An 86,365-nucleotide genomic window follows, 5' to 3' on the forward strand; every position below is an offset into this window, starting at 1 on the left:
GGGAGATTCATGACCGTCCATTTCGTCGGGGCCGGGCCCGGCGCCGCCGACCTGCTCACCCTCCGCGCGGTACGCCTGCTCGAGTCCGCCGACGTGTGCCTGTACCCGGGCACGTACCTCGACGCCGAGGTGCTGGAGCACTGCCGTGACGACGCCCGGCTGATCGACACCCAGCACCTCGACCTGGACCAGATCACCACGCACCTGGTCCAGGCACACGCCGACGGGTCCGAGGTCGTACGGCTGTGCTCCGGTGACCCGTCGCTGTACTCGGCGGTGCACGAGCAGGCACGCCGGCTCGACGCCGCCCGGGTCCCGTGGGACGTCACGCCCGGCGTGCCGGCCTATGCGGCTGCTGCCGCCGCCGTCGGCGCCGAGCTGACCGTCCCGGAGCTGGCCCAGTCGGTCGTGCTCACCCGCGCGCAGGCCCGGTCCACGGTCATGCCGTCGGGAGAGAAGCTCGCCGCGTTCGCCGCGACCGGCGCGACGCTCGCCCTGCACCTGGCGGTCACGCGTACCCGCGAGCTGGCCGCCGAACTGGCTGGCTACTACGGCCACGACTGCCCCATAGTCGTGGTGCACCGGGTGTCGCAGCCGCAGGAGCTCATCCTGCGCGGCACGCTGGCCGACATCGGCGGCCGGGTCGAGCAGGCCGGTCTGCGACAGGCAGCGGTCATCCTGGTCGGCCCGGCGCTGGCCGGGGACGTCCGTGGCGGCGAGTCGTTCCTCTACTCGGCCGGTCGCGAGCGCCGCGTGCGCGGCTGATCAGGGCACGAAGCGCGGGCTCCAGACACGTCCGGCCGCGGTGACTCGCGTCGCCGAGGCGCCGATGATCAACAGGCATTTCATGTCGATGCTGCCAGGGTCCAGTTCGCCGAGCGAGGTGACGGTGAGGCTCTCCCCGGCCCGGCCGATGTCGCGGCCCACGACCACGACCGTCCGGGGGGACTTGTGCTCCAGCAGCACGGCCCGGGCCTGCGCGACCTGTTCGGTGCGTGAGCGTGAGCGCGGGTTGTAGAGGGCCAGCACCAAATCCGCCTCGGCGACAGCGCGCAGCCGCTTGACCACGACCTCCCACGGCTTGAGCCGGTCCGACAGGCTCATCACCGCGAAATCGGCCCCGATCGGCGCGCCCGCGCGCGCCGCGACCGCCTGGACGGCGGAGATCCCGGGTACGACACGGATGGCGACGCCGGCGTAGCGGGGGTCCTCCGCGGCCTCGAACACCGCCGACGCCATGCCGAAGACGCCCGCGTCACCGCCGGAGACGACCGCGACGCGCTCACCGGCGAGCGCCAGTTCGAGCGCCTGCCGGGCCCGCTCGAGCTCGACCGTGTTGCCGGAGGCGTGGCGGACGAGTCCGGGGCGCTGCGCGACGCGCTGGACGTACGGGCCGTAGCCGACGACGTGGCCGACCTCGGCGAGCACCTGCGACGCCTCGGGGGAGAGCCACCGATCGGGACCGGGGCCGAGGCCCACGACGACGACCTCGGCGCCGGGATAAGGTTCGGTGACCCTGGTGGCCGGGAGGTCGTAACGGGCCACTCCGGGCCGGGTGTCGCCGGGGACCAGCACGATCGAGAAGTACGGCACCGTGGCGGGGTCCACGTCGGCGACAGGCAGTACCCGCTCGGCGGTCATCGACGCCCGTTCGACGTACCAGGAGCCCTCGACGCGCCCGGCCTGCTCGAGCGCCGAGCGGACCTTGGTGAACGTCCGGCCCAGCTTCATGATCACCGCCCCGTCGGTGTCGGCGAGACGCCGGGCCAGCTCGGGCTCGGGCAACGTTCCCGGCAGCACGGTCAGCACGTCGGTCTGCCGGACCAGCGGCAGGGCGGTGGTGGCGGTGGCGGCGGCGAAGGCGGGCACACCGGCGACGACCTGCGTGTCGAACTCGCCGGCGAGCCGGTCGTGCAGGTACATGAACGAGCCGTAGAGCATCGGGTCGCCCTCGGCCAGCACGACCACGTCGCGGCCCGCACGAAGGTGGGCCCGCAGCCGCTCGGCGGCTTCGGCGTAGAAGTCGGCCATCGCCCCGGCGTACCCGCCCGGGTGCTCGGTGCTCTGGGTCGTCACCGGATAGACCAGCGCCTCCTCGATCACGTCGTCCGGGAACAGCCCGGCAGCGATGCGGCGCGCGTTGGACTGTTTGCCGACACCCTGGTGGTAGGCGATGACCTGGGCCGCGCCGATCAGCCGGGCGGCTTTGAGCGTGATCAGTTCGGGATCACCCGGGCCGACCCCGACGCCGGACAGCCGCCCGGTCACTCCGCCTCCCGGGCGAGGGCGTTGAGCGCGGAGGCGGCCATCGCCGAGCCGCCCCGGCGCCCGGTCACCACGAGATAGGGCACGTCGAGGCCGGGGGCGTCGGTGGCGAGGTCGATGAGCGCCTGCTTGGACTCGGCGGCGCCGATGAATCCCACCGGCGTACCGATGATCGCAGCTGGTCGTGGCGCGCCGTCGCGCAGCATATCCAGCAGGTGGAACAGGGCCGTGGGGGCGTTGCCGAAGGCGACGACCGCGCCGGCGAGGTGGTCGGTCCACAGCGACACCGCCGCCGCCGACCGGGTCGTTGCCCACCGGTGGGCAAGCGCCGGGACCTCGGGTTCGTGCAGAAAGCAGCGGACCTCGTTGTCACGGGGCAGGCGGGCGCGGGTAACGCCGGCGGCGACCATGTGCGCGTCGGTCAGGATCGGCGCCCCCGCCTCCAGCGCCCCGCGGGCGGCGGCCACCAGGCCGGGGTGGATCACCAGGTTGCGGGTGAGGTCGGTCTGGCCGCATGCGTGGATCATCCGCACCGCGACCTTCTCGGCGTCGGCCGGCACACCCGAAAGATCGGCCTCGGCACGGATGGTGGCGAACGAGGCGTCGTAGATCGCCGCGCCGTCGGTGACGTAGTCGTAGCGGCGTGCCGGTGTGGTGAGACTCATGCGTTCTCCAGATCGGGGACGAGCAGGGTGCGGTACGGGGTGACGACGATCTCGCCGGCGCCGAGCGCGCGGATCTCCTCCAGCAGGGGAGCGTCCACTCGGCCGCCGGAAGCCGCGAGGTGCGCGGTGACGCGGCCGTCATCCTGAACGATCCTGCCCAGCGCGGGTGGAGGTGTGCTCACCCGGGTCCGCTCGGCACGGTCGAGTACGGTGCCCAGCAGCGCGGCGCCGGCGCCGGGCAGCTCGTCGACGTGCCAGGGTGAGTCCGGCCGGTCACCCGCGAGCCCGGCGAAGCGTACGGCGAGCCCGGTCAGCGCCGCGGCGGCCTCGTCCAGCCGGATGACTGGCCCCCACGCCGAGGTTCCGGCGCGTAGCTGCGCGGTGTCCGAGTCGAGCGCCACCAACCCCAGGTCCAAGTCACGGCTGACCAGATCACCGCGGCCGTCGTCAAGCACGAACAGGAACCGTCCGGTCAGCGCGGTGAGCCGGGGCTCGGCGCGCAGCCGTGCGTCGAGTCCGGCGACGACCGGGTGTAGATCGGCCCGGCCGCCACTGCGTCCGGTCAGCGGTGAGGCGAGGATGTTGCGGACCAGCTCGTGCGACGTGGACGGTACGAGCCCGGTCGCGATGACGTCGGCGACGACGGTCTCGGGCAGCCGCCCACCGTCGTGCTCGAGACCGCGCACCTGCAGGTTGGCGCGGCTGGTCAGGTGGACCGCGCCGTCGCCGTGCGCACGGGCCACCTCCACGAGTGCGCACAGCGCCGCAGTCGGCACGATCCCGCCGGGGACGCGCACCCGCACGAGCGCGCCGTCGTCGGCGATCCATGGGCGCAGCAGGCCGGGACACAGGTCGCGGCGGGTCCTCTCGGTCACGGCGACATGGTGCCAGAGCCCGTCCCCGGCGACACCGGCTGTCGGTGCTACCGTCGTGATGCCAGTCAAACTCAGCCATGAGCCAGGGAACCCGGTGCGAATCCGGGACTGACGCGCAGCGGTGAGGGTGACGGGCGGGGCACGACGCCACTGGACCCACGGTCTGGGAAGGCGCCCCGTCCGGTTGATCCCGAGTCCGAAGACCTGCTGGCCGCAGATCCGTCTGCGACACGTGCCCATCCAGGCCTCGCGCACAGGCCCCGGACGAAAGAAGACCCCGTGTCCCGATCGCACCGGATCACCGGCTCCTGACCCCGTGAGCGTCCTCGTTCACGTCGCGACCGCACTGACGGACGCCGCGTCGCCGGTGCTACGCGGGCAGGCCGAGGCAGCCGGCGCCCGACTGGCCTTCCTGCAAGCCGGCGAGCCCACGCTGACCCATGTGCTCGACCTGCTGCACGCCGAGGGCGTTCGGGAGGTTCGCCTGGAACCGGTGAGCACCGACGACCTGACTTTCGCCCGTTCGTGGGTGGGACGCGTGGCCGGCCACTGGCACCGTCAGCAGATCGACCCGCCGGTCATCCGGTTCGGCGAGCGCGCGATCACCGGGCACGAGGCGCCACTCACCTCACCGGCCTGGGAGACCACGCCGCCGTACCGCCATCATCTACTGCTGTGCCGCGGCCCGCGCTGCAGTGCCCGCGGCGCGGACGAGACCTATCGCGCGATCGTGGGCGCGCTCGTCGAGCAGCAGCTCACCGACGCCGACGTCCTCATGGCCCAGACCGGCTGCCTGTTCCCGTGCAACCACGGACCAGTCGCCGTCGTGCACCCCGACGGCACCTGGTACGGGCCGGTGCGACCCGGCGACGCGGCACGCCTCGTCGGCGAGCACCTACGCGCCGGCCGTCCGGTCGGCGACCTGCGCCTCGGCTCCCGTGTCACCGAAGGAGAAACATGACACGCATCGCCCTGCTGTCCACCTCGGACACCGACCTGCTCTCGGCGCGGGCCAGCAACGCGGACTGGTCCTGGGCCAACCCTGCCCGGCTCACCGGCGAGCGCCGCGACACCCTGACCAGCGAGGCCGACCTGGTCATTCTGCGGGTGCTCGGCTCGCCCGAGGACGTACGCGACCTCGCCGCGCTGATCCGCGGCACCGGCCGTCCCCTGGTCGTGCTCGGTGGGGAACGGACGCCGAACGCCGCGTTGATGGGGCTGTCGACCGTCCCGATCGGTGTCTGCGCCGAGGCGCACCGCTACCTCGCCGAGGGCGGCGCGGAGAACCTGCGCCAACTGCACGCCTTCCTGTCCGACACCGTGCTGCTGACCGGCGAAGGCTTCGAACCGCCGGCCGTGCTGCCCGAGTGGGGAGTCAGCCGGCAGCCGGCCCCGGACGCCCGGCCCCGCGTCGGAGTCCTGTACTACCGGGCCCACGAGGTGAGCGGCAACAACGCGTTCGCCCACGAACTCGCCGATGCCATCGACACCACCGGCGTGGCCGCCGGCGTACCGATCTACGTCTCGTCACTGCGGGCGGCGCCCGAGGAGTTGTACGCCGAACTCGCCACCCTGGACGCGATCGTCGTCACGGTCCTGGCCGCCGGCGGCGCCCGGCCCGCCACCGCGAGCGCCGGCGGCGACGACGAGTCCTGGGACGTCGAACGGCTGCGCGCCCTCGACATCCCCGTGCTGCAGGCTCTGGCGCTCACGTCCGGCAGAGCCGAGTGGGAGGCGTCCGACGAAGGCGTCACCCCGCTCGACTCCGCGACCCAGATCGCCATCCCCGAGTTCGACGGCCGCCTCATCACCGTCCCGTTCTCATTCAAGGAGGTCGACGCCGACGGCCTGCCCCGCTACGTGACCGACCCTGAGCGATGCACCCGCGTCGCGGGCATCGCCGTCAACCACGCCCGACTGCGGTATGTCCCGCCCGCCGAGCGCAAGGTGGCCCTCGTCCTGTCGGCCTACCCGACCAAGCACAGCCGCATCGGCAACGCCGTCGGCCTCGATACGCCCGTGTCGGCGATCCGATTGCTGCGCGCGATGCGAGATGCCGGCTACGACCTCGGCGCACCCGGCGCAATTCCCGGGCTCGACCCGCTGCTCCCGGTCGAGGGAGAGGATGCCGACACGACGGCCGGCAACGCGCTCATCCACGCTTTGATCGCCGCCGGTGGGCAGGACGAGGAGTGGCTCACGCAGGCTCAGCTCAGCGAGTCGCACGTGCGTATCAGCCGGGACGACTACCGGCGCTGGACTGCCGGATTGCCCGCCGCGCTGCGCGACGCCATGGCCGAGACCTGGGGCGAGGCTCCCGGCTCGCTTTTCGTCGACGACGACGGCGACATCGTGCTGGCCACCCTGCGCGCCGGTAACGTCGTCATCCTCATCCAGCCCCCGCGTGGCTTCGGCGAGAACCCGGTCGCGATCTACCACGACCCGGCCATGCCTCCGTCGCACCACTACCTGGCCGCGTACCGCTGGCTCGAACACGGCTTCGGCGCCGACGCGGTGGTGCACCTCGGCAAACACGGCTCGATGGAGTGGCTGCCGGGGAAGAACGCCGCGCTCTCAGCCGCCTGCGCCACGGACGCGGCAATCGGCAGCATGCCGTTGATCTATCCGTTCCTGGTCAACGATCCTGGCGAGGGTGCCCAAGCCAAGCGCCGCGCGCACGCCACCATCGTCGACCACCTGGTGCCGCCGATGGCACGCGCCGAAAGCTACGGCGACATCGCCAAGCTGGAGCAACTGCTCGACGAGCACGCCAACATCGCCGTGATGGACCCGGCAAAGCTGCCCGCGGTCCGCCAGCAGATCTGGACGCTGATGCAGTCCGCACAAATGCATCGCGACCTCGGCCTGGACGAACGGCCCGGCGACGAGGAGTTCGACGACTTCCTGCTGCACGTCGACGGCTGGCTGTGCGAGATCAAGGACGTACAGATCCGCGACGGATTGCACGTGCTCGGCCAGGCGCCGACCGGACAGGCACGCGTCAACCTGGTGCTCGCCGTGCTCCGCGCGACACAGGTCTGGGGCGGACAGAACCGGGCACTGCCCGGCCTGCGCGCCGCGCTGGGTCTTGCCGAGGACGCCCCGGCGGCCGACGTCGACGCCGTGGAAGCGCAGGCCCGTGCCCTGATCGAGGCGATGGAGAAGGCCGGCTGGCAGGCTGACGCGATCGACGCGCTGCACGACGACCCGGTGGTACGCGACGTCCTGCGCTTCGCCGCCGAGCAGGTCGTGCCGCGACTGGCCGCCACCACCGACGAACTGACCAACGTCCTGCACGCGCTCGACGGCGGTTTCGTCCCGGCCGGGCCCTCCGGCTCCCCGCTGCGCGGACTGGTCAACGTCCTGCCGACCGGCCGTAACTTCTACACCGTCGACCCGCGGGCCGTTCCGTCCCGTCTGGCCTGGGAAACGGGACAGGCGATGGCCGAGTCCCTCGTCGCCCGGCACCTCGCCGAAACCGGCGAGCATCCCCGATCGGTCGGCCTCTCCGTGTGGGGCACCTCCGCGATGCGCACCTCCGGCGATGACATCGCCGAGGTGCTGGCGCTGCTGGGCGTACGCCCCACCTGGGACACGGCCTCACGCCGGGTCAACGGCCTGGAGGTGATCGGCCTCGACGAACTCGGCCGGCCCCGCATCGACGTTACCGTGCGCATCTCGGGATTCTTCCGCGACGCCTTCCCGCACGTCATCGAACTCCTCGACGACGCCGTGCAGCTCGTCGCCGGGCTCGACGAACCCGATGAGCGCAACTACGTGCGGGCACACACCCGCCACGACCTCGCCGAGCACGGCGACCAGCGGCGGGCCACCACGCGGATCTTCGGTTCGAAGCCCGGATCGTACGGCGCCGGCATCCTCCAGGTCGTCGAGTCCGGCACCTGGCGCGACGACGCCGACCTGGCCGCCGTCTACACCGCCTGGGGCGGCTTCGCCTACGGCCGCGGCCTCGACGGCATCGCGGCAACCGACGACATGCGAACCAACTACCGGCGCATCGCCGTCGCCGCGAAGAACATCGACTCCCGCGAGCACGACATCGCCGACTCCGACGACTACTTCCAATACCACGGCGGCATGATCGCCACGGTCCGCGCGCTGACCGGCGCCGAACCCAGGGCGTACGTCGGTGACTCCACCACGCCCGACGCCGTACGCACCCGCAGCCTGCAGGAAGAGACCAACCGCGTCTTCCGCTCGCGGGTGGTCAACCCGCGCTGGATCGCGGCGATGCAGCGCCACGGCTACAAGGGAGCGTTCGAGCTCGCCGCCACCGTGGACTACCTCTACGGCTTCGACGCCACCGCCGGTGTCGTCCACGACTGGATGTACGAGTCACTGGCCCGCGAATACGTCCTCGACGAGACGAACCAGCAGTTCATGCGCCGCGCGAACCCCTGGGCACTGCGCGGCATCGTGGAACGGCTGAACGAGGCCGCCGACCGTGGACTGTGGGCCGAACCGGACGCCGAGGTCATGGCGGAGATGGCCCGCGTGTACCTCGAGGTCGAGGGAGACCTGGAGGATCAGGCGTGACACGGCGCCTCACCCTGGTCGGCCTCGGCCCGGGCGACCCCGAACTGGTCACGGCCCAGGCCGTCCGGGCACTCAACGAGGCCGACTACTTCCTCGTCGCCGACAAGACCGGACAGCACCCGGGCACGGCCGACCTCATCGCGATGCGCGAGGCGATCTGCGCCCGGCACGTCACCGGCGCCTGGCGGCTCGTGCACGTACCCGACCCGGAACGCGACCGTGCCGGCCCGGCCGACTACACCGGCGCGGTACGCGACTGGCACGAGGCACGGGCCGAGGCGTTCGAGCAGGCATTGCTGGACAACCCGGGAGACGCCGCAGTGCTCGTCTGGGGCGATCCGGCCCTGTACGACTCGGCGATCCGTGTGGCCGACCGCATCGCCGAACGCGCACGGGTCGACATCACCGTGGACGTCGTACCCGGCCTCAGCAGCATCCAACTGCTGGCGGCACACCACCGGCTCGTCCTCAACACAATCGGCGGCCCGATCACCATCACGACCGGCCGCCGCCTGCTCCACGACGCGGCGACACACGACAACCTCGTCGTCCTGCTCGACGGGGCATTGACCTGTCGCCAGCTCCCCGAACTGTCGGCCTGGCGGATCTGGTGGGGCGCGAACCTCGGCTCGTCCGACGAGCAACTGGTGGCCGGCAACCTTGACGAGGTCGCCGACCGAATCTGGTCCCGGCGGACGGCGGCGAAACAGAGCCGCGGCTGGGTCATGGACACGTATTTGTTGCGCCGGGCCGGCAGCCTCGAGCGGCGATCCTGAGAATCACATCCTTTGACCCACCGATGATCACCCAGCCGCGAACGCACTCCTGCGATCGCTGGCCGCAACCCGTTACCGTGCGTGCCGCTCTAGCGCCTTGCGCCGAGCCCTGAGCGCGAGCGTAGTGTGGCGCGCGGTGGCCACTGCGCGGCTGAATCAGCTCGCGGTGCAGGTAGGTGTCGGTGTGGTGGGTGTACTGGTGGTGGAGCCGAGGAAACCGAAGGTGGTGCTGGCGCCTGGGGCGAGGCTGCCGTTGTAGCTGACGTTGCGGGCGGTCACCGCGGATCCCTGATTGGTGACTGTCGCATTCCACGCCTGGGTGACCGTCTGCCCCGCGGGGTAGGTCCAGGTCACGGTCCAGCCGTTGATCGCCGTGCCGCCCGCGGTGACCCGCAACTCGCCCTGGAAGCCGCCCGACCACTGGCTGGTCACCGTGTACGTGGCGGCACAGCCGCCTCCGCCAGTCGGCGGTGGGGTGGTCGGCGGGGGCGTGGTCGACCCGCCCCAACCGGTGGTCGAGTCGAGCCAGGCAGCGCGGCGCAGCATCCAGTCCCGCATGAACTGGACCTGCCCCTGCCAAGTCGGTGAAGTCGGCGTGACGAAGGGCCCGATCATCCGGGTGCTCAGGTTGGGCCAGCGCTGGAAGTTGCGCTGTGCCCCGTTGGTCAGCGGACCGGTGAGGGCGTTGATTCGGGACTGCAACGATGCGTCGGACAGTGGGCCACGGCGCAGCGTCTGCCAGCGCAGCCGCACCTCGTTGACGAAGGCCGGGTCACGCATCAGCTGCGTGTACCAGTCGTTGGCCACCGGTTGGCGGATCTGCTGGTACTGCCAGCCGGATGTCTGGTCGTTCTGGAAAAAGCCGCCCACACCGAAGGTGAGGTTGTAGTCCCAGAGCGGGCCAGCGGAGATCTTGGTGTCGCGGTCCTTGTAGAAGTACGCGCTGCGGATGTACGAGTCCATCTCCCGGCTCAGCTCGTTGATGATGAGCTGGTCTATGAAGGAGGGCACGTCGATGTACGCCCGGTAGCCGGTGACCGGGTCGGCGAAGTTCGGTGCCCGCAGGACGTTGTGGAATTCCTGAAGATGGTTACGCAACCAGTCGCGTTGCTCTGGTTGCAGGGGGGACGGATCGGTGACCTCAAGGTAGTTCCAGCAGCTTGCCGCCGGCCCGGTGCAGGGCAGGATCGGCTCCTCGGCGAGCTGGGCGACGCGGGGCAGCGGGAGGTGGCCAGGCGGTACGCCGCCGCGTGGGAGTCCGGCGACGTCGAGACGATCGTTGCGATGCTGACGGAGGACGCGCGGTACTCGATGCCGCCGCTGACCGTCTGGTACGAGGGCCGTGAGCAGCTCCGCGGCTTCCTGACCGAGGTGACGGGCGGGCGGAGGTGGCGGTTCCTGCCGACGAGTGCCAACGGGCAGCTCGCGTTCGGGACGTACCTCTGGAACGACGCGGCTGCCGCCTACCTGCCGGCGGGGCTGGACCTGCTCGTGCTGCGGGGGCGCCGGGTGGCCGAGGTCGTCTCGTTCCTCGACGTGCCCCTGCCCGACTTCGACCTGCCAGATCGGCTGCCGGGAAGGAAGTCGCAGACGGGCCTGCACCTGTAGTGCACGCGGCCAGCGCGTCGCCTCGGCGAGGTCCGGACCGCTCGGCGTGGCTGGTTTCGGCGGTTGTGGGGGAGGGGCAAGGATAGGAACCGACGACAACCCCTCCGGAGGGACGGCTCTCGTGGAAGTTACCGGCTTCTTCACCGCGATCATCATCGGTCTGGTCATCGGCGCACTCGGCCGCCTGGTGGTGCCGGGCAAGCAGAACATCCCGATCTGGCTGACCCTGCTCATCGGTGTGGTCGCTGCGATCCTCGGCACCCTCGTCGCCGGTGCGCTCGGTGTCGACGACACCCGCGGTATCGACTGGATCGAACTGGCCATCCAGGTCGCCTTCGCCGCGATCGGCGTGGCGCTCGCGGCAGGCGCGTACGGCCGGCGCCGTATTCGCTGACCGCTCCCGGCACGACGGCGGCCCACCCCGGCGCGGGGTGGGCCGCCGTCGTGCCGTCCACCTGTCGTTCAACTGGAATTCGTATGTTCTTCACAGCCGGCTCTGAGGTTGACCTGATTACCTCCCTTTCGTCCTAGCCGTTTGCAGATGGGCGACGAGAGATGCGAAACCCCCTTCGACGACGAGGTGTACCGCCCGATCCCACCGGGGACGGCCCGCCGGGGCCGGTCCCGCCGGAGCATCCGGCGCTGCGGGTCGCGAATGATCAGGCCGGTCACGCGTTGCGGGCGCCGAGCAGGCTGCACGCCTTCAACCGGTACGAGATCAAGTACGTGATGCCGTACGCCGTGGTGCCGGAGCTACGCGAGGCCCTCGCTCGCCGGCTCGATCTCGACGCCTACGCCGCCGGTGGCGGCTACGGAGTGTGGAGCGTCTACTACGACACGCCTGACCTGCGCTTCTACTGGGAGAAGATCGAGGGACTACGGTTCCGGCGCAAGCTGCGGCTTCGACACTACGGCGACCGGTTCCGAATCGACGACGACAGTCCGGTGTTCGTGGAGATCAAGCAGCGGGTCAACCGGGTCACGCAGAAGCGGCGGGTGGAGTTGCCCTACCGGCTCGCCCGGGATCTGTGCGACCGCCGGATGGCGGTCGACCACGACCCCGGGCAGGGGGCGTTCCTCGATGAGGTTCTCGACCTTCTCTGCCGGCTGGATCTGCGGGCCGTGGCGATGACCGGCTATCAGCGGGAGGCGTTCATCGGCCGGGACGCCGACTCCGGCCTGCGGGTGACGATCGACCACCGGGTGCGGGGGCGGGACCGGGACTTCCATCTCGGGGCGGACGTCGAGAACCGTCTCATCGTCCCGGCCCGGCTGGCCGTGGTGGAACTCAAGGCCGACGAGCGGGTTCCTCGCTGGCTCACCGACCTGACCGCCCAGATGAACATGTCCGTGGTGCGGGTTTCCAAGTACTGCCAGAGTGTCGAGGCGTTCGGTCGTGCGCCTCGCTCGATCTTTCATGTTGCCGACGACGACGCCGGTGCCCTGGTGCCGGCCGCCAACCGAAGTGAGGCGTGACAATGCCGTTCGATGTTCAGGATCTGTCCGGCACGTTCAGCATCGGCGACATCGCCATCGCGCTGTCGCTGTCGTTCGTGCTCAGTGCGATGATTGGCTGGGTCTACCGGTTCACCCACCGAAACGTCTCCTACAGCCAGTCCTACGTCCAGACACTGGTCATCCTGGGCATGCTGATCGCATTGATCATGCTGGTGGTGGGGTCGAACATCGCGCGGGCGTTCGCGCTGGTGGGGGCGTTGTCCGTGGTGCGGTTCCGTAACGCGATCAAGGAAACCCGCGACGTCGGCTTCATCTTCCTGGTGATGGGCGTCGGCATGGCCGCCGGTACCCGCTTCTACACGCTCGCGATCGTCGCTGCGGTGGCGATCAGCCTGATCATCGTGGTGATGTACCGGTTCAACTGGTTCGCATCGAGTGTCCAGCGGCAGGTGGTCAAGGTCCAGGTGCCGCCGGACGGCAACTACACCGCGAGCGTCCAGGACGTGCTCATCGCACACACCAGCGAGTTCGAACTGGTCAGCATGGAGTCCATCCGGGGCGGCGCGCTGACCGAGCTCATGTACACGGTCCGGTTGAAGAAGGGCCACGAGCCGGGTGACCTCATCAACGCCCTCGGTGAGCGTACCGGTGGCCAGCGGGTGACCGTCCTGACCGGCTACGACCAGACGGACCTGTGATGCCACGGTTTGCGATTCCGGAGTCGTCCGCGCCCCCACCGACGCCCCCGCCGGCTCGACGGCGACTGCGGCACCGGGTTCCGATCCGGGTGCGGCACTACTGGAAGCTGCTCGTGACGTGTGCCGCGTTCGTGGTCATCTGCGCGGTGGTGTTCAGCACCGTGCGGGTCGCGCCGCTGGTCGTCAGCAGCAGCGACCAGACCGCCGACGAGGTCACGCAGGATATCGCCGGCGCGGTCGACCTCTTCGACGCCGGGGTCGCCCACACGATCACGCTCACCTACCGGGAGAAGGACTACCAGGAGATCCTGGACGACTACTGGGACGACGGTGAGAAGACCTGGCTCGAGGCGGACCTCACGATCGACGGCGCCACCATCCCCAGCGTCGGTATCCGGCTCAAGGGCAACTCGACACTCTCCGGCCTGACCCGCAATGGTGAGTCCCGGCGTGCCGGGGCGGGCCGCGGCGGGTTGCCCGGCGGCGGGCAGATGGCCGGGCCTGGTGGTGCGCAGCCCGGTGGTGCTGGACCGGGCGGGTTCGGGCGGTCCTCCCTCAAGGCGGAGGAACCGGAGAACCTGCCCTGGCTGGTTCGCTTCGACGAGTTCATCGACGGACGCCGCTATCAGGGGCACCGTGAGGTGACGTTGCGGGTGGCGGGCATGGGTGGCGGCGGCGGCACGACGGTTCTCAACGAGGCCGTCGCGCTGGGGGCGCTCGCGGCCGCCGAGGTGGATGCGCAGCGTTACGCATACTCCAGCTTCACCGTGAACGACCGGCCGACCACCACCCGCCTCGTGGTCGAACATCCGGACGAGACCTTCGCCGACGCGCTGGGCGAGTCCGGTGTTCTGTACAAGAGCATATCGACCAGTCAGTTCACGGACCAGGGCGATGATCCCATCGACTACGCCGACGACTTCAAGCAGATCACCCTGAAGGGCAGCCAGGATCTACAGCCAGTCATCAAGCTGATCAAATGGGTCCAGGAGAGCAGCGACGCCGACTTCGACGCGCACCTCGCCGATCATGTCGACGTGACGTCGTTCGCTCGTTACGTGGCCGCGCAGAACCTGCTGCTCAACTTCGACGACATGTCCGGGCCGGGCCGGAACTACTACCTGTGGTACGACCTGAAGACGAAGAAGTTTTCCGTCATCGGCTGGGACTACAACCTCACCTTCTCCGGTGAGGCCACCCAGGGGCCGCATGACGCGGGCCGGATGGGTGGCCGGTCGCCGCAGGATGGTGCGGCCGGCGATCAGCCCCCGGCCGGTATGGATCGACCCGGCGCCGGGCAGTTCCCGGACGGCGGCGACGGTGAGGGGGGCCGGGCGCGGGGGATGATGAGCGGGCACAAGCTCAAGGAACGCTTCCTCGCCAGCGCGGCCTTCAAGACGGTGTACGAGGATGCCTATCGCGAGCTGTACCAGAAGATCTACGCGCAGAACGGCGCGCAGAAGGCGCTCGACGAGATCGTCGCCGTGCTGCCGACGGTCGGCGGCTACCAGGCGCAGACCACCGACACGGCAGTCGAGCAGCTCCGCGCTCTGATCGGGCGGCGCAGCGACCACCTCGCGACCGATGCGGTGATCACTGCCGGATGAGGCGTCCGGGCATGAACGAGCCGGTCGGCGGCGTGCGTGGAGGCATGTCGCCGATCGGCTCCGCCGGGTTCCCGCGGTGCCGGCACCTGCGGGGGCCGGATCAGGCCGGCACGTTACCGTTGAGGTAAGCGTTGATCTGGTCGATCTCCAACGCGTTGAAGATCTCGGGTTGATCCGCAGCCTGGTTGGAGTTGATGATCCGCTTGAACAGGTTGTAGTGGGCCATCGACCGCAGGCCGATGACGCGGTTGGGGGTTACCAGGTAGCCGGTACCGCCGGTGCTCCAGATCAGATACATCAGTCCGTCCTTGGTGACAATCTCGGGTGGAGTTCCGGGCGCCCCGGCATACGGGGCGCCCTTGAGAACCGACTCGGGGTCAACTCGCTGTCCGTTCGGCTGGAATATTTCAAGGTGCAGGTGCGGGCCGGTCGAGTGACCGGTGGATCCCACGTTGCCGATGTGCTGGCCGGCAGCGACCTGCGTGCCTGTCCCGACCCTGGGAGTCTCCCGCATGTGCCCGTAGACACTCCGCCAACCATCGGCGTGGGTGATGACGGCGTGGTGACCGAGGCCGCTCGCGCTGTACGAAACACCGGTCACCGTACCCGCCGCAATCGAGCGGATGGGATAACCGAGGATTCCCGAGTAGCTGTAGTCGGTTCCGTTGTGCATCCTGGACACGCCGGTGATGGGGTCCGTGCGTGGTCCGAACGTGGACGTGATGGGCACCCACTTGTCGAACGGCCGGTTCCACCTCGGAGTAGCGCCGTAGGCGGCCTCCGCGAGCCATGCCTCCGGAATGACGCCGGCGGCGAGCGCCGCAGTGACCAGGCCGAGCAGGCGACGGCGGTTGACGCCACGGGACGCCAGGTCGTCCCCCGGGCATGGTTCGTCGATTGCCTGCATCCGGCTCCCTGCTCCCGCTATCAGTCGACATCTAAGGACATGGATCTTAGGGGGCTCGGCTCGGCGGCTGTCAAGAGCCGGTCGGGCCGTCGCAAGCCGGAGTGGCACCGGTCGTCGGGTCGTCCACGTCCCACCGGGTCTCGTGCGCGTTGGACCGCGTGTGCGGCAGGCTGTCCGATTCGGCCATGGTGTGCGACAGGGCGCTCTGCCCGAATATCCTCCGGTCCACCCCGACGCCGTTGACGGCTGCCCGCGCTGCGACGTTCACTCGTCCTCCCGCAGCACCACCACCCCCCGGGCCGAAAGCCGCAGCGGCGCGCCGGGGTCGACCCGGTCTCCGGTGAGCAGGTCGACCCCGCCGGAGCGGGCGGCCACCTCGACCGGCTCGGACCGGTGGTTGAGCAGGAACAGCAGCCGGGCTCCGTCGGGGGTGACCCGAGTGGCCGACTCCAGACCCGGCAGGTCCGGAGCGGGGCCGAGCAGGTCGTGGCGGGCCAGCACCTGGCGCACCACCCAGGACACGCCGGTCCCGTCCAGGCCTGCGCCTACGTACCATCCGTGCCCGGCACCGAAGGTGTTGCGCGTCACTGCGGGGGTGCCGGCGTAGAAGTCGGCCCGGTAGGTGCCGATCACCTCCGCGCTCTGCGGAACGATTAGTTCGAACAGCAACCGGGCCTCGACCTCGAGCCGATCGTCGCTGCCGAGACGGACCGGGTTGACCACGTCGGGGCCGCGGGCGTCCCACTCGTCGACCCGTATCCCCATCAGCTCGCCGAGTGGCCCGGGTACGTCGGCCAGGAACGCGTTGTCGTTCTCGTCCACCCGGCCCGACAGGAACGTGGTCAGCACCGACCCGCCGCGGGCAGCGACCGCCTCCAGCCGGCGCGGCAGATCGCCCTTGAGCATGTGCAGCACCGGCGCGACGACGACGTCGTAGCGGGACAGGTCCGCGGTCACCGGGACGACGTCGAGGTCTGCCCCTGCGTCCCACAGCGCACGGTGGTACCGCTGCACCACCTCCAGGTACCGGACGAGTCGCGACGGCCCGTCGGAGATCTCCAGCGCCCACCAGCTGTCCCAGTCGAACAGCAACGCGACCCGGGCCGGGGTCCGGGCGCCCAGCGAGGCCGCGCCGAGCCGGTCCAGTTCGGCGCCCAGCTCGGCGACCTCGCGAAACACCCGGGTGTCCGAGCGGCCGGCGTGGCCGATGACCGCGCCGTGGTACTTCTCGCAGGCACCCCGCGCGGCGCGGAGCTGGAAGAACAGCACCGCGTCGGCGCCGTGGGCCACCGCCTGCCAGCTCCACAACCGCAGCAGGCCGGGTCGCTTCAGCGGATTGACGTCCCGGCAGGCGGTGCTGCTCGGCGTTTGTTCCATCAGCCAGAACGGCTGGCCGTCCTTGAGTCCACGCATGAGGTCGTGTGCCAGTGCCATCCGGGCGGCCGAGTCGTCGTCGGGCGGGTAGTTGTCCCAGGAGGCGAAGTCCAGTTCCGGCGCCCAGCGGTGATAGTCGATCGGGCGGTACAGGCCCATGAAGTTGGTGGTGACCGGGATGTCCGGGCTGTACTCCCGGATGGCGGATTTCTCGTCGCGGAAGTTGGCCAGCATCGCGTCGGAGGTGAACCGCAGATAGTCCAGCGTGATGCCGGCGAAGGCGGTGTGGTCCGGCCCGCGCCAGTGCTCGGTCAGCGCCGACGGCGCCTCGATCTGGTCCCAGTCGGTGAAGGTGTGCGACCAGAAGGTGGTGTACCAGGCGGAGTTCAACTCGTCGATCGTTCGGTAGCGCTGGCGTAACCAGCTGCGGAAGCCGGCCGCGCAGAGGTCGCAGTAGCAGGCGCCGCCGTATTCGTTTCCCACGCGCCAGGCGGCGATCGCCGGGTTGCCGGCGTAGCGACGGGCGATCCGGCGGGCCAGCTTGGCGGAGAGACGGCGGAACACGGGGGAACTGGGGCAGGAGTTGTGCCGCTGCCCGAACCGGTGGCGGCGGCCCTCGAAGTCGGTGCGGGTCACCTCCGGGTGTGCCCTGGCCAGCCAGGGCGGATGCGCCGCTGTCCCGGTGGCCAGGCAGATGCTCCGCCCCTCGGCGGAGGCCCGGTCGACTATCCGGTCCAGCAGCGTGAAGTCGTAGACGTCCTCGGCCGGCTGGACGAGCGCCCAGTCGAACACCCCCAGCGTGACGAGGTCGATCCGGGCGGCGTCGAACAGCCGGTAATCCTGCTGCCACACGTCCTCGGGCCACTGCTCGGGGTTGTAGTCTCCACCGAAGAGAATCTTGCGGGTGACGGGAAGGCTCATGGGGTGAATCCGTCCGTCGATAACTTCCGGTAAGCGCGTGCCATCTTTCCGAAAAGTCATGAGCATCGCTACCGGGGTGCCCGTGAACCGATCGGTCATTTCCTGGCGCGGCCCGGCCCACGGAAGGGTCGGGAAGTGCCTGTACCGGGCGGGAGTCAGTATGGGGGGCGGGCGGGTTCGGCCGGGTGTCCGCGCGACCGGCGTGCGTCGGCGGTGGCTGCGGCGGAGAGGATGGCCACCGCCGCGACCGCGGCGGCGAGCGGCGACATGTGTATCGCGACGGGATAGCACAGCAGCAATGCCGCAAGGGCCACGTAGCGTGAGGGGGAGACGCGGGCGACACATGGTATTCGAGCCGCGCCCGGCCGGCGATGAAGAGGGCGGGGCCGAGCAGGATGGGCGCGATCCAGGTTGCCGGGGCGTGACCGAGGGGCTGTTCGATGGTGATCTCGTAGCCGAGAGCCGTGGTCACGACACCGACGATCATGATGAGGTGCGTGTCGGCGGCAGACCGGCCGATGACCGACGGCGCTCGGGAATGTGCGATCGCCTCGGCGAGAATGTGCCCCGCCCGGTAGTAGTACAGGCGCCACAACGCCGCCGAGGTGAGCGCGGCGACGACGAAGGCGAGGGTGTGGTCGCGGTCGAACGGTCCGGTGCTGTAGGTGAAGCCGATCACCAGGATCGTCTCACCGAGCGCGATGAGGAAGAACTGCTGGTACCTCTCGGCGAGGTGCTCCGCGGTGATGTCCCAGCGTTCTGGTTCGGAATGCCCCAGGCCCGGCAGGGGCCATCCGGTCCGCGCCGCAGCATACTCCACGGCGAGGGCGGCTGCCCAGGCCGGCACGAGGACTGGACCGTCCACGAAGGCTCCGATGATCCACAGCGCGCCGGTGACGCCGTACGTGATCAACATGCGGCCTTTGAGCAGCCGGCGATCCCGGTCGTGGATCACGAGCATCAGGATCAAGGGACGGGCGAGTTGCCCAGCCGCGTAGGCGATGGCGAATGCCTCGGCATAGCCGTCGAAGGCGCGCGGGACCGTTACCCCCATCACCAGCCCGGCGCCAACGCCACGGCGACCACGGTCTGCAGGGCCAACGAATCCGGGTGGTAGCGGCTGGTGGTCCAGGCGGTTCCCTGCCAGAGGCCGAACAGTGCCAACAACAACAGCAGGGTCAGAAACGCCTGCCAGAGCGCCTGCGGCCAGGCTCGCCCGTCCGGCTCGATGACCATGTGATCGTAGACGCGGGACACGATTCGGGTCAGCGCGAAGACGAACACCAGGTCGAAGAACAGCTCGAGAAAGGTCGCCCGCGATTGGCGAGTCTGTGCTGGCGACGTCGGCTCCGCCGGATGGTGCTGCCACACGAATCCTCACCCCCGAAGAGGTCATAGCACGCGTCCCGGCATGGAATTCGTCGAATAGTCCTGACTCGTCTTGCGGTAGAGACACCGTCGACCTGCCGACGTGGTGCTGTGCGCCCTCAGGCGTGGTCGTTCGGGGCTGGGCCGACGTCGATGGGCGCCTTGTAGATGTGGACCGGGTACTCGACGGCGGCGGCGCCGGTCAGCCCGGCGGTGCGGTTGAGCTGGGCCGCGGGCATCCACAGGTGCCGTCTGCTGTCGATCCAAAGGGCGTCGCACCAGACGAGCCGCGGATCGGTGAGGAATGGGCTCATCCGCCGGTCCGGAGCGATGGTCAGGAGTCGGCGGTTCTCCACATCGCTGAGGTAGATGGTGCCGGCCGCGTCGATGGCGGTGCCGCCGGTGGTCGGGGTGTCGGCCCAGTGCTGGACTTGATCGCCCAGCCTCTGCGCGGATGTGGCCGGATTGTCGAGGTAACGGGTCTCGACCCGGGACATCGGTCCGGACAGCGGTTGGAAGTACAGGTAGCGCCCGTCCGGTGACACCTCGATCTGGTCGCAGTGCACCCGCAGCTCGGCGCCGTGCGCGTCGCGCAGGACCTGCCCGTCGGCGTAGAGCGGACCCTGGTTGACGGTCGCGGGGTGGTTGTCCAGCACCCGGCGGGACCGGCCGCTGTCCAGGTCGACGACGATCAGGCCGGCGGCACCGGAGTCGCTCACGTAGGCCAATCGGCCGTTGAACCGCACATCGTCGATGTAGCTGTGCTCGTACGTCGCCGGACCGAGGTCGTAGCTACGATGGACCTGGTCGCGGTCGAGGTCGACCGAGATCAGCCGGGCGCCCCCGGGTACCTGCGGCTGGCCGAGGCCGGCGGCCCCGGCGTCGACGATCCACAACTGCCCGTCCGGCCCGACGCGTAGCGCGTTGACATGCACGAACCGTCCCCGCGGGTCGTGTTCGGCGCGCACCTCGTTCCACCTCGCATCCGGGTACGGCGCGAACCGGCCACCCGTCAACGCCTCGGCCACCTGGACACCGGGTCCGTCCGTGGACGGGTAGCTGACGAACAGTCTGCCGGAGGTGGTCGTCGTGACACCGGTCCAGACCCGGTCGCCCGAAAGCACAGGTATCAGGCGAGGATCCTCCCGGCCGGGCATCGTGGCCATATGGGTGAGTCCTTCCTTCGTCCGGCGGGACCCTGGTCACCTGCTGTCGAGGCGGCCCTGGTCCGACCGGTTTCGACGTGCGCCGCGTACCCCTGGGGCGCAAGGTCAACCGCGCCGGCCGACAACGTGCTGATCCGCCGCGCCCTCGTCGTCGCCGGGGACTGAGGATCCGGCTCACCTGCTGGCTCCGAGGAGGTCGTCCGCGATGGGTGTCCAGTAGGGCAAGGAAGCCGCCATGTGTTCGCGGGTTCTCGGTGGGCGTCTGCCGTGCCTGCCCGCCTGTGCCACGAGCGCGCCACTATGTCCGATCGGCAGCAGCGCGATGGTGAGCGTCATGGCGACGACCAGTCCGATCTGCCACGCACCGTAGCGGATGACATGAAGCGCGGAGTCGCCGACGACGAGACCGAGCCCGACCCGAGCAGCGTCTCGGCGGTTCGCCGGGCACGTTGACCGATCGCCGGCGCGATCGTGCCGGCCGTAGCGCTGGGAGCGAACACCGGCATGGGGTTGTGCAGGAAATCCCGGGCAATCACCCAGGACAGCGCGGCGGCCAGACCCGCCTGGGTGGCGATCAGCACGATGACCGAACTGCCGGCGGAGGATCCGTGCGCCGGTTCCGACCCGGTCGGGCACGTCGACGGTGGCGCGTTCGGCGAGATCGGCTGCCATCTCGGGAAATGGGGACAGCACCGATCGTCGTTGCCCTTGACCATGCACGCTCTTACCCGCCCCGCCCCGCCCCGCCCCGCCCCGCCCCGCCTCACCGTGAACCTGCCCGCGCCGACAGCGACACCGAGCCGGCTCCCCTCCGCGCTTCGAGGGAGCATTGCCGCGTTCGCCACGTAGACGCACCTGCCGACCTCGCCCGTCAGCGTGGCGTGCGGTCTGTTCACCGACAACGGTCGGCGGGTGATCGCGGCCCAGGCACGGTTCTGCCGGACGTGGCGGACTCCGGGCGTCCGCGGCGGCCTCCGACGGTGCCGTGCGCTGAGCGCTTTCGGTCGCTCGACGCGACAAGGCGCCCTCGACAAGTGCGCCTGCGGGTGCGACCGTGAGTCTGGCCGGGGCGCCTGGATCAGGCCTGCTGGTGGTTCGCTTCGAACCGCTCGCGGGTCAGGAACGCCAGTTGTGCCCGCTTGTCCGGCATGTCGATCTCGGAGGCGAATGTGAAGCCCTCGGTTCGCAGCCGTCGCAGCGCGGCCTCGTTGCGCACGTCCGGCTCGACCACGATGCGCCGCGCGGCGGGATCTCGCAGGAGGAAACGGGCCAGGGCCGGACCGACGGCAGTGGTAAGACCACGGGCGTAGCGCCGGGGCGGGTTGAGGAGCAGGTGCATCCCGACGTCACCGGGCTGAACCGGGTAGCGTTCACCGACCGGGTCCGCCTCGGGCTGGTAGGTCTGGAACAGCCCGACCGGTTCGCCGTCGAGCAGGATTAGGTACGCGTGATGGGTGTCCAGCCCGTCGAGGAACGTGTAGATCTCGCGCACGTCGTCGAGGCTGTGTCCACCCATTCCCCAGAACGCGTTGCGGGGCAGGGTGACCCAGCCGTGCAGCAGTACGGCGTGCTGGTCGGGGCGCACCGGCTCCAGCGTCAGGTCGCCGAGGTCGGGAATCTGTTCCTGGTAGATCACGATCGTGTCCTCCTTCGGGGTTTCGGCGAGGGCGGGTGGGCAGAGCGGGATCAGGTCGCCGACGGCCCAGTCGGCCAGACACTGCTGTTGCCAGCGGGCGTCGGAGACGCCCTGGACGCTGCGGGTATTCAGCCCTCGCAGTCGTTTCGGCGAGGATCACCCGCCAGCCCGGGAGTGGCAGTTCCCTCAAGTGGTCAACTTAGGTTACCCTCACCTAACTAAGGTGACCTTACATGGAGGGGCTCGTGAAACGGAACTGGGAGGGCCTGGTACTCAAGGCCATGGGGGGCCGCGACTTTCGGCTCACCGTGCTGGGCACCGAGTCGGTCGATGGGCACTACCAGCGCCTGCTCCTTGATGACGGCGGGCTGCTCGCGGCCTGCGGCACGCACCCGACGATGTGGATCCGGCTCTGGTTCGACAACGACGGACGGGCCCACCAACGGGCCTACACACTCGTCGATCCTGACCCGGCCACCGGGCGGTTCACACTCGAGTTCGCCGTGCATGAGGGCTGCGCCGCCCGCTGGGCGACCACCGCGCGGGTGGGCGACACCATCGACGCGACCGTACAGGGCAGTGCGTTCGCGCTGCCCGACCCGGTGCCCGAACACCTTTACCTGGTCGGCGACGCGGCCTCGCTGCCGGCGGTCAACAGCCTCCTCGACGCCGGCGCGGACATCCCGGCGACGGTCTGGCTCGAGTACGCCCACGAGGGCGAGAAGGCGCTGACCCTGCGCGCCCGCGCCCACCACGACGTGACGTGGGTGCGCCGCCGCGACGACGGCCGGCACCTGGTCGACACCGTCTGCACAGCGCTGCCCGCCGTCGGGACCGCGCACTACTGGGTGGCCTGTGAGGCGGCCAGCACTCGCGGCATCACCCGGCACCTGCGGCGCACGCTCGGCGTCGGCAAGCACCAGCTCACCGCGCTCGCGTACTGGCGTGCCGTCTGATGGGCCGCCTCGGGACGCTCACCGCGCTCTACGTCACGCAGTATCTCGGCATCGGCTTCATCACGGTGGGGCTGACCGCGATCCTGCGCGACGGCGGCACCTCGCTGGACACGTTGGCGCTGCTACAGGTGGTCGGCCTGATCTGGCCTGTCAAGTTCCTCTGGGCGCCGCTCCTCGACCGCTACGGCTCCCGGCGCCGCGGCCACTACCGCTCCTGGCTGCTGGTGCTCCAGGCCGCGTTGGTGCTGACTCTGCTGGCGCTGCTGCCCTTCTCCCGGCTCGCGGACCAGCTGGGTCCGGTCATCGCCGTCTGCGCCGTGTTCGTGTTCTTCTCCGCGACCCAGGACATCGCCGTCGACGCGGTCGCGGTGCGGCTGCTGGCCGCGTCGGAGCGGGGCACCGGCAACGGCATCCAGGTGGCGGCCAGCTATCTGGGTAACCTGCTTGGCGGCGGCGTCTGCGTGCTGGTGTACGACCGCTTCGGCTGGGCTGCGGCGGTCGGCCTGCTGGCCGCGCTGACCGCGATCGGGCTGCTTGTGGTGTGGCGGTTCCGGGAACCGGAGCGCACCGATCGGATCGTGCGCATCGGCGGGGCCTACCGGGCGCTGGTGTCGGTGTTCGGGCAGCCCGGCTGCCGGTGGTGGACCTTCGGCGTGGTGCCGCTGGTCTACGTGGGCGCCGGCATGGCGTACGCGCTGGTGACGCCAGCACTGGTGGACGCCGGCTGGTCGCTGGGCCGGATCGGCGTGGTCACCGGCGTGGTGACCAGCGTGCCGGCGATCGCGGCCGGCCTGATCGCCGGTCTCGGGATCGGCCGCTTCGGGCGTGCCGGCGTGCTGGTGGCCGGCGGGGTCACTCTGGCTCTATCCACAGTGGCGTTGCTGCCGCTGATGAACGGCCGCGCGCCGCTAGGCGGCACGGTCGCCGCGCTCTGCTTCTTCCTGGCCGCGTACACGATAGCCAACGTGGTGCTCTACACGGTCAACATGGACTACTCCCGGCCAGGCAGCGGCGGCACCGACTTCACCGTGCTGTCGTCGTTCGGGCTGGTCTGCTCGTTCGTGGCCGCCTCGCTGGGGCTCACCGCCGCCGACCGGTTCGGCTACCCGGCCGTTGCGCTGGCGTCGCTGGTGCTTGTCGCCGCCGGGGTGGCGGTGGGCGTGACGCACCAGCGCCGGTTCCCGCCGTCCGGGCCGACGATCCGGGCGGCTCACCCCCAGACAGACTTGCTCGTCAGTTGAGGCTGCAGTCGCCGCGCATCCTGTCCGTACTACCGCTGGGAAGCCGCATGAGTTCGCTCGGGAGCCCGACCGGCACCGCGCTCGCCGGTGCCGGCCGCGCCGCTGCCAACGACGCCGCGTCTGCGGCGCTGCGGGCCGCCGGCACCTCGGCCGAACCGCTCAGCCGTCTCGGATCGTCGCTGGTGCCGACACCGTGACGCTCGACTCCACGAGCGTCGGCCCGGCACCCGGCGCTCTGCCGACCGCGAGCGCGGACGGGGCCGCCGCGCCGCCGGCCGCCGTGCCGCACCGCTGGCTGATCCTGGCGGTGCTCTGCCTGGCCCAGCTCGTGGTGGTGCTGGACAATACGGTGCTGACAGTGGCCGTGCCGGTGCTCACGGTCGAGCTGGACGCGGGCACGGCCGACGTCCAGTGGATGATCAACGCGTACGCGCTGATGCTGTCCGGGCTGCTGCTGAGCGCCGGTAGCGCCGTCGACCGGTACGGGCGGCGACGGATGCTGCTGGTCGGGCTGGCGCTGTTCGGTCTCGGCTCCACGGCGGCCGGGCTCGCCCGCACTGCCGAGCAGTTGATCGCCGCCCGCGCCGGCATGGGAGTGGGCGGTGCGCTGCTCGCCACCGCCACCCTGGCCGTTGCCATGCAGGTCTTCGACGCCGCCGAGCGATCCCGGGCGATCGGCATCTGGGCGGCGACCAGCGCGCTGGGCTTCGCCGCCGGGCCGCCGATCGGCGGACTCGTCCTGGCTCACCTGCCCTGGGGTGCGATCTTCCTGGTGAACGTCCCGATCGTGGTGGTCTGCCTGCTCGCCGGCCGGATACTGGTCCCGGAATCGCGGGACCCGACCGGTGGGCGTCTCGACCTGGGCGGGGCCGCGCTGTCTACCGCCGGCCTGACCGCGATCGTCTGGGCGATCATCTCCGGTCCCGAGCGTGGATGGGCGTCGGCGCCGGTGCTCGGCGTGGGCACAGCAGGAGTGTTCCTGCTGGCGCTGTTCGTCGGCTGGGAGCGGCGGTGCGCCCACCCCATGCTGGATATGCACTTCTTCCGGGACCGCCGCTTCGTCGGCGCGGTCTGCGGCGTCGTGCTGATCACGTTCGGCGCCACCGGGGCACTGTTCCTGCTCACCCAGCAGCTTCAGTTCGTCCGCGGCTACCCGGCCTGGGAGGCGGGGCTGCGGATGGCACCGTTCGCGTTGTCCATCGTGGCGCTCAACGTCGGCGGCGTGGCCGCGCTGGCGATCCGCCGGCTCGGCCTGCCGACTGCCATCGCGGTCGGCATGACCCTGCTGGCCGCCGGTCTTGCGCTGGTCACGCACGGTCCGTCCGAGGGCTACGCCACACTGCTGGCAGGGCTGCTGGTCATGGGTACGGGATGCGCGCTGGCGAACCCGGCCATCGTGGAGGCGGTGATGAGCGCGATCCCCACCCACAAAGCCGGTGCCGGAGCCGGTGTGGACGGCACCATGACCGAGGTCGGCAGCAGTCTGGGGGTGGCGGTGCTGGGCGCGGTGCTCAACGCCCGGTTCGGCGCGCTGCTGCCTGCTGCGCTGGCCGGCGCCGGCTCGTTCCCGGCCACGCTGGCCGCCGCCGGGCCGGACCGGGAGGAGGCGGTGACCACCGCCTTCGCCGAGGCGTTGCGGACCGGTCAGACGGTGGGCGCGTTCGCTGTCCTGGTCGGTGGTCTGGTTGCCGCCGCCCTGCTGTGGCGTGCCGATCGGTTGGCGGCCGGGGGCCGGCGTCCGACAACCTCCACAAAGCTACATATTTAGGGTAGGCTGCCCTAAATGCCGGTTCGGTCTAGGAGGTTCGATGCACCTTTACCTGACCGCGCTGAACCCCACCGACGCCGTCCTGGAGGGCTTCCTCCCGGCAGCGGACGCGCTCGGCCTTCCGGCCACGGTGCTGACCGACCGGCCCGGCGAGTGGCCAGCCGACGTGCCGGTGCGGCGCTGCGCGGTCCGCGACCCGGCTGCGATCGTCGCGGCCACCACCGCCGAATCGCCCGCCGCGCTGCTGTCCAACAGCGACCATCTTCAGGAGGCGACCGCTGTCGCCGCCGACAAGCTCGGCCTGCCGGGCAAGGACCCGGAGGCGGCTCGGCGCTGCAAGGACAAGGCCGCCATGCGCCGCGCGCTCGCCGCCGCCGGACTGGACCCGGTCCGGGCGATAACCCTCGACCCGGGTGCCACCCCTGCGGTCCCGGCCGACCTGTTCCCCGCCGTGCTCAAGCCCCGCGACGGTGTGGCCAGCGAGGACGCCTACCTCGTGACCGACCGGCGCGAGCTGGCCGCACAGGTCACCGCGATCCGGCGGCGGCGGCCCGAGGTGGTTCTCATCGTCGAGGAGTACCTGGCCGGCGAGCTGCGCACCTACGACACGCTGGGCGACAGCGGATCGCTGACGGTGCTGGGTGGCTGGCGCACCGGCCTCGGCGCACCGCCGACCTTCACCGAGGTGAGCCTCGACTGGGCGCCTCCACCTCCCGCCCACGATGCCAGGCTCCGCGCGCTGCTCGACGCGCTCGGCGTCGGCTTCGGCGCCTGCCACACCGAGTACGTCGTGCGGCCGGACGGAATCCGGCTGATCGAGGTGAACGACCGGCTCATCGGTGACCGGATGGACCTGATCCTCACCGGCCTGCTCGGCGTGCCCCTGTTCGCCCACGTCATCCGGCTGCACCTCGGCGAGCCACTGGCCGCGCTGGACCTGCCCGACCCGGCCGCCCTGAACAGGTACGCCCGGGTCGAGTACGTCTGCGCCGACCAGTCCGGCCGGCTCACGGCGGCGCCCGGGCCCGTGGACACCGTCCACGACGGAGTGCGGCTGTCGTGCCGTCCGATGCGGGAGGTGGGCCGGGTCGCCGAGCGCACCGGCACCAACCGCGACTACCTGGCCGCGCTGCACGGCATCGGACCCGACCCCGACACCGTCCGGGCCGCGCTCACCGCGTTCCGGGACGACCTGAGCTGGACGATCACCGGATGACCGACCACAGCGAGCAGCAGGTCTTCGTCCGGGTGCTCGACGCGCTGCTGCGCGAGGACCACATCGGCCTGCTCCGGCGCGGCCGGCTCACCGTGACCGGCCGGTGGGAGGTACCGCACGCCGGCGGCTTGCTGCGCATCCCGGTCCGCGCCGACGGTTTCCAGGCGATGCTGCGCTGCGCGACCGCCATGCTTGACGTCCGCGACGCCGAGGGCCGCGAACGCCGGGTGGACACCCTCGACGCTCTGCTCGCGGTACTCGCCCCGGTCGACGACCCGGAGGCCGAGGCCGGCTGGCAGACGTTCATCGCCGAGTGCCACGCCGACCTGCGGGCCCGTCGGCTCGCCACCCGGTCCCGGCCGGCGGTGTTCACCGCCGTGGCCGCCGAACGGGTGACCACGCCGGCCGGCATGCCGGCGGCACTGCTCGACGACGTGCTCGCCGCGCACGCCGGTCATCCGGTCTACCCGACCGACCGCTGCCGGCACGGTCTCGGCGACGACGACCTGACCCAGTACGCCCCGGAGCACGCACCCTTTCGCGCTGCGCTGGCACGTCGCCCCCCGGACGGCGGTACGGCTCACCGGTCCGCTGCCGGCGTGGTGGCCGGCCGCGGACCGGGCCGGCGACGTGCTGCTGCCGGTGCACCCGCTCACCGCGGCGCGGCACGCGCTGCCGGTGACCGACCGGCCGGTGGTGACAGTGCGGCCCACACTCTCCATGCGCACGGTGGCGCTCGCAGACGACCCGTACACGCACCTGAAGCTACCGCTGCCCACCGCCACGCTGGGCGCGCGCAACCGGCGCGGCCTGCGGCCGGCCACGCTGGCCGACGGCGCGGCGGTGGCCGGGCTGCTCGACCGGACCGCTGCGGCCGAACCCGCTTTCGCGGGCCGGATCCGGCATGCCGACGAGCGCACCTTCGGTCACGTCGGCGACGACGACCGGCGGGCTTTCCTGCTCCGCCGGTTCCCCCGGGACCTGGCCAGCACCCGGGTGGTGCCGGTGGCGGCCCTCGCCGCGCCGGACCCGGAGTCCGGCACGGTGCTGGAGCGCATCGGCGGCGGCCGTCCACAGGCCGTGCTCGACGCCTACCTGGACCTGCTGCTCGACTGGCACGTCTGCCTGTGGCTCCGGTACGGCGTGGCGCTGGAGGCCCACCCGCAGAACATCCACCTGCTCCTCGCGCCGGACGGGACGATCGGCCTGCTCTACAAGGACGACGACGGTGCCCGCCTCGACCCGCGCCACCGCGGCGCGGTGACACTGCGGGACGCACGGATGTGGGTCACTGACCCCGGCGAACTGGCCGACGTGTTCGTCACCATCACCCTTCACCTGGCCGCCGCTGCGCCGCTGCTGGCGCTGGCCGCCCGCGGGGTCCCGGTGCCGACGCCGGCCGCCGCGCTGACCCCGCGACTCATTGCGGCCCGGGACCGGTGGGGCGATGGCCTGGCGGCGCGGGAGTTCACCGAACGGGTGCTGCGCGCCGAACGGCTTCCGGTCAAGGCGATGGTCACCGCCGGCACCCTGCTACCGAAGCAGCGGCTCGGATGCGCCGACGTGAACAAGTTCTACCGGCACACCGGTCCGAACTATCTGCGGGAGACGCGATGACCAGCACCGGACTGCGCCCCCGGGCAGCCTGGCACACCCACCCTGCGGACCTGGCCGCCGCTCACGCCGTGTTCGGCTGCCTGGCCCGCGAGGTCGCCACCCCCGCCGACGTCACCATCACCGGCGACGTGGTGCAGGTCTGGCTGCCGTCCACCGGGGTGACACTACGCTGCACGGCGGCCCGGCTGTCCCCGGTCGGCACGCATCGCTACACCGGTCCGGTGCGCCACCGGCCCGACGGCGGCCCGTGGCGCGACCTGGACGCCGAAGGGCTGGCCAGTCTGGTCGCCGCGGAGCTGACCGCGCGCACCGGCCACAACAATCCCGAGTTCCTCGACCAGGTACGGGCCAGCCGGGACACGGTGGCCCACCTGCTGGCCGGGCGGCCGGCCGCCGACCTCAATCCCACGAGCGACCCGGCGATCGACGCCTACGTGGCGTCCGAGCAGTCGCTCGTCCTCGGCCACCCGCACCACCCCACCCCCAAGTGGCGCAGTGGCGACCCGGACGAATGGCAGGCGTACGCGCCGGAACTGCGCACCGAGTTCCGGCTGCACTGGCTGGCCGTGCCGGACGACCTGGTGGCCGAGGCCGGGCCGGTGGACCCGATGCTGGCCGCCCTGGAACCGCCGCGCCCACCGGCCGGGCACCGGGTGCTGCCGGTACACCCGTGGCAGGTGACGCTGGTGCCGCCGACGCATCCCCGGGTGCGCCGGCTCGGCCTGGCCGGGGCGCCGGTCCGCCCGACCGCGAGCGTCCGCACGCTCTACTCTCCCGACGCCGACCTGTTCGTCAAGACCAGCCTGCACGTGCGGATCACCAACTGCCTGCGCAAGAACGCCCGGTACGAGCTGACCGCCGCAGTCGCGCTGACCAGGCTGCTTGCCGGGATCCCGCTGTCCGACGGCGTGGCGATGCTCGCCGAACCCGCGTACCGGACCATCGACGCGGCCGGCGCGGACGAGGCGTACGGGACGATCCTGCGCACCGGCTTGCGCGCCCATCTGCGGCCCCAGCAGACCGCGGTGCTAGCGGCGGCGCTGGCCGCCGCGCCGCTATCCGCGGCAGACCCGGTGGCGTGGTGGCGGCGCTACGTCGGGCTGCTGGTGCCGGCCGTGCTGGATGCGTGGTTGCGGCACGGCGTGGTGCACGAGCCGCACCTCCAGAACGTCCTCGTGGTGCGCGACGCCGACGGCTGCCCGGTGCGAATGCTGCTGCGCGACCTGGAGGGGGTGAAGCTGGACATTAGCCGATGGACGAGCTGGCCACCGGGGTTGCCCCGGCAGGTCGGGTACGACGCCCTCCAGGCCCGCCAGCGCGTCGTCTACTGCCTGTTCGTCAACCACCTGGCCGGGATCAGCGGCGCTCTCGCCGACGCCCGGCCGGGCATCGAACCGGCCCTGTGGCGGGAGGTGCGGGACGTGGTCGCCGCGGTAGCCGCCGACCTGGGCGAGCCGCCCGAGCTGCGTGCCCTGCTGGCCGGTGAGCTGCTGGTGGCCAAGGCGAACCTGCTGGTGCGATGGCGGAGAGATGCGGACCGGGCAGCGCCGTTCGTGCCGGTGCCGAACCCTCTCGGCGGTCGCGCGTGACCCGGCCGGTCTATGTCCACGACCTCGACGCGCTGGCCGGGCACGCCCGGGCGATCCGCGCCGCCTTGCCGCCGGAGGTCGAGCTGCTGTACGCGGTGAAGGCGAACCCGGAGCCGGACGTGCTGCGCACGCTGGCACCGGTCGTCGACGGCTTCGAGACCGCCAGCCGGGGCGAGTTGCGACGCCTCGCCCAGGTGCTGCCCGAGCGGGCGGCTGCCGCGTACGCCGGTCCGGGCAAGACCGACGCGGATCTGGCCGCGGCACTCGCCGCCGGGGTGGCCCGGATCCACGTGGAGTCCCCGGCCGAGCTGCGCCGCCTTGGCGCGCTGGCGGTCTCCGCCGAGGTGCGGGCGCGGGTGCTGCTGCGGGTGAACCTGCCACTGGAGGCGCCCGGGGCGAGCCTGGTGATGGGCGGGCGTCCCAGCCCGTTCGGAATGGACCCGGCTGAGGCGGTGGCCTGCGCCCGCCGTCCACCGGCCGGGGTCGAGGTGCGAGGCGTGCACGTCCACCTGGCCAGCGGACTGGACGCGCCGCTCGCCGCCATGGTGGCGGAAGCCGTGGTCCGCTGGTCGGTCAGCGAGGTCGGGGCCCGGGAGGTAGACGTCGGCGGTGGCATGGCAGTCGACTACGTGGACCCGGCAGCCCGCTTCGACTGGGCCAGCTACGGGCGGGCACTGGCCGGCGTGTGTGACGCGTATCCGGGGGTGCGGCTTCGCGTCGAGCCGGGCCGGTCGGTCACCGCCTACTGCGGGGCGTACCTGACCGAGGTGATCGACGTGAAACGCTCCTACGGCGAGTGGTTCGCAGTGGTCGCGGGCGGCACCCACCACCTTCGTACACCGGCGGCCAAGGGCCATGCGCAGCCGTTCACCGTGCACCAGCGGTACAGCGGTGACGGGCCGTGCACCGACGGCGGGCCGGTCACTGTAGTCGGGCAACTGTGCACACCGAAGGACGTGCTGTCCCGCACGACGCACGCCGGGCCGGTGGGCGTCCGCGACGTGCTGGTGTTCGCCATGGCCGGCGCGTACGCCTGGAACATCAGCCACCGCGACTTCCTGCTCCACGAGCCGCCGGATTTCCGTACCGGCGACCCGCACCGCGTCGCCGCCGAGTGGGGCGGCCGGCCGATGACAGGTCAGGACTTGGCGCGGTCATTCCGCCAGTAGCTTATAGACGCCAACCCGGCCGGCGGCACCCGGCGATCCGCGGCTTGGTGGAAGATGCGCGGGCTACTGCGATCACGGGCAGCGAATTTCGCGCTCACGTGCCGCGGGCGGGGTGACTGCCGGGCCGCGGTCTGGTCGTGCGGGCGAGCAGGTGCACGGACGACAGACTTAGGATGAGCAGGATCAGCGCCTCCCGCACCGGCAGCAGGATGGTCAGCGGAGCAAGCGCGGCGACCAACAGGGTCAGGGCCCGGGGGCGGGTCACGGTACGGCGTGCGCGCCGCCACACGAGGTGGTCGGTCAGCAGGAAGACGATTAGGCCGCACACGAGAATGACTTGCCCGGCCGGCGTCGCCGGGCCGAGCTGTCCGGGTATGGCCAACGATGTGCGCAGGCCGAAGGCGACCAGGACGAGGCCGACGACCAGGAACAGGTGCAGGTACGTGTAGGCGTCCCGGGCCAGAGTTCCACGTTGCCGCGGCGTGGTCAGCTCGGTGAACCGTTCGCCGATGACGACGTCGGTGCCGACGTAGGTCCACCAGAGGGCGGACAGCAGGAGAGCGCCGAGTGCTACGCAGAGGAGCGCGGGTCCGGAGGCGGGCAGGCCGGCGACGGCCATTCCGGTGGAGATCACCGCTTGGCCGAGCGCGATGAGGATGATCAGGTTGTAGCGGCCCATCCATTTGCTCACCTGACCGAGCTGCCAGTTGCGGGCTCCGGTGAGATAGCCGCTGCTCAGGTCGACGGCGATGCCGGCCACCCAGAGCGCTGTGCTCAGGGGTGTCGCCGGGCCGGTGGCCCCGCCGGCGAGCACGGCGCCCACCAGCAGTACGGCGGCGACACACGTCGGCGCGGCGGCTCGTATCACGGCCGTGGGCAGCGCGGTGTCTCGCCGGAGCGGGATCCAGAGCGCGGCGAGTTGCAGGACGCGCACCGCCACGTACGTGAGGACGACGATCGCGGGACCGGGCAACCCTCCGGGCACGTGACTGAACGCCTGTGGCGTGGCGATCCCGAGCATCAGGGTCAGGGTCACCTCAGTGAGCACGATCAACCGCCGGACGTTCGCCGACCCGCGTACCACAGTCGTGTACCAGGTGTGGTTGATCCAGGACCACCAGAGCAGGGCGAGGACGGCCAGCCCGTGGAACACGCCGGTCGCCCCCGGGTGCCGGGTCATGAGGACAGTGACCTGGATGAACGCGTACACGAACACGAGGTCCAGGAACAGGTCTTCCGGGGTGGCCTCGACCTCGCGCCCGGCCGTCACGGCGACCACCCGGTGCAGGCCGCGGTGACGCTTCCGGAGCACCGTCACATGCGCGAGCACCACGCAGACCAGGGCCCCGGCGAGGATCCCGAGCGATGCCACGGCCTCCACCGTGCGGGCCACCGGCGCCAGCAGCGCGACCAGGACGATGCCGAGTAGCGGACCCCGGCCGATTCGCCGGACCATGCGCCACTCGAACGCCACCAACCCGAGCAGGTACAGGACGACCCCGCCGTAGAGACTGAACAGAGCCGGGGCGTCCCACTTCTCTGCGGTGTCGATCTCGGTGGCGCCCAGCGCGTGCTTGAGCCCGAACGCCACCAGGATGAGCCCGGCGATCATCGGCAGGTGCAGGAGGGTGTACGCGTCGCGGGCCAGCCGGGACCGGGCGTGGTGGGGGACGGACTCCAGCGTCTGTTCCGCGTCGAGCGCCGCGATGTCGAAGTACGCCCACCAGAGGAACGCCACGACGAGGAGCGCGAGCCCGGAGCCGGCGAGCACGGACCAGGTGATCGCGGGTGTGCCGGCGAACCCCCGGCTCGTGCCGATCGAGATGATCGTCTCGCCCAAGGCGATCAGCATGATCAGGTTGTGCCGCTCTGCCCAGTGCCGCACCGACCTGAGCTGCCAACTGCCGGTGCCTGGAGCGCGCAGCCCGACGTAGTCGACGGCGGTCGCCACCGCGAAGAGCAGGATCTGCAGCAGCCCGGCGCTGCGTCCGGGTGCGAGGTGGCTGGGCAGCAGCGCCCCGCACAGCAGCAGGACGGCGCTGGCGGCCAGGGGTAGCCAGGCCTGCCGGGCGGGTGCGATCGACTGCTGCGTCGAGCGTCGCCGGCTCCGCATGATGATCAACAGCGACACGGCTCGGATGCTCAGAAAGCCGACGACGAAGACGAGAGGTGCGGAGAGCCCGGCGTGCCGGTCGACGAACACATCCGGAATCGCGACGGCGACCAGCAGGAGCGCGGTCGCAACCATGAACATGACGATTGGCAGGATCCCGCGGTCGAGCCGGACCAGGTTTCCGACCCAGGCGTACCCGGCCCAACTGCGCCACAGCAGCAGGAGCACGAGCCCGCCTTGGACCAGCGCGTCGAAGGCCGACCGCGCGGCCATGAGGCCGGCGACGTTCATGAAGGCGAAGACAAACACGAGATCGAGGAAGAGCTCGGCTCGCGTCACCCCGCCGTGCGTCGCGACCAGGGTTCGCCGGACGCCCAGCCCGGCTCCGGCCACCTCATCCTCTCCGCTGGTCACCCGACCACTGTTGCAACCTCTCATGCCGCCGACAGGTGAATCCGCGACCGTGCGACGACCTCGGCGTGGAACGAGCCCGGCCGGTCCGCGATCGCCGATGCCGACATCGCCCACGCCACGTGCGGCGGGGGCGATGACTCACGGCGCCGCCGACGCCTGGCCGCACTCCCCCCGGGGCAGAGGCAGGTGCCCTCGTGGTGATTCATCCCGTACGGCCAGCCGGTACGGCCTCGTCTGCCCCCGCGCTCGCGCGGTGGCCCAGTACGACAAGCGCTACGGCGAAGGCAGGTGCCCGTCCGGCTGGCCGACCTGCCGGACCAGCGGCCGGGCAGGTGCAGAGCCCTCGGTCCGTGCGTTCCGCGCCGCGCCGGTAGGGGCCAGGGCCAGCCGTCGGCGCCGGAGAGAGGCGACTACCTCGTCGGCGGCACCGACCATTCCACCCGGGGCGGTTCAGACCGGGTTCGGCAGCGCGCATCCGCCGACCACGACTACCGCGACCCGGCCCATCTTCTAGCCCCTCGTCACCCTCTCGTCGCACGCAAGCACTCCGCTGCCGCGACGGCTTGCTGTCCCGCAGGGCGGACACACCGACCACGTCGGCCCACCGCCCCATACGATGGACAACGGCGCTGGTGCGCCCCCCCCGCCGCGCGAGTGGGGCGCCGTAAGAGGGAACCCGGTGCGAATCCGGGACTGCCCCGCAGCGGTGAGTGGGAACGACAGCCGTCAACGAAGCACTGGACCGCGAGGTCTGGGAAGCGACGGCCAGTAGGTGACCGGGTGGATCCGGTCGTGCCGCGAGTCCGAAGACCTGCCCGCACTGCGCGTACCGCCGGTGCGCGCCGTCGGCGGCCTCTCGGGAGGGCCAGGGCGGAAAGCCGGTACGCGACAGCCGTACCCCGCCTTCCCCTTCCCCCGTGGCCGCCAGGCACCTCGAGGGAAGGACCACAGTGACAACCTCATTCGGGCAGAGCACAGTGCTCGGCTACCCCCACATCGGCGCGCACCGCGAGTTGAAGAAGGCGGTCGAGGCCTACTGGGCGGGCCGGATCGACGCCGAGAAGTTGGCGGCGACCGCTGCCGCACTACGGGAGGAGGTCTGGCGGACGCTGCGCGACGCGCGCCTGGATGCGATCCCGTCGAACACGTTCTCCTACTACGACCACGTGCTCGACACGGCCGTCGCTGTCGGCGCGATCCCGCACCGGTTCGCCCGCCTCGGCCTCGGCGATCTCGACACCTACTTCGCGATGGCCCGGGGCGTCGATGCCGAGCCGGCGCTCGAACTGACGAAGTGGTTCGACACCAACTACCACTATCTGGTCCCCGAGATCGGCTCCGACACCACCTTCGCGGCGAATCCCGACAAGGCGCTGCGCGAGTACCGTGAGGTCCGCGATCTGGGAATCGACAGCCATCACCGGATCGGGGCGCATCGAGGGTGGGGCGGGGTGGCCGGTGTGCTGCGGGGAGGGTTCCTCATCCGCGACCGCAAGTACACCGCCGCCTTTCGATCACGCCTTCGCCGCCCGAACTCGGCGGAGATGTCTGGGGCGCAAGACGGCGGAGAGCGTGGTGCTGTCGGAACACTGAGCGCAATTCGGTCCCCCGCCGGTGGCCAAACTCGGACGCCTGCCGGACGCCTGGGTCAAGTCCACCGGTAACAACGCAGCGCTCGTGAGGGCAGACCGCAGGGTCCGCGGGTACCGGGGTCCCGCGCCTCCCGGCCTGCCGGTCAAGGCGCCGATCCGATGGTGGGCAGGCCGCAGGCGCCGACGGGGCCCAGCGCCTGGGACGCTCCGGTGCGACCTCCGCGACAACCACCCTCAGTGGCTGCCCTGCACCCGCAGCGAGTACAAACCCTGGCCTCCCCAGAAACCCATAAAGGCCAACTCTGTGGGCGAAAGGTGCGTAGCGTTCAGGTGGGCCTGTGCCGAGGACCCACCCCACCGGCAGAAAGGGTATGAGATGTCGCTCGACGCGTTCCGCATCCCCGGCGGCTCCTTGGACGACTTGATCAGTCGGTTCTTCGGCGGAGACCCGTTCGCGGGACGTCCGGTGGAGCGGGTCGACCTGTCCCGGCTGCTCTCCACCGAGTCGCGGCAACTCCTGCAACGGGCAGCCGAGCAGGCTACGGAGTGGGGCAGCCCGTACCTCAATGTCGAGCACCTGCTGTGGGCCGCAGCCCAGGCCGACCCCACCCGCCGGATGCTCGGCGCGAGCGGCGCCGACCCCGACGACCTGGCCCGCCAGATAGAGTCGGCCGTCCCCAAGGGCAGGCCACGCGAGGACACGCCTCCGCTCGCGCCGGCGGCGAAGCGCGCCCTGCTCGACGCGCACCGCGAGTCGCGACGGTCCGGCGCGACGTACATCGGCCCCGAACACCTCCTGCTCGGCATCGCCGCGAACCCGGAGACGACCGCGGGCCGGGCGTTGCGGGCGCTCGGTGGGGCCGTCACCGGGCCCACGCCGCCGGCGGGCGGTGCCGACGGGCGCGGAGCCAGCAGCACCCCCACCCTTGACCAGTACGGGCGGGACCTCACCGAGGACGCCCGGGCCGGTCGGCTCGATCCGGTCGTCGGCCGTGATGACGAGATCGACGACACGATCGAAGTGCTCTCCCGGCGTACGAAGAACAATCCGGTGCTCACCGGCGAGCCGGGCGTCGGCAAGACGGCGATCGTCGAGGGCATCGCGCAGCGCATCGTCAACGACGAGGTGCCCGAAACCCTGGCCAACCGGCGTGTGGTCGCACTCGACCTGTCCGGGATGGTGGCGGGCACCAAGTACCGCGGTGAGTTCGAAGAGCGCCTGAAGAACGTGATCCAGGAGGTGACGTCGGGCGAGGACGGGCTGATCCTCTTCATCGACGAACTGCACACCGTTGTCGGCGCGGGCGGCGGTGGCGAGGGGGCGATGGATGCCGGCAACATGCTCAAGCCCGCCCTGGCCCGCGGCGAACTGCACGTGGTCGGTGCGACGACACTGAACGAGTACCGTCGCTACATCGAGAAGGATCCTGCGCTGGAGCGCCGGTTCCAGCCGATCCTGGTGTCGGAGCCGAGCGTGGAGGACACCGTCGCGATCCTCAAGGGCATACGTGACCGGTACGAGGCGCACCATCAGGTGCGCTACACGGACGAAGCGCTGGACGCCGCGGCTGAACTGTCCCACCGCTACATCACCGACCGGTTTCTGCCGGACAAGGCCATCGACCTGCTCGACCAGGCGGGGGCCCGGGTCCGGCTTCGTTCCCGCACCCCGGCTCCGGACAAGAAGGAGATCGAAAGGCGGCTGTCCCAGCTGCGCCGGGAGAAGGACAGCGCGGTGGCGAACGAGGATTATCAACGCGCGGGTGCGCTGAAAGCCGAGATCGGTGCGGCCGAGCGGGATCTGGCGGCGGCGCAGGAGGGCACGCCTCCGGTGCCCGAGGTGCATATGAGCGACATCGCCGAGGTGGTCAGCCGCCGTACCGGTGTTCCCGTCACCCAGCTCACGGAGGTGGAGAAGCAGAGGCTGAGGCGCATCGAGGAGCAACTGCACGAGCGCGTGGTCGGCCAGCACGAGGCCGTACGGGCTGTGGCGGCCGCCGTACGCCGATCGCGTTCCGGGCTGAGCGACCCCCAGCGACCCGACGGGTCGTTCCTCTTCCTCGGCCCCACCGGCGTCGGCAAGACTGAACTGGCTAGAGCCCTCGCCGCGGCGCTCTTCGGCGACGAGTCCAGCATGATCCGCTTCGACATGAGCGAGTTCCAGGAGCAGCACACGGTCAGCCGGCTGGTCGGAGCGCCCCCGGGCTACGTCGGGTACGAGGAGGCCGGTCAGCTCACCGAGGCGGTCCGGCGCCGGCCATACTCGGTGCTGCTCTTCGACGAGGTGGAGAAGGCGCATGCGGATGTGTTCAACGCGCTGCTGCAGGTGCTCGACGACGGTCGCCTCACCGACGCGCAGGGTCGCACGGTCGATTTCAGCAACACCATCCTGATCATGACGAGCAACATCGGCGCGGACCGCATTCTGGCCGCGCAGGCGGCAGGGCGTCCGGTCAACGACCAGCGCGAGGAACTGATGGGGCTGCTGGGGCAGCGGTTCCGGCCGGAGTTCCTCAACCGGATCGACGAGATCATCGTCTTCACCGGCCTGGACCGGGACCAGCTCCTTGAGATCACCGGCCTGCTGCTGGACCGCACCCGCCGTCGGTTGCACGCACAGAACATCAACCTCGAGATCAGCCCGGACGCCACGCAGTGGCTGGCCAACCGGGGCTACCAGCCCGAGTACGGGGCGCGGCCACTGCGGCGCAGCATCCAGCGCGAGTTGGAAGACCGGCTGTCGACCCTGCTGCTCGATGACGGGGCGAATCCGGGCGACACCATCGATGTCAATGTCGTCGGCGGCGAGCTCGACCTCTCGGTCCGGCCCGCCGCCGTACCGGCTGGCACGTGACACCCGACGAGCAGCTCGGCGAGCCGTCGCGGTGTGTCCCGGGGGCTCCACCCCGGCGAGTTGTTGCAGCAGATCATCCAAACCGCGGCCGTGCTGGGAGGGCTTGACGACGACGCCGGCGCAGGCCGGTCAGCCTGCGGGACAACCGCCCGGCCAACCCCCTGTGCCTGAAGGACGTCGCCATCGGCCCCCAATGCGTAGAAGGCGCTGCGCCGCACGGGCGGCATCCGCTGCACCCCACTGAATGACGGCACCGTGAGCGCCGGACCGGTCGACGTGACGGTCAGTCGCTGACAACCGGCCGCCATCACCGGCTGGCCGTCTGGAGGCGGCCGGTGATCGTCCTCAGGCAGCGCCGACGTCGGTGGTGAAGGTCGCGAAGGCGAGCAGGCCGGAGTAGGCGGCCAGGCCGATGGTGAACCAGGTGAAGCTGGAGTGCCTTTCGGGGGCCAGTTCGTCGACGAAAATGTTGAGCAGGATCCCGCCACCCAGGAAGGCGGTGAGCACGTTCATCAGCACGCCGGTGGGCTGGACGGCGACCGCGGTCACCCAGCCGCCGGCGGCGCCGGCGACCAGGACGAGGCGCCACCCGGTGGTGAGGCTGACCGGGAAGTGCTCGGCCAGGACGCCGTCGGTGGCCAGCACGTGCAGCCCCATGGCGACGGCGAACAGCACCGCCGGCCCGAGCCCCGCGTCCAGCTTAGTCGCCAGGGTGTACGTGATCAGGCCGCTGTACAGGGCGAAGAAGCCGAGCTGGAACCCGAAGACCAGCCGGCTGGGCTCTTGCCGGCGCTGCTGCGAGCGGTGGGTGACACGTTCCAGGGCGTAGAACGTGAAGAAGCCGACCAGCGCGACGAGGAACAGCACGAATCCGCGGGCCGGGGTGGGCCTGATCTCCTCCTCCAGGACGTGGGCCACCGCCTGGTTGCCCTCCGCGAGGCGCGGCAGCAGGTAGAGGAACACGTACGCGGCGGCGATGCCGCCACCGAGGGACGTCGCCGCGTGGGTGGGCACCGGCAGTCTCCGGCGGATGGCCGGCGCGAGAAGGTGCAGGGCTCCCAGCGCCACCGCCGCCGCCAGCGCCGCCCACAGGCTGCCCGCCCGGGTGAGCGTCACCGGGGCGGTGGGTTGCCGGCGGCCGGCTTGGAGCCCTGGAAGATGCCGAACAGCCAGAGCAGGGAGGGCGCCAGCAGCAGCGCTCCGACCGCGAGGACGGCGAGCACCGTGGCGAGCACGGTGGGATCACCGGCCGCCTCGGTGACGGTCAGGTCGGGCGGCAGCAGGTCTGGGTACTGGGCGGCGCCCCAGGCCCAGAGGACGGCCGCGACCGCGAGGGCCGCGGTCACCCGCACCGCCCGGTAGCGGCCGGTGGCGATCAGCACCAGCGACCCGAGCCCCGCGGCGAACGAGAGCAGCACCAGGGCGAGCGCCCGGCCCCGAAGATCGGCGAAAAGGTCCGGCGCGTCGGCGGCGACGACGGCCAGCCCGGCCGCCGCGCCGACGCCCACCGCTATGCCGGTGACCAGGGCGCGGCGGCGGAACTGGGCCACCAGGTCGGCGGCACCGGCGCGGCGCGCGTCGTGGATGAGGTAGACCGCGGCGAGGTACGCGCACACGCCGATCGCGAGCAGTCCGCCGTAGATGGAGGTGGGATTGAGCCAGCTGCGCCAGATGTCACCCTCGGTGATGCCGGGTGGGACGCGACCGGAGGCGACTGCGCCGACGATCGAGCCGAGGAAGAACGGGGTGGCCACCGAGGAGAGCGCGAAGGTGGCGCCGTAGAGGCGTTGCTCGGTGAGGGTGTGACTGGCCTTGCGGAAGGCGAAGGCCGCGCCACGACCGATGATGCCCAGCGCGGCCAGGGTCAGCGGGATGTAAAGGGTGGAGGCGAACGCGGCGAACGCGGGCGGAAAGGTGGTCCAGAACAGGGTGATCACCAGGATCAGCCAGACGTGGTTGGCCTCCCACACCGGGCCGATCGAGTGCGCGATCAGTTCCCGGCGGGCTGCGCCGCGGCGCGCCCCGCCGGCGAGGAGGTCCCAGATCCCGGCGCCGAAGTCCGCGCCGGCGAGCAGGGTGTAGAGCGTCAGACCGGCCAGCAGCACCCCGAGCAGGACGTCGACGACGGTCATCGGCCGCTGTCCACCGGTTCGGGTACGCCCTTCTGCGGAGCGACCGGCTCGTCGCGGTGGCAGGCCATCCGCCACAGAACCGCGACGGTGGCGACGGTGAGCACCGCGTAGACGGCGGCGACCAGGGCCAGGCCGGTGGCCAGGCCCGGCGCCGGATTTACCGCCTCGGCGGTGCGCAGCACGCCGTACACGATCCAGGGTTGCCGCCCGACCTCGGTGACGACCCAGCCGGCCTCGACCGCGACGGCGGCGGCGACCCCGGACAGGGCGGCGGCCCGCAGGAACCACGGCGAGCGCGGCGGATCCCGACGCCGCCACCACGCAAGCGCCCACCAGGCGGAAAGCGCTACCAGCCCGAAGCCGATGGCCACCATCAGCTGGAACGCCCACTTGACCACCGTCACCGGTGGCTCCTGATCGTCGGGCACCTGGTCCAGGCCCATGACCACGGCGTCCGGATCCCACCTGGCCAGCAGCGACAGGGCGTTGGGCACCTCGACTGCGTACCGCAGTTCCCCGTCGACGTAGACGCCGCCGAGCGAGAGCGGCGCGCCGGCCTCGGTGCGGGCCAGCCCCTCCATCGCGGCGAGCTTGGTGGGCTGGTACTCCGCGACGAAGTGCGCCGCCCAGTCGCCGACCACGACCTGCACCGGGGAGAGCACTGCAGCGACGGTGAACGGGATGGCGAAGCCGAGCCGGTGGTAGCGGTCCCGGCGGCCGCGCAGCAGGGCCACCGCGTAGACGCTGGCGATGCCGAAGCCGGTCACCATGAACGCCGCGACGATCATGTGCAGGGTCTGCGGCGGCGTCGCCGGGTTGAACATCGCCTGCCACGGCCTGACGTCGGTGACCTCGCCGGAGACCAGGTCGAAGCCGCGGGGCTGGTTCATCCAGGCGTTTGCCGACACCACGAAGAACGCGGACGCCACGCCCGCGACACAGACCGGCAGTCCGGAGAGCAGGTGCACCCGGGGTGGCACCCGGTCCCAGGCGTACAGGTAGATCCCGACGAAGATGGCCTCGACGAAGAACGCGATGCCCTCCATCGCGAACGGCAGGCCGATCACGTCGCCGAAGCGGCCCATCAGGCCGGGCCAGAGCAGCCCCATCTCGAACGACAGGATGGTCCCCGACACCGCGCCGACCGCGAACAGCACGCCCATCGCCTTGGCCCAGCGGTGCGCCAGCCGGGTGAAGGTCGGGTCCCCGGTGCGCAGACCGCGCCACTCGGCGAAGACGGTGACCGCCGGCATGCCGACGCCGAACGAGGCGATCACGATGTGCCAGCCCAGGGACAGGGCCATCTGCACCCGCGCCGCCATGAGGTCTCCCGGGGCGGCGTCCTGGGCGAGCAGGTCAACCAGCATCGGGTTCCCCACCTTCGTTGCGTGTCAGCCCTATGGTGGTCTAACGGCCCGGCTGCTGGTCGGCAACGCGAATGCCGCATCCCGGGCGCGGAATCAGGGCTTGTACTCGCTGCGGGTGCGGGGCAGCCACTGCGGGTGCTTCTCCCGCAGGTAGCGAACCATCGCCTCGCGCAGGTCGCAGCGGAGGTCCCAGGCGCTCGGCCCGTCGGCGGCGGACGCCTGGATCTGGATGACGACGGTCTGCGGGTTGGCATCGACCATCTGAAGCACCCACTGATGCCGGTCCCACAGCGGCGACGCCTCGATCAGGCGCTGCGCCTCGACGCGCAGGTCGTCCAGGTTGGCGGTGTGGTCGACGTGGATCTGGACCTTGCCGACCACCCGGGTCTCGTGTCGCGTCCAGTTCTGGAACGGGCGCTCGGTGAAGTAGGTCGTGGGCAGGATGAGCCGGCGGTCGTCCCAGAGCCGGATCACCACGTTAGTCAGTTTCACCTCCTCGACGCGACCCCACTCGCCGTCGATGACGAGCACGTCACCGATGTAGAGGCCGTCCGCGAAGGCGACCTGGATGCCGGCGAAGGCGTTGCCCAGCGCGGTCCGGGCGGACAGGCCGATCACGGCGCCGATCACACCGGCCGAGGTGAGCACCGAGATGCCGAACAGGCGTATCGGCTCGAAGGTGGTCATGATCAGACCGATCGCGACGATCGTGACCGCCGTCGAGGTCAACCGTCGCACCGGCCGGATCTGGGTGCGGGTGCGGCGGATCCGACGGTCGGCCATCACCCCGGCCGGCAGCCGGCTGAACGCCACGATCTCGGCGACGTGCAGCGCCCTGACCACCAGCAAGGCGACGCTGCCGATCAGCAGCAACAGGATGGCGTGCCGGCCCTCGCGCAGCCACCGGCCCGGCCCTCCCGGCAGCGCGGCGTAGAGGCCAGCGAGTAGCAGAACGGCGGTCGTCGGGCGGCGGCAGGCCTGGCGCAGCGGCGCCAGCAGCCATTTGTAGCGACCATGGGCGATCCGGTTGACGAGTACGCCGCTGAGCACGTCCACCAGCACGGCCGCCGCCACCGCGGCCAGCATGATCACCGCTCGGCCCATCAGCTGCCGTTCACCGCGATACCGATGGTCATTACTTCCGCTCCCGTCCGGGTCGTCCCCACGGCAGCGTGTCACGAGACGGCCGATCGCCGGGCGTACATCGCGACCGGCCGAAGTCCCCCGGCGGCCGCGGCACGCGGCGCCGCCGCCCGGGGCTCGGGTGGCGAGGAGGTCGCCCGTGACCATCCGCGCTAGCCGAATCCGCCGTGGGAGGCAAAAACCAGGCCGCGGTGCACACCTGGTACCCGGCCAAGTTCGGCGGAGGTCCGGTGGCGCCGTTGCGGACCGTCGCCGATGCCATTGCCACCTGGCCCGAGTACGCCACCGCCGTGGCCGTACGCCTCGACGCGCATGACCAGATCACGGTATGCGCGCCCCACGGCCCCGACGATCTGCTCGATGGGGTGTGGCGGCGCAACCCGGCCAGGGCCAGCGCGGAGATCTCCCGGCGGCGACTCGCCCGCCACCGCCCCACCGAACGCTGGCCTGGTGTCCGCGTCGTGATGTGACCCGGCGCTCGAAGCCCGCTGCCCGAGTCGACCTGCTAATCGCAGGGTGCCCCGTTGCGACATGTGAGTGCGTCTAAGGATGTCTCGTAACTCGGTGATGGCGTTGCCGCGCAACGGTTCCTGGATCAGCCGGCCAGGATGATGTTGTGGAGGTGGGCGATGCCGGATGCGGTGTCGGCCAATGTGTGGGCGGCGCGGCGGTAGTCGCGCAGGATCTTGAAGCATTTCATGCGGGCCAGGGCGTGTTCGACCTGCGCTCGGACCGAGCGATCCTGCTTGTTCAGGTCCGCCTTCCACTCGGGCAGATCACTGCCGTCAGCGGGCTTGCGGTACGGGATGATTACCTCAGGATTGCCGCGGTAGGCGCCGTCTGCCATGACCGGTCGGCCGGCCAGCTTTTAGAACTCCTGACCCCGATGATTCGCCGGTGACGGCCGCTTGTTCGACCAGGCCCGCAGCTATCGACCAATGTTGATGGAGTGCGTGGTCTGGGCGGGGGCGGCGGCGAGGTGCGTCTGTGGCAGCACCACGACGTGCTGACCTGCCAGGTCAGCGACAACGGGCCCGGGCTGGGCGAGATTGCCGTCGCGCTGCCGTCGCCTGATGGTTTCCGAGCGTCGGCAAGGTGTGACGCATCAGCTGACCGGCCACAGCCCTGGCCCGGTATGCGGTGACCAGGCGATCATGGCCGGAAAGCAGGCCCGGATGGCGCGCCCAGCTACCCAACGGCTGTCGAGACGGCACAGCGCAGCAGAGGAGTGGTATGTCTGACGAGCTCGGCGTGACAGGCACTCCCGCGTTCGTGCGCGGCTCACCGTGTGACGTCGCGGTGATCGGAGCGGGCATGGTCGGCTTGTCCACGGCCTGGTTCCTGCAGGAAGCCGGCGCACGGGTGACGGTCTACGAGCGTCATCACGCTGGCGCCGGCTCGTCGTGGGGCAACGCCGGCTGGCTGACCCCGGGGCTGACCGCCCCACTGCCGGAACCTGCGGTGCTGCGTTACGGTCTACGCGCGGTGCTCAGCGCCCGATCCCCGGTGTACCTGCCGCTGCGGGCCGACCGTGACCTGTGGCGTTTCCTGCTGTCGTTCGTGTTCTACAGCACCGCCCGGCGGTGGCGACGGGGCATGGCCGCCTACGTCCCCCTCAACGAGCGCTGCCTGGATGCCTTCGATGCCCTCGCGGCCGGCGGTGTGAGCGCCGTGACGACGCCGGCGGAACCCTTCCTGGCCTGCTTCGCCCGCGAGCGTGACAGCCGTGGGCTGCTGGACGAGCTGGAACAGATGGGCGACGCCGGTCAGGACGTCACCTTCCGCCCGGTGACCGGACAGGTGGTCCGATCGATGGAGCCCGTTCTGAGCGACCGGGTCGGTGCCGCCGTCCAGATTTTCGGGCAGCGGTACCTGAACCCTTCCGAGTTCATCCCGTCGCTGGCGGATGCGGTCCGGGCCCGCGGCGGCCGCATCCTCGACAACAGCGAGGTGACCGGTCTGCAGCCGGCAACCACGGACGTCCGCGTCACCGGCCCATTCGGGCAGCAGCGCCGCCATGACGCTGTGGTCATCGCCACCGGAGCGGCCTTCGGTGAGCTGGCGGCACGCTTCGGCGTACGTCGCCCGGTGCAGGCCGGGCGCGGCTACAGCTTCAGCGTGCCTGTCGAACGGATGCCCGCCGGCCCGCTGTACTTCCCGGCGCAGCGGGTCGCCTGTACTCCGTTGGGCAGCCGGTTGCGGGTAGCCGGGATGATGGAGTTCCGCCGGCCCGCCGACGAGTTGGACCCGCGACGCATCACCGCCGTCGTCGACGCGGTGCGGCCGTTGCTCAACGGGGTGAACCTTGATGACCGTCGCGACGAGTGGGTCGGTTCCCGGCCGTGCACTCCTGACGGCCTGCCGTTGATCGGCGCGACCGCCGCGCCGCGGGTGTTCGTCGCCGGTGGCCATGGCATGTGGGGCATCGTCCTGGGGCCGATCACCGGACAGTTGGTGGCCCAAGCGGTGCTCAAGGGTGAGGTGCCCGCGGAGCTGGCGCCGTTCGACCCGCTGCGCTAGCGGGTGCGTCAGCGCTGCCGAAGCCCCTGCCGAACGTCCGGAACGATCAATTCAAGGTGGTCCGATGCTGGTGGCGAGCTCTCGCTCGCACACCGTCACTGCGTTGGCGGCGTTCAAAGCTGTCCATCTCACGGCCCCGCGGCCGATCGCCGCAGTTTCCGACGGTTGCTCCTCGAGCAGGACGGCGACTGGGCAACGCAGCCCGCAGCCGTCGGGTCGAGACCCACGGCGAGCGAGGTAGTTCACGACACCCACCGATCGCCAGGGCGAAGCCGTTCGAGCTTCCGCCCTCTTGCTTCCCGAAGCACTTTCGGCCTCCCGACCAAAAAGCGGTACATGAGCGTCGACATCGAAGTATCCGATCAGGCTGGCTCGCCGGCCTCCGTGCGTCGCTGAGCGAGGACTTCGCCGCCCAGACGACCGGCTCAAGGAACTGACGGAGATCTCGGCCGACACCGGCGACCCCGGCGAAGCACACAACCGGGCGGCACTGGTGACGGCCACCCGGCACAACCTCGAACAGATCACCGGTGCGCTGCGACGCATCGCCGAGGGCAGCTACGGCCGCTGCGAGAAATGCGGCGGCCTCATCCCCGCCGAACGGCTCGAAGTGCTACCGCATACCCGGTTCTGCGTCCCCTTCCAGCAGAAACACAAGGGCTGACGGAATGCCGCGGCAGCGGCCGCGCCGGCCTCGTCGCCGGCGCGGCCGCTGATCATGGCAGCACTCAGCCCCGTCACCCGGCAGCCGGATGGCGGGGCTGCCGAGTGGTTGTGACATCCACGTCGATGACGTCCAGGATGCCCAGCAGTCCCGCCAACGCGATCGCCTCGCTACGCGAGAGGGTCAGGCTGCAGGTGGCATCGGGATCGTCGCTGACGCCGTGGATCAGCTCGCGTCGACCGCCGGCGTAGTGGGTGACAACGCCGACCCGATGACCGGTGACGGTGGTGAATGCGTGGCACTCTCCGATGCCCGGCAGCGGTGTGAATTCGACGTCCATGACAAACTCCGGAAGAAGACGACCGCAACCGCGGCCGGGAAGTGGATACGGATGCGGGACCGGCCCACGTCAGCTCGTGAGTAGCCGGCGCAGGCCGGTGAGCGTGGCCAGCGGCGGTTCGGCGGGCATCGTGATGGAGCGGCCGGTCAGCGCGGCCAACCTCGCGGCGGCTCCGGCGGCGGTCGCACCACCACCGGTGAGCAGCAGCCGCCGCTGACCACCCCGCGGACGGTCGAGACGGCGCACACAGTCGGCGATCGCCGGGATCCGGTCGACGGATCCGGCGTCATCGACACGCTCCGCCGCGACGATGCTGCGGTCACAGATGCGTGCCACTTCGGTACGTCCGGATCCGATGTCCACCACGACCACGTCACCGCCCGGGTCAGGACGGCAGGCCAGAGCAGCCGCGAGTGGCTCCTCCACTGCATTGACCCGTCCACCGACGGCACGGCGGACCGCGGCGACAAGCACGTTGCGCTGGCGCAGGGTCGCGGTCGCCGGCACACCGACCAGTACGGGATAGGCGGTGTCGGAAGGTAGGCGGAGATCGGCGGTCAGCAACCGGAGCAGGTGCACGCAGGCGAAGAAGTCGCGCACCACGCCGTTGCGCACCGGCCACGTGGCGGTCACACCGCGGGTCTGAGCGGTCAGCGCGGCTCGTCCGGCCACGTGCCGGTCGGTGCTGGGGCGGCAGAGCACCGTCGGTTCAGTGATCACCGTTCCAGCCTGCGGCGTCCACAGCCGGACGGTGGACGTTCCGAGGTCAAGGGCAAGGCACGACTGTACGCCCGGACGAGCGTAGGCGCCGGCGGTCAGCATGTCGTCCACCCGGGTACGTCGGGGACCAGGTGTCGAGGGCTAACGAAGGGAAGCGACGTCGCCGGCAGGTCAATGGGCATGCAGAAGCGAAAGTCATGAATGAAGGGTGGCATGGTGCTCCCAGCCAAGGGGCAGCGTCGTGTCCGACGCCGCGCAACGGGCGGCTTCAGGCGGTGAGCGTCCACGTCGGCGGGGCCCGGTCCGCCGACCACGCCGGTACACAGCCCGGGACCGCACGGCGGGTCAGCCGGAAGACGATGCACAACCCGATGTCCCGGGCGGTGGACACGACCAACACCAGCACAGCCCAGACGAGCAACGTCGGCACCGCAACTCGCCGGCCGACGCCCCCGAAGCCGCGCCCGTCATCCATGTCGGCCACCATAGCCGTCCAGAACAGGAAGGGCCACGACAGCACTCAAGCGGTCGACCGAGGTCTCGGTCATCCGGCCCGCACCGCAGCCAGTGACCGCGGGCCGGTTGCCGGGCATCGGCAACGAGCGCGACGAAGTTGCGCCGGATCCGACCGCTTTCACTGAGCTGTTCAGCGGCGACGATGGGATTCGGTAAACGCTTGTATCAATGGAAGTGATCGGTGTAACCGTGCCCGCGAACGTCCTCTCGTCCGACCAGCGCGCTGCCGGTATGTGTCGCTCTGCCCCGCAGACCGCGGTCGCGATTGGCCTCGGCAGCAGCTCGATCGGCGTCTGGGCGGCGCACCGCGGCACCATCAGCGCGCCGTGCGGGGACGCGTCTACCTCCGCCGGTTCTCTGATCCGGCGCGGCTGTATCGTCGACGCCGACGGCTGCGTGATCCTGCTGTCCCACTTGATCCGCCTTTTCAGCGAACCGGTGCCTCCCGGCGGTGTCGTCGCGGCCTGCCGCCCGGTCCTAGCCGGCGAACACGACCAGACCGTGATGCGCCGCGTCGTCGAGACGGTCCTCGCACCCTCCCGCCTGGTGTTCATCGACACCGTGCGCGCCGCCGCGATCGGCTCGGGAGCAGCCGGCAGCCTGCTGGTCACCGACGTCGGAGCCCAGCTGACCGAGGTCGCCCTGCTGCACCACAGGCGGGTCGCAGCACGGCCGTGATCTCCGGAACCGACCCCCCCGGCGGCGAAGCACGCCAACCGCCTGCCGCCGTACCGCCTCACACTCGCCCACCGCGCGGACAACCCACCTCATCGAAATGCCCCATCACCCGGGCCTGCGGTGATCAACGGTGACGACCACGCTGACAGGCCGAGTTGCAATGAACGAGTTGACCTTTCAAGATCCAGAACGGACCGTCCAGCGGTAACGGCGTTCCGGCCGTCCGGTGTTTCCGTACCTGAGTGTTACTGCGGCCCGGCCGACTGCGGCGAAGTGTTCGAGGTAACGGCGGGCACTGACTCGGGAGATGCCGATCTGATGCGCACACTCGGCGGCGGAGAGGGTTCCCGCTTGCTTCCGGAGGATCTCCTCCACCAGTCCGGCAGTCTCTGGGCTGAGGCCGCGGGGGAGAGCGGACGAGCCGGTGATCGGGCTGCTCGACGTGAGCGCCCGGTCGATATCCCCCTGGTCGCAGACCATGCTCTTCGAGAGAGTGCTGCGCCGCGCGGCATACTGCTCGAGCCTGCCCCGCAGTTCCTCGAAGCTGAATGGTTTGAGAAGGTAGTTGACCGCGCCGTACCGCACCGCCCGGCGTACATTGTCGCTCTCCCGGGCAGCGCTGATAACGAGGACATCGCAGTCATGCCCGGCGGTGTGCAGCCTGGCGACCACGTCGAGGCCGAACATGTCCGGAAGGTACAAGTCGAGCAGCACCAGGTCTGGGCGCAACTGCTCCACCGCGGCGATTGCCTCTTCCCCGGTGCTCGCGGTTGCCACGACCCGGAAGTCTTCGAGCCGTTCGACGAAACCGCGATGGATCCGGGCCACCCTGAAGTCATCATCAACGATCAGCACGTCGATCACGGCCCTGCCTCCAGCGGCGCTACCGACATTCGCGCGGTGAACATCGCGCCCTCCTCGGTGTTCGTCACTGCGACCTCACCACCGCGGCGGTGACAGACCATGCGGGTGAGCGCGAGGCCGATACCCCGTTCACCGCCCTCTGCCGCTTTCGTCGTGAAACCGTGGGCGAACACTTCCTGCGCCAGTCGGGGAGCGATCCCCGGCCCCGAGTCGCGGACGACGATTTCGATCGATGCGGAATCCTGACGCAACTCGACTTCTACCCACTGGTTTCCGGCGCCCGGCCTGCCGTTGATGTCCGGGCAGGCGCCCGAGTCCGCGGGGGAGACATTCCGGCCTCCTGCGACGGCTTCGACGGCGTTGTCCACGAGGTTGCCCAACACCGTACCCACATCGGCTGATACCGCCATGTCCAGCCGGCCCAACCTGGTCCGCTCAGAGATCCGCAGTTCCACGCGGCGCTCGGCGGCGACCGCCGATTTGGCCGTGAGCAGAGCTGCCACCGCAGTGTCGTGGATCCGGCTCGTCACCGCGAGGTCCAGGGAGGCGCGATGCCGGCTGAGCGCCTCGACATACCGGACCACCTCCTCGTGCTCACCGATCTGGATCAGCCCGGAGATGGTGTGCAGCTGATTCGCGAACTCGTGTGTCTGTGCGCGCAGCGACTCGGTGGTACTGCGAAAGGAACCGATCTCCTGCTCCAGGCGGGCCAGCTCGGTCCGGTCCCGCAGTGTGGTGACCGAGCCGAGCCGCCGGCCGTCCTTGTTCACCCTCATCCGGCTCATCACGAGCACCCGGCCGCCCCGCACCACGACCTGGTCCCGCGTCTCCCGCGCGCTGCCCGCCCCCGTGAGTACGTCGCGTAGCCGGCCCTCGATCCGTAGCTCCGACAGGCTGCGGCCGAGGCAATGTTCGGGCAGGTCGAGCAATCGGCGGCCGACAGAGTTGACCAGCGTGACCCGGTGTTGCGGATCGAGCGCGATGACCCCTTCGGCTAGGCCGTGCAGCAGCGCTTCCCGGTGCTCTGCCAGACCGGCGATCTCCCGCGGTTCGAGGCCGAGGGTCTGCCGCTTGATGCGCCGGGCCAGCAGCCATGATCCGAGCACTCCGAGGGCGCTGGCTATGCCGAGGTAGGTGAAGAGGTAGGACGAAGCGCCGACCAGCCGTTGCCACCAGGACGGAAGTGCCTCGCCGACCATCACCACGCCCAGATGCCGCCCGAGGTTCTCCTTCTTGCGGTCGCCCAGGACCGGCACCTGCGCCACCAGCTCGCGTGCCCCGCCCACCGCCAGCTCACCGAACCAGCTCCGACCGCCGGCGACCCTCGGATCACCGAGCACCATGAGGCTGCCGACAAGCGTTGGGTTGGTGGAGGTGACTATCTGTCCGCTGTCATCGGCGACGCTGACGGTGGTCACGTTTGCCTGAACCGGCAGGTTCTGCACCAGGGACGCGATCGTCTCCCCGGGCGCCGGCCGGTCGAGGCGGTCCCGTAGCAGCGGGTTCCCGGCGAGTTGTTCGCCGAGGGCAGCAACACGGCGGCCTTCGACCCGGTTGAAGGTGGCCGCCGACTGCGCCAGCGACACGGCCGCCACCGCTGCGAGCACCACGACGATGATCGCGAGTTGGAGAGCGAGCAACTGCCCGGCGAGCGTACGACGCCGAGGCATGACCGCGACCACAACGACCTCAACTTCCGCTGGTGACACAAGGCAGACGGGGACCCTGCGTCGGGGTCATCATCTTGCCGCCGGTCTGAATCGAAACGGAAGAGAAACATGATGGCAACCAGAAGAAATGCGCTACTCGTGGGCGTCTCCGTAACCATGGCGCTTGCCCTGGTGGGCTGCGGCGCCACGGCAGAAGAGGGCGAGGCGGGCGTGGGCGGCGACGGCAAGCCGATCACCGGTCTACGCATCATGGTGCCGAACAGCCCCGGTGGTGGATACGACACCACGGCCCGCACGGCGGCGAAGGTGATGGAGGATGCCAAGATCGCCGCTGGCGTGCAGGTGTTCAACCTGCCCGGAGCGGGCGGCACGGTCGGACTGCAGCGCATCGTGAACGAGAAGGGCAACGGCAAGCTTGCGATGCAGATGGGGCTGGGGGTGGTCGGCGCCTCGTACACCTCGAAGTCGTCGGCCACTCTGACCGATACCACCCCGCTGGCCAAAATGATCGAGGAAGCAGGCGCGGTCGTCGTGCCGAAGGACTCGCCGTACCGGACGATCAACGACTTGGTCACGGCCTGGAAGGCCAACCCGGAGGGCCTCGCTGTCGGCGGCGGCTCGTCTCCCGGAGGCCCCGACCACCTGCTGCCGATGCAATTGGCCAAGACCATCGGCATCGACCCGCGACAGGTCAACTACATCTCGTACGACGGCGGAGGCGAGCTACTGCCAGCCTTGCTCGGAGGCAAGGTGGCCTTCGGCGCAAGTGGGTTCGGGGAGTTCCTCGATCAGGTCGAGGCCGGGCAGCTCCGGGTTCTCGCGGTGACCAGCGAAGCGCCGGTCGACGCGCTTCCGGAGGTACCGACGCTGAAGTCCGCAGGTATCGACCTCGTCTTCACCAACTGGCGGGGCATCGTCGCACCGCCCGGCATCAGCGACGCTGACAAGAAGCTGTGGATCGATGCGTTGACCAGGATGCACGACTCCGCCGAGTGGAAGACCGAGCTCACCAAGCGGGGCTGGACTGACGCGTTCGTCACAGGCGATCAGTTCGCCGCCTTCCTCACCCAGCAGGACAAGTCGGTGGCTGACCTGCTCAAGCAGCTCGGCCTGGCATGACCGGCCGGCCGAGCCGATCGGATCGGGACGGCGGTTCGCCGTCTCGGTTCCCGGCGTTGTCTGACATCCCGATCCAGCCCGCGCCCGAGCCGTCGGACGCGGTACGAGCGGACGACGCTCCGCGTTCCGCAGCGGATGCGTCGAAGCCGGACCGCGCACAGTACGTCGTCTGCGTCTTCCTGGCGCTGGTCGGGGTCATGGTTGTCGTCGACGCGACCCAGATCGGTCAGGCGGTGAGCAGCACCGACCCGCTCGGCCCACGGCCGGTGCCGATCCTGCTCGGAACGCTGCTCATGGTCGTCGCGGTGGTCTACGCCGTTGATGTGGCTCGTGGCGGCGTCGGTGAGCCGGAGGCTGGCGAGGACGTCGACCTGGCCACTCCTGTCGACTGGCGCACCGTCCTGCTTCTCGTCGCGGCGTTCCTGACCAACGCAGTGTTGATCGAGCCGCTCGGCTGGGTGATCAGTGGCGCGTTGCTCTTCTGGGGTACGGCGTTCGCGCTCGGCAGCCGCGACCACGTCCGGAACCTGCTGATCGCCGTGGGGCTCTCGCTCATCACGTTCTACACATTCGCCATCGGGCTTGGCATCAACCTGCCCGCTGGCGTGCTGCGAGGAGTCCTGTAGATGCAGAACCTCCATTCGCTTCTCGACGGGTTCGCCCACGTGGCGACGCCGATGAACCTGCTCATCGCGCTTCTCGGTGTCACCATCGGCACCGCGGTCGGTGTACTACCGGGCATCGGCCCCGCGATGACAGTGGCGCTGCTGCTGCCTGTGACGTACGGCATGGAGCCCACGCAGGCCTTCATCATGTTCGCCGGCATCTTCTACGGCGGAATGTACGGCGGATCGACCACGTCGATCCTGCTCAACACTCCCGGTGAGTCCTCGTCGGTGGTGACCGCGATCGAGGGCAACAAGATGGCCAAGGCCGGCCGGGCAGCGCAGGCGCTGGCCACCGCCGCGATCGGGTCGTTCGTCGCCGGAACCATCGCCACCCTGCTGCTTGTGGTCATCACCCCGCCGGTGGTCCGGTTCGCGGTCAGCCTCGGCGCGCCGGACTACTTCGCCCTGATGCTGCTGTCGTTCGTCGCCGTCACCTCGGTGCTGGGCGCCTCCCGGGTACGCGGTTTCGCCTCGTTGCTGATCGGCCTGGTCATCGGAGTGGTGGGGATCGACAGGGTGACCGGTCAACAGCGGCTCACCTTCGGTGTGCCGCAGCTCGCAGACGGCATCGACGTGGTTGTGGTGGCTGTCGGGATCTTCGCCGTGGGCGAAGCGCTCTGGATCGCCGCGCACCTCCGACGCCGTCCGGCCGAGGTGATCCCGGTCGGCCGGCCGTGGATGGGCCGCGACGACTGGCGCCGGTCCTGGAAGCCCTGGCTGCGCGGCACCGCTTACGGATTCCCGTTCGGGGCGCTACCCGCGGGTGGCGCTGAGATACCCACGTTCCTGTCGTATGCCACCGAGAAGAAGTTGTCCAAGCACCGGGACGAGTTCGGTCGGGGAGCGATCGAAGGCGTTGCCGGCCCCGAGGCGGCCAACAACGCGTCCGCCGCCGGCACGCTGGTACCGATGCTCGCCATCGGCCTGCCCACCAACGCCACCGCCGCGGTGATGCTGGCCGCCTTCGAGCAGTACGGCATCCAACCCGGCCCGCTGCTCTTCGAGCGGGAGTCGGGTCTGGTCTGGACGCTCATCGCCAGCCTCTTCGTCGGGAATCTGCTGCTGCTGGTGCTGAATCTCCCGCTCGCGCCCGCCTGGGCGCGGCTGCTTCGGATTCCTCGACCGTATCTCTACGCCGGCATCCTCTTCTTCGCGTCGATGGGCGCGTACGCCGTCAACGCACAGCCGTTCGACCTTTTCCTGCTGCTCGTACTCGGCCTGCTCGGCTTCGGCCTGCGCCGGTTCGGGCTGCCGATCCTGCCGCTGATCGTCGGGGTGATCCTGGCTCCGCGCGCCGAACTGCAGGGCCGCCGGGCGTTGCAGCTGTCCGGTGGAGAGTGGCACGGGCTGCTGGGTGGCTGGGTGTCGGGTCTGATCTACACCACCGTGCTGGTGGTGCTCTTCTGGCCGTTGGTCCGGCGGTTCGTCCTCCGCCGGCGTGCAAGGATGGTGACAGGGTGACCGTTCTGGTGGGATACGTTCCATCCCCGATGGGAATGGCGGCCCTGCAGGCCGCGATCGGACAAGCGCGATTCCGCGACGAGCCGGTGCTCGTGGTGAACACCTCGCGGGGAGATGCCTACGTCGATCCCTGCTTCGCTCAGCAGCCCGACCTGGACGCGGTGACCCGCGAGCTGACCGCGTCCGGGGTGCCGTTCGCGATCAGGCAGCTCATGCAGGGTCGGGACGCCGCCGAGGAGATAGCCGATCTCGCCGAGGCGCAGGATGTGTCGTTGGTAGTCATCGGAATCCGGCATCGAAGCCCGATCGGCAAGCTGATCCTGGGCTCGACCGCACAGGAGATCCTGCTCCGGGTCTCCTGCCCGGTCCTCGCGGTGAAGGCCGTGACGCCACGACGGATATCTCGGGCAGCGGGGCCGTCCCGCTGGCCTCTCCCCAGTGAGCCGTAGCCGCCGGTCACCACCACGAGCCCAATGACGGAGCCATTTTCATCGTGACGGCGCAGGTCACGGGCGGTGTGGGAGGCCGGTGTCCAGGTAGGACGAGGCTCCCGGTAAGACAGCAATCGACCAAGATCAGATGCCCCAACCGGGAGCCTCGCTGTGCTGTCTTACCCTGCCGCGATTCCGTTGTCCACCCGCAGCCTGAACCACCTCGCCGCCCTCATCCGAACCCGCCGCCAGCAGCAACGGTCTCGGTGGCGACGCCTCGACCCCGGCCGGCAAGCCCTGCTCGCCCTGGCCCACCTGCGCAACGGCGACACCTACACCCGCCTGGCCGCCGGATTCGACATCGGCGTCACGACCGCCTGGCGTTATGTCCGCGAGGCCATCGACCTGCTCGCCGCGACCGCCGACGACCTGGCCACGGCCATGACCAGGATCCGTCTGCTCGCCTACGCAATCCTCGACGGCACCCTGATCCCGATCGACCGGGTCGCCAACCAGAAGCCGTACTACTCCGGAAAACACAAGCGTCACGGCGTGAACGTGCAGGTCATCGCCGACGCGGCCGGGCGTCTCGTCTGGGCCTCGGCCGCGCTGCCCGCCTCGACGCACGACCTGACCGCCGCCCGCACCCACGGCATCATCGACGCCCTGGCCAGCACCGACGTGATGACCTTCGCGGACAAGGGCTATCAAGGCGCCCCCGGCAGCGTGCGCACCCCGTTCAAGCGGCGCCGCTTCCGGCCGAAGCTGTCACGCCGGCAGAAGGCCGTCAACCGAGCGCACGCGAAGATCCGCGCCCGCGGCGAACGCGCGATCGCCACCCTCAAGACCTGGAAAATCCTGGTCAAGCTGCGCTGCTGCCCACGCCGAGCGACCGCGATCGTGCAGGCCATCCTCGTCCTGCACCGCGTCGAAGCCGACCGCTACGCAGGATGAAAATGGCTCACGGTTCATGAATGCTCGTGAAGCTTCCGCCCGCCATTGCCACCGAGACTGCGACGCTTTCTTGACGACATGACCTCGCGCGAGGACGGGGGAGTAGCGACTACCCGGCCTGAACCCGGATGGATAGGGTGCACGCATGGATCTGGAAATCCGGCATCTGAGAGTCGTTTGCGCGATCGCCGATACCGGAAGCATCTCGAAAGCAGCATCCAGACTGGGGATCTCGCAGCCCTCCGTCACGACCCTGCTTCAGCGTGTCGAACGGATGGTCGGTCATCAGATATTCCAGCGCGGGCGCGGTGGCGCTCGATCCACCACCTTCGGAGAGCAGTTCCTCCAACGAGCCCGCCTATTGGTCGCCGAAATGGACGCGTTGGGGGGAGAGATCGCCGGCCCGGCGGGCACGATCCGATTTGGATCGGTGCACATGGAGTGCGTCTCGTCTCTGTTCCATTGTCTGGAGACGAGCTTCCCGGATATCTCTTTCTCCATGTGCGTCGAGCCGTCCAGCCTGAGGCTCGCCCAGCGACTGGTGCACGGGGACCTCGATGTGGCGGTGCTGGCGATTGCGGAGTCCCATCAGATTCCACTCCCGCAGGAACTAGGTGAGCGGGTGCTCGCGTCGGCAATCCCGGTGTACGTCGCTGTCTCCAGCGCCCACCGGGCGGCGGGTCTTCGGGAGATCCCCCTGGAAGGGCTCAAAGAAGAGGCATGGATCAGGCCGCCCGGCGGAGAGGACGGTTCCCTGTCCGCCTTCTGGCAGGCGGCCCGCAAGGCAGGCTTCACCCCGCGAATCCAGTTCGACGTGCCTAGCGGCGGCGGGCGGCAGCTCGTCGGCTCCGGACGCGCCGTTCAGCTGGTGGAGCCGACCTCCCATGGCGGTCCGGGAGTCGCAGTCGTTCCCCTCGCCGGGGAACCGCTGCGCATGCACCTCACGCTCTGGTGGCATCGCCGTCGCATGAGTGCCGAACAGGCCGACCGCCTCTTCGAGGTTATCCTCGGCACCTACTCGACGTTCGCGATGGAGAGCCCCGTTTTCCAGCCGCGCTGGTCGAGGCACCCAACAGCTTGTCTGACGGCGCCTCGCGACGACGAACAGCACTCTCATCGACCAGCAAGCACGCCCCGGTGCGTGGAGGGATCGACGACCGCTATCCCGCCGAGGCGGCGGTCCGCTTGAGCCGATCGTGTGCGTCGTCGTACGCGGCAGCAGGATGGGGGACCAGCCGTCTCCCGATCGCGGCGAGAAGCGTGTAGTTCGCGTCGCGCACGTTGCCGAGGGCCGTCCGCCCTGCCTGCGAGACGAGCTGATGAGCGTCCAGCATCTCCAGCCCCGCCAAGGATCCGACCCAGCTCACCAGATCCTGGTGAGCTATTCGATAGGCGTCATCGAGAGGACGGGCGCAGCCGATCGACATGAGATCGAGGTCGGTCTCCAACCGTGGCCAGCTGGTTTGCCATCCCTTGATCACCTCAATGGCGACAGTGGTGACGGTAGCGATCGCCACACCGGCCGGACAGGCCTGGCCGTGCCCCTGGCGAGCGTGGCCGTCACCGAGCGCAAGCATCGCCCCGTGAACGTTGACACCCAGGTACAGGGTCGCGCCCGCACGCGCCTCGGGGATGTCGAGCTTCCCGCCGTAGAAATCAGGCACCATGGTGGACCGAGCCTCGAGTCTCCCGGGAGACACGCCTATGGTGCCGATAGTCGGCTCCAGCGGCAGGTCCACTGCATGGTCCGTTCTCGTCGACTGGAACCGGACCGTTCCAGCCCGACGGTCTATCTCGTAGAACCAGACCCGCGCCTCGACCGGTGCGCCAAGCGCGAGCGCTCGCACACCGGTTCCGAGCGCGCCGATGTGTGGAGGCGTGGACGACACCCCCCAGTCTCGCGCGGGAACGACCGAGACGATGTGGATGGCGAGTGTGTCACCGGGCTCGGCCTCCTCGATCAGGAAGGGTCCGGAGACCGGATTCAGATGCGGCGTCTCCAACATCCAGGACGACAGGTCGGTCGCACTGCGAAGCCGGCCACCGAAGCAGTCCTCGGTGTACACCTCCAGCACGTCACCGGAGCGCAGATGCGCGACTGGTATCCGACCCCCGAACGTGTAAGCGAGTTGTCGCTCGGCGGGCCGATGACCGATCTTCCCCATGACATCACACTCGTCCCTCGTCATGCTGCTTCGTCTGGTAACGGCCCGCCGGACCACGTCCCTTGCCGCAACGCATCGCGGTCCTCCATGAAGTGCGCCGCGGCGCGGCCCAGAACGATCGGCGATCAACGCGCCGCATCGCTCCCGGATGTCTGCGTGATCTGCTCCCGCGCCGGAACCGGTCGCAACGAGACTCCCCGCCCCCGAGCGGTGTGCAGGTATTTCGTGCCTGTCGAGCGCTCGCCCAGCTTGCGCCGCAGACGGGACAGCAGGACGTCCAGGGACGCCGCCGACGGCAGGCCCTCCGCGCGGATCCTCGTCCGGAGCTGCGACCGTGGCACCACCCGGCCGGGGTGCTCCGCGAGATAGGCGAGAAGCTCGAACTCGGTACGCGTCAGCGCCACGGGTCGTCCGTCCACTGAGACGCTGCGACCTGCCACATCGATGCGAAGAGCGCCGACCTCGGACGGCGCCGGAGGCGGTGCCGGCGGAACCCGGCGCAGCAGAGCGCGGACGGAGGCGTCAACCACCGCGGGTGGACACGGCTTCGGCAGGAATCCGTCTGCGCCGGCGCGCAGCATGCGGACGACGTCATCATCGATACTCCTGATGCTGTGTGCCAGAACCGGGCGGCGGGACGCGACACACAGCAGGCGCATCAGCAGCAGCCCGTCCACCGCCGGCACGACCGGGTCCACGATCACGACATCCGGCCTCCGGTGGGTGTGGCAGGTCAGGTCGGACAACGTCCGCCCGCTCTCATGGAGGGCGATCTCGGTGACCAGATGACCGAAGCGCGTCAACTGATCGCCGAGTAGCCGCCGATAGCGATGGTCTTCGTCGATGAGCAAGATGGTCGCCATGGTTGCCGTCCGGTGTCTGAATCGTGAACACCTGGACGATCGCACGACCGGACCGCCCGCTTTCATGTCATCTGTCCATCACGTCGCCTGATCGATCCGACGACCCTCGACGCATCGCTCACAGGTTCCGGTAAGGCCCAGGCGGGCCACCCTGACCACCCGCTGTGGACTCGTTGTGGCCGCTGGAGCCGCCTGGCTAGCGTCCACCCCCCAAGCATCCATCGAAGTGCGTCAGCGCCTTTGCTGGATCACACCCTCGCCCATGAGGAGAGAGCATGTCTGGACACCCATTGCGGCGAAGACTAGGTCAGCTGATCGGCGTGCTCACCGCGCTGACGCTCGCCTGCGGCGTCATCGCGCCGCCGGCCGCCGCGAACTCGGCGCGGCCCGTGCCACCCGGGCAGCAGGCCAGGAAGGCCGATGCGGCACCGCCGGCAGCGGGCGATGCGACTGTTCGGGGCAAGGACCGGGTAGACCATGTGAGCGAGCAGGCGCTCCCCGTACACAAGCGCCCGCCGCAGCCGGCCGCGAAGGACGCCGCCCGTGTCGACTACGACCGCCCGGCAACCCCGAAGCGACGCGCTCGGCCGTCGGACGCCGGGTCTCGCGCCGCCGCTGCCGCCTGCAGCACCGCAGACTTCACCAGCCGAACGGGGTCGGCGCTGGTCAGCCAGATCAAGGGATCCACGGTCGACTGCATCAACAGCCTGTTCAGCCTCTCCGGCAGCGATGCCTACAACGCCTTCCGCGAGGCGCAGATGGCAAGCGTCGCGTACGCGGTGCGCGACGGCTCGCCCGGCTACCCGGGTAACCCCTCCACCGGCATGCCCCAGCTCGTTCTCTACCTGCGGGCCGGCTACTACGTGCAGTGGTACGACACGAGCGTCGGAACCTACGGGCCGGCACTCCAGACCGCGATCCGCTCAGCGCTCGACGCCTTCTTCGCGAACCCACGCGCCTGGGACGTGACCGACGCCAACGGTGAGACCCTGGCGGAGGCGGTGACGCTCATCGACAGCGCACAGGAGAACGCCCGATACCTGTTCGTGGTGAACCGGCTCCTGACCGGCTTCAACTCGTCGTACACCTCGTCCTGGTACATGCTCAACGCGGTCAACAACGTCTACACGGTGCTGTTCCGAGGCCACCAGGTGCCCGCGTTCGTCTCCGCCGTGCAGGCCGACCGCACCGTGCTCGACAACCTGTACAACTTCGCGAACACCCACGCTGGTCTTCTCGGCACCGACAACGGCTACCTCACGTCGAACGCGGGCCGGGAACTCGGACGATTCCTGCAGCACGCCCCGCTCAAGCCCATCGTGCGGCCGATGGCGTCGGCGCTTCTCTCGCGAAGCAACATGACCGGCCCGACCGCGCCGCTCTGGGTCGGCGTCGCGGAGATGACCCAGGCATACGACGTCGCCAACTGCTCCTACTACACCACCTGCAACCTCTCCGCCCAGCTGACCAGCTCTGTCCTGACCATCAACTACACATGCAGCCCGTCGATCAAGATCGTCGCGCAGGACATGACCTCGGCTGAACTGAGCCAGTCCTGCACCAGCCTGAAGGGCCAGGACGCCTACTTCCACAGCCTGGTCGCAGACAGCGGGCCGGTGGCAGGCGATGTCAACACCGACATCGAGGTTGTCGTCTTCAACTCGAGCACCGACTACCAGACCTACGCGGGCGCCATCTACGGCATCGATACGAACAACGGTGGCATGTACCTGGAGGGCAACCCGTCGGACCCCAACAACCAGGCAAGGTTCATCGCCTACGAAGCCGAGTGGGTCCGGCCGGCCTTCCAGATCTGGAACCTCAACCACGAGTACACCCACTACCTCGATGGCCGGTTCAACATGTACGGCGACTTCAGCGCCAACATCACCACACCTACCATCTGGTGGATCGAAGGCTTCGCCGAGTACGTCTCCTACTCCTACCGGAACGTCACCTACACCAGTGCCCAGAGCCAGGCGGGCAACCACACCTATGCGCTGCGCACGCTGTTCGACACCACCTACAACAACGACCAGACGCGCATCTACAACTGGGGCTATCTGGCCGTGCGGTACATGATGCAGTCCCATCGGCCGGACATGACGACAGTGCTCGGATACTACCGATCGGGGGCATTCAACGCCGCCCGCACGTACCTCACCAGCACCATCGGCTCACGCTACGACGCCGACTTCGACGCCTGGCTGACGCGCTGCGCGGCAGGGGATTGCGGCGGGAGCACCACGCCGCCCCCGACCAACCAGCCGCCGTCCGCCTCGTTCACCGTGGCGACCAGTGGGCTCACCGCCACCTTCACCGACCGGTCCTCGGACGCCGACGGCAGCATCGCCTCCCGGCAGTGGGCCTTCGGGGACGGGAGCACCTCGTCGGCCGTCAACCCCAGCAAGACCTACGCTGCGGCCGGCACCTACACCGTCTCGCTGACGGTCACCGACAACCAGGGGGCGACCGCGAGATCGTCCCAGACGATCTCGGTCACGACGGGTGGCGGCACCACCGTGCCGGAATGCAGCGGCACTGACACGCGTACCCTCGACCGCAACTGCCAGCGCAGTGGACGCTCCGCGACCGCGGGCAACTACGACTACCTGTACATCTACCTGCCCGCCGGCGTCAGCACCCTCACCATTGCCGTGGCCGGCGGCACGGGCAACTGCGATCTCTACTACAGTCCGTCGAGCTGGGCCACCACCAGCAACGCCACCCGCTCCTCCGCCGGGGCCGGCAACACCGAGTCGCTGGCCATCCCCAGCCCGGCCGCCGGCTACCACTACATCAGCCTCTACGGGAAGACCGCCTGCTCTGGCACCACGGTGAGCACGCGCTACTGAACCACATGTGATGGGTATGAGTTCGCCGCCCGGCGGGAGTTGCCGGGCGGCGCGCCCGCCTGGCCTGTGGCCGCCGCGCCGCCTGCGGCCGCGTGCATAATCTCGGTCATGGGCATCGATGTGCGCCACCTGCGGGCGATCAGTGCCATCGCCGAGGCCGGAAGCGTGACCGGCGCCGCCGCCCGCCTGGGCCTGTCACAGCCCGCGCTGACGGCCCAGGTGCATCGGATCGAGAAGACGGTCGGTGGGCCGCTGTTCGTCCGAAGCCGTACCGGTATGCAACCGACCGAACTCGGCAAGCAGGTGCTCCAGCGCGCCCGCGTCGTGCTGGCCGAGGTCGACGCGCTCGTCGAGGACTTCGGCGACCGGCACCCCATTCCAGGTTTGCTCCGACTCGGCACCGTCCACATCGCCTGCGCGGGCAGCCTCGTACGCCACGTCGCGGAAGCGTTCCCGGATCCGGAGATCGCGCTGCAGATAGAGCCGTCCTCGCGACTGTTGGTGGAGGCGCTCACCCGAGGCCAGTTGGATGCCGCGTTGCTGGGCATCCTTGAGGGCTTCGAGCTGCCGATCGGTCCCACGCTCACCAGCCGGCCACTGATCCCCCGTTACCCGATCTTCGTCGCCATGTCCGCCTCCCACCCGCAGTCCCACCACGAGCAGGTGCGGCTGGCCGACCTGAGAAACGAATCGTGGGTGTGTCCGCCGGGGCCGGACGACGGCTCACTCGCCTCGCTGCGACGGGCCTGCCGCGCCGCAGGTTTCGAGCCGAAGATCCGGTACGAAGCGCCGAGTGGCGCCGCGCACCCACTGGTGGCCGCCGGAGACGGTGTCCGGCTGGTCGACCCGACCTGGGCCCCGGCCGCCGGGACTCGGGTGCTGCCGCTGCGCGGGGAGCCGCAGTTGCTGGCCAGGCTGATGGTCGTCTGGCGGCGCGATGCGCTGACCTCTGCACAGAGCAGCGCTTTGTTCCAGGCCATCACCCGGGCCTACCTGGATCACGTCAACGACAACGCTGCCTTCGCCCGATGGTGGCGGGCCAATCCCCACGCCCATCCCGCAGCGTCGTAGCGATCCGACGGCGATATATAGGCATCAGCTATGGGCAGGATGATGTTGACGCGGTATGTGCCGTCACCTAACCTGCGAATGGCCCACAACTACATAGACACCATTCGAACCTGCACGGGAGAGACTCCGTTCATTCGGAGCGCCGAAGGAGCAAACTCCCAAGAAACTCTCAGGCCCCATTACCGTGCAGGCGAGGTGACTCTGGAAAGCAGACGACCGTCGTCTCACCCACGGTGCAAGCCGCTGACGCAGCGGTGAAGCTCTCAGGTCAATGACAGAGCGGGAGGCAACCGACCGTTCGACGCCGCGTGCGTCGGGACGAGGAGCGCCCCCGTGCACCAGGACCCTGCGGCTCTGCTCCGCTCACCTCTGCATGCATCACATATAGGACACGGAGCTCGATTCACCGACTTCAGCGGCTGGCGGATGCCCCTTCGCTACGGAAGCGAGCTCGCTGAGCACCGCGCCGTACGCGAACAGGCCGGCCTCTTCGACCTCAGCCACATGGGGCAGCTCGAGGTATCGGGGCCGGAGGCCCCGACAGCACTGAACTACGCTCTGGTCGGGCACCTGTCTGCCGTACCGATCGGTGGCGCGCGCTACACCATGCTCTGCGACGCCGCCGGCGGGGTGCTGGACGACCTCGTTGCCTATCGCCTCGCATCGAACCGGTACCTGCTGGTCGTCAACGCCATCAACACACGCGTCGTACATGCGGCCATCAGGACCCGTTGTGCGGACTACGCGGCCTGGGCCGCCGACCGCACGAACGAGCGGGCGATCATCGCGGTGCAGGGGCCGCGCGCCGCCCCCATCGTGGAAGCCCTGACCGGTACGGGACTCACCCGGCTCCGCTACTACACCGCAGCGCTACTGGACATCGACGGTCGTCCAGCCGTCGTCGCTCGTACCGGCTACACCGGCGAAGACGGCTTCGAACTGCTCGTACACGCCGAAGACGCGGTGCGCACGTGGGAAGCAGCGCTTGTGGCCGGTCGGCGTCACGGCTTGACGCCCACAGGGCTGGCGTGCCGCGACACCCTCCGCATCGAGGCTGGAATGCCGTTGTACGGCGCAGAGATCGGCCGTGACGTCACCCCGTTCGATGCCGGGCTGGGGCGGGTGGTGTCCTTCGTCAAACCAGGCGACTTCGTCGGACGAGCCGCGCTGGCCGAGGCCCACAAGAGCGGCGTTACCCGTCGGCTCGTCGGCCTCGTCGCGTCCGGGCAGAGAATTCCCCGAGCGGGCCAGCAGGTGGTGACGCTGACCGACGACGGCCATGGTGCTGATCCGGTCGGCCTCATCACAAGCGGCACCCCTTCACCCACATTCAAACGGCCGATCGCGATGGCCAGCATCCGTGCCGGCACCAGCGACAGCATCCGGCTGGCCGTGCAGATCAGGGGGACCACCGAGCCGGTCGAGATCGTCCCTCTTCCGTTCTACCGTCGTCCGCGGTGATCCGCGGCCATTCCTTGCGAGGGTTCAGCGTCATGAACGTACCGGAACACCTGAAGTACAGCCTCAACCACGAGTGGGTCAACGACTCGGTTCAGCCGGCCGAAGTAGGCATCACCGCGTTCGCCGCCGAAGCGCTGGGTGATGTCATCTATGTGCAACTGCCCGAGCCGGGGAGCCACCTGACTGCCGGTGACGTGTGTGGAGAGGTCGAGTCCACGAAGTCGGTCGCGGAGCTGTATCTCCCGGTCAGCGGAGAGGTCGTCGCCGTCAACGAGGCGGTCATCGCCAATCCGGGCCTGATCGGCGCCGATCCGTACGGCAAAGGCTGGCTCCTGCGGGTCCGGCTGGCGCAGATGCCTTCCCTGATGTCGCCGGACGAGTACCGCGCCTTCTCCAACGAGTCGCGGTAGGCCCCGATGGCAGCCTTCGACGATGATCTGGCCGACCTCGACCCCGCCGTCGCCGAGGCGATCGGCCGGGAGCTACGCCGGCAACACGAGACCCTGGGCATGATCGCCTCCGAGAATCTCGCGCCCCGAGCCGTCCTTCAGGCGCAGGGATCGGCCCTCACCAACAAGTACGCGGAGGGCTACCCGGGACGGCGCTACTACAGCGGATGCGAGCATGTCGACGACATCGAGCGCCTGGCGATCGACCGGGCCAAGCGCCTGTTCGGCGCCGCCTACGCGAACGTGCAGCCGCATTCCGGATCGCAGGCGAACGCCGCCGTGATGGCTGCTCTGATCGAGCCGGGTGACACCATCCTCGGGCTCGACCTCGCTCACGGCGGTCATCTGACCCATGGCATGCGCATCAACTACTCGGGGCGGCTGTACCGGGCCGTGAGCTATCGCGTAGGCGCCGAGAACCACCTGATCGACATGGATGAGGTCCAAGAGCTGGCGCGCGAGCATCGGCCGAAGCTGCTCATCGCCGGCTGGTCGGCCTACCCTCGAACGCTCGACTTCGCCCGGTTCCGGCGGATCGCCGATAAGCTAGGCGCATACCTGCTCGTAGACATGGCACATTTCGCCGGGTTGGTCGCGGCCGGTCTGCATCCCAACCCGGTCCCTCACGCCCATGTCGTCACCCTGACCACGCACAAGACCCTCGGCGGCCCCCGCGGCGGCACCATCCTCAGCGCCTACACCGATCTCGCGCGGAGGCTGGACTCGGCGGTCTTCCCAGGCCAGCAAGGTGGTCCGCTGGCGCATGTCGTGGCTGCGAAGGCAGTGGCCTTTCGGATCGCCGGAGAACCGCAGTTCCAGGATCAGCAGCGGCGCGCCCTGACCGGAGCGAAGATCGTTGCCGATCGTCTCTGCGCCGCCGAGGTCGCGAAGGCCGGCATCCGGGTGGTCAGCGGAGGCACCGACGTGCACCTGGTGCTGGTCGACCTGAGCCACGCGGATCTCGATGGCGCGCAGGCGGAGCGGCTGCTGCAAGGCGTCGGCATCACCGTCAACCGTAACGCCGTGCCATTCGACCCACGCCCGCCGATGGTCACCTCCGGGCTACGGATCGGTACCTCCGGTCTCGCCACCCGAGGGTTCTCCGAAGCGGACTTCACGGAGGTGGCCGACATCATCGCCGATGCTCTGACCGCCAAGGAGGCTGACACGTCGCTACGCACGCGGGTGGCTCGCCTCGTCGATCGGCACCCCCTCCACCCCGGCCACACCTCCTGACCGTACGGGGAACCCGAGCTTCCCGCGGGTGGTAGATCGCTTCGTCACGCCTTGCTTCCTGAGGGCGACAACAGCCCCGAGAAAGGACCCCAATTGCCGAACAAGCTGTTGCTGATGGCGGCCGGCAGTCACCGACTCCGGAGAATCATCGCCGGATCCCCCCTGACCCGGGGCGTGGTGCAACGATTCGTTGCCGGCGAGGTGAACGACGAGGCGATCGCAGTGGCGCGGCGCATCGTCGAATCCGGGATGCGGGTGACGATCGACCATCTCGGCGAAGGAACAACGACAGTCGAGCAGGCTGCCGCTGTACGCGACGCGTATCTCAGCCTACTCTCCGCGACGCGGATGCCCGGTATGGCCGAGGTGTCGGTGAAACTGTCGGCGCTCGGTAGCGCGCTGCCCCACAACGGTCGCCGACACGCCTATCGGCTGACGCGCGACATCTGTGCCGCTGCGGCTGCCGCCGACGCCACGGTAACCCTCGACATGGAGGATCACACCACGGTTGACCTGACGCTGGCCGTGCTGGACGAACTGCGTACCGAATTTCCCTGGGTGGGCGTGGCGCTGCAGGCGTGCTTGCACCGTACCCCGGCGGACTGCCAGCGCCTCGCGTACGCAGGGAGCCGGGTCCGCCTGGTCAAGGGAGCCTACGCGGAGCCGGCGTCAGTGGCATATACGCGACGACGTCAGATCGACGAGGCATTCGACAGGTGCCTGCGGATCCTGATGCAGGGCCAGGGCTATCCCATGGTGGCGACCCACGACCCCCGCCTGATCGACAGCGCCATCGGGCTCGCGAGCGCCGGTGGCCGGAGCACCACCGATTTCGAGGTCCAGATGCTGTACGGCATCCGCGCGAACGAGCAGACGCGGCTTGCGGGGGAGGGCTACCGCGTGCGGGTGTATCTGCCGTATGGACAGGACTGGTACGCATATTTCACCCGCAGGCTTGCCGAGAAGCCCGCGAACCTGCTCCTCCTGGCTCGATCCTTCAAGCCTGGCGCCGCCGACTGATCGCGACGCGGAGCTTCCGGCATCGTTCGTCGCGGACCAGGCAGCCATGGGCGGTCGCGCGGAACCGAAGACCACCGTGCGTGGCGATGACAGGAGCATTGCGCCGTGATCAGTGTTTTCGATCTTTTCAGCGTCGGTATCGGGCCGTCCAGCTCGCACACCGTCGGGCCGATGCGGGCCGCCCGTACGTTCGTGGCGGGCCTGAAGGCCGACGGGCAGCTCGCCGATGTGGCGCGGGTACGGGCGGAGCTGTTCGGCTCGCTCGGCGCGACCGGCCACGGGCACGGCAGTGACCGGGCGGTGCTGCTGGGGCTGGAGGGTGAGGTCCCGGAGACCGTCGACACGGACTCGGTCGGGCCGCGGGTGGAACGGATCCGCACGCAGCGGCGGCTCGACCTGTTCGGCAGTCAGGGGGTCGACTTCGATCCGGACACGGATCTGGTGCTGCATCGCCGGCGGTCGTTGCCGTATCACCCGAACGGGATGACGTTCGCGGCGTACGACGCGGCCGGGGGCGAGGTGCGGACGCGCACGTACTACTCGGTCGGTGGCGGGTTCGTGGTGGACGAGGCGGCGGCCGGGGCGGACCGGATCAAGGCGGACAGCACCCGGGTACGGCACCCGTTCCTGACCGGCGCGGAGCTGCTGACCGTCACCTCGGAGACCGGGCTGTCGATCAGTGAGGTGATGCTCGCCAACGAGGTGTCCTGGCGCAGCGAGGCGGACGTGCGCGCCGGGCTGCTGGAGATCTGGCGGGTGATGCGCGAGTGCGTGGAGAACGGCTGCACCCGTGACGGCGTACTCCCGGGTGGGTTGAAGGTCCGGCGGCGCGCGGCCGAGATGCGGCGCAGCCTGGAGGCGGAGACCGGCAGCCAGGATCCGCTGCGCGCGATGGACTGGGTGACGTTGTTCGCGCTGGCGGTCAACGAGGAGAACGCGGCCGGCGGGCGGGTGGTCACCGCGCCGACGAACGGGGCTGCCGGGATCATCCCGGCTGTGCTGCACTACTACACCCGGTTCGTGCCGGGTGCCTCCGAGGAGGGCGTGGTCCGGTTCCTGCTGGCGGCGGGCGCGATCGGTGTGTTGTTCAAGGAGAACGCGTCGATCTCCGGGGCCGAGGTGGGCTGCCAGGGTGAGGTGGGTTCGGCGTGCTCGATGGCGGCGGCCGGGCTCGCCGAGGCGCTTGGCGGTACGCCGGAGCAGGTGGAGAACGCCGCCGAGATCGGCATGGAGCACAACCTGGGGCTGACCTGCGATCCGGTGGGTGGCCTGGTGCAGATTCCGTGCATCGAGCGCAACGCGGTGGCGAGCATCAAGGCGATCACCGCGGCCCGGCTGGCGTTGCGCGGCGACGGGGTGCACCACGTGTCGCTGGACAAGGTCATCAAGACCATGCGGGAGACCGGCGCGGACATGAAGGTCAAGTACAAGGAGACCGCGCGGGGCGGCCTCGCCGTCAACGTCATCGAATGCTGAGGGCACCTCCGCGCCGGCCGTGATTCGTCGTGCGCGAGATCAGTCGTCGCCGGCGAGGTCGGCAAGCGTGATCGGCTGCATCAGCGTACGAGACGCATGTCCCTGAACATCCACCGAACTCACCGGCCGGGCCGCTTCTCGGGCGGTGAGGCATGCTGTGGCGTAACCACATATTCGCCCCTGGCACCAGCCCATGCCGGCGCGGGTCAACAGCTTCGTGCCCCGGGCATCGCCCGCGGACAGTTCACGCACCGCCTGCCGAACAGCGCCTGCCGACACCTCCTCGCACCGACAGACGAGAGTCTGGTCGTCACACAGATCGGGCCAGAAGGCCGGCACGGGATGAACCGCATGCAGAGCGGCGGCGAAACGACGCAGTCGACGCCGGATCCGCAGCAACCTACTGCGCTCACCCGCACGCAGCGGCCCCGCGCGACCGAGAGACCGGGCGACCGCGTCCCCGGCGAGGTGCCCTTCCACGAGCGCCAGCCTCGCCCCGCCGACGCCGGTCACCTCGCCCGCTGCGTACACGCCCGGTACAGAGGTCGCTTGATCCGGCCCGATCCTCACCACGAGACTGCCGTCGCGGTCCATGAATGTCTCGCATCCCAGGGCGACAGCCACCTCCACCTGCGGGGTGAAGCCGAAGCCGACGGCGAGACCGTCGCAGCCGACGTGTCTCTCGCTGCCGGGCACCACCAAGCCCAGCGGGCTGATCGCCGCCACTGTCACCCCGGCGAGCTGATCGTCGCCGTGCGCGGCCACCACAGCCATACGCCGCCGATACGGCACCCGACGACGCAGCATCCGCCAGCCGTACCGGCCTGCCTCGGTCAACTTGCTCGCTGCGCCGAGAACCGCACCGACGTGCCGTGCGTACCGGACCGGGTCGTTCGCCTCGTACACGCCGACCACCGTGGCGCCGGCGTCGGCCAAGCCGGTCGCGACCGGCAACAGAAACGGTCCCGTCCCCCCGACGACGACGCGTCGCGCGAACACCACCCCTTGACCCTTCAGCAGGGCCTGAGCTCCACCGGCGGTGACCACCCCCGGCAGATCCCAACCTGGGAAAGGGACAACCCGGTCATGAGCTCCCGTGGCGATGACGAGTCGCCGGCCGTACACGACCGTGGAGTGCGTGTGGACGGCGAACTGCGGACCGACGTCGTCCGGGCGAGACTCGACGAACCACACTGCCGCGTCCGGGTGGTGATCGAGCTGGTCGAACCGTGCGCGCAGACCGGCGAACAACGCCCAGTCCGTGTGGCTGCGGGCGTCCGCACCGGATCGGTGCCGCCAGTACTGTCCGCCGGGACGCGACCCGGCATCCAGGACGGCCACCCGGCAGCCGGCATCGGCCGCCGTGACCGCCGCGGCCAGACCGGCCGGTCCTGCACCGATCACCACCAGGTCGTACGTGCTCATGTCCCCTCCCGCAGCTCGTCCTGAGGTTCGACCACGTCACCGCTGCGGGCGACCACCAGACAGGCTCGCTGCGACGGCACACCGTTGACCGTGACGAGACAGTCGAAGCACACGCCGATGCCGCAGAAGACCCCCCGGGGTCGCCCTTCGACCCGTGTGCTCCGCCAGGATCGGATCCCGGCGGCGAGAAGGGCCGCGGCTACGCTCTGCCGCCCGTCGTGAGGGATCGAGCGGCCGTCAAAGGTGAACATGGTGACGCTCCGGTGCGAACGGTCGTAGATCCACGTGCGGGCGGCGGTCGGTCAGCAGTGCGGCGATGGCGTGCCCGGTCGCCGGGGCGAGGCCGATACCGGCGCCCTCGTGGCCGGTGGCATGAAAGAGCCCCGGCACGTCCTTGTCCGCGCCGATGATCGGCAGATGGTCCGGACTGTACGGCCGGAAACCCCGGTAGGCGCGAATCGCGGAGACGCCGCCCAGGATCGGGAACAGGCGTATCGCAGCCGCTGCGAGCCCTCTCAGCGCCGGCAGAGACATGGCCGGATCGAAGCCGACATGCTCCCGGCTGGACCCGATCAGGATCGTGCCGGCGCGAGTCCCCTCCACCACCGGGGAGATCTCCAGCCCAGCGGTGCTGCGCTCGACGTTCGCAACGTAACCGGCGGCGTAGACCTTGTGCCGCACGAGCTCCGGCAGCGGCTGGGTGACCAGGACGAAGCCACGTCGAGGCAGGATCGGCAGCTCGACGCCCGCCAACGCGGCGACTCTGCCAGCCCATACGCCGGCGGCGTTCACCACCCTGGTCGTTGACAGCAGGCCATGATCAGTCCGCACAGCTCGAATCCCCCCGGTGCCGTCCCGGAGCAGGCCGACAACGCAGGTGCCGGTCAGTACCGTTGCCCGGGCCGCACGGAGCAGGTGTGCGGCGGCGAGCATGGGCTGGACCTGCATGTCCTGGGGATAGTGCACCGCACCGACGAGATGGGGGGACAGGTGCGGCTCGTAGCTGGGCAACTCATGCGAGGCGACGGCGTGCGCCTCGACGCCCGCAGCACGCTGGCGGTCCGCGAACGCCGACAGTGTGTCGTGCTCTGTCGCCGAGGCCGCCACCACCAGGCCGCCCTTCCGTTCCAGTTCGATCTGCGCATCGCCCATGGTCTCGCCCAGTTCGCGCCACAGCGCGACGGAATGAAGCGCCAGGCTGAGTTCCGGGCCGGGTGATTTGTCGGAGAGGAGGATGTTGCCTTCGCCGGCCCCGGTGGTGCCGGACGCGACGCCGGCCCGGTCCACCACTGTCACCGTCAGGCCGGCCCGTGCGGCGTAGTAGGCGCAGGCGGCACCGGTCATCCCGGCGCCTATCACCACCACGTCCGCGTCGGCGTCGATCACGACGACACCCGGTGCATCCACGCCTCGATCTCGTCGGGACGTCGAGGTAGCCCGGAGGAGAGGACTCGACAGCCGTTGTCGGTGACAAGAACGTCCTCCTCGATCCGAATCCCGATTCCGCGCAGCTCAGCCGGAACCAACTCGTCGTCAGGCTGGAAGTAGAGGCCGGGCTCGACAGTGAGCACCTGGCCGGCAGCCAGCCGTCCGTGCAGGTAGCTGTCAGCGCGGGCAGCCGCACAGTCGTGGACGTCCAGACCGAGCATGTGGCCTGATCCACACAGCGTCCACCGCCGGTAGAGCCCGGACTCCTCGGTCAAGGCGCGTTCCGGCGACACGGGCAGCACGCCCAGGTCGGCGAGGCCGTACGCCAGCACGGTCATCGCCGCCTGATGGAACGCACGCCAGTCGGCGCCCGGCTTGAGGCAGTCCAGAGCTGCGTCGTTCGCCTTCAGGCACAACTCGTACAGATCGCGTTGCAGCGGACTGAACCGGCCGGACACCGGTAGAACACGAGTGATGTCTGCCGTGTAGAGCGACCTCGTCTCGGCACCGGCGTCGAGCAGCAGCAGGTCCCCGTCGCGGACCGCGCCGTCGTTGTCGATCCAGTGCAAGGTGGCGGCGTGCGCACCGGCGGCCACGATCGAGTGGTATCCGACGTCGTTGCCCTCCAGGCGGGCTCGCTGCCAGAACACCCCCTCCAGGTAACGCTCGGACGTACGCTTCGCCATCGGCAAGGCACGCACCATGTCCTCGAAACCGCGGGTGGTGATGGCCACCGCCTCTTCCAGCTGGCCGATCTCCCAGTCGTCCTTGACCAGCCGCATCTCATCCAGCACCGCGGCGAATTCCAGGTCGCCCGGCCCCGCGGCGTCGGCCGTCAGCCCATCCACGTGCACGTCGACTCCACGCAGCACGCGGGTCGGAACGCCCCGCCCGGACAGGACCGACTCCAGCTCGGCCAGATGACGGGTCGTCACAGCCAGCCGCCGACGGCTCTCTCCCAAGGTGGGCCGGCGTCCGGCCCACAGTTCCCCATACATCCGGTCACGGAAGAACTCGGGCGTGCTCCGGTCGGATCGGGGGCGAAGAAAGAGCATCTCCTCACCGTCCGGCTCGATGACCAGGACCCCGTCTGAGGACTGGTCGCCGGTCAGCCAGACATAGGCAGAATGCGGGCGGAACCGATAGTGCTGGTCGTTGGAACGCCTCTTGAAGCTTCCGGCCGGGACGACGAGCCGTTCCCCGGAGAAACGGCAGTGCAGCTGTCTCCGGCGTACCGCCGCCCAGCCGGCGACCTCGTCGACCTGTGTGACGTGCCGCTCGCTGTCAGCCCACCCGGAGAGCATGAACTCCTCCAACGCGGGGCTGACCGGCAGATCATGACTACCGGTGTGCAGGTCGACCCGTTTCATGCGGCCTCCTCGGCGGGGCTGGGTGGGGGAGTACAGAGGGTGATGGTGCGCAACGAGGTGTAGAAGTCCAGTGCGGCTGTGCCCTGTTCTCGAGGGCCCTGGCTGGACGCCTTCTCACCGCCGAACGGCGCGTGGAAATCGACTCCGGTAGTGGGCGTGTTGACCCGGATGAGACCGGTGTCGATGGCCCGGACCACCTCGAACAACCGGCCGATGTCGCGGCCGTGGACGGACGTCACCAGCCCGTACCGAACGTGGTTGACCAGAGCGGCCGCGGCGGCCGGGTCCGACACGGTGAAGATGCTGGCCAGCGGGCCGAACGTCTCCTCGCACGCGACCGGATGGCCAGGGTCGACCGAATCGAGCAGCACCGGCGCCACATAGAGGCCGTCAGCCCGGGACGCGAGACGAGTGAGAACCCGGCCTCCTGCCGCGCGGGCTGCCGCGACGCCGTCCAGAACTCGACGGCGCGCGACGTCGGTGATGACGGGACCGACTGCGACGCCGGCATCGGCCGGGTCGCCGACGCGTAGCCCCGCCACCGCGGCCACCAGGGCTTCGGTGAGCGCGGTGGCATCGCCCACCACGATGATCCGCCGAGTCGCGGTGCACTTCTGGCCCGCATATGCCATGGCGGCACCTGCCAGCATCGTGGCAGTGGTGGCAGGGTCGGCGTCCGGCAGCACGACCGCTGCGTTCTGTCCGCCCATCTCCGCCTGAACCGGTAGCCCGGCGCGAACGGCGGCGACGGCGACACCCCTGCCGACCGTCGCGGAGCCGGTGAAGGACACGACGTCAGCCGCTTCGACGACGGCCTGTCCGGTGTCCGCACCTCCCGGCACCACATGGAGCAGATCGTCGGGCAGCAGCCCGTCGAACAGGCCCGCCACCAACTCGCCGCAAGCCAGCGCCTCGGGCGACGGCTTGAGCAGCACTCCGTTACCAGTGGCGAGGGCCGGTGCAGCCTTCCACAGCGGGATGGCCAGTGGAAAGTTCCACGGCGTGATCAGACCAGCCACGCCCCGCGGCCGACGTTCGGTGAACAGCAGTCCCGGCTGATTCGCCGGCAGCGTCGGCGCCAGCAGGTCGCCGATCGCCGCGAAGCAGGACTGGGCGTAGTAGTCGAGGATCGCAGCGGCCCGGCTGACCTCGGCGTTCGCTTCCACGACCGGCTTGCCCACCTCACGGACGATCAGAGCAGCCGCTTCACCGGCCCGAGCCCGCAGCCGGTCCGCCGCCTCACTCAGGGCAGCGGCGCGGCCGGAGGGATCCCGACGGCGCCAGGCGTCCTGCGCGACACGGACCGAATCAGCGAGCTTCCGCACACCATCAGGAGTGACCGGGACACGCTCCGCGACGACATCGTCCGGCTTCTGAGGGGAACGGCTCTGAATGAGACTCACAACATGAATCCCGCCGGGAAAGGGTCCTCGGGGTCGAGGAAGAACTGGGCGGTACCGGTAAGCCACGCCCGCCCGGTGACTGTCGGCACCACCGCGGGCCGACCGGCGACGGTGGTCGTATCGACCAGCCGACCGGAAAACCGGCTGCCGATGATGGACTCGTTGACGAATTCCTGTCCGAGGGGGAGCAACCCGCGGGCGTGCAGCTGCGCCATCCTCGCCGACGTGCCGGTCCCGCAAGGGGATCGGTCGAACCAGCCGGGATGGATGGCCATGGCGTGGCGTGACAACCGGGCGGTCGCCCCTTCCGCAGCCAGGTAGACATGGTGGCATCCGGAGATGTGCGGCTGCTCGGGGTGCACGGGCCGGGCGGTGTCGTTCACGCCTCTCATCACGCTGAGCCCCACCTCCAGCAGCCGTTGTTTGTCCATGCGGTCCAGTCGCAGGCCCAACTCCGGCAGGTCGACGATCGCATAGAAGTTGCCGCCGAACGCGAGGTCGTAACGGACGTGGCCGTAGCCGGGGACCTCGACCAAGGCGTCCTGTTCCACCAGGAAGGAGGGAACGTTCTGGATGGTGACAGCGGTGGCGCGGCCCTGCTCGACCTTGACAGACGCCACCACCAGTCCGGCCGGCGTATCGAGGCGGATCGTGGTCACCGGCTCGGTGACCGGCACCATCCCGGTCTCCGCCAGTACGGTGGCCACACCGATCGCACCGTGTCCGCACATCGGCAGGCACCCCGACACCTCGATGAAGACCACACCGACATCGGCGTCCGGGCGGGTGGGCGGCTGGAGGATCGCACCCGACATGGCGGAGTGCCCGCGCGGCTCGTACATCAGAAACGTGCGCAGGTCATCCCGGTGGTTCGTCAGGTACTCCCGACGTTGCGCCATGGTGTCGCCCGGCAGGAGCGGCGCGCCTCCGGTCACCACCCGGGTGGGCATTCCCTCGGTGTGGGAGTCGACGACGTGAATGACGCGGCTACTGCGCATCAGCGGTGCCCTGCCGCGAGCACCCGTTCGGTCGTGGTACGGATGACCGCGGCGTCGGTGGGGGCCAGCGGCTGGCGCGGCTGGCGCGTGAAGCCACCGGGACGACCTGCGACATCCATGGAAAGCTTGATCGCCTGAACGAACTCAGTGCGCGAATCCCAACGGAGCAGCGGATGCAGTGCCCGGTAGAGGAGGACGGCCGTCCTGAGATCACCCGCCGTCGCGGCCTCGTAAAGACGAACGCAGCTCGCCGGAATGGCGTTCTGGTAGCCGCCAATCCAGCCCACCGCGCCCGCGATCAGGAATTCGAGCGCGACGTCGTCCGCGCCGGCGAGGATGTCGAGACCAGGCGCCGTCTCGGCGATCTGGTACGCCCGGCGGGCGTCACCGCTGAACTCCTTGACCGCGACGATCAAACCCTCGTCGTGTAGACGCCGCAGCAGGTCGGGTGTCAGGTCCACCCTCGTGTCCATCGGATTGTTGTAGGCGACGATCGGTAGACCTGCCTTCGCCACCTCACGGTAGTGGGCCAGCACTGCTGCCTCGTCAGCGCGGTACGTCGTCGGTGGCAGCAACATGACGGCCGGGCAGCCTTCCTCCGCAGCCTGCTCGGTCCAGCGCCGTGCCTCGTCGGCACCATAGGCCGAGACGCCTGGTACGACGGCGAACCCATCAGGGGCGGCTTGCACCGCCGTTCGCACCACCGAAGCCCGTTCCTCGCTGCTGAGCGCCTGGTATTCACCGAGGGAACCGTTGGGGACAACGCCATGACAGCCGTTGTCAGCGAGCCATCCGACATGTGCAGCGTAAGCGCCGAAATCGATGCCCTGGTCGGCGTGGAACGGAAGAGCGGTCGCTACGAGAACCCCACGCCACGGCGCCATTTCCATGCGGCCTCCATCAGTAATATGTTACATAGCACCATAGTGGCTGCGCCCGCCCCGTCAAGAGGTGCAATCGCCCCGGCTCGGCGCCGTTCGAAGCAGTCGATGAACGGCTGAGGGCGTGACCGTATGCGATAGCGGGGCCCGGAGCTGCTGCCGGCGAGCACATTCGGTGTGCCGGTGCTGACTCCAAGGAGCCACGGTGGCGGCGTAGCGGGAGCCGACCGGCCGGACGTGTCAACAGAACACGTTGGTCCTAGTCTTCACGACGGGCCGCCCAGATACCTCGGACGTGCCGCAAGTGGTGCCGCATCAGGCCGACCACGGCCTCACGGTCACCCCCGGCGATGAGCTCGATCAACTCGAGATGCTCGTTCGCGGAGTCGACCAGACCTCCACTCTCCACCAGCGCGTCGAGACCGTACAAACGGGTGTGATTGCGCAGGTCGGCAACCGTCTCGACCAGCCGTTGATTCCCGGCGGCATGCAACAGTGTCAGGTGGAAGGCGTTGTCCGATTCGATGTACGCCACCAGGTCCCCACGTCCGGCAGCAGAAACGATGTTGTCCGCCAACCTCCGCAGTTCCCGCACCTGCGGTTCCGACAGTCTGCCCGTCTGGTCGGCCACCACCGGAATCTCGAGAAGCTCCCGAATCTGAGTGATCTCGTCCAGATCCCGCTCACTGAGGGCCTTGACGCGGAACCCCTTGTTCTTGACGATCGAGACCAAGCCCTCCTTGGCCAGGTCGAGGATCGCTTCGCGAACCGGCGTGGGCGAGACGCCGAAGCGTCCGGCCAGCATCGGGACGGAGTAGGTCGAATCCGGCCTCAAGCTGCCAGCCACGATAGCCGCGCGCAGGGCGTGCGCTACGTCCTCGCGTAGGCTCTGCCGACTCTGAAGCGGCTTCAGGTCCAGCGTGGATGCGGCAGCGCTCGCATCGCCAGTCCGCTGGTTGCCTTTCACAGTTGCATCCGCTCCGGTCCCGTCGAGCCAACCCTGAGAACAAGCCGCCCGGGGCCCGCCCTTCATCCCTGCTGACGGCGGCCCTGTCTCTCAGCGCCACCGTCAACCACCGCGCCGATCTCGGAGCCTACCCAGTGGGTATCGCCTCGACATCTACCGGGCGACAGCCGGTGGGTCGCAGCCTGCTATACGTGACGGCGTGGCCGGATCGATCAGCTCGCCGGAGGGCCTTTGTCGTAGCCGACGTCTGAGCAACCCGACGCGACGCGGACCCGGTAACCCCAGCGCCTCAGGACAAGCGCGATTCTTGCGGCACCGCCCGGGTTGGCGGAATGGACGACGACCACACCGATGTTGAAGGGGCGGTCGTAGAAGGCGGCCTGTTCCAGGACCTCTATCACCGGCCAGATGGTGTCGTCGCCGCCCAGGTCGTGGTCCAGCCACAGCTCGTCCAGCCGACCATCCCCGTAGCGGGTAAGAAGCTCGACTCCGGCAGCGCTCGTACGGGCCACCTCCGCGCGGCGGCCATCGACGAATGACCGAAGGTCATCGATCAGAGCGATCGCTCGCCGGGCGTCCACCCGGTCATGATGCGCGGGCACCGCCACGCGTCGCCATCCGGTTTCGCCGGCGAAGCAGGCGCCGAGAGCTGTCGGGGGGTGTTGCGGTGATCCAGGCCGGCGGCGAAGCCGCGGATTCGGGGCATCCGGCGTGGGGCGCGGTTGATCCAGGTGTCGAGGTGCTGCTCGGTGCCCTGGTGGCGGACCAGCGCGGCGGACCCGCGGGCGAGGCTGGCGACGTTCGAGGTCCGGTGACGTGGCGGGCCGGACAGCGCCCCGCTCCCCAGGGGGGGGCGGGATCGTCAACTGCAACCGGCATGACCGCGCGAATCGCGGCAGAAGCGGACGGCGTGAGGCATCCTGTTCGCCTCGTCAGAGGAGGTTGTCATGGAGTCGGATCAGCCGACCCAGGCTGCGATGGAGGCGGCGACGGCGGACCTACTCCATCTGGGCTTCCTGGAGATCCGGTTCCTCACTGCGCCACTGCTGGATGCCCATTCGGCGGACGCACTCGATCGACGTCGTGAGCGCGCCAATATGATCGCCGACCTCTGTCACCAGCTTCCAGGGCTTCTCGCGCCGCAGCGACGCGATCAACTCGCCGACGGGCTGCGATACCTTTGGCGAACTGCTACCGCGACCAAGCGTCAGTGGCTGCGGTCCCGCTGGGACCACCTGAACTACGATCACCGCTGGCTGACTGAGGCCGCTACCGAACGGCCCACCTCAAAGGGGAAACTGCAAACGCCGACCCGCCGGGCCCACCAATTGAATCCGGCGCCAAATGACCTCGGGCGGCACCGAGCTACCCACGGCAGATGAGTGCACCTGATCTCGGTCAACGCCCGGACGTCCGACCGTTGAACCGTTGAACCGATGACCGGAGGCGGGCGTCGGGTGCACGTCGACCAGCGCGGCGTCGGTCGCTCGCTGTCGTGGACGGCTCAGGTTTCGTCGAAGAGTTCTTCGGCGATCGTGGCTGTGTATGGAGCCTCGCTGTAGGTAAGCCAGCGCGCGATTTCGTCGGCATGACCGCCGACGGCGGTCGCGGTGGCGACGGCGTCGACCGCGTCCGAGGGTGGCGTGACCCCGTCGCGGGTCACCAAAGCTAGTGGCCACGACGGCCGCACTCGAGCACCGTCGGCGTAGAACAGGAACGGCGGTACGAACTGCAGCAGGCGACCGTCCGCGTCATCGACGGTGTCACCGGAGCGAAGCGCACCGTATGGGCGGTGCAGCAGCTTCATCTCGAATGGCTCGGCACGCTCCAGCCACACGTCTGCCGCGTCGGCGTATCCGCTGCCGACCGGCAGCAGCGCGATGCTCGCTGTCAGTCTCGGCAGGAAGCCGTCGTCCATCGGCGGGTCGTATCGGTTGGACCGCACCACGTAGCACCGGGTCGGCGGTACGCCAACCGCGCACCGGTCGCCCTCGTCGAGTTCGGCCGCCGGCGGGCGCAGCTGGTACGGCCACCACGGCTCGGTAGATTCGTCGACGGGGAAGGCGACGCTGCCGTTCGGCAGGTACGCCGAGTCGGGATCGAGCACGGCCCCCCACGGCCAGCGCACCGCCGCGTAGTACTTGCCGGCGCGTGTGGTCACCGTTGGGGTCCACGGGCATGACACCGCCACCACGTCACCGACCTGGTAGGGCAGATCGTGCGGGGGTATCACGATCTCCGGTCGCTTAGGGTCGGCGTTCAGCAGGCCGTGGTTGGCAAGTCGGGCTGCCCATTCGGCGCCGAGCCGGGCGGAAACGATCCGGATCTGGGCCGCCGCCTGCGCGGGAGGCTGCTGCGTCATCGCCAGGGTGTCCCGCTGCGCCTGCGCCTCCCGGTCTCCCGAGTCGTCGTCGGACCCCAGCTCCGACCAGAGGTCCACCGTCCGCGTGACAAGCTGTTCCATGGGTTCGGGCATGGGCTGCCGAGCAGCCTCGGCCGCTCTGACTATGACCTCGAAGATCTGCGCCTCGGCGCTGTACTCATCGCACAGGGCTCTGAGCTTCGCGCCTACTGCCGCGATCCGGTCCGCGTCGGGCGCGGCGAGCTCGCCGTGCCCCGTCCAGAACGCGTCGACGCTGTCTCGATAGAACGCGGCCGCTCGTAGCGTGCCGCACGCGTGCACGTACGGTGCGAGACGCTCGAGGCAACCCGCCACCCAGAGACCCGCCTGCCAGGGCAGAAGCGTCGTACCAGGCATTCCACCGCACCCCCCGTGTTACGCGCCGGAACAGTGGACCATGCCCGGCATCCCCTGGGAGCGGTCTGGGAGCTGCGGGACCAGGTGCAAAGCGAGGCGGCAACCGCGTCAGAGCCGAGGACTTGGCACCGCGCGTCCAGCGTCAACCCGGGCACCGGCCTGCGTGATAGGGACCGCGACCGCCGGTCCCAGTACCTCGCGTGCGGCGCCGACCTCGGCATCACCTCGGGCGCCTACAACTGGCAGCTCTACCAGCCCGGAACACGGTACTGGCTGTTCCAGGGCATCGAGACCGGCATCTTCGTCGCCGTCGCCGCCCTGCTGCTCTACCTCGCCATCCGCCGCATCCGCCGCGTCGCCTGACCGCGAAGCCGTCCACGGGAGGCACCATGCGCTAACTCACCTACATCGCCGCTGCGGCCCTGCTGGCTCGGCATCCGCTGGCATTCACCTGAATCTCTCTGCAGTTGTGCTCGCCGGCTTTTCCCCCCGCTCATGCCGCTGGTGGTGTGCGTCGATGTCTTGTGGGGGGACTGCTCGGAGCACCGACGATAGTTACATGATCATTGACAGCTTGCCGGTCCCGTCTGCGCTGCTCCGGGTGCTGCAGCAGGGGCGGTGGGTAGCTCCAGACCGCTCGTCGTCGACGTACCGGGAAGTCTTCGGTGATGACGCCGTAGCGCCGCAGTTCCTTCCCTTGAGTCGGATGACGGCCAACAGGCGCTGGCTCGATGACATCCCTGAGGACTATCGCGGGTTCTACCTCGGTCAACCGGACCGGCAGAGCCCGCCCGGCGACGTGGATCCCGACCGGTCTCTCCTGATCGGTGACCTCGGACCTGACCGGCCGTTTGCGTTGGACTACAGACCTTCGTCGGCCGCACCGTCGGTGATCTACCTCAGCACAGCGGCGGACTGGATCGAGGTTGCGCCCAACATCGAGATGCTGATCGAACGCCTCGGGATCTGACTGTGCGGAGGGATCCCTTTGATCTTCTGCCGCCGACCGGGCGCAACGTTCGGTCGCGCCTACCGTATGCGTGATGGCGTGCAGGTGGCCGGGCATTCGTTAGGTGCCGAACCCGCCGCACAGGTAGTACAGGCTCGTGGCCAGTCCCAATATCCAGCCAGCTACGAGGCCAGACGATGACCCACGGTCGAGCCGTCCGGACAGCGCGAAGCAGCTGCCCAGCAACACCAGCTGGGCAATGCCGTACGTGAGTACGCCGACGAAGAGCGCCGCGAACCTCCCACCGGCATCCAAGTCCGAATTCGGCCGCCACCAGCGGCGGTGGCCAGGGCAATCGTGAACCCAACAGGCAAGACCGTGCCCAGCGAGGGAGACGACCGTTCCGGTAACCATCGGCCTGGTGACCGTCACCGCCGGAGCGTGACCCCGTGCCGACCGAGCGCTCGTACTCGTACCAGGCGGCGCGGTTGGTGATGCCGGACTGCTAGCGTTCGGCGTCGTGTGGACCGAAGAGATCGTGGCCGGGCGGCCGGCCTGGCGGCATATCCCGTCCGGCGTGGTCTTTCGGGCGGTGCCGGGCGGGACCTTTCGCATGGGTCTGTAGGTGCGGGTCGAACCATTCCTGATTGCTCGGCACCCGCTGACGGTCGCGCAGGTCCAGCACTGGTTGCCCGAGTACGAGGACGACTACGCCAACGCGGACTCCGGCACGGCCCGGCCCGAGAACGACCTGGACGAGCTGTGCCATTCCGGCTGCCCAGCGAGGCCGAATGGGAGTACGCAGCCCGAGCCGGCACCACCACCTTGACCTTCCGCGGCGACGAGAAACCCGGCGAGGGCCATCTGCTCGACGACTTCGGCGATGAGCGGCGGACAGCCGCCGCTGAGAACGCGTTCGGGCTGGCCGCGATGGGCTCGGCAGCCGAGATTTGCGCCGACGTGTGGATTCCCGGTTTTGTGGGCGCCCCGGCGGATGCCCGCCCACGCACCGGTGACGGGCCCAGGGCCGTACGCGGCGGTGCCGCCGACCTCTACCCGTGGCAGGGCTGCGACGAATGGCTGCTGCTGCTCGCCGCCACCCGGTATGAGCACGATCAGTTCACCGCGGTCCGCCCGGTCGCACCACTGCCGCCCTGGAGTTAGCCAGGCCGCCGGACGAGACGCGAGGAGGGCCGGTGGTGGAGAGCCCGTTCGGCTGGCGAGAGTTGAAGCTGGTCCTCGCGGTTGTCCTCGGCACCCTTCTGATCGGCGTGGGGATGCTGCTCACCGTTCGGCTGAACGAGGCGATCGACGAGCGGGTTCGCGTCGGCGCCGAGACGACAGGCCAAGTGGTCCACGTCGAACGGTTCAGGATCACGCGTTCGTTCTCCGCCACGAGGCTGACTGTGGACTACACGTTCGACGGCGTGCGGTATCGGGAGCGGTTCTCCAGCGAACTCGACGAGAGTGAGTTCCGCGTCGGGGAGTTACTCGACGTACGCGTCGACAGGACGGATCCGACCCGGGCTGCCACGCCCGACGGGTACGCGACGGAGGATCTGCTCCTGCAGGCGCCGACTGTCCTGGCTGGCCTCGGCCTCGTCATGATCGTGATCTCGCTCGCGCTTATCAGAACGGGCCCTCGGCGCGGCTAGTGCTCGGACCACAAACGTTCGCGGTGTTGGTGACACGCCGGGCCTGGGTGGCGGTCGGGCTGGGGTTGCGGCGTCAGGCTGTCGGGGTGGCAGAGCCGGTTCGGGTACGTCGATTAAGTGATCAAGAAGGACAGCGGCTGCAACGGCTTGTGCGCCGGGGCACGGGCTCGGCCGTGCGGCTGCGGCGGGCGATGGTCGTGCTTGCCTCTGCGGGAGGCAACAGCGTGCCAGTCATCGCCCGGCTCGTGCAGGCCGACGAGGACTCCGTGCGGCAGGTGATCCACCGGTTCAACGAGATCGGCATGGCCAGCCTGGACCCTCAGTGGGCGGGTGGCCGTCCCCGCCGGATCAGTAGCGACGACGAGGCGTTCATCGTCGTGACGGCCAACACCCGCCCCGCGAAGCTGGGGCGGCCCTTCACCTGATGGAGCGTGCGCAAGCTCGCCGAGCACCTGGCGCACAACCCGGACCGGCGGGTGGTCGTCGGCCGGGAGCGGCTGCGGCAACTACTGCGCAAACACGAGATCACCTTCCAGCGCACCAAGACGTGGAAGGAGTCCACCGACCCCGACCGCGAGGCCAAGCTGGCCCGTATCGAGCAGGTGATCGAGCAGTTTCCGCACCGCACGTTCGCCTTCGACGAGTTCGGGCCGCTGGCGGTCCGACCGCACGGCGGCGTCGGCTGGGCGCCGAAAGGTCGCCCGCGTAGGCTGCCGGCTAACTACCACAAGCTGCACGGCGTGCGGCAGTCCCACGGCTGCTACAGCATCGGCGACGACCAGTTGTGGGGCGTCATTCGCACCCGCAAGTCCGCGGCGAACACCCTGGCCGCGTTGAAGTCGATCCGGGCCGCTCGCCCGGACGGCGCACCGATCTACGGCATCCTGGACAACCTGTCCGCCCATAAGGGGTTCAAGATCCGGCAGTGGGCGGCCCGGAACAAGGTCGAGATGTGCTTCACCCCGACCTACGCCTCCTGTGCCAACCCCATCGAGGCGCACTTCGGGCCGCTACGAACCTTCGTCATTGCGGGCTCGGATCACCCCAACCACACCGTCCTGGCCCGCAACCTGCACGCCTACCTGCGCTGGCGCAACGCCAACGCACGCCACCCCGATGTCCTGACCGCCCAACGCCGCCACCGTGCCGAAATCCGCAGCGAACGACAACGCCGCTGGGGCCAACGCGCCACCCGAGCCGCATGACCAACCCGGCCAACGTTTGTGGTCAGAGCACTAGGTGGGCTGGTGGAACCCGACTGGCGCCCCCCGGCCGCGGATCGGGGCGGCTGTTCCGCGCGGAGAGTCGTCAACTCGTAGATGGCGGAAGGGTGGTAGTCCGCGCTGAGACTCGAATCCCACCGGATACCTGCTGGCTAGGGCACTTGCTCGGTGACCTCTTCGGCGTGCCCGAAGTGTCTGCGGCTCGGCATACGGGGGCCGACGGGCTGATCATTTGGGCCTATATTCGCCCTAGTGAAGTCGACGGGTTGGCGTAGATGGCTGCGGCGGGGGACGCGGGTTGACGCTTCGCTGCGCCAGGTCGGGGCGGTGGTCGATGAGGCGGTGGAGCTGTCGCGCGCTGGTCGTTTCGACGATGCGGTCGAGACGGGCCGCCGGGCTGTGGAGATGTTGTCTGGCTTGACAGCACGGGACCGTGGCACGGTTCTGCCCACTCTCGTCCTGGCATGCAGCAACCTGTCCTATTACTTGTCGGACGCTGGCCGGCCGACGGAGGCGCTGGAGTGTGCGGAGGAGGCGGTCCGGCTGGCCCGGGAGCTTTACGCCATCGACCGCCGTCACGAGGAGCAGCTCGCGGAGGCCCTGGACGCGCTCGCCAGGCGACTTATGAGTTGTGGCCGAACGCCGGAGGCGCTGACTGCTGGCCGTGAGGCGTTGGCGTTGATGGACGTATGTCCTGACGTCCTGCTGTCGCGCCTGCTTGAGCCCTACGCGATGGCGTTGGCGGCGACCGGCCAGCACGCCGAGGCGCTGCAGGTCAGCGACCGTGCCCTGCAGTTGCTGCGCAGGCTGGCTGTGGATCAACCGGTCGGCTCGCAAATGCACGACGCCCTGGGCAGGGTCTTGAGCCTGCACGCGAACCGGCTGTTCGAGGCAGGGCGGTGGGAGGAAGCGGTCGACGTCGGCGCCGAGACGGTCGCGCACTTCCGTGAGTCGATGACGGGCAGCCAGCCGCGGCGTCTCGGCTACCTGGCGACTGCTCTGAAGAACCAGGCGGTTTGTCTGGCGGGAGTACGACGGACGGCGGAGGCTCTGGCGGCGGCCGCGGAGGCGGTCGAACTGAGTCGTGAACTTGTCGCAGCCCAGCCCGAGGTGCATCATCCGCTCCTCGCCTCGTGTCTGGACACGTACGGCGGGCGGCTCAGCGAGATGGACCGGCGGGCGGAGGCCGCGGCCGCGACCGATGAGGCGGTGAAGCTGTATCGCGCTCTGGCCGCTGTCGACCGGGCGGTATACCTGTCGAGGCTGGCCGAGGCGGTGGGCAATCAGGGAGCCGTCACCGAGGATCGACAGGCCAGCCTCGCCCTTACGACAGAGGCAGTGCAGTTGCGTCGGGAACTCGTTGCGGACAACCGGGCCGGACACCTGCGGGACCTGGCGCTGTCGCTGTTGAACCTGGCTAACGGCCTGGCCAGGTCCGGCCGGCTCGACGAGGCCCTGGCCGTTGGCGAGGAGACCCTTGAACTGCAGCGTGAGGTAGCGACGGTCGACCGGCCTGCAATCCTGTCGCGACACGCGGAGATGCTGCGGCGGCAGGCGGTGTGGCTGGACGACGCCGGCCGTACGGTCGAGGCGCTGGCGCTCGGCGAGGAAGCGATCGCGGTCGCTCGCGAGGCCGTCGCCGGTAACCGGGCCGCCAATCTCAAGATTTTGTCGTATGCGCTGGAGGATCAGGCGGCACGGCTCGAGAAACTGTCCGGTCGCGGATCGCGGCAGACGCGACGGCCCGGGGGCACGCCAAGCTTCAGCAAGAAGAAGGCGCGCCGTGCGCAGGTGATGGCGCGCGAGGCGCAGGAGTTGTGGGCGGAGTACCAGCAAGGTGCGTCGGCCTCCGGCTAAGCGACGCCACAGCGTGCGTCATCGCGTGGTGGTTCCGGAGCGGCCGTTCGGTGCGGTCGGGAAGATCCTGTCGGATCCGCTGCCTAGGGTCAGCGCATGTACTTCGTGTGCCGTTGGCGAGAGGATTCTCCATACAGTAAGCGCGTTGTCACCCTGCCTGATGCGAACGTGCTCGACTGGTTTCGCCGCGGCTGGAAGCACGACGACCCGACGGGGTGGATCGACAGTGAGCTGGGCGGCGATGTGTACGGCTTGGAGTCGATCTTTGAGGCGGCCGGGGAGCGTAACCTGCCGCCGCCGGAGTCGGTGGACGAGCTGCGGCAGCTGCTGACCGAGTACCTGTGGGTGGAGGGCGACGACAAGGGCGACTTCATTCGGCTCGGTGAGCACGCCCTGAGGGTTTCGCACCGATGACGACGAGGTGGATCTCGCGTACTACTTCGTCGATGACGACGCGGCGTCTGCCTCACCTGACCGGCTCGCGTTCCTCCTGCACGACACGTGGCCGCTGCCCACCGGCGCGGGCGGGTCGGAGACCGTCTTCCGCCACAGCGTTCCCGTCCGCAGCGTCCGGCTCGCCCCGCCCGGCACGGACTGCACCTTCTCGGTCCGCCTGTGCTGGCAGTCGCCTGACCTATACCGGAACCTGGATCTGACCGGTGCCATCCAGTTTCCCGGCGTGAGCCTGCCGGACCTCGCCACCCACCTGGCCGTCGATGGCCCCGGCAGCCACCGATGGCCACACGACGTCCGGCTGCTACGGGCGCTTGTCGCTCCCGGGGAACACGATATGGGTCGGGCATTGGAGCGCTACGCCCAGCTGCCAGGTTACGCCCCATCACCTGCCAGTCTCGACCGAGCCCCCGCGCATGAAGCCGTTCTTCAGGAGATAACCGACCTGCTGCACACGGAGCGTCTCGCCGAATCGCTGATACGGCTGGATGCGCACATCGCGCAGGTCGCCCGATACATCGACGGCTTCTTCGGGTTCGACCAGTGGATCCTGTTCGACAATCGCTGGGCGGCGACCCATCCCGAGCTGGCACGCTCGCTGCTGCACTACGCCGCTCACTGGGACCCCTACGAGAAATAGCTACGGGCGCGGGTCGTCGTGATCATCGAGGGGGTTGCCGGGTGAACATTTCGTGGAGTGCTACGTCTCCGACGACAGGGACGTTCGCAGCGGTGGAGCGCTCGG

75 protein-coding genes, 6 pseudogenes and 3 riboswitches (1 of these 84 running past the window's edge) are annotated in these 86,365 nt (G+C 69.6%); of the genes and pseudogenes, 46 read left to right on the top strand and 35 right to left on the bottom strand.

All coding sequences use genetic code 11. The features are described 5' to 3' along the window. On the top strand, window positions 1-13 hold the 3' end of the coding sequence (locus BFV98_RS30860) for a bifunctional cobalt-precorrin-7 (C(5))-methyltransferase/cobalt-precorrin-6B (C(15))-methyltransferase (RefSeq protein ID WP_030275075.1). It extends 1,196 nt beyond the left edge of the window; 13 of the gene's 1,209 nt are visible here — the last part of the coding sequence; its start codon lies off the left edge, out of view; it ends in the stop codon at window positions 11-13. Then, entirely contained in the window at window positions 10-765 is a 756-nt protein-coding gene (locus BFV98_RS30865; protein WP_013476139.1) for a cobalt-precorrin-4/precorrin-4 C(11)-methyltransferase, read from the top strand. Before BFV98_RS30860 ends, BFV98_RS30865 begins: the two co-directional genes overlap by 4 nt. Here the strand turns inward: BFV98_RS30865 and BFV98_RS30870 are convergent, their stop codons facing one another. From BFV98_RS30870 to BFV98_RS30880, 3 genes are read right to left on the bottom strand one after another with little or no spacing between them, the layout of a single operon-like run. Beyond that, window positions 766-2,268 (bottom strand): precorrin-2 C(20)-methyltransferase, encoded by a 1,503-nt coding sequence (locus BFV98_RS30870; RefSeq protein ID WP_030275073.1) that lies wholly within the window; start codon window positions 2,266-2,268, stop codon window positions 766-768. It abuts the gene before it with no gap. Then, a complete protein-coding gene (locus BFV98_RS30875; protein WP_071098662.1) occupies window positions 2,265-2,930 on the bottom strand; it encodes a precorrin-8X methylmutase in 666 nt (221 codons plus the stop codon). The genes BFV98_RS30870 and BFV98_RS30875 overlap by 4 nt, the downstream gene beginning before the upstream one ends. Beyond that, window positions 2,927-3,805 (bottom strand): sulfite reductase subunit beta, encoded by an 879-nt coding sequence (locus BFV98_RS30880; RefSeq protein WP_030275071.1) that lies wholly within the window; start codon window positions 3,803-3,805, stop codon window positions 2,927-2,929. Before BFV98_RS30880 ends, BFV98_RS30875 begins: the two co-directional genes overlap by 4 nt. A 45-nt stretch (window positions 3,806-3,850) precedes the next feature. Beyond that, a riboswitch (cobalamin riboswitch) is annotated at window positions 3,851-4,032 on the top strand. A gap of 89 nt (window positions 4,033-4,121) precedes the next feature. On the opposite strand from BFV98_RS30880, the gene BFV98_RS30885 reads away from it, so the two are divergent. Genes BFV98_RS30885 through cobF form a run of 3 tightly spaced genes read left to right on the top strand, consistent with a single transcriptional unit; the run spans window position 4,122 to window position 9,138 of the window. After that, a complete protein-coding gene (locus BFV98_RS30885; protein WP_030275069.1) occupies window positions 4,122-4,766 on the top strand; it encodes a ferredoxin in 645 nt (214 codons plus the stop codon). Beyond that, the gene (cobN, locus tag BFV98_RS30890; RefSeq protein ID WP_071098663.1) at window positions 4,763-8,362 is read left to right on the top strand and encodes a cobaltochelatase subunit CobN; all 3,600 of its coding nucleotides are present in this window, start codon (window positions 4,763-4,765) and stop codon (window positions 8,360-8,362) included. The genes BFV98_RS30885 and cobN overlap by 4 nt, the downstream gene beginning before the upstream one ends. Continuing rightward, window positions 8,359-9,138 carry a precorrin-6A synthase (deacetylating) gene (gene cobF, locus BFV98_RS30895; protein WP_030275065.1) on the top strand — a complete coding sequence of 260 codons (780 nt, stop codon included), beginning with the start codon at window positions 8,359-8,361 and terminating at the stop codon, window positions 9,136-9,138. Before cobN ends, cobF begins: the two co-directional genes overlap by 4 nt. A 156-nt stretch (window positions 9,139-9,294) precedes the next feature. Here the strand turns inward: cobF and BFV98_RS32895 are convergent. Both BFV98_RS32895 and BFV98_RS32900 read right to left on the bottom strand, forming a co-directional pair. Further along, window positions 9,295-9,633, bottom strand: a pseudogene (locus BFV98_RS32895) (cellulose binding domain-containing protein); the annotation flags it as partial. A gap of 39 nt (window positions 9,634-9,672) precedes the next feature. Further along, window positions 9,673-10,236: pseudogene (locus BFV98_RS32900) on the bottom strand (CotH kinase family protein); the annotation flags it as partial. Between the two features lie 45 nt (window positions 10,237-10,281). Here BFV98_RS32900 and BFV98_RS30905 point away from each other — a divergent pair. From BFV98_RS30905 to BFV98_RS30925, 5 genes and pseudogenes are all read left to right on the top strand, one after another. Further along, window positions 10,282-10,746, top strand: a pseudogene (locus BFV98_RS30905) (nuclear transport factor 2 family protein); the annotation flags it as partial. A 121-nt stretch (window positions 10,747-10,867) separates the two neighbouring features. After that, on the top strand, window positions 10,868-11,140 hold the full coding sequence (locus tag BFV98_RS30910; RefSeq protein ID WP_013476147.1) for a GlsB/YeaQ/YmgE family stress response membrane protein: 273 nt from the start codon (window positions 10,868-10,870) through the stop codon (window positions 11,138-11,140). 161 nt (window positions 11,141-11,301) lie between these two features. Next, complete coding sequence (locus BFV98_RS30915; protein ID WP_047892850.1) at window positions 11,302-12,222, top strand: polyphosphate polymerase domain-containing protein; 921 nt, start codon at window positions 11,302-11,304, stop codon at window positions 12,220-12,222. Between the two features lie 2 nt (window positions 12,223-12,224). Further along, on the top strand, window positions 12,225-12,902 hold the full coding sequence (locus BFV98_RS30920; RefSeq protein WP_013476149.1) for a DUF4956 domain-containing protein: 678 nt from the start codon (window positions 12,225-12,227) through the stop codon (window positions 12,900-12,902). 89 nt (window positions 12,903-12,991) lie between these two features. Further along, window positions 12,992-14,509: a CotH kinase family protein gene (locus BFV98_RS30925; protein WP_236619255.1), complete on the top strand. Its 1,518-nt coding sequence runs from the start codon at window positions 12,992-12,994 to the stop codon at window positions 14,507-14,509. Between the two features lie 100 nt (window positions 14,510-14,609). On the opposite strand, the gene BFV98_RS30930 is transcribed toward BFV98_RS30925, so the two are convergent. The 6 genes and pseudogenes from BFV98_RS30930 to BFV98_RS30960 all read right to left on the bottom strand — a co-directional run bounded on the left by BFV98_RS30930 (window position 14,610) and on the right by BFV98_RS30960 (window position 21,881). Beyond that, window positions 14,610-15,416: a M23 family metallopeptidase gene (locus tag BFV98_RS30930; protein WP_030502021.1), complete on the bottom strand. Its 807-nt coding sequence runs from the start codon at window positions 15,414-15,416 to the stop codon at window positions 14,610-14,612. A 264-nt stretch (window positions 15,417-15,680) separates the two neighbouring features. Next, window positions 15,681-17,711 carry a beta-galactosidase gene (locus BFV98_RS30940; protein WP_071098665.1) on the bottom strand — a complete coding sequence of 677 codons (2,031 nt, stop codon included), beginning with the start codon at window positions 17,709-17,711 and terminating at the stop codon, window positions 15,681-15,683. Window positions 17,712-18,108: 397 nt separating this feature from the next. Continuing rightward, window positions 18,109-19,082, bottom strand: a pseudogene (locus BFV98_RS32905) (low temperature requirement protein A); the annotation flags it as partial. 116 nt (window positions 19,083-19,198) lie between these two features. Beyond that, window positions 19,199-20,203, bottom strand: a complete 1,005-nt coding sequence (locus BFV98_RS30950) for an L-dopachrome tautomerase-related protein (RefSeq protein ID WP_161801663.1) — start codon at window positions 20,201-20,203, stop codon at window positions 19,199-19,201. Between the two features lie 374 nt (window positions 20,204-20,577). Next, complete coding sequence (locus tag BFV98_RS32135) at window positions 20,578-20,961, bottom strand: hypothetical protein (RefSeq protein WP_141722639.1); 384 nt, start codon at window positions 20,959-20,961, stop codon at window positions 20,578-20,580. Window positions 20,962-21,323: 362 nt separating this feature from the next. After that, complete coding sequence (locus BFV98_RS30960; protein ID WP_071098667.1) at window positions 21,324-21,881, bottom strand: GNAT family N-acetyltransferase; 558 nt, start codon at window positions 21,879-21,881, stop codon at window positions 21,324-21,326. A gap of 245 nt (window positions 21,882-22,126) precedes the next feature. Between BFV98_RS30960 and BFV98_RS30965 the strand changes: the two genes are divergently transcribed. Genes BFV98_RS30965 through BFV98_RS30980 form a run of 5 tightly spaced genes read left to right on the top strand, consistent with a single transcriptional unit; the run spans window position 22,127 to window position 27,062 of the window. Then, window positions 22,127-22,837, top strand: coding sequence for a siderophore-interacting protein (locus BFV98_RS30965; protein ID WP_071099068.1), 711 nt, complete (start codon window positions 22,127-22,129; stop codon window positions 22,835-22,837). Beyond that, the gene (locus BFV98_RS30970; RefSeq protein WP_071098668.1) at window positions 22,837-24,078 is read left to right on the top strand and encodes an MFS transporter; all 1,242 of its coding nucleotides are present in this window, start codon (window positions 22,837-22,839) and stop codon (window positions 24,076-24,078) included. Before BFV98_RS30965 ends, BFV98_RS30970 begins: the two co-directional genes overlap by 1 nt. 47 nt (window positions 24,079-24,125) lie before the next feature. Then, window positions 24,126-24,275 carry a hypothetical protein gene (locus BFV98_RS32420; protein WP_013476158.1) on the top strand — a complete coding sequence of 50 codons (150 nt, stop codon included), beginning with the start codon at window positions 24,126-24,128 and terminating at the stop codon, window positions 24,273-24,275. Beyond that, a complete protein-coding gene (locus BFV98_RS30975) occupies window positions 24,272-25,846 on the top strand; it encodes an MFS transporter (protein WP_083395349.1) in 1,575 nt (524 codons plus the stop codon). The genes BFV98_RS32420 and BFV98_RS30975 overlap by 4 nt, the downstream gene beginning before the upstream one ends. A 40-nt stretch (window positions 25,847-25,886) precedes the next feature. Next, window positions 25,887-27,062, top strand: coding sequence for an acetyl-CoA carboxylase biotin carboxylase subunit family protein (locus BFV98_RS30980; RefSeq protein WP_071098670.1), 1,176 nt, complete (start codon window positions 25,887-25,889; stop codon window positions 27,060-27,062). On the opposite strand, the gene BFV98_RS32915 is transcribed toward BFV98_RS30980, so the two are convergent. After that, window positions 26,963-27,646: a hypothetical protein gene (locus BFV98_RS32915; RefSeq protein ID WP_255368315.1), complete on the bottom strand. Its 684-nt coding sequence runs from the start codon at window positions 27,644-27,646 to the stop codon at window positions 26,963-26,965. The genes BFV98_RS30980 and BFV98_RS32915 overlap by 100 nt on opposite strands. Before the next feature lie 46 nt (window positions 27,647-27,692). Here BFV98_RS32915 and BFV98_RS32920 point away from each other — a divergent pair, with 46 nt between their 5' ends. Genes BFV98_RS32920 through BFV98_RS30995 form a run of 3 tightly spaced genes read left to right on the top strand, consistent with a single transcriptional unit; the run spans window position 27,693 to window position 31,437 of the window. Then, window positions 27,693-28,679, top strand: a complete 987-nt coding sequence (locus tag BFV98_RS32920; protein WP_255368316.1) for an IucA/IucC family siderophore biosynthesis protein — start codon at window positions 27,693-27,695, stop codon at window positions 28,677-28,679. Next, on the top strand, window positions 28,676-30,268 hold the full coding sequence (locus BFV98_RS30990) for an IucA/IucC family siderophore biosynthesis protein (protein WP_071098672.1): 1,593 nt from the start codon (window positions 28,676-28,678) through the stop codon (window positions 30,266-30,268). Before BFV98_RS32920 ends, BFV98_RS30990 begins: the two co-directional genes overlap by 4 nt. Beyond that, entirely contained in the window at window positions 30,265-31,437 is a 1,173-nt protein-coding gene (locus BFV98_RS30995) for an alanine racemase (protein WP_071098676.1), read from the top strand. The genes BFV98_RS30990 and BFV98_RS30995 overlap by 4 nt, the downstream gene beginning before the upstream one ends. Before the next feature lie 94 nt (window positions 31,438-31,531). On the opposite strand, the gene BFV98_RS31000 is transcribed toward BFV98_RS30995, so the two are convergent. Next, window positions 31,532-33,964 (bottom strand): low temperature requirement protein A, encoded by a 2,433-nt coding sequence (locus BFV98_RS31000; RefSeq protein WP_176921744.1) that lies wholly within the window; start codon window positions 33,962-33,964, stop codon window positions 31,532-31,534. Window positions 33,965-34,577: 613 nt separating this feature from the next. Continuing rightward, window positions 34,578-34,798: riboswitch (cobalamin riboswitch) on the top strand. Between the two features lie 143 nt (window positions 34,799-34,941). Between BFV98_RS31000 and BFV98_RS32925 the strand changes: the two genes are divergently transcribed. Together BFV98_RS32925 and BFV98_RS31010 are read left to right on the top strand one after the other, a co-directional pair. Further along, a complete protein-coding gene (locus BFV98_RS32925) occupies window positions 34,942-35,628 on the top strand; it encodes a hypothetical protein (protein ID WP_030502011.1) in 687 nt (228 codons plus the stop codon). A 304-nt stretch (window positions 35,629-35,932) separates the two neighbouring features. Further along, the gene (locus tag BFV98_RS31010) at window positions 35,933-38,410 is read left to right on the top strand and encodes an ATP-dependent Clp protease ATP-binding subunit (RefSeq protein ID WP_071098679.1); all 2,478 of its coding nucleotides are present in this window, start codon (window positions 35,933-35,935) and stop codon (window positions 38,408-38,410) included. 345 nt (window positions 38,411-38,755) lie between these two features. On the opposite strand, the gene BFV98_RS31015 is transcribed toward BFV98_RS31010, so the two are convergent. The 4 genes from BFV98_RS31015 to BFV98_RS31030 form a co-directional block, all read right to left on the bottom strand. Next, window positions 38,756-39,526, bottom strand: coding sequence for a hypothetical protein (locus BFV98_RS31015; RefSeq protein WP_071098681.1), 771 nt, complete (start codon window positions 39,524-39,526; stop codon window positions 38,756-38,758). Further along, entirely contained in the window at window positions 39,523-40,542 is a 1,020-nt protein-coding gene (locus tag BFV98_RS31020) for a cytochrome d ubiquinol oxidase subunit II (RefSeq protein ID WP_071098683.1), read from the bottom strand. Before BFV98_RS31020 ends, BFV98_RS31015 begins: the two co-directional genes overlap by 4 nt. Then, window positions 40,539-41,909 (bottom strand): cytochrome ubiquinol oxidase subunit I, encoded by a 1,371-nt coding sequence (locus tag BFV98_RS31025; RefSeq protein WP_143025383.1) that lies wholly within the window; start codon window positions 41,907-41,909, stop codon window positions 40,539-40,541. Before BFV98_RS31025 ends, BFV98_RS31020 begins: the two co-directional genes overlap by 4 nt. Before the next feature lie 93 nt (window positions 41,910-42,002). After that, a complete protein-coding gene (locus BFV98_RS31030; RefSeq protein WP_030274996.1) occupies window positions 42,003-43,013 on the bottom strand; it encodes a mechanosensitive ion channel family protein in 1,011 nt (336 codons plus the stop codon). A 206-nt stretch (window positions 43,014-43,219) separates the two neighbouring features. On the opposite strand from BFV98_RS31030, the gene BFV98_RS31035 reads away from it, so the two are divergent. Next, entirely contained in the window at window positions 43,220-43,522 is a 303-nt protein-coding gene (locus BFV98_RS31035) for a nucleotidyltransferase family protein (RefSeq protein ID WP_082931039.1), read from the top strand. Between the two features lie 125 nt (window positions 43,523-43,647). Here the strand turns inward: BFV98_RS31035 and BFV98_RS31040 are convergent. Continuing rightward, window positions 43,648-43,917: pseudogene (locus tag BFV98_RS31040) on the bottom strand (transposase family protein); the annotation flags it as partial. A gap of 434 nt (window positions 43,918-44,351) precedes the next feature. Here BFV98_RS31040 and BFV98_RS31045 point away from each other — a divergent pair. Both BFV98_RS31045 and BFV98_RS31050 read left to right on the top strand, forming a co-directional pair. Then, window positions 44,352-45,572: an FAD-binding oxidoreductase gene (locus BFV98_RS31045; RefSeq protein WP_218128569.1), complete on the top strand. Its 1,221-nt coding sequence runs from the start codon at window positions 44,352-44,354 to the stop codon at window positions 45,570-45,572. A gap of 493 nt (window positions 45,573-46,065) precedes the next feature. Continuing rightward, the gene (locus tag BFV98_RS31050; protein ID WP_230650302.1) at window positions 46,066-46,236 is read left to right on the top strand and encodes a TraR/DksA C4-type zinc finger protein; all 171 of its coding nucleotides are present in this window, start codon (window positions 46,066-46,068) and stop codon (window positions 46,234-46,236) included. Window positions 46,237-46,309: 73 nt separating this feature from the next. Here the strand turns inward: BFV98_RS31050 and BFV98_RS31055 are convergent, their stop codons facing one another. The 3 genes from BFV98_RS31055 to BFV98_RS31065 form a co-directional block, all read right to left on the bottom strand. Then, entirely contained in the window at window positions 46,310-46,576 is a 267-nt protein-coding gene (locus BFV98_RS31055) for a hypothetical protein (RefSeq protein ID WP_030274987.1), read from the bottom strand. 69 nt (window positions 46,577-46,645) lie between these two features. Then, window positions 46,646-47,398 (bottom strand): rod shape-determining protein, encoded by a 753-nt coding sequence (locus BFV98_RS31060; RefSeq protein WP_148062122.1) that lies wholly within the window; start codon window positions 47,396-47,398, stop codon window positions 46,646-46,648. A 166-nt stretch (window positions 47,399-47,564) separates the two neighbouring features. After that, a complete protein-coding gene (locus BFV98_RS31065; protein WP_230650299.1) occupies window positions 47,565-47,771 on the bottom strand; it encodes a hypothetical protein in 207 nt (68 codons plus the stop codon). Between the two features lie 209 nt (window positions 47,772-47,980). On the opposite strand from BFV98_RS31065, the gene BFV98_RS31070 reads away from it, so the two are divergent. After that, the gene (locus tag BFV98_RS31070; RefSeq protein WP_013476174.1) at window positions 47,981-48,490 is read left to right on the top strand and encodes a hypothetical protein; all 510 of its coding nucleotides are present in this window, start codon (window positions 47,981-47,983) and stop codon (window positions 48,488-48,490) included. A gap of 177 nt (window positions 48,491-48,667) precedes the next feature. Here the strand turns inward: BFV98_RS31070 and BFV98_RS31075 are convergent, their stop codons facing one another. Beyond that, the gene (locus BFV98_RS31075) at window positions 48,668-49,354 is read right to left on the bottom strand and encodes a response regulator (protein WP_071098685.1); all 687 of its coding nucleotides are present in this window, start codon (window positions 49,352-49,354) and stop codon (window positions 48,668-48,670) included. After that, window positions 49,351-50,994 carry an ATP-binding protein gene (locus BFV98_RS31080; protein WP_255368317.1) on the bottom strand — a complete coding sequence of 548 codons (1,644 nt, stop codon included), beginning with the start codon at window positions 50,992-50,994 and terminating at the stop codon, window positions 49,351-49,353. The genes BFV98_RS31075 and BFV98_RS31080 overlap by 4 nt, the downstream gene beginning before the upstream one ends. A gap of 168 nt (window positions 50,995-51,162) precedes the next feature. On the opposite strand from BFV98_RS31080, the gene BFV98_RS31085 reads away from it, so the two are divergent. From BFV98_RS31085 to BFV98_RS31110, 6 genes are all read left to right on the top strand, one after another. Beyond that, window positions 51,163-52,143, top strand: coding sequence for a tripartite tricarboxylate transporter substrate binding protein (locus BFV98_RS31085; protein ID WP_232236797.1), 981 nt, complete (start codon window positions 51,163-51,165; stop codon window positions 52,141-52,143). Continuing rightward, complete coding sequence (locus tag BFV98_RS31090; RefSeq protein ID WP_030274982.1) at window positions 52,140-52,769, top strand: tripartite tricarboxylate transporter TctB family protein; 630 nt, start codon at window positions 52,140-52,142, stop codon at window positions 52,767-52,769. The genes BFV98_RS31085 and BFV98_RS31090 overlap by 4 nt, the downstream gene beginning before the upstream one ends. Continuing rightward, window positions 52,770-54,272: a tripartite tricarboxylate transporter permease gene (locus tag BFV98_RS31095; RefSeq protein WP_013476179.1), complete on the top strand. Its 1,503-nt coding sequence runs from the start codon at window positions 52,770-52,772 to the stop codon at window positions 54,270-54,272. It begins immediately after the preceding gene. After that, window positions 54,269-54,721 (top strand): universal stress protein, encoded by a 453-nt coding sequence (locus BFV98_RS31100; protein WP_013476180.1) that lies wholly within the window; start codon window positions 54,269-54,271, stop codon window positions 54,719-54,721. Before BFV98_RS31095 ends, BFV98_RS31100 begins: the two co-directional genes overlap by 4 nt. A gap of 153 nt (window positions 54,722-54,874) precedes the next feature. After that, window positions 54,875-55,657, top strand: a complete 783-nt coding sequence (locus BFV98_RS31105) for an IS5/IS1182 family transposase (RefSeq protein WP_013283918.1) — start codon at window positions 54,875-54,877, stop codon at window positions 55,655-55,657. Window positions 55,658-55,802: 145 nt separating this feature from the next. Beyond that, window positions 55,803-56,846, top strand: coding sequence for a LysR family transcriptional regulator (locus BFV98_RS31110; RefSeq protein WP_013476181.1), 1,044 nt, complete (start codon window positions 55,803-55,805; stop codon window positions 56,844-56,846). On the opposite strand, the gene BFV98_RS31115 is transcribed toward BFV98_RS31110, so the two are convergent. Beyond that, window positions 56,818-57,846, bottom strand: coding sequence for an acetamidase/formamidase family protein (locus BFV98_RS31115; RefSeq protein ID WP_232236796.1), 1,029 nt, complete (start codon window positions 57,844-57,846; stop codon window positions 56,818-56,820). The two genes, BFV98_RS31110 and BFV98_RS31115, sit on opposite strands and share 29 nt — an antisense overlap. Window positions 57,847-57,947: 101 nt before the next feature. Continuing rightward, window positions 57,948-58,685 carry a response regulator transcription factor gene (locus BFV98_RS31120; protein WP_051611145.1) on the bottom strand — a complete coding sequence of 246 codons (738 nt, stop codon included), beginning with the start codon at window positions 58,683-58,685 and terminating at the stop codon, window positions 57,948-57,950. Window positions 58,686-59,005: 320 nt separating this feature from the next. On the opposite strand from BFV98_RS31120, the gene BFV98_RS31125 reads away from it, so the two are divergent. The 7 genes from BFV98_RS31125 (at window position 59,006) to BFV98_RS31155 (ending at window position 68,253) form a co-directional block, all read left to right on the top strand. Continuing rightward, on the top strand, window positions 59,006-61,540 hold the full coding sequence (locus BFV98_RS31125; RefSeq protein WP_232236795.1) for a collagenase: 2,535 nt from the start codon (window positions 59,006-59,008) through the stop codon (window positions 61,538-61,540). A 108-nt stretch (window positions 61,541-61,648) separates the two neighbouring features. Next, on the top strand, window positions 61,649-62,611 hold the full coding sequence (locus tag BFV98_RS31130; RefSeq protein WP_013476185.1) for a LysR family transcriptional regulator: 963 nt from the start codon (window positions 61,649-61,651) through the stop codon (window positions 62,609-62,611). 105 nt (window positions 62,612-62,716) lie between these two features. Beyond that, window positions 62,717-62,806, top strand: a riboswitch (glycine riboswitch). A gap of 138 nt (window positions 62,807-62,944) precedes the next feature. Then, window positions 62,945-64,072: a glycine cleavage system aminomethyltransferase GcvT gene (gene gcvT / locus BFV98_RS31135; RefSeq protein WP_030274974.1), complete on the top strand. Its 1,128-nt coding sequence runs from the start codon at window positions 62,945-62,947 to the stop codon at window positions 64,070-64,072. A gap of 32 nt (window positions 64,073-64,104) precedes the next feature. Further along, window positions 64,105-64,482, top strand: a complete 378-nt coding sequence (gene gcvH / locus BFV98_RS31140) for a glycine cleavage system protein GcvH (RefSeq protein ID WP_013476187.1) — start codon at window positions 64,105-64,107, stop codon at window positions 64,480-64,482. 6 nt (window positions 64,483-64,488) lie between these two features. Then, window positions 64,489-65,757, top strand: coding sequence for a serine hydroxymethyltransferase (gene glyA, locus BFV98_RS31145; protein ID WP_013476188.1), 1,269 nt, complete (start codon window positions 64,489-64,491; stop codon window positions 65,755-65,757). A gap of 93 nt (window positions 65,758-65,850) precedes the next feature. After that, on the top strand, window positions 65,851-66,777 hold the full coding sequence (locus BFV98_RS31150) for a proline dehydrogenase family protein (protein ID WP_013476189.1): 927 nt from the start codon (window positions 65,851-65,853) through the stop codon (window positions 66,775-66,777). Window positions 66,778-66,882: 105 nt separating this feature from the next. Further along, the gene (locus BFV98_RS31155) at window positions 66,883-68,253 is read left to right on the top strand and encodes an L-serine ammonia-lyase (RefSeq protein ID WP_071098686.1); all 1,371 of its coding nucleotides are present in this window, start codon (window positions 66,883-66,885) and stop codon (window positions 68,251-68,253) included. 39 nt (window positions 68,254-68,292) lie between these two features. On the opposite strand, the gene BFV98_RS31160 is transcribed toward BFV98_RS31155, so the two are convergent. The 9 genes from BFV98_RS31160 to BFV98_RS31195 form a co-directional block, all read right to left on the bottom strand. Further along, window positions 68,293-69,678, bottom strand: coding sequence for an NAD(P)/FAD-dependent oxidoreductase (locus BFV98_RS31160; protein ID WP_071098688.1), 1,386 nt, complete (start codon window positions 69,676-69,678; stop codon window positions 68,293-68,295). Beyond that, window positions 69,675-69,929: a (2Fe-2S)-binding protein gene (locus BFV98_RS31755; RefSeq protein WP_013476191.1), complete on the bottom strand. Its 255-nt coding sequence runs from the start codon at window positions 69,927-69,929 to the stop codon at window positions 69,675-69,677. Before BFV98_RS31755 ends, BFV98_RS31160 begins: the two co-directional genes overlap by 4 nt. Then, window positions 69,916-71,064, bottom strand: coding sequence for an FAD-binding oxidoreductase (locus BFV98_RS31165; protein WP_030275318.1), 1,149 nt, complete (start codon window positions 71,062-71,064; stop codon window positions 69,916-69,918). The genes BFV98_RS31755 and BFV98_RS31165 overlap by 14 nt, the downstream gene beginning before the upstream one ends. After that, window positions 71,061-72,476, bottom strand: a complete 1,416-nt coding sequence (locus tag BFV98_RS31170) for an aminopeptidase P family protein (RefSeq protein WP_013476193.1) — start codon at window positions 72,474-72,476, stop codon at window positions 71,061-71,063. The genes BFV98_RS31165 and BFV98_RS31170 overlap by 4 nt, the downstream gene beginning before the upstream one ends. Beyond that, entirely contained in the window at window positions 72,473-73,879 is a 1,407-nt protein-coding gene (locus BFV98_RS31175) for an aldehyde dehydrogenase (protein WP_013476194.1), read from the bottom strand. Before BFV98_RS31175 ends, BFV98_RS31170 begins: the two co-directional genes overlap by 4 nt. Beyond that, window positions 73,876-74,877 carry a proline racemase family protein gene (locus BFV98_RS31180; RefSeq protein ID WP_030275320.1) on the bottom strand — a complete coding sequence of 334 codons (1,002 nt, stop codon included), beginning with the start codon at window positions 74,875-74,877 and terminating at the stop codon, window positions 73,876-73,878. The genes BFV98_RS31175 and BFV98_RS31180 overlap by 4 nt, the downstream gene beginning before the upstream one ends. After that, entirely contained in the window at window positions 74,877-75,767 is an 891-nt protein-coding gene (locus BFV98_RS31185; RefSeq protein WP_013476196.1) for a dihydrodipicolinate synthase family protein, read from the bottom strand. Before BFV98_RS31185 ends, BFV98_RS31180 begins: the two co-directional genes overlap by 1 nt. Before the next feature lie 250 nt (window positions 75,768-76,017). Beyond that, window positions 76,018-76,725 (bottom strand): GntR family transcriptional regulator, encoded by a 708-nt coding sequence (locus BFV98_RS31190; RefSeq protein WP_013476197.1) that lies wholly within the window; start codon window positions 76,723-76,725, stop codon window positions 76,018-76,020. Between the two features lie 212 nt (window positions 76,726-76,937). Then, the gene (locus BFV98_RS31195; protein ID WP_030275322.1) at window positions 76,938-77,306 is read right to left on the bottom strand and encodes a cyclic-phosphate processing receiver domain-containing protein; all 369 of its coding nucleotides are present in this window, start codon (window positions 77,304-77,306) and stop codon (window positions 76,938-76,940) included. A gap of 366 nt (window positions 77,307-77,672) precedes the next feature. On the opposite strand from BFV98_RS31195, the gene BFV98_RS32140 reads away from it, so the two are divergent. Beyond that, entirely contained in the window at window positions 77,673-78,107 is a 435-nt protein-coding gene (locus tag BFV98_RS32140; protein ID WP_143025306.1) for a hypothetical protein, read from the top strand. Between the two features lie 122 nt (window positions 78,108-78,229). On the opposite strand, the gene BFV98_RS31200 is transcribed toward BFV98_RS32140, so the two are convergent. Continuing rightward, complete coding sequence (locus BFV98_RS31200) at window positions 78,230-79,483, bottom strand: hypothetical protein (protein WP_071094274.1); 1,254 nt, start codon at window positions 79,481-79,483, stop codon at window positions 78,230-78,232. A 33-nt stretch (window positions 79,484-79,516) separates the two neighbouring features. On the opposite strand from BFV98_RS31200, the gene BFV98_RS32930 reads away from it, so the two are divergent. The 8 genes and pseudogenes from BFV98_RS32930 to BFV98_RS31240 all read left to right on the top strand — a co-directional run bounded on the left by BFV98_RS32930 (window position 79,517) and on the right by BFV98_RS31240 (window position 86,260). Next, window positions 79,517-79,846, top strand: coding sequence for a hypothetical protein (locus BFV98_RS32930; protein WP_030275327.1), 330 nt, complete (start codon window positions 79,517-79,519; stop codon window positions 79,844-79,846). A 196-nt stretch (window positions 79,847-80,042) separates the two neighbouring features. After that, window positions 80,043-80,453: an SMI1/KNR4 family protein gene (locus BFV98_RS31210; protein WP_083395210.1), complete on the top strand. Its 411-nt coding sequence runs from the start codon at window positions 80,043-80,045 to the stop codon at window positions 80,451-80,453. A gap of 501 nt (window positions 80,454-80,954) precedes the next feature. Continuing rightward, window positions 80,955-81,596: an SUMF1/EgtB/PvdO family nonheme iron enzyme gene (locus tag BFV98_RS33160; RefSeq protein ID WP_357002107.1), complete on the top strand. Its 642-nt coding sequence runs from the start codon at window positions 80,955-80,957 to the stop codon at window positions 81,594-81,596. Window positions 81,597-81,628: 32 nt separating this feature from the next. Further along, window positions 81,629-82,087, top strand: coding sequence for a DUF3592 domain-containing protein (locus BFV98_RS31225; protein ID WP_013287184.1), 459 nt, complete (start codon window positions 81,629-81,631; stop codon window positions 82,085-82,087). 86 nt (window positions 82,088-82,173) lie between these two features. Continuing rightward, a pseudogene (locus BFV98_RS32485) lies at window positions 82,174-83,292 on the top strand (IS630 family transposase). Window positions 83,293-83,637: 345 nt separating this feature from the next. Further along, complete coding sequence (locus tag BFV98_RS31235; protein ID WP_013287183.1) at window positions 83,638-85,167, top strand: tetratricopeptide repeat protein; 1,530 nt, start codon at window positions 83,638-83,640, stop codon at window positions 85,165-85,167. 96 nt (window positions 85,168-85,263) lie between these two features. After that, window positions 85,264-85,581, top strand: a complete 318-nt coding sequence (locus BFV98_RS32940) for a hypothetical protein (protein ID WP_255368320.1) — start codon at window positions 85,264-85,266, stop codon at window positions 85,579-85,581. A 7-nt stretch (window positions 85,582-85,588) separates the two neighbouring features. Continuing rightward, entirely contained in the window at window positions 85,589-86,260 is a 672-nt protein-coding gene (locus BFV98_RS31240; RefSeq protein ID WP_255368321.1) for a hypothetical protein, read from the top strand. The last annotated feature ends 105 nt before the right edge of the window (window positions 86,261-86,365 follow it).

It is taken from the genome of Micromonospora sp. WMMB235, assembly GCF_001855515.1.
Taxonomy (GTDB): Bacteria; Actinomycetota; Actinomycetes; order Mycobacteriales; family Micromonosporaceae; genus Micromonospora; species Micromonospora aurantiaca.

Excerpts from the sequence above, each read along its gene's own strand:
- BFV98_RS30865 (WP_013476139.1), top strand. The coding sequence starts at position 10 with ATGACCGTCCATTTCGTCGGGGCCGGGCCCGGCGCCGCCGACCTGCTC.
- BFV98_RS30875 (WP_071098662.1), bottom strand. The coding sequence starts at position 2,930 with ATGAGTCTCACCACACCGGCACGCCGCTACGACTACGTCACCGACGGC.
- cobN (WP_071098663.1), top strand. The coding sequence starts at position 4,763 with ATGACACGCATCGCCCTGCTGTCCACCTCGGACACCGACCTGCTCTCG.
- BFV98_RS30915 (WP_047892850.1), top strand. The coding sequence starts at position 11,302 with ATGCGAAACCCCCTTCGACGACGAGGTGTACCGCCCGATCCCACCGGG.
- BFV98_RS30920 (WP_013476149.1), top strand. The coding sequence starts at position 12,225 with ATGCCGTTCGATGTTCAGGATCTGTCCGGCACGTTCAGCATCGGCGAC.
- BFV98_RS30930 (WP_030502021.1), bottom strand. The coding sequence starts at position 15,416 with ATGCAGGCAATCGACGAACCATGCCCGGGGGACGACCTGGCGTCCCGT.
- BFV98_RS30940 (WP_071098665.1), bottom strand. The coding sequence starts at position 17,711 with ATGAGCCTTCCCGTCACCCGCAAGATTCTCTTCGGTGGAGACTACAAC.
- BFV98_RS32135 (WP_141722639.1), bottom strand. The coding sequence starts at position 20,961 with ATGGTCAAGGGCAACGACGATCGGTGCTGTCCCCATTTCCCGAGATGG.
- BFV98_RS30970 (WP_071098668.1), top strand. The coding sequence starts at position 22,837 with ATGGGCCGCCTCGGGACGCTCACCGCGCTCTACGTCACGCAGTATCTC.
- BFV98_RS32420 (WP_013476158.1), top strand. The coding sequence starts at position 24,126 with ATGAGTTCGCTCGGGAGCCCGACCGGCACCGCGCTCGCCGGTGCCGGC.
- BFV98_RS30980 (WP_071098670.1), top strand. The coding sequence starts at position 25,887 with ATGCACCTTTACCTGACCGCGCTGAACCCCACCGACGCCGTCCTGGAG.
- BFV98_RS30990 (WP_071098672.1), top strand. The coding sequence starts at position 28,676 with ATGACCAGCACCGGACTGCGCCCCCGGGCAGCCTGGCACACCCACCCT.
- BFV98_RS31010 (WP_071098679.1), top strand. The coding sequence starts at position 35,933 with ATGTCGCTCGACGCGTTCCGCATCCCCGGCGGCTCCTTGGACGACTTG.
- BFV98_RS31020 (WP_071098683.1), bottom strand. The coding sequence starts at position 40,542 with ATGACCGTCGTCGACGTCCTGCTCGGGGTGCTGCTGGCCGGTCTGACG.
- BFV98_RS31025 (WP_143025383.1), bottom strand. The coding sequence starts at position 41,909 with ATGCTGGTTGACCTGCTCGCCCAGGACGCCGCCCCGGGAGACCTCATG.
- BFV98_RS31030 (WP_030274996.1), bottom strand. The coding sequence starts at position 43,013 with ATGGGCCGAGCGGTGATCATGCTGGCCGCGGTGGCGGCGGCCGTGCTG.
- BFV98_RS31055 (WP_030274987.1), bottom strand. The coding sequence starts at position 46,576 with ATGGACGTCGAATTCACACCGCTGCCGGGCATCGGAGAGTGCCACGCA.
- BFV98_RS31060 (WP_148062122.1), bottom strand. The coding sequence starts at position 47,398 with ATGCTGACCGCCGGCGCCTACGCTCGTCCGGGCGTACAGTCGTGCCTT.
- BFV98_RS31065 (WP_230650299.1), bottom strand. The coding sequence starts at position 47,771 with ATGGATGACGGGCGCGGCTTCGGGGGCGTCGGCCGGCGAGTTGCGGTG.
- BFV98_RS31070 (WP_013476174.1), top strand. The coding sequence starts at position 47,981 with ATGGAAGTGATCGGTGTAACCGTGCCCGCGAACGTCCTCTCGTCCGAC.
- BFV98_RS31090 (WP_030274982.1), top strand. The coding sequence starts at position 52,140 with ATGACCGGCCGGCCGAGCCGATCGGATCGGGACGGCGGTTCGCCGTCT.
- BFV98_RS31095 (WP_013476179.1), top strand. The coding sequence starts at position 52,770 with ATGCAGAACCTCCATTCGCTTCTCGACGGGTTCGCCCACGTGGCGACG.
- BFV98_RS31110 (WP_013476181.1), top strand. The coding sequence starts at position 55,803 with ATGGATCTGGAAATCCGGCATCTGAGAGTCGTTTGCGCGATCGCCGAT.
- BFV98_RS31115 (WP_232236796.1), bottom strand. The coding sequence starts at position 57,846 with ATGACGAGGGACGAGTGTGATGTCATGGGGAAGATCGGTCATCGGCCC.
- BFV98_RS31120 (WP_051611145.1), bottom strand. The coding sequence starts at position 58,685 with ATGGCGACCATCTTGCTCATCGACGAAGACCATCGCTATCGGCGGCTA.
- BFV98_RS31130 (WP_013476185.1), top strand. The coding sequence starts at position 61,649 with ATGGGCATCGATGTGCGCCACCTGCGGGCGATCAGTGCCATCGCCGAG.
- gcvH (WP_013476187.1), top strand. The coding sequence starts at position 64,105 with ATGAACGTACCGGAACACCTGAAGTACAGCCTCAACCACGAGTGGGTC.
- glyA (WP_013476188.1), top strand. The coding sequence starts at position 64,489 with ATGGCAGCCTTCGACGATGATCTGGCCGACCTCGACCCCGCCGTCGCC.
- BFV98_RS31160 (WP_071098688.1), bottom strand. The coding sequence starts at position 69,678 with ATGAGCACGTACGACCTGGTGGTGATCGGTGCAGGACCGGCCGGTCTG.
- BFV98_RS31755 (WP_013476191.1), bottom strand. The coding sequence starts at position 69,929 with ATGTTCACCTTTGACGGCCGCTCGATCCCTCACGACGGGCGGCAGAGC.
- BFV98_RS31170 (WP_013476193.1), bottom strand. The coding sequence starts at position 72,476 with ATGAAACGGGTCGACCTGCACACCGGTAGTCATGATCTGCCGGTCAGC.
- BFV98_RS31180 (WP_030275320.1), bottom strand. The coding sequence starts at position 74,877 with ATGCGCAGTAGCCGCGTCATTCACGTCGTCGACTCCCACACCGAGGGA.
- BFV98_RS31185 (WP_013476196.1), bottom strand. The coding sequence starts at position 75,767 with ATGGAAATGGCGCCGTGGCGTGGGGTTCTCGTAGCGACCGCTCTTCCG.
- BFV98_RS32140 (WP_143025306.1), top strand. The coding sequence starts at position 77,673 with ATGGAGTCGGATCAGCCGACCCAGGCTGCGATGGAGGCGGCGACGGCG.
- BFV98_RS31200 (WP_071094274.1), bottom strand. The coding sequence starts at position 79,483 with ATGCCTGGTACGACGCTTCTGCCCTGGCAGGCGGGTCTCTGGGTGGCG.
- BFV98_RS31210 (WP_083395210.1), top strand. The coding sequence starts at position 80,043 with ATGATCATTGACAGCTTGCCGGTCCCGTCTGCGCTGCTCCGGGTGCTG.
- BFV98_RS32940 (WP_255368320.1), top strand. The coding sequence starts at position 85,264 with ATGTACTTCGTGTGCCGTTGGCGAGAGGATTCTCCATACAGTAAGCGC.